This is a genomic window from Streptomyces shenzhenensis, assembly GCF_021462265.1.
Lineage (GTDB): Bacteria > Actinomycetota > Actinomycetes > Streptomycetales > Streptomycetaceae > Streptomyces > Streptomyces shenzhenensis.
The window spans coordinates 1-111,774 of record NZ_JAJONF010000033.1 but is presented as its reverse complement, the minus strand read 5'-3'; the positions used below and the strand labels follow the sequence as shown (position 1 = coordinate 111,774).

At 70.4% G+C, this 111,774-nt stretch carries 95 protein-coding genes and 2 pseudogenes; 60 read left to right on the top strand and 37 right to left on the bottom strand.

All coding sequences use genetic code 11. The annotated features are described in order from the left end of the window. Positions 1 to 133: 133 nt before the first annotated feature. Entirely contained in the window at positions 134 to 1,423 is a 1,290-nt protein-coding gene (locus LQ326_RS33120; protein ID WP_234542746.1) for a hypothetical protein, read from the bottom strand. Positions 1,424 to 1,682: 259 nt separating this feature from the next. Next, positions 1,683 to 3,965: a heterodisulfide reductase-related iron-sulfur binding cluster gene (locus LQ326_RS33115; protein ID WP_181807279.1), complete on the bottom strand. Its 2,283-nt coding sequence runs from the start codon at positions 3,963 to 3,965 to the stop codon at positions 1,683 to 1,685. A gap of 226 nt (positions 3,966 to 4,191) precedes the next feature. Between LQ326_RS33115 and LQ326_RS33110 the strand changes: the two are divergent. Next, positions 4,192 to 5,175: pseudogene (locus LQ326_RS33110) on the top strand (MraY family glycosyltransferase); the annotation flags it as partial. 613 nt (positions 5,176 to 5,788) lie between these two features. On the opposite strand, the gene LQ326_RS33105 reads toward LQ326_RS33110, so the two are convergent. Then, positions 5,789 to 6,691 (bottom strand): WecB/TagA/CpsF family glycosyltransferase, encoded by a 903-nt coding sequence (locus tag LQ326_RS33105; protein WP_268207846.1) that lies wholly within the window; start codon positions 6,689 to 6,691, stop codon positions 5,789 to 5,791. Beyond that, positions 6,598 to 7,611 (bottom strand): glycosyltransferase family 4 protein, encoded by a 1,014-nt coding sequence (locus LQ326_RS33100; RefSeq protein ID WP_234542743.1) that lies wholly within the window; start codon positions 7,609 to 7,611, stop codon positions 6,598 to 6,600. The genes LQ326_RS33105 and LQ326_RS33100 overlap by 94 nt, the downstream gene beginning before the upstream one ends. Before the next feature lie 588 nt (positions 7,612 to 8,199). On the opposite strand from LQ326_RS33100, the gene LQ326_RS33095 reads away from it, so the two are divergent. From LQ326_RS33095 to LQ326_RS33075, 5 genes are all read left to right on the top strand, one after another. After that, positions 8,200 to 9,066: a class I SAM-dependent methyltransferase gene (locus LQ326_RS33095; RefSeq protein WP_234542742.1), complete on the top strand. Its 867-nt coding sequence runs from the start codon at positions 8,200 to 8,202 to the stop codon at positions 9,064 to 9,066. A 60-nt stretch (positions 9,067 to 9,126) separates the two neighbouring features. Next, a complete protein-coding gene (locus tag LQ326_RS33090; protein WP_234542741.1) occupies positions 9,127 to 10,503 on the top strand; it encodes an O-antigen ligase family protein in 1,377 nt (458 codons plus the stop codon). 357 nt (positions 10,504 to 10,860) lie between these two features. Then, positions 10,861 to 11,094, top strand: a complete 234-nt coding sequence (locus LQ326_RS33085) for a GDP-mannose 4,6-dehydratase (protein ID WP_234542740.1) — start codon at positions 10,861 to 10,863, stop codon at positions 11,092 to 11,094. Positions 11,095 to 11,266: 172 nt separating this feature from the next. Continuing rightward, positions 11,267 to 12,502 (top strand): lipopolysaccharide biosynthesis protein, encoded by a 1,236-nt coding sequence (locus LQ326_RS33080; RefSeq protein ID WP_234542739.1) that lies wholly within the window; start codon positions 11,267 to 11,269, stop codon positions 12,500 to 12,502. Between the two features lie 513 nt (positions 12,503 to 13,015). Beyond that, a complete protein-coding gene (locus tag LQ326_RS33075; RefSeq protein ID WP_234542738.1) occupies positions 13,016 to 14,164 on the top strand; it encodes a glycosyltransferase family 4 protein in 1,149 nt (382 codons plus the stop codon). Positions 14,165 to 14,737: 573 nt separating this feature from the next. Here LQ326_RS33075 and LQ326_RS33070 read toward each other — a convergent pair. Next, on the bottom strand, positions 14,738 to 15,691 hold the full coding sequence (locus tag LQ326_RS33070) for a class I SAM-dependent methyltransferase (protein ID WP_234542737.1): 954 nt from the start codon (positions 15,689 to 15,691) through the stop codon (positions 14,738 to 14,740). A 364-nt stretch (positions 15,692 to 16,055) separates the two neighbouring features. Here LQ326_RS33070 and LQ326_RS33065 point away from each other — a divergent pair, with 364 nt between their 5' ends. Continuing rightward, positions 16,056 to 16,928, top strand: coding sequence for a glycosyltransferase family 2 protein (locus tag LQ326_RS33065; RefSeq protein WP_234542736.1), 873 nt, complete (start codon positions 16,056 to 16,058; stop codon positions 16,926 to 16,928). Positions 16,929 to 17,224: 296 nt separating this feature from the next. Here the strand turns inward: LQ326_RS33065 and LQ326_RS33060 are convergent, their stop codons facing one another. Both LQ326_RS33060 and gmd read right to left on the bottom strand, forming a co-directional pair. Continuing rightward, positions 17,225 to 18,028, bottom strand: a complete 804-nt coding sequence (locus tag LQ326_RS33060; RefSeq protein WP_234542735.1) for an FkbM family methyltransferase — start codon at positions 18,026 to 18,028, stop codon at positions 17,225 to 17,227. A gap of 480 nt (positions 18,029 to 18,508) precedes the next feature. After that, the gene (gene gmd, locus LQ326_RS33055) at positions 18,509 to 19,549 is read right to left on the bottom strand and encodes a GDP-mannose 4,6-dehydratase (RefSeq protein WP_234542734.1); all 1,041 of its coding nucleotides are present in this window, start codon (positions 19,547 to 19,549) and stop codon (positions 18,509 to 18,511) included. 240 nt (positions 19,550 to 19,789) lie between these two features. On the opposite strand from gmd, the gene LQ326_RS33050 reads away from it, so the two are divergent. The 3 genes and pseudogenes from LQ326_RS33050 to wecC form a co-directional block, all read left to right on the top strand. Continuing rightward, entirely contained in the window at positions 19,790 to 20,761 is a 972-nt protein-coding gene (locus LQ326_RS33050; protein ID WP_234542733.1) for a GDP-L-fucose synthase family protein, read from the top strand. Between the two features lie 379 nt (positions 20,762 to 21,140). After that, on the top strand, positions 21,141 to 21,839 hold the full coding sequence (locus LQ326_RS33045; protein WP_234542731.1) for a class I SAM-dependent methyltransferase: 699 nt from the start codon (positions 21,141 to 21,143) through the stop codon (positions 21,837 to 21,839). Between the two features lie 264 nt (positions 21,840 to 22,103). After that, positions 22,104 to 23,279 (top strand): annotated as a pseudogene (gene wecC / locus LQ326_RS33040) (UDP-N-acetyl-D-mannosamine dehydrogenase); the annotation flags it as partial. Here the strand turns inward: wecC and wecB are convergent. After that, positions 23,184 to 24,512 carry a non-hydrolyzing UDP-N-acetylglucosamine 2-epimerase gene (gene wecB / locus LQ326_RS33035; protein WP_372497016.1) on the bottom strand — a complete coding sequence of 443 codons (1,329 nt, stop codon included), beginning with the start codon at positions 24,510 to 24,512 and terminating at the stop codon, positions 23,184 to 23,186. The pseudogene wecC and the gene wecB sit on opposite strands and share 96 nt — an antisense overlap. 221 nt (positions 24,513 to 24,733) lie before the next feature. Here wecB and LQ326_RS33030 point away from each other — a divergent pair, with 221 nt between their 5' ends. Both LQ326_RS33030 and LQ326_RS33025 read left to right on the top strand, forming a co-directional pair. Next, positions 24,734 to 27,010 carry a bi-domain-containing oxidoreductase gene (locus LQ326_RS33030; protein ID WP_234542729.1) on the top strand — a complete coding sequence of 759 codons (2,277 nt, stop codon included), beginning with the start codon at positions 24,734 to 24,736 and terminating at the stop codon, positions 27,008 to 27,010. Beyond that, the gene (locus LQ326_RS33025) at positions 27,010 to 28,917 is read left to right on the top strand and encodes an asparagine synthetase B family protein (protein ID WP_234542728.1); all 1,908 of its coding nucleotides are present in this window, start codon (positions 27,010 to 27,012) and stop codon (positions 28,915 to 28,917) included. Before LQ326_RS33030 ends, LQ326_RS33025 begins: the two co-directional genes overlap by 1 nt. On the opposite strand, the gene LQ326_RS33020 is transcribed toward LQ326_RS33025, so the two are convergent. The 4 genes from LQ326_RS33020 to LQ326_RS33005 form a co-directional block, all read right to left on the bottom strand. Continuing rightward, positions 28,893 to 30,128 carry a hypothetical protein gene (locus LQ326_RS33020; RefSeq protein ID WP_234542727.1) on the bottom strand — a complete coding sequence of 412 codons (1,236 nt, stop codon included), beginning with the start codon at positions 30,126 to 30,128 and terminating at the stop codon, positions 28,893 to 28,895. The two genes, LQ326_RS33025 and LQ326_RS33020, sit on opposite strands and share 25 nt — an antisense overlap. A gap of 32 nt (positions 30,129 to 30,160) precedes the next feature. Then, complete coding sequence (locus LQ326_RS33015) at positions 30,161 to 31,633, bottom strand: sugar transferase (protein WP_234542726.1); 1,473 nt, start codon at positions 31,631 to 31,633, stop codon at positions 30,161 to 30,163. A gap of 111 nt (positions 31,634 to 31,744) precedes the next feature. After that, on the bottom strand, positions 31,745 to 33,523 hold the full coding sequence (locus tag LQ326_RS33010) for a DUF4012 domain-containing protein (protein ID WP_234542725.1): 1,779 nt from the start codon (positions 33,521 to 33,523) through the stop codon (positions 31,745 to 31,747). A gap of 119 nt (positions 33,524 to 33,642) precedes the next feature. Next, positions 33,643 to 34,215 carry a hypothetical protein gene (locus LQ326_RS33005; RefSeq protein WP_234542724.1) on the bottom strand — a complete coding sequence of 191 codons (573 nt, stop codon included), beginning with the start codon at positions 34,213 to 34,215 and terminating at the stop codon, positions 33,643 to 33,645. Between the two features lie 265 nt (positions 34,216 to 34,480). On the opposite strand from LQ326_RS33005, the gene LQ326_RS33000 reads away from it, so the two are divergent. The 6 genes from LQ326_RS33000 (at position 34,481) to LQ326_RS32975 (ending at position 40,820) form a co-directional block, all read left to right on the top strand. Continuing rightward, a complete protein-coding gene (locus LQ326_RS33000) occupies positions 34,481 to 35,929 on the top strand; it encodes a tyrosine-protein kinase domain-containing protein (RefSeq protein ID WP_234542723.1) in 1,449 nt (482 codons plus the stop codon). Next, complete coding sequence (locus LQ326_RS32995) at positions 35,926 to 36,564, top strand: arsenate reductase/protein-tyrosine-phosphatase family protein (protein WP_234542722.1); 639 nt, start codon at positions 35,926 to 35,928, stop codon at positions 36,562 to 36,564. Before LQ326_RS33000 ends, LQ326_RS32995 begins: the two co-directional genes overlap by 4 nt. Positions 36,565 to 36,658: 94 nt before the next feature. After that, positions 36,659 to 38,491, top strand: coding sequence for a molecular chaperone DnaK (gene dnaK / locus LQ326_RS32990; protein ID WP_234542721.1), 1,833 nt, complete (start codon positions 36,659 to 36,661; stop codon positions 38,489 to 38,491). Continuing rightward, positions 38,488 to 39,144 carry a nucleotide exchange factor GrpE gene (grpE, locus tag LQ326_RS32985; protein WP_234542720.1) on the top strand — a complete coding sequence of 219 codons (657 nt, stop codon included), beginning with the start codon at positions 38,488 to 38,490 and terminating at the stop codon, positions 39,142 to 39,144. The genes dnaK and grpE overlap by 4 nt, the downstream gene beginning before the upstream one ends. 36 nt (positions 39,145 to 39,180) lie before the next feature. Next, on the top strand, positions 39,181 to 40,353 hold the full coding sequence (gene dnaJ / locus LQ326_RS32980; protein ID WP_234542719.1) for a molecular chaperone DnaJ: 1,173 nt from the start codon (positions 39,181 to 39,183) through the stop codon (positions 40,351 to 40,353). A 5-nt stretch (positions 40,354 to 40,358) separates the two neighbouring features. Then, the gene (locus LQ326_RS32975) at positions 40,359 to 40,820 is read left to right on the top strand and encodes a heat shock protein transcriptional repressor HspR (RefSeq protein WP_181802618.1); all 462 of its coding nucleotides are present in this window, start codon (positions 40,359 to 40,361) and stop codon (positions 40,818 to 40,820) included. Positions 40,821 to 40,884: 64 nt separating this feature from the next. On the opposite strand, the gene LQ326_RS32970 is transcribed toward LQ326_RS32975, so the two are convergent. Then, complete coding sequence (locus LQ326_RS32970; RefSeq protein WP_234542717.1) at positions 40,885 to 41,061, bottom strand: hypothetical protein; 177 nt, start codon at positions 41,059 to 41,061, stop codon at positions 40,885 to 40,887. Positions 41,062 to 41,138: 77 nt separating this feature from the next. Next, complete coding sequence (locus LQ326_RS32965; RefSeq protein ID WP_234542715.1) at positions 41,139 to 42,941, bottom strand: fibronectin type III domain-containing protein; 1,803 nt, start codon at positions 42,939 to 42,941, stop codon at positions 41,139 to 41,141. Positions 42,942 to 43,235: 294 nt separating this feature from the next. On the opposite strand from LQ326_RS32965, the gene LQ326_RS32960 reads away from it, so the two are divergent. After that, positions 43,236 to 44,342 (top strand): sugar ABC transporter substrate-binding protein, encoded by a 1,107-nt coding sequence (locus LQ326_RS32960; protein WP_234542714.1) that lies wholly within the window; start codon positions 43,236 to 43,238, stop codon positions 44,340 to 44,342. A gap of 777 nt (positions 44,343 to 45,119) precedes the next feature. Continuing rightward, positions 45,120 to 46,178 carry a helix-turn-helix transcriptional regulator gene (locus LQ326_RS32950; RefSeq protein WP_234542713.1) on the top strand — a complete coding sequence of 353 codons (1,059 nt, stop codon included), beginning with the start codon at positions 45,120 to 45,122 and terminating at the stop codon, positions 46,176 to 46,178. Here LQ326_RS32950 and LQ326_RS32945 read toward each other — a convergent pair. Next, positions 46,141 to 46,305, bottom strand: a complete 165-nt coding sequence (locus LQ326_RS32945) for a hypothetical protein (RefSeq protein WP_372497015.1) — start codon at positions 46,303 to 46,305, stop codon at positions 46,141 to 46,143. The genes LQ326_RS32950 and LQ326_RS32945 overlap by 38 nt on opposite strands. Further along, the gene (locus LQ326_RS32940; RefSeq protein ID WP_234542712.1) at positions 46,302 to 47,300 is read right to left on the bottom strand and encodes a helix-turn-helix domain-containing protein; all 999 of its coding nucleotides are present in this window, start codon (positions 47,298 to 47,300) and stop codon (positions 46,302 to 46,304) included. Before LQ326_RS32940 ends, LQ326_RS32945 begins: the two co-directional genes overlap by 4 nt. Positions 47,301 to 47,460: 160 nt before the next feature. On the opposite strand from LQ326_RS32940, the gene LQ326_RS32935 reads away from it, so the two are divergent. Together LQ326_RS32935 and LQ326_RS32930 are read left to right on the top strand one after the other, a co-directional pair. After that, positions 47,461 to 47,664, top strand: a complete 204-nt coding sequence (locus LQ326_RS32935) for a hypothetical protein (RefSeq protein WP_308402061.1) — start codon at positions 47,461 to 47,463, stop codon at positions 47,662 to 47,664. 40 nt (positions 47,665 to 47,704) lie between these two features. Continuing rightward, positions 47,705 to 48,001 (top strand): Rieske (2Fe-2S) protein, encoded by a 297-nt coding sequence (locus LQ326_RS32930; RefSeq protein ID WP_167449907.1) that lies wholly within the window; start codon positions 47,705 to 47,707, stop codon positions 47,999 to 48,001. A gap of 209 nt (positions 48,002 to 48,210) precedes the next feature. Here LQ326_RS32930 and LQ326_RS32925 read toward each other — a convergent pair whose 3' ends face one another. Beyond that, entirely contained in the window at positions 48,211 to 48,624 is a 414-nt protein-coding gene (locus LQ326_RS32925) for a pyridoxamine 5'-phosphate oxidase family protein (RefSeq protein ID WP_234542711.1), read from the bottom strand. Positions 48,625 to 48,737: 113 nt separating this feature from the next. Between LQ326_RS32925 and clpB the strand changes: the two genes are divergently transcribed. Further along, on the top strand, positions 48,738 to 51,383 hold the full coding sequence (gene clpB, locus LQ326_RS32920) for an ATP-dependent chaperone ClpB (protein WP_234542710.1): 2,646 nt from the start codon (positions 48,738 to 48,740) through the stop codon (positions 51,381 to 51,383). Positions 51,384 to 51,485: 102 nt separating this feature from the next. Continuing rightward, entirely contained in the window at positions 51,486 to 52,016 is a 531-nt protein-coding gene (locus tag LQ326_RS32915; RefSeq protein WP_234542709.1) for a type III secretion system chaperone family protein, read from the top strand. Positions 52,017 to 52,043: 27 nt separating this feature from the next. Here LQ326_RS32915 and LQ326_RS32910 read toward each other — a convergent pair whose 3' ends face one another. Together LQ326_RS32910 and LQ326_RS32905 are read right to left on the bottom strand one after the other, a co-directional pair. Then, positions 52,044 to 53,240 carry a hypothetical protein gene (locus LQ326_RS32910; RefSeq protein WP_234542708.1) on the bottom strand — a complete coding sequence of 399 codons (1,197 nt, stop codon included), beginning with the start codon at positions 53,238 to 53,240 and terminating at the stop codon, positions 52,044 to 52,046. A 227-nt stretch (positions 53,241 to 53,467) separates the two neighbouring features. Continuing rightward, positions 53,468 to 54,655 carry a pyridoxal phosphate-dependent aminotransferase gene (locus LQ326_RS32905; RefSeq protein ID WP_234542707.1) on the bottom strand — a complete coding sequence of 396 codons (1,188 nt, stop codon included), beginning with the start codon at positions 54,653 to 54,655 and terminating at the stop codon, positions 53,468 to 53,470. Between the two features lie 140 nt (positions 54,656 to 54,795). Here LQ326_RS32905 and LQ326_RS32900 point away from each other — a divergent pair, with 140 nt between their 5' ends. From LQ326_RS32900 to LQ326_RS32805, 19 genes are all read left to right on the top strand, one after another. Next, positions 54,796 to 55,119, top strand: a complete 324-nt coding sequence (locus tag LQ326_RS32900) for a hypothetical protein (RefSeq protein WP_234542706.1) — start codon at positions 54,796 to 54,798, stop codon at positions 55,117 to 55,119. A gap of 330 nt (positions 55,120 to 55,449) precedes the next feature. Beyond that, complete coding sequence (locus LQ326_RS32895) at positions 55,450 to 55,980, top strand: DUF2617 family protein (RefSeq protein WP_181808649.1); 531 nt, start codon at positions 55,450 to 55,452, stop codon at positions 55,978 to 55,980. 85 nt (positions 55,981 to 56,065) lie between these two features. Next, positions 56,066 to 57,706, top strand: coding sequence for a polyamine aminopropyltransferase (locus tag LQ326_RS32890; protein ID WP_234542705.1), 1,641 nt, complete (start codon positions 56,066 to 56,068; stop codon positions 57,704 to 57,706). A gap of 100 nt (positions 57,707 to 57,806) precedes the next feature. Beyond that, the gene (locus LQ326_RS32885; protein ID WP_234542704.1) at positions 57,807 to 58,559 is read left to right on the top strand and encodes an SRPBCC family protein; all 753 of its coding nucleotides are present in this window, start codon (positions 57,807 to 57,809) and stop codon (positions 58,557 to 58,559) included. A gap of 254 nt (positions 58,560 to 58,813) precedes the next feature. Beyond that, positions 58,814 to 59,602 carry an aldose epimerase family protein gene (locus LQ326_RS32880; protein WP_234542702.1) on the top strand — a complete coding sequence of 263 codons (789 nt, stop codon included), beginning with the start codon at positions 58,814 to 58,816 and terminating at the stop codon, positions 59,600 to 59,602. A 10-nt stretch (positions 59,603 to 59,612) separates the two neighbouring features. After that, positions 59,613 to 60,161, top strand: coding sequence for an orotate phosphoribosyltransferase (gene pyrE, locus LQ326_RS32875; protein ID WP_181805166.1), 549 nt, complete (start codon positions 59,613 to 59,615; stop codon positions 60,159 to 60,161). 160 nt (positions 60,162 to 60,321) lie between these two features. Then, complete coding sequence (fbaA, locus tag LQ326_RS32870; RefSeq protein WP_234542701.1) at positions 60,322 to 61,344, top strand: class II fructose-bisphosphate aldolase; 1,023 nt, start codon at positions 60,322 to 60,324, stop codon at positions 61,342 to 61,344. Positions 61,345 to 61,417: 73 nt separating this feature from the next. Beyond that, positions 61,418 to 62,860 (top strand): MFS transporter, encoded by a 1,443-nt coding sequence (locus LQ326_RS32865; RefSeq protein ID WP_234542700.1) that lies wholly within the window; start codon positions 61,418 to 61,420, stop codon positions 62,858 to 62,860. 253 nt (positions 62,861 to 63,113) lie between these two features. Further along, the gene (locus LQ326_RS32860) at positions 63,114 to 63,527 is read left to right on the top strand and encodes a DUF3151 domain-containing protein (RefSeq protein ID WP_234542753.1); all 414 of its coding nucleotides are present in this window, start codon (positions 63,114 to 63,116) and stop codon (positions 63,525 to 63,527) included. 158 nt (positions 63,528 to 63,685) lie between these two features. Then, positions 63,686 to 64,528, top strand: a complete 843-nt coding sequence (locus LQ326_RS32855) for a tryptophan 2,3-dioxygenase family protein (RefSeq protein WP_234542699.1) — start codon at positions 63,686 to 63,688, stop codon at positions 64,526 to 64,528. Further along, on the top strand, positions 64,521 to 65,723 hold the full coding sequence (kynU, locus tag LQ326_RS32850) for a kynureninase (protein ID WP_234542698.1): 1,203 nt from the start codon (positions 64,521 to 64,523) through the stop codon (positions 65,721 to 65,723). Before LQ326_RS32855 ends, kynU begins: the two co-directional genes overlap by 8 nt. 374 nt (positions 65,724 to 66,097) lie before the next feature. After that, on the top strand, positions 66,098 to 66,973 hold the full coding sequence (locus LQ326_RS32845; protein ID WP_234542697.1) for an alpha/beta hydrolase: 876 nt from the start codon (positions 66,098 to 66,100) through the stop codon (positions 66,971 to 66,973). Positions 66,974 to 67,416: 443 nt separating this feature from the next. Continuing rightward, a complete protein-coding gene (locus LQ326_RS32835; RefSeq protein ID WP_234542696.1) occupies positions 67,417 to 68,490 on the top strand; it encodes an alpha/beta hydrolase in 1,074 nt (357 codons plus the stop codon). 49 nt (positions 68,491 to 68,539) lie between these two features. Further along, entirely contained in the window at positions 68,540 to 69,739 is a 1,200-nt protein-coding gene (locus LQ326_RS32830; RefSeq protein WP_234542752.1) for an acyltransferase family protein, read from the top strand. Positions 69,740 to 69,749: 10 nt separating this feature from the next. Next, positions 69,750 to 71,135 carry a sensor histidine kinase gene (locus LQ326_RS32825; protein WP_234542695.1) on the top strand — a complete coding sequence of 462 codons (1,386 nt, stop codon included), beginning with the start codon at positions 69,750 to 69,752 and terminating at the stop codon, positions 71,133 to 71,135. Continuing rightward, a complete protein-coding gene (locus tag LQ326_RS32820; RefSeq protein WP_234542694.1) occupies positions 71,132 to 71,818 on the top strand; it encodes a response regulator in 687 nt (228 codons plus the stop codon). The genes LQ326_RS32825 and LQ326_RS32820 overlap by 4 nt, the downstream gene beginning before the upstream one ends. A 125-nt stretch (positions 71,819 to 71,943) precedes the next feature. After that, a complete protein-coding gene (locus LQ326_RS32815) occupies positions 71,944 to 73,308 on the top strand; it encodes a sensor histidine kinase (protein WP_372497013.1) in 1,365 nt (454 codons plus the stop codon). Further along, positions 73,305 to 73,979: a response regulator gene (locus LQ326_RS32810; RefSeq protein ID WP_234542693.1), complete on the top strand. Its 675-nt coding sequence runs from the start codon at positions 73,305 to 73,307 to the stop codon at positions 73,977 to 73,979. Before LQ326_RS32815 ends, LQ326_RS32810 begins: the two co-directional genes overlap by 4 nt. Positions 73,980 to 74,201: 222 nt before the next feature. Next, positions 74,202 to 75,056 (top strand): MHYT domain-containing protein, encoded by an 855-nt coding sequence (locus LQ326_RS32805; protein ID WP_234542692.1) that lies wholly within the window; start codon positions 74,202 to 74,204, stop codon positions 75,054 to 75,056. Between the two features lie 77 nt (positions 75,057 to 75,133). Here the strand turns inward: LQ326_RS32805 and LQ326_RS32800 are convergent, their stop codons facing one another. Together LQ326_RS32800 and LQ326_RS32795 are read right to left on the bottom strand one after the other, a co-directional pair. Beyond that, positions 75,134 to 76,510 carry an arylsulfotransferase family protein gene (locus LQ326_RS32800; RefSeq protein ID WP_234542691.1) on the bottom strand — a complete coding sequence of 459 codons (1,377 nt, stop codon included), beginning with the start codon at positions 76,508 to 76,510 and terminating at the stop codon, positions 75,134 to 75,136. Between the two features lie 545 nt (positions 76,511 to 77,055). Then, the gene (locus LQ326_RS32795) at positions 77,056 to 77,643 is read right to left on the bottom strand and encodes an NADPH-dependent FMN reductase (protein WP_234542690.1); all 588 of its coding nucleotides are present in this window, start codon (positions 77,641 to 77,643) and stop codon (positions 77,056 to 77,058) included. A gap of 88 nt (positions 77,644 to 77,731) precedes the next feature. Here LQ326_RS32795 and LQ326_RS32790 point away from each other — a divergent pair, with 88 nt between their 5' ends. Continuing rightward, positions 77,732 to 78,223, top strand: coding sequence for a MarR family winged helix-turn-helix transcriptional regulator (locus LQ326_RS32790; protein ID WP_234542689.1), 492 nt, complete (start codon positions 77,732 to 77,734; stop codon positions 78,221 to 78,223). Here the strand turns inward: LQ326_RS32790 and LQ326_RS32785 are convergent. The 4 genes from LQ326_RS32785 to LQ326_RS32775 form a co-directional block, all read right to left on the bottom strand. Next, positions 78,220 to 79,062: a hypothetical protein gene (locus tag LQ326_RS32785; protein ID WP_234542688.1), complete on the bottom strand. Its 843-nt coding sequence runs from the start codon at positions 79,060 to 79,062 to the stop codon at positions 78,220 to 78,222. The two genes, LQ326_RS32790 and LQ326_RS32785, sit on opposite strands and share 4 nt — an antisense overlap. A gap of 176 nt (positions 79,063 to 79,238) precedes the next feature. Continuing rightward, positions 79,239 to 80,831 carry a hypothetical protein gene (locus LQ326_RS32780; RefSeq protein ID WP_234542686.1) on the bottom strand — a complete coding sequence of 531 codons (1,593 nt, stop codon included), beginning with the start codon at positions 80,829 to 80,831 and terminating at the stop codon, positions 79,239 to 79,241. A 218-nt stretch (positions 80,832 to 81,049) separates the two neighbouring features. Continuing rightward, positions 81,050 to 81,181: a hypothetical protein gene (locus LQ326_RS48025; protein WP_268207843.1), complete on the bottom strand. Its 132-nt coding sequence runs from the start codon at positions 81,179 to 81,181 to the stop codon at positions 81,050 to 81,052. A 123-nt stretch (positions 81,182 to 81,304) separates the two neighbouring features. Further along, positions 81,305 to 81,697: a hypothetical protein gene (locus LQ326_RS32775; RefSeq protein ID WP_234542685.1), complete on the bottom strand. Its 393-nt coding sequence runs from the start codon at positions 81,695 to 81,697 to the stop codon at positions 81,305 to 81,307. Between the two features lie 495 nt (positions 81,698 to 82,192). Between LQ326_RS32775 and LQ326_RS32770 the strand changes: the two genes are divergently transcribed. Beyond that, positions 82,193 to 83,593, top strand: coding sequence for a glycosyltransferase family 39 protein (locus tag LQ326_RS32770; protein WP_234542684.1), 1,401 nt, complete (start codon positions 82,193 to 82,195; stop codon positions 83,591 to 83,593). A 341-nt stretch (positions 83,594 to 83,934) separates the two neighbouring features. Here LQ326_RS32770 and LQ326_RS32765 read toward each other — a convergent pair whose 3' ends face one another. Beyond that, complete coding sequence (locus LQ326_RS32765; RefSeq protein ID WP_234542683.1) at positions 83,935 to 84,351, bottom strand: ATP-binding protein; 417 nt, start codon at positions 84,349 to 84,351, stop codon at positions 83,935 to 83,937. A 229-nt stretch (positions 84,352 to 84,580) separates the two neighbouring features. On the opposite strand from LQ326_RS32765, the gene LQ326_RS32760 reads away from it, so the two are divergent. From LQ326_RS32760 to LQ326_RS32745, 4 genes are all read left to right on the top strand, one after another. Then, positions 84,581 to 85,432: a helix-turn-helix domain-containing protein gene (locus tag LQ326_RS32760; RefSeq protein WP_234542682.1), complete on the top strand. Its 852-nt coding sequence runs from the start codon at positions 84,581 to 84,583 to the stop codon at positions 85,430 to 85,432. Then, positions 85,432 to 85,629, top strand: coding sequence for a DUF397 domain-containing protein (locus LQ326_RS32755; RefSeq protein ID WP_234542681.1), 198 nt, complete (start codon positions 85,432 to 85,434; stop codon positions 85,627 to 85,629). Before LQ326_RS32760 ends, LQ326_RS32755 begins: the two co-directional genes overlap by 1 nt. 112 nt (positions 85,630 to 85,741) lie before the next feature. Further along, on the top strand, positions 85,742 to 86,947 hold the full coding sequence (locus LQ326_RS32750; protein ID WP_234542680.1) for a cytochrome P450: 1,206 nt from the start codon (positions 85,742 to 85,744) through the stop codon (positions 86,945 to 86,947). An 87-nt stretch (positions 86,948 to 87,034) separates the two neighbouring features. Then, complete coding sequence (locus LQ326_RS32745) at positions 87,035 to 87,631, top strand: Uma2 family endonuclease (RefSeq protein WP_234542749.1); 597 nt, start codon at positions 87,035 to 87,037, stop codon at positions 87,629 to 87,631. 10 nt (positions 87,632 to 87,641) lie between these two features. On the opposite strand, the gene LQ326_RS32740 is transcribed toward LQ326_RS32745, so the two are convergent. Together LQ326_RS32740 and LQ326_RS32735 are read right to left on the bottom strand one after the other, a co-directional pair. Continuing rightward, positions 87,642 to 89,219, bottom strand: a complete 1,578-nt coding sequence (locus LQ326_RS32740; protein ID WP_234542679.1) for an ABC transporter permease — start codon at positions 89,217 to 89,219, stop codon at positions 87,642 to 87,644. After that, positions 89,216 to 90,112 (bottom strand): ABC transporter ATP-binding protein, encoded by an 897-nt coding sequence (locus LQ326_RS32735; RefSeq protein WP_181802233.1) that lies wholly within the window; start codon positions 90,110 to 90,112, stop codon positions 89,216 to 89,218. Before LQ326_RS32735 ends, LQ326_RS32740 begins: the two co-directional genes overlap by 4 nt. A gap of 74 nt (positions 90,113 to 90,186) precedes the next feature. On the opposite strand from LQ326_RS32735, the gene LQ326_RS32730 reads away from it, so the two are divergent. Further along, a complete protein-coding gene (locus tag LQ326_RS32730; RefSeq protein ID WP_234542678.1) occupies positions 90,187 to 90,702 on the top strand; it encodes a GbsR/MarR family transcriptional regulator in 516 nt (171 codons plus the stop codon). 10 nt (positions 90,703 to 90,712) lie between these two features. Here LQ326_RS32730 and LQ326_RS32725 read toward each other — a convergent pair whose 3' ends face one another. Together LQ326_RS32725 and LQ326_RS32720 are read right to left on the bottom strand one after the other, a co-directional pair. Further along, a complete protein-coding gene (locus LQ326_RS32725) occupies positions 90,713 to 92,284 on the bottom strand; it encodes an LAVTG motif-containing sortase-dependent surface protein (RefSeq protein ID WP_234542677.1) in 1,572 nt (523 codons plus the stop codon). Positions 92,285 to 92,754: 470 nt separating this feature from the next. Next, positions 92,755 to 94,266, bottom strand: coding sequence for an APC family permease (locus LQ326_RS32720; RefSeq protein WP_234542676.1), 1,512 nt, complete (start codon positions 94,264 to 94,266; stop codon positions 92,755 to 92,757). A gap of 159 nt (positions 94,267 to 94,425) precedes the next feature. Between LQ326_RS32720 and eutB the strand changes: the two genes are divergently transcribed. Both eutB and eutC read left to right on the top strand, forming a co-directional pair. Further along, a complete protein-coding gene (eutB, locus tag LQ326_RS32715; protein ID WP_234542675.1) occupies positions 94,426 to 95,808 on the top strand; it encodes an ethanolamine ammonia-lyase subunit EutB in 1,383 nt (460 codons plus the stop codon). A 203-nt stretch (positions 95,809 to 96,011) separates the two neighbouring features. Beyond that, positions 96,012 to 96,839, top strand: a complete 828-nt coding sequence (gene eutC, locus LQ326_RS32710) for an ethanolamine ammonia-lyase subunit EutC (protein ID WP_372497018.1) — start codon at positions 96,012 to 96,014, stop codon at positions 96,837 to 96,839. A 16-nt stretch (positions 96,840 to 96,855) separates the two neighbouring features. Here eutC and LQ326_RS32705 read toward each other — a convergent pair whose 3' ends face one another. Next, positions 96,856 to 97,695 carry a diacylglycerol kinase gene (locus tag LQ326_RS32705; protein WP_234542674.1) on the bottom strand — a complete coding sequence of 280 codons (840 nt, stop codon included), beginning with the start codon at positions 97,693 to 97,695 and terminating at the stop codon, positions 96,856 to 96,858. Between the two features lie 196 nt (positions 97,696 to 97,891). Here LQ326_RS32705 and LQ326_RS32700 point away from each other — a divergent pair, with 196 nt between their 5' ends. Beyond that, positions 97,892 to 99,175 carry an adenylosuccinate synthase gene (locus LQ326_RS32700; RefSeq protein ID WP_234542673.1) on the top strand — a complete coding sequence of 428 codons (1,284 nt, stop codon included), beginning with the start codon at positions 97,892 to 97,894 and terminating at the stop codon, positions 99,173 to 99,175. 111 nt (positions 99,176 to 99,286) lie between these two features. On the opposite strand, the gene LQ326_RS32695 is transcribed toward LQ326_RS32700, so the two are convergent. Beyond that, positions 99,287 to 99,802, bottom strand: a complete 516-nt coding sequence (locus tag LQ326_RS32695) for a DnaJ-like cysteine-rich domain-containing protein (protein ID WP_234542672.1) — start codon at positions 99,800 to 99,802, stop codon at positions 99,287 to 99,289. Between the two features lie 140 nt (positions 99,803 to 99,942). On the opposite strand from LQ326_RS32695, the gene LQ326_RS32690 reads away from it, so the two are divergent. The 3 genes from LQ326_RS32690 (at position 99,943) to LQ326_RS32680 (ending at position 104,594) form a co-directional block, all read left to right on the top strand. Further along, positions 99,943 to 101,919 (top strand): AAA family ATPase, encoded by a 1,977-nt coding sequence (locus LQ326_RS32690; RefSeq protein ID WP_234542671.1) that lies wholly within the window; start codon positions 99,943 to 99,945, stop codon positions 101,917 to 101,919. A gap of 216 nt (positions 101,920 to 102,135) precedes the next feature. After that, positions 102,136 to 103,971, top strand: coding sequence for a bifunctional metallophosphatase/5'-nucleotidase (locus LQ326_RS32685; protein ID WP_234542670.1), 1,836 nt, complete (start codon positions 102,136 to 102,138; stop codon positions 103,969 to 103,971). A 236-nt stretch (positions 103,972 to 104,207) separates the two neighbouring features. Then, positions 104,208 to 104,594 carry a hypothetical protein gene (locus LQ326_RS32680; protein ID WP_234542669.1) on the top strand — a complete coding sequence of 129 codons (387 nt, stop codon included), beginning with the start codon at positions 104,208 to 104,210 and terminating at the stop codon, positions 104,592 to 104,594. Positions 104,595 to 104,652: 58 nt separating this feature from the next. Here the strand turns inward: LQ326_RS32680 and LQ326_RS32675 are convergent, their stop codons facing one another. Both LQ326_RS32675 and LQ326_RS32670 read right to left on the bottom strand, forming a co-directional pair. After that, entirely contained in the window at positions 104,653 to 104,907 is a 255-nt protein-coding gene (locus tag LQ326_RS32675) for a DUF397 domain-containing protein (RefSeq protein WP_234542668.1), read from the bottom strand. Beyond that, complete coding sequence (locus tag LQ326_RS32670; protein ID WP_372497012.1) at positions 104,904 to 105,749, bottom strand: helix-turn-helix domain-containing protein; 846 nt, start codon at positions 105,747 to 105,749, stop codon at positions 104,904 to 104,906. The genes LQ326_RS32675 and LQ326_RS32670 overlap by 4 nt, the downstream gene beginning before the upstream one ends. Positions 105,750 to 105,864: 115 nt before the next feature. Between LQ326_RS32670 and LQ326_RS32665 the strand changes: the two genes are divergently transcribed. From LQ326_RS32665 to LQ326_RS32650, 4 genes are all read left to right on the top strand, one after another. Then, positions 105,865 to 106,272: a hypothetical protein gene (locus LQ326_RS32665; RefSeq protein WP_234542667.1), complete on the top strand. Its 408-nt coding sequence runs from the start codon at positions 105,865 to 105,867 to the stop codon at positions 106,270 to 106,272. Between the two features lie 156 nt (positions 106,273 to 106,428). Continuing rightward, the gene (locus LQ326_RS32660; protein ID WP_234542666.1) at positions 106,429 to 106,776 is read left to right on the top strand and encodes a hypothetical protein; all 348 of its coding nucleotides are present in this window, start codon (positions 106,429 to 106,431) and stop codon (positions 106,774 to 106,776) included. A gap of 75 nt (positions 106,777 to 106,851) precedes the next feature. Further along, positions 106,852 to 107,118, top strand: coding sequence for a cupin domain-containing protein (locus LQ326_RS32655; RefSeq protein ID WP_150133819.1), 267 nt, complete (start codon positions 106,852 to 106,854; stop codon positions 107,116 to 107,118). Next, the gene (locus tag LQ326_RS32650; protein WP_234542665.1) at positions 107,115 to 107,573 is read left to right on the top strand and encodes a PIN domain-containing protein; all 459 of its coding nucleotides are present in this window, start codon (positions 107,115 to 107,117) and stop codon (positions 107,571 to 107,573) included. Before LQ326_RS32655 ends, LQ326_RS32650 begins: the two co-directional genes overlap by 4 nt. A 9-nt stretch (positions 107,574 to 107,582) precedes the next feature. Here LQ326_RS32650 and LQ326_RS32645 read toward each other — a convergent pair whose 3' ends face one another. From LQ326_RS32645 to LQ326_RS32635, 3 genes are all read right to left on the bottom strand, one after another. Next, positions 107,583 to 108,233, bottom strand: coding sequence for a putative DNA-mimic protein (locus LQ326_RS32645; protein WP_181805699.1), 651 nt, complete (start codon positions 108,231 to 108,233; stop codon positions 107,583 to 107,585). A gap of 78 nt (positions 108,234 to 108,311) precedes the next feature. Continuing rightward, positions 108,312 to 110,771 (bottom strand): dolichyl-phosphate beta-glucosyltransferase, encoded by a 2,460-nt coding sequence (locus tag LQ326_RS32640; protein WP_234542664.1) that lies wholly within the window; start codon positions 110,769 to 110,771, stop codon positions 108,312 to 108,314. After that, positions 110,768 to 111,469, bottom strand: coding sequence for a GntR family transcriptional regulator (locus tag LQ326_RS32635; protein ID WP_234542663.1), 702 nt, complete (start codon positions 111,467 to 111,469; stop codon positions 110,768 to 110,770). The genes LQ326_RS32640 and LQ326_RS32635 overlap by 4 nt, the downstream gene beginning before the upstream one ends. Positions 111,470 to 111,774 lie beyond the last annotated feature (305 nt).

Here is a 111,774-nt window from a genome sequence, read left to right as displayed (position 1 = left end):
CCACCGTTGCTTTCCTGCGACTTGATCCGCCGGACAGCCCCTAGCCGGACCCGGCCCTCTGCCGACCGGACCCGGCCGGGGCGGGGGCGGTCAGGCAGGCCACGGCGCCCCCGCCACGCGGCTCCCCGGGTCTTCACGGCCTTGACGGTGTCGCCAGGAACTCCACCACGGCCAGTGCGAACAGCAGGCACAGGGCGAGGCCCACCACCACCCAGCCGGTGGGGTACGACCACAGCAGGTAGGCCAGCACCGCCCCGGCCACCAGGATCCAGGTGATCCAGGTGCGGTACCGGCGTACGAAGGGGCCGACCGGTCCGGTGCGCAGTCCGGCGTGGTCGGCGGTGCCGCGGGCCGCCCCGATCCCGGACGTCCACACGCCCCGGACCAGCCCGGCGTACCGGCCGGGGCCGCTGACCCAGGCGGCCAGGGCGACGACGACGGCCAGCGCCACCACCACGCGCACGCCGGTACGCAGGAAGCGGGTCAGCGCGTCGTAGACGGCGGCCGCCGCGCCCGGGGAGACGCTCGCGGGCAGCCGGTCCAGGTAGAACACGCGGAACACGTCCAGCCCGATGCCGAGCAGCCCGGTGGTGACGGCGACCGCGAGGCACCCGGTCACCAGGGCCCGGCGCCGCCGTACCGCGAGCAGCACCCCGGCGGCGACCAGCAGCACGGCCAGTACGGGCAGCCAGTTCCCGGCGAGCTGGAGCAGCCGTACGTAGGTCTTGACCTTGCCGACCTGGTCGGACCTGAGGAGGGTGAAGTCGGTGTGCACGGCGGGGATGTGCTTGGCGGCGGTCAGTCCGGCGTCGACGAGACGCTGCTTGACCTGGTCCACGAGGGGGCCGATGTCGAGGGTGACCGAGTCGCCGCCCAGCTGTACCGCGCCGCCGCCGCTGCCGGTGAGGGCCTTGTCGAGGCTGCTGTGGATCTGGCGGTTGGCGTCGGTCCAGACGGTCCGGAACGCCTCGGACGCGGCGACCGTGCGGGCCGTGTCGTGGACGAAGCTGCGGACGGCCCCTTCGAGTGCGCCGCCGAGTGCGCCGCCCAGCGCCTGCTGCAGGCGCGGCCGGTCCGCCGGGGCCACGTCGGCGAGCAGGGCGGGCAGGTCGAGGTGGCTCATGAGGGCGTCGGTGGCCCGGTTGGCCACGGCGTTCTGCACGTCGGAATCCGAGGCGAGCGGGGCGACCGTGCTGACGTAGCGGTCGGTGTCGCCCACCTGGTCGGCCGCCCACGAGGCCACCACGGCGAGCGGGGCGAGCAGGCAGCCGACGAGGATCAGGACGACGGCGAGGAGACTTCGGACGTGGTGCCGGGGCGGCCGGGCCCGTGCGCTCTCCAGGGCCGCGACCCGGGCCCGCAGCTCCCGGACGTCGTCGGACCGGCCCTCCTCGCCGTCCGCGTGCGCGCTGTCATCCGTCACCCGTGCCTCCCGCGCTCGATCCGGTCCCCCTCCAGCCGAACCGCCAGGGAGCACGCCCGCGAGCAGGAGGGGGCCGTCCGGGTCATGCCGCGACGCACCGGAGAGGACGGGATGTCCCTGGGCCGCCGTCGGAGAAGTCGGAACGTCTCTGGGCCGTCGTCGGAGAAGACGGGATATCCCCGGGCCGCCGTCGGGGAAGACAGAACGCCCCCGGCCCGCACAGGGCCGGGGGCGTCCCGTCGGGAACGCGGTGCCCGGGTTACTTCACCGGCTCCGGCTCCGGCGCGCTCTCCTGCTCCGCCTCGCCCGCCGGGTCCACCGGGGTCTTGACCGAGTCGAGGAGCAGCTGGGCCACGTCCACCACCTGGACGGACTCCTTGGCCTTGCCGTCGTTCTTCTTGCCGTTGACCGAGTCGGTCAGCATGACCAGGCAGAACGGGCAGGCCGTGGAGATGATGTCGGGATCGAGGGACAGCGCCTCGTCGACGCGCTCGTTGTTGATGCGCTTGCCGATCCGCTCCTCCATCCACATCCGCGCGCCACCGGCGCCACAGCAGAAGCCGCGCTCCTCGTGGCGGTGCATCTCCTCGTTCCTGAGGCCCGGGACCTTGCCGATGATCTCGCGCGGGGGCGTGTAGATCTTGTTGTGGCGGCCCAGGTAGCAGGGGTCGTGGTAGGTGATGATGCCCTCGACCGGGGTGACCGGGACCAGCTTGCCCTCGTCGACCAGGTGCTGGAGCAACTGCGTGTGGTGGATGACCTCGTAGTCGCCGCCGAGCTGCGGGTACTCGTTGCCGATGGTGTTGAGGCAGTGCGGGCAGGTGGCGACGATCTTCTTCGCCGACTTCGGCTTGCGGGACTCCTCGGTCACCTTGCCGTCGTCGTCCAGCTCCTCGCCGAACGCGGTGTTCAGCGCCATGACGTTCTCCATGCCGAGCTCCTGGAACAGGGGCTCGTTGCCGAGGCGGCGGGCGGAGTCGCCGGTGCACTTCTCGTCACCGCCCATGATCGCGAACTTGACGCCCGCGATGTGCAGCAGCTCTGCGAAGGCCTTCGTGGTCTTCTTGGCGCGGTCCTCCAGGGAGCCGGCGCAGCCGACCCAGTACAGGTACTCGACCTCGGTGAGGTCCTCGATGTCCTTGCCGACGACCGGGACCTCGAAGTCGACCTCCTTGAGCCACTCCAGGCGCTGCTTCTTCGCCAGGCCCCAGGGGTTGCCCTTCTTCTCCAGGTTCTTGAGCATCGTGCCCGCCTCGGACGGGAACGCGGACTCGATCATCACCTGGTAGCGGCGCATGTCGACGATGTGGTCGACGTGCTCGATGTCGACGGGGCACTGCTCGACGCAGGCGCCGCAGGTGGTGCAGGACCACAGCACGTCCGGGTCGATGACGCCGTTTTCCTCGGCGGTGCCGATCAGCGGGCGCTCGGCCTCCGCGAGGGCGGCCGCGGGGACCGCCTTGAGGGCCTCCTCGCTCGCCTTCTCCTCGCCCTCGGCGTTCTTGCCGCCACCCGCCAGCAGGTAGGGCGCCTTGGCGTGCGCGTGGTCGCGCAGGGACATGATCAGCAGCTTGGGGGAGAGCGGCTTGCCGGTGTTCCAGGCGGGGCACTGCGACTGGCAGCGGCCGCACTCGGTGCAGGTGGAGAAGTCGAGCAGGCCCTTCCAGGAGAAGTGCTCGATCTGGGAGACGCCGAAGACGTCGTCCTCACCGGGGTCGGTGAAGTCGATCGGCTTGCCGCCGGAGGTCATGGGCAGCAGGGCGCCGAGCGAGGTCTCACCGGTCGCGTTCCGCTTGAACCAGATGTTCGGGAAGGCCAGGAAGCGGTGCCAGGCGACACCCATGTCGGTCTTCAGGGCGACCACGATCATCCAGATGAAGGAGGTCGCGATCTTCAGGCCGGCGAAGAAGTAGGTGAGGTTCTGGAGCGTGGAGACGTCCATGCCCCGGAACCAGGACACCACCGGGTACGAGATGAAGAAGGAGGCCTCGTAGGAGTCCACGTGGTGCTGGGCGCCCTCCAGCGCGTGCAGCGTGAAGATGCAGACGCCGACGATCAGGATGACCGTCTCGACGAAGTACGCCTGGCCGAAGTTGGAGCCCGCGAACCGGGACTTGCGGCCCGGCCGGCTCGGCTTGCTCAGCTGGCGGATGGCGATCAGCACGAGGATGCCGAGCACCGTCATGGTGCCGATGAACTCGACGAAGACGTTGTACGGCGCCCAGTCACCGATGACCGGCAGGATCCAGTCGGCCTGGAACAGCTGGCCGATGGCGTTGACGATCGTCAGGAGAAGGGAGAAGAAGCCGACCGCGACGAACCAGTGCGCCACGCCCACGATGCCCCAGCGGTTCATCCGGGTGTGGCCGAGGAACTCCCTGACCACCGTGACGGTCCGCTGGACGGGCTCGTCGGTACGGGTGCCGGCGGGCACGTTCTGGCCGAGCCGCGTGAAGTTGTAGATCTGCAGGATGGCGCGGGCGAACAACGCCACGCCGACCACGATCAGAACCAGCGACACGATGATCGCGGCGAGTTGCATGGGGGCTCCTCGGGCCTGCGAGGGGTCTCTTCGGGTCTCCGTACAGAGAGTGCCCGAAATTACTAAGCGGTAACTTATGCAGTCGGTTCGAGACTACCCGCATCTTTACTCGCACTGTAGCCAGGTGCGGGGTGATCTGGGTCGCTGAGGGGTGCCTGTGCGGCACCCCCCGAACCTGATCGTGTTATTCGTACATAATGGTTACATTCCGGTCTAATTTGGACCCGTGCTCTACGGGATCGCCGCCGCCACCACCGCCTTCCTGCTCGCCGCCTTCCTCGCCGCGCTGATCCGGCCGTGCGCCCTGCGGCTCGGCCTCCTCGACCGGAGGCGGACGCGGCGGGTGCCCGCGCTGGGCGGCCTCGCCGTGGCCGGCGCCACCTGCCTGGTCGCCTTCGCCGGCGACTGGACCGGCGTCGCGCCGCTCGGCACCGGCGTCGGGAAGCTGCTGGCCGCCGGGGGAGCCGTGGCGCTGCTCGGGGCGGTGGCCGACGTGTGGCGGCTCAAGACGCGGTTCCTGCTGTTCGGTACGGCGGTGGCGGCCGCCTGCGTCGTGCCGTACGGCGAGTCCGGGATGGCGGGCGGCCTGCTCGGCGCCGGGTGGATCGCCTTCGTCGCCGTCGCCTTCAAGGGGCTCGACCACGCGGACGGACTGGCCGGGACCGTCGGGGTGGTGACCGCCTTCGGAGCCGGGGCCTGCGCCGCCGCCGAGGTGATGGACGGGCTCGCCGCACTGCTGAGCGTGCTCGCGGCGGCGCTCACCGGGTTCCTGATGCACAACTGGGCTCCCGCGCGGATCGCCCTCGGTGCCGCCGGTTCGCTGTTCACCGGGTTCGTGCTGGCCGCGGCAGCGCTGGTCACCCGGACCGGGTACGACCCCGCCGCCGGCGCGGGCGTGCTCTTCGCGCTCACCGCCGTCGCGAGCGCCGACGTGCTGCTCGTCGTGCTGTCCCGGCTGCTCGCCGGGCGGCCGGTGCTGCGGCGCGGACCCGACCATCTCGCGCACCGGCTGCGGCGCCTCGGGCTCACCTCGCAGGGGGCGACCGTCGTCCTCGGTGCCGCGTCCTTCGCGGGGGTGCTTCCCGCGGTCCTCGTGCACACCGGCTGGACCGGCCCCGCAGCCGTCACCTGGGCCGTCGGCGTCACCCTGGCGGTCGTGCTGGGGCTGCTCGGGGTCCCGGTGTACGGCCCGCGGCGTCCGACGGGTGTGCACACCATCGGGCGGCATACCGGGGGCCTGGAGCCGGGGCCTGAGGCCCCGGAACGCATCGCTCCAGAGCGCACGGCAACGGGGTACCCGGCACCCGGCGCACCACCACGGGGACCGCGGCCCGGCGTCCCGGCGGTCTGGCAGCAGGTCGGTCTTCCCTCCAGCCGTAGCCGCTCGTCATGCCGGGGACAGCTGACGCCGGATGGGTGAAGCGGGTCATTCCCTCAGCGATGCGAGTCGGCGGCACAGCCGCATGCGGTCGAGATGCCCCATGAGCCCCTGCTCCTGACCGACGACGAACTGCGCGACACACGGATCGTCAGGATCGACGTCGAGGGCGCCGGGACCTCCGTGGTGCAGCGGCTCGGGCCGGTGCTCGGACGGCCCGGCCCGATGCGGAGCAAGAGGCTCGGGCGATCGCGCCGGGGTTTGCGCGCCAGCGTCCGGATGAGACCCCCGGTTCCACGCGGCCGTCCTGGCAGCCTGCATCGGTGTGGTTGCGGGGAGGTACGGCGACGAGAGGCGTCGAGGGATGGACGAGGCCGGGATGCGGCGGGTGGTGTTGGACGTGTGGCGGCGAGGCGCTCACGGCTCCCCTCGTACTCCGGGTCACTCAGTGAGGGGCCCGCCGCGCCCGATGGGCGGCGGTGATCGCGATGAACCGGATGTTGCCCACGGCGTAGCGCAGGAACATGCGGCGCGGCTCCTGGACCAGCCGGTGGAACCATTCGAGGCCGGCCCGCTGCATCCACCGCGGGGCCCTGCTGCGCAGTCCCGCCACCACGTCGAAGGAGCCGCCCACGCCGACCATCAGGGCGCAGCCCAGGTCCTCCTGCCCGCGGGCAAAGAAGTACTCCTTGCGCGGACTCGGCACGGCGAGGAACAGAATGTCCGGACGGGCCTCGCGGACCGCCGTCACCACATCGGACTCGTGAGCCTCGTCCCAGTAGCCATCCTGGTATCCGACGATCTTGACACCCTGGCCGGCGGCGATGCGCGCGGTGGCCTCGACCACTTCCGGTTCGGCGCCCAGGAGGTACACGCGATATCCCTTGCGCGCGGCGCTGCGCCACAGCGCCAGTATGAAATCGATGCCTGCCACCCGCTCGGGCAGAGGGCTTCCGAGGATGCGGCCCGCCCACACGACCGACTGTCCGTCGGCGTTGACCAGCGAGCACGAGCGGATGATCCGCGCCAGTTCCGGGTCGTCGTGCGCCTGGACGACCTTGGCAGCGTTGAGTACGACGTGTTGGTGAGGGCCGCCGTCCGCGATCAGTGCCTCGGCGGCGGCCACCGACTCCTCGAGCGTCAGAGGATGAACCGGCAGCCCGCATACCGTCACCGGGCGGCCCAGGCCGGGCGGCCCGGCGGACGCGTTCTCGTCCGCCAGTCCGGCCCTGGGTACGTTGCGCCGCAGTTTCGTCAACGGTCCCTCCCAAAAACGGTGTCCTGCCAGAACCGAACGAACTTCTTCTCGACGCTGCTGTGTTCGTAGAGTGGCCGCAGCCCCTGCCATGCCTTCTGCTGTCGTCGCCGGACTCCTTCGAGGTCGTCCCCGCATGCCTTGAGGAACCCGGCAACCGAGTCCACTGTGGCTTCGACCGGCTCGACGCATCCCTCGGCGAAGAGTTCGGCACATCCGGGTGACGGGGTCGCCGCCACGGCACAGCCGGCCTGCAGGCCTTCGAGGAGCACGAAGGGAAGCCCTTCAACCCAGCGTGCCGGAAGGACAAAGGCGTCGACCTCTGCCCAGAAAGAGGGGACGTCTGCCGGATCGAGTACACCCAGATCCTTGTCCACGACGGCCATGGCGGAGCCCGGTACGTCGAGGCGCATTCCAGCAACGGAGAACTCCACAGCCATGCCTCGTCGCTTTGAGCGGCCGACCGCGTCGCACAGTACGTCGAACCCTTTGGCCCGGCACATCGTGCCGAGCCAGCCGACGCGCAGGAGACGGGGCGGGCCGGGCACCCGGGGCCGGACCGCCGGTGGCGCCGGATTCCGCACCACCGTGACCGACTCCGTAGAGCAGCCGCTGGCGTGCAACTCTGCCGCCACTGCCTCGCTCAGAACGATCCAGTGCCCTCCTGCCAGCACCTTCCGCAGTGCGCGGTTCGAGGACAGCCGGGCCGGCAGCTGGGCGCCGTGAAGGTGGAGTACCGGAGCGCACTTGACGATCCTGGTGAGGACGACGATGAGGACGTCGCGAAGAAGAGGAAGGCCCCACTGGGAGATCGGCACATACATCGCCCTTGGAGATCGCGTCGCCAGCGTGTAGGAGCACCGCCAGAGGGTCGCCGCCACAGCGCGAAGCTTTGCAGGCAAAGTGGCCTCGAACCGATTCCCCTCAGCGCGATCCGCTGATAGAGAAATAACTGCTACGACCTCGCAGTGCGCCTGCATGACTGGGGTGAAGAAATCAGCAGCCCTTCCCATGCCGCCCAACGATGACCGGTGCCTCAAGATAATGACATTTTTCCTGCAGGGCCGGGATGTGCTCAGCGGAAAATAGGAACGGTCATATTTCTGCTTAGCGGGCGAGGTCATTTTGATCATACTCTTACGTAACACCGCCATACCTCTGGCACTCCCGCGCAGGTTTCGCTCGACGCAACTTGATGACGGTTCTATGGCAGCAGAGAAGCACAATAGAATCCACACAGCACAACCGTGTTGTGCGGCGCTCCCTCCGTTCGGCCGAAGCTCAGGGGAGTCGGCGAGGACTGGGCATTCTCACGTCACTGTCACGGCTACGCCGATTGTGTGAAAACTTCCCCGACGCCCGCCGATTCCGTTCGGAGCGGGCGCGGAAGCGTATAGATTTCCGCAGGGGTCGGAGTTTGATCTGCGTCTCTGTAAAGATCAGTAAAGTAGCGATGGACTGAGCGGCTTGCGGCGCTCAATACTGTAATTCAGGCATTTTCATTCCCAAATGTCGCGGCGCATCCACTCAAGAGAGGCGTGGCAAAATAAATCCCGACAAATTGTCGGTCAAGCGTGAGAAAGCCTAGAAGGAAGCTCAGCGTGCAGGAAGATATTCGGGGATACTGGAGTGCCAACCCGTGTGGAGAGCAACTCGTCGGCGGTCCCTCAAGTGACGAGCCGCACCATTACGAGGAGTTTTTCGATCGGTATGATGCGCTGAAGTATGGGCTTGAATCTCACATCCCTGCCTGCCTGGACAAAATGAGTCCCGCCAATCGTCAAGTGCTGGAAATCGGTCTCGGGCAAGGGTCGGAGGCCGAGCAGTTGATCAGGCGGGGCGCCTCGTGGACTGGCGTAGACATCACCGAGACGTCCGTGAGGCGAACAAGAATTCGAATGAATCTGCGAGGGCTTCCGTTTCAAGGAATTCACAGGGCAAGCGTTCTGGACCTCCCCTTTCCGGATAATTCTTTCGACGTAGTATTCAGTCACGGTGTGTTGCATCATGTGCCGGACATCGATCGGGCGCAGCGTGAGATCTGGCGAGTGCTGAAGCCGGATGGTGAACTGGTGGTCATGCTCTATGCCCGTTGGTCGCTCAACTATCTGGTGGCGATCGGACTGGTACGCAGGGCCGCAGTACTGATCGCGTATCCCGTTGTGCGGATCGGAGGCTGCAAGAACAGAGGGCGGCTGGGCGACCACATTGGAAATGCTCGGCGACAGGGACTTTTTAACTACCTGCGCATGGGCGAGTTCATCCACCATAACACTGACGGGCCGACCAATCCATATTCTCGTGTTTACGGCATGCGGCAGGTTCGCACAGATTTCTCGAGCTTTGCGGTAAAGAGTGCAGAGAAGCGTTTCATGCACGCTCCCCCGCTGCCCGTCCACGGGCTTCCAGGTGAGAGAGTGCTGGGGTGGCATCTGTGGGTGCGTCTGACCCCGAGAAAATTCCCGTGACAATGCCGCACGCCTCCCGGTGCATGGCAGATGGCGAGCGAGACCTAGGAGTAAGGAACAATGCTGGAACCGGGAACGACGGCGATCATCCTCTCAGGAACGGCCGTCGGTACGCTCTTTCTCATTGTTGCTCTCCGAGCCTCCGTCCGCGCAGGTGACTGGAACACTACTGCTGTATTCATTTTCGCGTTGGGATGGTTGATGAATATCCCAGTGCTCGCCATCGTTTGGAGTGGAAATGCTTCGTTCGTCACCGGCCCCTTCGGTAACAAGATCCTTCTGGAACCCGTGGCGAACCCGTATTTCACCGCGCTACGGTGGGCGCTGGTAGCGGTCATTTTATTGACCGTTACCCTTTCCTTCCTACGCGGGGCGACTGGGGGTCGAAGGCGAGTCCGCCATGTCACCATCGTCGCACTGCTGTTGCATATTGTAATCACATTCAGTACCGGGCTGAACAACGGGCAAATGTTTTCAGCGACCCAGATGAGTCTTGCCGTGGTCCTGGCGGTATGTATCGTGCTGCCGGTTGGGCGTGGCGCACACCTGGGTGCCGGTGTATTCGGTATTACCTTGGCTATCCTCAGCGGATTGGCGGCTGCGGTACGTCCCGCGTGGGCTGTGGTGCCCTGCCGAGCCGACAAATGTGGCCCGCTGGGATTCTTGTTCCGGGGAGTGCTGGGCCATGAAAACGCCCTCGGTATCACCCTTTCCGTCGCTCTTCCATATGTTTATCTCGGGTTCCGCGGAAAGGCGCGATTCGTCCTGAGTCTTTATGTGGCAGGAATGGTTGTGCTGACCGGAAGTCGAACAGCGGTTATTGCTGTGGCGGTGACACTTCTGGCGCTGGCCATACTGCGGCCCCGAGTCGATACCCCCGCTGATTGGTGGCGTATCCGGGTCGCCTGGGTCGTTGCTGTCGCCGGGCTTGTGATCGGTTTCGTTCTCCCCATGATGAGCAGCGACAGTCACGGTTACACGGGTCGAGTCTACTTGTGGGCTGCGACATATAAGAAAATGGATTCCGCGCCATTTCTGGGTTTCGGTCGAGGCGCCTTGTCGGGGTTTTCTCAACAGCACCTCAACCCTCTGATGTACTCTGTCCACAATCAGTTTCTGGACATGAGGTTCGCGGCCGGCTGGATCGGTTTTTTCCTTTTCCTGGGAATCCTTGCGGTGATGATTCGGAACTCGGGCAGAGGGCAAAGGCTAGTCATGTTGACTGTGCTCATCGCGCCCATCTATATCGGAATCACGGAGCGCCCGTGGTCCTTGGCCGAGCTCGATGGAATGACGTTCTCTCTCCTGGCTGCGATGTTGTGCGCGGTCGAGGCCTCGGAAGAGAAGGGACCCCCATCGACCGTCTGCTCGACCAGGCGAGGGGAGGGGGCAGTCTGCACGGCGAGTACCGGTTCGCCGTCTCCAACCCGTATCTGACGCCCGAAGACGTCGCACTCGGTTACGAGAACCGCTGGAAGCCGAACGCACCTTCCGCTCAGTGAAGAGCACTCACGGTCGCGTCGGCGACCAGACTTGCGCGGCATCTGCTGCTGTGTCGGTCGACGCTGATCCGCTTTTCCGAACGCCGTACCGGATGCACCGTGCATATGGCGCCACACCTGTTGACGGGAAAGCGGTTGGAAATGCGTCCACACGGGGGGGATGTGCGGCCGTGACTGTGGGTGTTTGCGGGAAGACTTCTTACGCTGTGGGCGGGGAGGCCCGAACTGGCTGCGTAGCTATAGAAATGCCAGTCAGTCGCCCCATCCGCCTGCATTGCCTCATGGAGCTCGTATGCAAGCCGAAACGGCGCTTATCACCGGAATCGCCCCACAGGACGACTCCTGCACTGCCGAGGTGAGCCTGGAGAAGGGTTACACCGTCCGCGGGATTTTCCGGCGAACCGACGCCTTCACCACCGGCCGCATCGACCACCTCTACCAGCACGCGCGTGATCCGGAAGCCGAGCTGTCCTTGGCGGCCGCGGCGCCCGCGCCGGCTCAGGACCTGGGCCCGCATGGGCGTTAGGCGGAAAGATCCCGTGGCAGCACCACATCCGCCACACGACCTGAGTTCGGTCGATCGGCCGTCGAAGGTACCGGTTGCGCCAGTGCCCACGGCGCGCGCCCCGGGCGGGACGCACGACGGACCGAGGCAACGCTTCCTCGGCCCCGTCGCCCGGTCGGTCGGCGCGAGGGCCGTGACACTACCCGTCACCGCGATCACCAACCTGGCACTGGTCCATACCGTGGTCGGCGCGGTGGGTGTGTCCGGCTATGCGCTCTTCGCTTTGGTGACCACGCTGCCAGCGGTGCTTCCGGTCACAGATCTGGGCGCGGGAGCCGCCCTCACGGAAGCCGTTGCGCGTGACACGTCGCGCGAACAACGGCTGGTGCGCGGAACGATCCTGTCGTCGGCACGCTACCTGGTGTACGCAGGAGCAGTCGTTGCAGCTACGGGCGTCATCATGGCCCTGTTCGGAGTGTGGAACAGGGTGCTGGGCGATGTCGCACAGCCGGGGGCCGACCTTGCGGTGGCGGTCGCTTCTGTGCTTTTCGGGTGCAGCATGCCGCTCGGACTGAGTAGATCCGTGCTGATCGCCGTGAACCGCAATGAGGTCTCGTTCCTGCTGCAGGGGGCAGGCAGCGTCCTGCAGTTCGCCCTCGTGCTTTTCGCCGTCGGCCTGGACGGGACCGCAGGAGTGTGTGTCTTCGCCGCCTTCCTCTCGCAGTTCGTCGTGAACGCGGTCGGCACGGTCCTCGCCGGCCGCTACCTCCGGATGCCGCTGCTGAGGATGATCCTCTGTAGCGTCCGCGAAGGGGGACTGAACGACCGGGCAACCATCTCGCGCTTCGCACTTCCCATGACCATCACCACCGCCGCCACGGCCCTTGCCTACTCCACCGACCGGCTGGTCCTCAGCCACACGGCCGACGCGACGGCGGTGGCCGGCTATTCGGCCGGGGCCCAGTTCTTCGGGCCGGCGAGCAGTCTGCTGAGCGCCGCCGGTCTACCGCTGTGGGCGCTGTTCGCCAGGAGAAGGCGGTCGTCCGGCGCGCACGGGCGGCAACTCGCCTGGCTCACTGGGTACTTTGCGGCTGGGAGCCTTGTCCTGAGTATCGGAATCGTTGTGCTCGGGCCCTTGGCGGGCACCTGGATGATGCATGAGCGGATCCGCGTGGGGACCGATCTCATGGTTGCGTTCGCCACGCTGCTCATCGTGCAGGCGCTCGCCTGCCCGGCCAACATGTGGATGACCGACGCCGCGGGTCTGCGCTTCAAGGCGATCACCTTCAGCCTGATGGCCGCGGCGAATCTCGCTGTGTCCATCCCTTTGGCACGACTCGGGCCCGAGGGACCCGTCATTGGATCGGTCGTCTCCTACGCTGCCCTCGTCCTGGTACCCATCTTGCTCAGAGCCTTCCGCCGGACGTGACAGCGTTGCCGCCAGTGACAGGAACCACCGCATGTCGCCAAAAAATCCCCCCGTGATCAAGCCGACTGCATTCGGCTCCCCCAGCGAGGCACAGACCACGCACCCCATGACCAACCTCCGGCTCGCCCAGGACCTGCTCAACCCGGCTCGGGCTTCGGTAGGACGAATGGATCGGTTTTCCAGTCCTGGCGTGGCTGCCCAACGTCATGCCGCTGATACAACCCGGTCTGGCTCCGCCTGCGACGTACTGGGAGTCCGACACGCACTGCATCTCGCCGAAGAACCGGGAGCGTACATGTACAGCCTGAGAGCCTGGTGAGACGGCTGCGGCGTCTTCCTGGGATCCGGTGTCCCTGCTCGCCCACGAACGGCGTCCATCCGGGGGATCGATCCGGAAATCGGCGAGGACTAATTGACGACACGGTGCGACCCGTACGCGGACTACGTTCCGCCACCTGCCGGGTCTTCCATAAGAAGAGAGGCGATGTTGTGCATCGGCGACGAATCACGATCGTGCAGCCGTATATCTCACACTACCGAGTACCGTTCTTCCACAGGCTTGCAGGTGATCTCCACAGGGAACTGGGAGCGGACCTGATCGTCGCGCATGGTTCGCCTCCTCCGGCCCAGGGCAGCGGCAGTGTTCAAGACGCTGACGAGTTGGAAAGTGCTGTCAGCGTGGTTCAGCATTCCTGGCGGATCGCCGGGTTGCCTGTTCGCGTGCGGCGACTTGGTCATCTTCCCCGTTCATCGGACGTGGTTATCGTGGAACAGGCCCTCCAGAACCTGGAGACTTTTCCACTCCTCGCCAGGGGGCTGTTGCGGAGGGCCGGGGCCGGATCTGGTCCTGCCCTGGGCATGTGGGGCCATGGTCGGACTTACGACAAGCAGGCCGGCCCCTTGCTCCGGACAGCCAAGCGCTTCCTCACTTCGCAGGTCTCGTGGTTCTTCGCCTACACAGCCGGCGGCGCGGACCATGTAGCTGCGGGAGGCTTTCCACGCGACCGCATCACCGTGGTACGGAACGCCACGGACACCACAGCTCTGGCGGCAGCCCGAAATGCGGTCACCGATGAGCAGGTCGCGGACTTCTGCTCCCGGTTCGGGCTGGTACCGGAACGCACCGGCCTCTATCTGGGGGGATTTCATGCGTCCAAGAGAATTCCGTTCCTGATGGAAGCGGTGGGGCACATCGTCGAGCGCGTGCCCGAGTTCAGGCTTCTTGTCGCGGGTGACGGCCCGTGCAGGCCTTTGATCGAGTCTTCGGCTGCGGGCGGAGACGGCGTGGTGTACGTGGGCCCCGTTCATGACGAACGTCGCGCGCTGCTGGGCGCGGCGTCACGGCTCATGCTCATGCCCGGGCTGGTCGGACTCTGCGCAGTAGATTCCTTCGCGCTCCGCACCCCATTGGTGACGACAGACAGTCCCCGCCACAGCCCGGAATTCGAGTATCTGGACCATGGCCGCAACTCGATGGTCGTGACTGGCGGGCCGGAGCAATATGCAGAGGCTGTGGTGAGGACACTGACCAGTCCCGGCCTCATGGCACGGCTTCAGCAAGGTTGTGCGTCAGACGCCGACAAGTACACGGTAGAAGGTATGAGCGCCCGATTCACCGAAGGAGTGGCCGGGCTGCTGAGAACACGTGTCGGCGGCGGGTGAAAGTGATCCAGAAGCAGGGTTCGGCCGTCGTCGAGAACACGCTTTCCTCAACTTCCGTTGGCTGCCCCGGAACGCGCATCGGGCGCGCTGACCCCCAAGGAGAAGCAGAGGCGGAGACGGCTGGATGCTCCTGAGCGCCGGTGCGGCGTCATTACGTCGCGGTCGGTGCGGCGTCGGTGGCGAGCGTGGGAGGAGGGCGGCGTGGACGTCCTGCGCTTGACGGGGCCGGTGTCGGTGGAGCGGCCGAGCCCTCCGCGGTGGGAGTTTGGGCATGGGCCGCCCGCCTGGGAAGACGAGTTCCGGGGGGTGGACGCGCCGGGTCAAGCTGGTGATCGGGTGGATGTTCGATATCGGCTGCACGGTCCGGGGGCGTGCCAGTTCCCGCGGTCGCAAGGCTGGTCCGCCCGGGTTCCGCTGCGGCGGGCACTGGAGCGGGATGGGGGGCGATCGAGGAGTGGAAGACGGAGTTGCGGCGCGATCGGACCTCCGGACATTGCGGGTCCGGCCTGAGTGCACTCCCCGGCGCCGCAAGAGACGCCGTCATGATCGCACCATCAGCCCAAGTGGATTTTACTATGCGTAGGCGATGCAGGCGATTTCGGAAAACAACTGCGGGACACGTCGTGCGAGTTCGGTGCCTGTCCTGCCAAGGATCCGCGGGCTCTCGAAGTACGGCCGGAATTCGACCGACCGGTATCCACACCGGCGGGTCAGCATGAGCTTCAGCGACCTGTGCGTGAAGTAGTGCAGATGCCCCTCGTCGTGCAGGTCACTGTCCTTGCCGGAGTATGTCGTCAGACCCTCGTTGCGTGAGCCTGTGGCCGGGAACCAACCACAGGCGAGTTTTACGCGGCGCGTCCATTTGGCGATGTTGGGGGTATCGATGTAAGCAAACCCCCCAGGCTTGAGCAGGGTGCGTACGTCGGTCATGGCGCCCATGGGGTCGATCAAGTGCTCAATCAGGGCAACCATCACCACTGCGTCGAAACGACCTTGGACTGTGGCCGACGCCTGCTCGGCATTGGCTTGCACAAGATGGAACCGCGGGTCGGTGAAAGTGCGGCGGAGGCCGTCCAGGCGTGCTTTTGCAATGTCGCCAATTGTATAGTTGGCGAAGGGAACTCCGCCTGCGCGCAGGCTTTCAGCGACCAATCCGTTCCCTGCCCCCAGTTCGAGTACATCGGCGCCCTTCGGAAGCACTGCGGCCAGTGTGGTCACAGCGCCTTCGAAACGGTTGCGGGGCACCATGTCCAGCGGCAAGGGCGTGGGGGCGGCGGCGGTGAGATCGTCGGCGTATTTTGTCTCGTAGTGCTCTGAAAGGCGAGTCGGAAACACTTGTGTTCCTTTAGTTGGTTGCAGCGGTTCTATGCTCAATTCTGCACATGCAGGGGCGATGCGGTCGATACGGCGCGCCGCGCCCTCCTGTCGGATTGTCCATCTGTGCTTAATGGCCCGCTGCAGATCTGACGCGACGCGATTCCGTCGGGACAGGATGGCTGCCGAAAATTTTTTACTGGAGTTGGGCAACCGGCCCGACATCCTCGATACTCCGCCGCGCCGAGGCAGCCTGTGCGGCTGTCCTGTCACCGTGAAGTCGTGCAGCGAGTGATGCCGAGCACGGCGTTGGGATGACTCCGCCACGGCGGACGCTGGCGCCGCGTTATCTAGGGGCGGGCGGCGTCTGCCGGGCGAAAGAGGGAATATTGCGTCCAGTACGAGGCATACGCTCGGATTGCGCGTGCGCGTCCCCTATAAAGTATGGGGAGCAGCGCCGCCCCGTGGGGGCCGCCCAGGACATGTCCTGTCCGTTCGGGAACATTTCTGCTCGGTATCACGTGTCGTCCACTGAGTGGGATCCGGCAGCGGACGCAAATCCCTCAGGAGTGTGCCGATGACTTCCGTCGTCGTCGTGATGGCCTGTCACAACCGACGCGACACCACCGTCCGGTGTCTGCGTTCGCTGGTCGGACAGTGCCCCCCCGAGGTGTCGCTCCGGATCGTGCTCACCGACGACGGAAGCACCGATGGCACTGCTGCTGCCGCACGTGCGATCTGGCCCGGTATCCACGTCATGCAAGGCGACGGGGCGCTCTTCTGGGCGAAGGGGATGGCGCTTGCCGCGTCAGCCGCGGTGGACTACGACTTCCTGCTCTGGTTGAACGACGACGTCGTTCTGGACCCCGGAGCGCTGACGCGCTTGCTGGCCACACATCGGGCGCTGGTCGGGTCGGGGCAGGATCCGCTTGTTGCCGGCGCGCTGCGCGACCCGCTCACCGGCGCAGTGACGTACTCGGGTGTGGTGCGCCAGAGCCTGTTGCGCCCGACACGCTTCACGAGGGTCGCTCCCGCCCACCGCCCGCTGCTCGTGGACACCATGAACGGGAACCTTGTACTGGTGCCGCGAAGCGTGGTGGAACGCGTGGGGCAGATCGACGGCAAGTTCGAGCATGGCATGGCCGACTTCGACTACGGCCTGAGAGCAAGAGCCCTGGACTGCGCTGTGTGGGTGGCACCCGGAACACTCGGCACATGCGCCGGGAACTCGGTGGCCGGAAGTTACATGGACCTCACCTTGTCCGTGTGGGAACGGTTGCGCCTCATGCGTACGCCCAAGGGGCTGCCGCCACGCAGCTGGCTGCGCTTCACCCGGCGGCACGCCGGACCGTTGTGGCCGGCGTATTGGCTATGGCCCTACCTTCGGCTCGCCGTCGGTGGCATGTTGGTGCAAAGCCGTCGCCGGGTACCGCGTTCTGCCCGTGCTTGATTCTCTTCGGTGGGCGCCCGGGGCCACGGGACGGCCTCGGGGAGGATGTCCACCGTGGAGAGCGTCGGGGAGCGGAAGCCGAGCCGGTCCGGCCGCCGGGCGGTCCGCTGGTTCACCGACCGCGGAGCCGGTCACCACCGTGGTGAGCACGGTCGTCAGTGACCGTCACCTGCAGCTCCGCGGCACCGTCAGCCACTCCGCACCACGGGTTCCCGTTCGGCTCCCGGGCCCTCATCGAACGCGCCTCCGGCCCCCTGCCTCCATGGGCTCGGTCGGAGAACGCCTGGCCAGCCGGGCTACTCCACCGACGACGCTGGCGCACCCGCCTGGCACAGTCCACCGCGCTGTTCGCGTACCTGGAGATCTTCGCTGAGCAGTTCGTCCCTGAGGAAGATCGCATCGCACTGGAGCATCTGGCCGGTTCGAGGATCGGTGAATCCCGGAACCAATGCCATCAAGGTCAAGCCGTAGCGGTGTTGTACCAGGTCCAGGGCTTTCCCCAGCAACAGCCCGCCTTTGTACAGGGGAACACAGGAGACTTCCATCTGTAGACCCGCGCAGTGATGCAGCCGGTCTCCGGCCCCCCGCAGCACTGCCTCTTCGTAGCCCTGGACGTCAAGTTTGAGGAAAACCGTGTCACCCGGCGCGGTCACCTGCCGCCATAGTGCATCCAGGCGATGCTGCTCGGCCTCCTGCCGTTTCACGTAGCGTGACTCCGGGCAGGCCTCGGCATGCCGGGGCATCATGGGCAGTACCGAACTGCTCGCAGCACCGTTGCCGGCGACATTGATGGTGACCGTGGCACGCTCGTCACCCAGCGCGTGCGGGAACACCGTCCACAGCGGATCTCGGGCCGCACGGCGCCGTAGGATCGCCAGCGGATCACACACAGGTTCGAACGAGACGATCCGGCCTTGATAGCCGAGGCGCCGTAGTGTTGCGCCGTACTGGCCGCAGTTCGCTCCCACGTCGAGAACGACGTCGATGCCACTGCGGAGCAGCAACTTGACGACGCGGTATTCGGAGGAACACTCAGGGAATCGGTTCACATCAATCCCGATACGCTGCGCAGCCCTGCGGGCCTGATGTAGGAGGGTCACTCGTCAATTGTGAGGGTTTCTCGTCCTGATTGCGGTATTGACAGGGTCTGCGCTTGTCGGTGGCCTGCGTAGATCCATCGGGCGTACGGGCTCTCGGGGTTCCTGCCCCCTCGTCACCTCCGAATGACCGGGCTTCGGGCCGGAGCGGTGGTCCCGCACTCGCTCGTGCCCGGGTGCGGGGACCAGGATCCGTGACACCCGTTCGGCCAGGTCCGCGCGCATCTGACGATCCGCTCGTTCCGTGGAGTGCCTCCTGATACGGCCGATCCGGTGGTGAGGCGGGCCCAGCGATGGTGAACGTAGCCGATCGGACTCCGTATCCGCGCGCTGTGAAGCCATCAGTGCAGCGATTGTGTTCACGGCATGCGTGAACTGACCGCCGACGCGGTGATGTCCGTACGAAGCACACCAGCGTGCTGCCCTATGCGGCGGCATCCGCAACGCTGCGGGGGATGGGTGCGAGGAGTCGTCCGTCCGAGGTCACCTTGCAGTCGGCGCAGGGACCATCCGCTCAGTGGCGGCATCCATCAGACCCGCGGAGTGCCGCAGCATGTCGAGTTCGGCGTCCACCATCAGCCGTGCCAGCTCGGGGGCGCGTACGGTCGGCCTCCAGCCGAGGACCCGTTCGGCGAGTGATGCGTCGCCAACCAGGTCGTCGACCTCGGAGGGCCTCAGGTACCGCGCGTCAAAACGCACGTGGTCGCGCCAGTCCAGGCCCACGTGCGCGAAGCAGTACTCCACGAAGTCGCGCACGCTGTGACTGGTCCCGGTGGCCACCACATAGTCGTTCGGCTCGTCCTGTTGCAGCATCAACCACATCGCCTCGACGTATTCGGCTGCGTAGCCCCAGTCCCGGCGCGCGTCGAGATTGCCGAGGTAGACCACATCCTGGAGCCCCGCCTTGACACGTGCCGCGGCCGTGGCCACCTTGCGGGTGACGAACGTCGGGCCGCGCCGCGGAGACTCATGGTTGAACAGGATGCCGTTGACGGCATACATGCCGTAGGCCTCGCGGTAGTTACGGGTCACCCAGTATGCGTAGACCTTGGCGACCCCGTACGGGGAGCGCGGATGGAACGGGGTGGTCTCGCACTGGGGCGGCGGCGCGGCGCCGAACATCTCCGAACTGGAGGCTTGGTAGAAGCGACATGACAGGCCCACCGAGCGGATCGCTTCGAGCAGACGCGTGGTGCCGAGCCCCGTGGTGTTCCCGGTGAACTCGGGTTCGTCGAAGGACACTCGCACATGGGATTGTGCGGCGAGGTGATATACCTCGTCCGGCTGCACTTTCTCCAGCAGCCCGGCCAACCGGGTTCCGTCAGTCAGATCCCCGTAGTACAGGAAGAGCCGTGCCTGAGGGTGATGAGGATCTTCATAGAGATGCTCGATCCGCTGGGTGTTGAAGGTGGAGGCGCGGCGAACGATGCCGTGCACGACGTATCCCTTGTCCAGTAGGAGTTCCGCTAGGTAGGAACCGTCCTGGCCGGTAATTCCGGTGATGAGCGCCGTCTTCGCGGTCACGTCAACTCCATATGTTATTTCGTCGTATAGAATGCTTCGGTCAGCACTCCTGATAGTTCTTGGTCCCACGTCAGAATAGAGATCTCATCATCCCTTTCGCTGAATTATGGCGATGTGTCTGCATGGTGGACGTCGGTAATAGAGTGACGGTCGTGCGGCGGCGTCCTGGTGAGACGGTCCTCGACGACGTGGCAGCCGAACCGGAGTATGCGGCATTGACCCGTCCGACAGGAGGCCCAGATGAGCGTTGCGCATGCGGTACCGACCGGCACCTGTCGTCCGTTGGACCGATCTGCTCCCGTTTTCGTCGCTGGGAGAAACGGGCTCGTGGGATCGGCCTTGTGGAGGCTTCTTACGGCCGAAGGTTTCAGCTCGCTGCTCGGTCCCACCTCGACCGAACTCGACTTGCGGGACCGGCCTGCGGTCTTCGAATGGTTTACGAAGCACCGGCCGCACGTCGTGATCCTCGCGGCGGCCCGTGTGGGCGGCATCAATGCCAATAACACCCGTCCTACCGATTTCATCTCCGACAATCTGATGATTCAGGTGAACGTGCTGGATGCGGCTCTGCGAAACGGGGTGCAGTGGCTGCTCTTCCTCGGATCCAGTTGTATCTACCCGAAATACGCCGAAAATCCGATCCGTGAAGAGGCGCTGCTGACCGGCAAGCTGGAACCGACCAATGAGGCGTACGCGGTTGCCAAAATCGCCGGAATCACCCAGGTCAGAGCCGTCCGTCGGCAACATGGACTGCCGTGGATCTGCGCTATGCCGACCAATCTGTACGGGCCCGGAGACAACTTTCACCCCGTGCACTCGCATGTTCTGCCCTCTCTGATCCGGAGGTTCCATCAGGCCCGGACGGAACGGTCGCCCAAGGTGGTCAATTGGGGCTCAGGGGAGCCCCGCCGGGAATTCCTGCACTCCGACGACCTGGCGCGGGCGTGCCTGCTGCTGCTGGAGGGATATGACTCTGACTCACCCGTCAACGTGGGCACAGGTGAAGATCTCTCCATCAGGGAACTGTCGGACCTGGTGGCGTCCGTGGTGGGCTACGAGGGAGCCGTCGAATGGGATACGAGCCAGCCGGACGGTACGTATCGCAAGGTCCTCGACATCTCGAGGATCACTGCTCTGGGGTGGGCTCCGACGATCAAGCTAGCCGACGGAATCGCGGACACATACGCCTGGTATGAGTCGGCCGGCCTCTGAACGCTCAACGTTGGGCGCGTCGTGCCGTTCGTCAAGGAACCCGCTCGCGTTCGACGCGAAGATGAGCTGCGACCGTGACCGGGGACGGCGTCACGGTCCTGGTCGTGTCGTCAGATCCGCGGCACGAGGGCCAGGGAAGCCTCCCGGTCTCGCTCCGGATCCTCCTCGGCTCCCGAGCGGCCTGACAGGCAAGGCGGTCGACTTCGTCGGCTTCTTCGGGCATCTCGGGAGGACGGCGACGGCGCCCCGGGGGAGATGCAGGGAGAATACCGGGAGCGAAATTCAATGCCTCTTCAATCGTGGTGTGTGTCAGACCTCAACGGTCAGGGAATCGCTGCTATTCTCCGGAGCAGGCGGATGGGTGAAAAGGAGAAGCGCCGTGCCGAAGTCCGGATTCTTTTCTCAGCAGCTTGTCAGTGCATCGGTAGCGAGAGATCGGGATGTCCTGCTGCTGAATCTCTGCGCTGGACGCCGTGTCCTCCACGTCGGCTGCGCGGATTCTCCGTTGACGGCCGAGAAACTGGCCAACGGGTCAATTCTGCACGCCAAGCTCTTGCGGGAGGCATCCCATGTGCACGGTGTGGACGTCGACCACGCCGGCATCGAGCGTCTGCGTGAACGACTGCCGGGCGAATACTCGGTGGCCGACGTCGCAGATCCGAACGACAGAAGCGGTCTGGTCAAGTTCAGGCCTGAGGTCGTACTGGCAGGGGATGTCATCGAACACGTGAGGGACGCCGCCTCGTTCTTGCGCGGTCTTGCAGCCCTCATGAGGGAAGCGGGAGACGGAGTCGAGTTGATCCTCTCGACACCCAACGGATTGGCCGCCAAGAACATGATCAATACGCTGGCGGGCCTGGAAGTCATCCATCCGGACCACGTCTACGTCTTCACGCCCGCGTCGCTGGCCCGCCTCGTCTCGGACTGCGGGCTGCGCCCGAACCGTTGGTTCTTCTATCACGTCGACTCTGGAAAGGGCGCTCGGGCCCGGCTCTACGATGGCATCTCTCGAGCTGCGGCCAACGTGCGGTCGGCTTTCGCCGAGGGGCAAGTACTGGTCTGCCAATCCGGTACCTGAGTTCGGGGCACCGCACGGGCAGGGCTCCCACCGGGCGGCGAATCTCTTTTCATGGTATTCCGCTGGAGATCGAGCGGAAGGCATGGGGGACGGACTGGTTCCGTCCTGAATATCGTTGGCCGACCTGATACGTTCCGACGCTCGAATGGTCCACTCGCTGGTCTGCTGGGATTTATTCATTCCTTCCCGTAGCGGACCTTTTGGTTTCCCTCGGGCCACCGTCAGCGCGTTCGACCGTGACACGTCCGAAAAGGAATTCTTTCAGTGTTCTCTAATGTCTGCGTCATCGGCCTCGGCTACATCGGCCTGCCCACCGCCGCCGCCCTCGCCACCAACGGCATCGACGTCATCGGTGTCGACGTCAACCCCGTCACCGTCGACCTCATCAACGCCGGCCGCGTGCCCTTCGTCGAGCCCGACCTGGCCGTGGCGGTGAGCGGCGCCGTGGCCATGGGACGGTTGCGGGCGACGGGCACACCCGAGCCCGCGGACGCCTTCATCATCGCGGTGCCCACCCCGCTTCAGGAGGATCACACGGCGGACCTGTCGTATGTGCGTGCCGCCGCCGCCTCGGTGGCCGAGGTACTCAAGGCGGGCGACCTCGTCATCCTGGAGTCCACCTCGCCGCCCGGAACCACCGTGGAGCTGTCCCGGTGGCTGGGCAAGTACCGGCCCGACCTCACGTTCCCGCACGGGACGGCGGACGCGCCGGACGTGCGGGTCGCGCACTGTCCCGAACGTGTCCTGCCGGGCCGGACGATGATCGAGATCGTGACCAACGACCGGGTCGTCGGCGGCGTCGGCGAGGGCTGCGCCGAGCGGGCGCGCGCCCTGTACCAGGTGTTCGCCAAGGGGGAGTGCCTGCTCACCGATGCCACGACCGCGGAGATGGCCAAGCTCAGCGAGAACGCCTTCCGGGACGTCAACATCGCCTTCGCCAACGAGCTGGCCACTGTCTGCGACCAGCTCGGCATCGACGTGGGAGACGTCATCGACCTGGCCAACCGGCACCCCCGCGTCGACATCCTGCGTCCCGGGCCGGGGGTCGGCGGGCACTGCATCGCCGTGGACCCCTGGTTCATCGTCTCCGCCGCGCCCCGGCAGGCGCGGCTCGTCCGGCTCGCCCGTGAAGTCAACGACGAGCGGCCGGACTACGTGCTCGGTGAGATCGTCCGGACCGCCGAGCGGTTCAAGGACCCCGTGATCGCGTGTCTCGGCCTGGCCTTCAAGGCGAACATCGACGACCTGCGGGAGAGCCCCGCCCTCCATATCGCCACGCGGCTCGCCGAGCGTCAGGTGGGCCGGCTGCTGGTCGCCGAGCCGCACATCGGGGAACTGCCCGAGTCACTGGCACGCACGGACACGGTCGAACTCGTCGACGTCACCAAGGCCGTGCGGGACGCCGACATCGTCGTGCTGCTCGTGGACCACGAAGCCTTCCGTGGCGTCAAACGGACCGCGCTGCGTGGCAAGGCCGTGTTCGACACCCGCGGCCTGTGGCACTGACGCCGGCATCTTTGCCGGGTCCGGCGCGCAGCCGAACTCCGCCGGGCGTCCGCACAGCCCCATCCAGTGTCCGATCGCCCGGACGGCACGGTCCGCGGCACGGCCGTCACCGTACGGGTTGACGGCCTTGGCCATCGCGGCATAGGCGCTCCGGTCGTGCAGGAGCCGCCGTACCTCCTTCACGATGCGGTCGCGGTCCGTGCCCACCAGGCGGCTGGTGCCGGCCCGCAGGGCTTCCGGACGCTCCGTGGTGTCCCGCATGACCAGCACGGGCTTGCCCAGACCCGGCCCTTCCTCCTGGACGCCTCCGCTGTCGGTCAGGATCAGGTGCGCACGGTTCATCAGCCGGGCGAACGCGCCGTAATCGAGTGGTTCCGTCAGGCGCACCCCCTCAAGGCCCGCCACCTGCGGCAGGATCGCCTCTCGCACCACCGGGTTGGGGTGCAGCGGGAACACGATGAGAAGTCCGGGTTCGGTGCGGGCGAGATCGGCGAGGGCACCGCCGATGGATGTCATTCCGGTCCCCCACGACTCACGGCGATGGGCCGTCACCAGCAGGACCCGGCGGCCGGTGTCGTCCAGGTCGGCCAGCGCCGGGTCCCCGTACGGGGTCTTCCGGCCGACCGCCCAGCGCAGGGCGTCGATGACCGTGTTCCCGGTGACCACGACGGACGACGCGGGGACCCCCTCCCGGAGCAGGTTCGCCCGCGCGTGCCGGGTGGGCGCCAGGTGGAGGGACGCCAGTTGCGTCGCAAGCCGGCGGTTGATCTCCTCGGGGTACGGCGAGTACCGGTCGTCCGTGCGCAGCCCCGCCTCCAGGTGGACCACGGCGGTCTTGGTGTAGAAGGCGGCGAGCGCCCCGGCGAACGCGGTCGTCGTGTCGCCCTGGACCAGAACCGCATCCGGGCGTTCGCTCTGCAGCAGGGGGCACAGTCCGTCGAGGACGCGCACGGTGATGTCGGCGAGGGACTGGCGCGGACTGAGGATGTCCAGGTCGTGATCGGCGCGGATGCCGAACAACGCGTGCACCTGGTCGAGCAGCCCGCGGTGCTGGGCGGTCACGGTCACCGTCGGCCGGAACATCGTGGACCGGTCGAGTGCTTCGACGACCGGAGCCATTTTGATGGCCTCCGGTCTCGTTCCGTAGACGACCATCAGTCGCTTCAACCGAGTCTCCTTCCGAGCGGCCCCGGCCTGCGGACGGGGCGCTCCGCGGGCACCAGCGAAGCGGTATTCCGCGCCGACGCCCGCCATGCCGGAGCCGTGTTCACCCGGCCGCATGGAGATGTTCCGCCGTCTGGTCCGTTCGGCAGGACACGGACACGTGCCGGTGAACCGGCCTCCCTACAGTGCGTGGTGGGCCGCAATCCCCTCCCGTAAGGCAGGAAATGAAAACAGTCCTCCTGTCCCCGCGTACCGGTGCCATCACGGTGGGGGACATTCCCGCCCCCGAAACGGCCCCGGGAATGGTGGTGATCCGCAACGACTGGTCGCTCATCAGCGCCGGTACGGAGCGGGCCACCGTCTCGACCGGAGCGCAGAGCCTGGTCGGCAAGGCGCGGCAGCGACCCGAGCAGGTGGCACAGGTGCTCGACAGCGTGAAGCGGACGGGACTCGCCGACACTTATCGGACGGTCCAGGACCGCCTGGACCGTCCGGTTCAGCTCGGGTACTCCTGTGCCGGCACGGTCCTCGGGACGGGCCGGGGAGTCGGCGACATCCGCCCCGGTATGCGGGTGGCCGCCGCCGGGGCCCGCTACGCGTCGCACGCGGAGATCGTCGCCGTGCCCCGCAACCTCGTGGTGCCCGTGCCCGACGGTGTGGACACCCAGTGGGCCGCCTTCGCCACGGTCGGCGCGATCGCGCTGCAGGGCATCCACCAGGCCGAGGCGGCTCCGGGCTCGCGGATCGCCGTCATCGGGCTGGGCCTGGTCGGGCAGATCACGCTCCACCTGCTACGGGCCTACGGATACGACGCCCTGGGGATCGATCCCGACCCCGCCATGGTGGCGCTGGCCGAGTCGGCGGGGCTCGTGGCCCTTCCGCGTGCCGCGGCAGATCCGCCCGGCGCCGTCTCCGGGAACTGGGCCGGCGCCGGCGCGGACGCCGTGCTCGTCACCGCCGCCACCTCCAGCTGCGACCCTGTCGAGTTCGCCGGACGCCTCGCCCGTGACCGCGCGACGGTGGTGGTCGTCGGCGACGTGGCTGTCGCGCCGCCGCGGTCGTCGTACTACCACAAGGAACTGTCGATCCGTTATGCGCGGTCCTACGGGCCCGGCCGGTACGACCCCCGTTTCGAAGAAGGCGGCCACCCGTACCCCGAGGGCTACGTCCCCTGGACGGAACGGCGCAACCTCGCCGAGGTGCTCCGGCTCCTCAAAACCGGCGCGGTGGACTTCGCCCGGCTCAGGCCGCGGGTCTTCGCCGTCGAGGACGCGGCCGAGGCGTACGAGGCGCTCAAGCCCTCCGGCACCGGCCGCAGCGTGGCCCTGCTGCTGCGCTACCCCGGCACGGCGCAGCTCCCGCTGCCCGCGGCACCGCTGACGGTTCCCCGGACCTGGACCGCCCCGCGCGGCACGGTACGGATCGCGGCCGTCGGCGCCGGCAACTTCGCCACGAGGACGCTCTTTCCCGCGCTGAAACGGGAGGCCGGCGTCGCGTTCTCGTGGGTGGCCGGCGGACGCGGACTGTCCGCCGCGCATCAGGGCCGACGCTGGGGCTTCCGTACCGTCGCGGAGAGCGTCGAGGCCGGTCTCGCGTCGGGCGACGCGGACTGCGTACTGGTGCTCAGCCGCCACGACAGCCACGGCCGGTACGCGGCGCAGGCGCTGCGCGGCGGTGCGGCTCTGTTCTGCGAGAAGCCCCTGGGGCTGACCGAGACGGAACTGGAGGACCTCGCGGACGCGTGGCTGGCCTCCGGCGCGCCGGCGATGGCCGGGTTCAACCGGCGGTTCGCCCCCTCGGTGCGGGACCTGCGCGCCGCGCTCCCCGTGGGCGCGCCACTCCAACTCGTCCACCGGGTGTTCGCGGGCCGGCTCCCGGCCGACCACTGGTACTTCGACCCCCGGCAGGGGGGCCGGCTGCTCGGGGAGGTGTGCCACTTCATCGACACCGCGGGCTTTCTGGTCCCCGGCAGGCCGCTTGCCGTACGGGCCGTCGGCGTGGACTCCACGGACCCGGCCACCGCACAGAGCGTCACCCTCCACCTCACCTACGACGACGGGTCGTCCGCCTCGATCGTGTACGGGGGGCTGACGGCTCCCGGGGCCCCGAAGGAACTCCTGGAAGTGGCCACCGACGGGATGGCGGCCAGGATCGAGGACTTCCGCTCGCTCACCGTGTGGAAGGGGGGACGGGCGGCCACGACGAAGTACCGGGGCGCGCCCAAGGGCCACGCCGCCGAGATGCGCTCGTTCCTGCGCCGCGTCCGCGACGAGCCCCTCGACGAGCCGGACACCGCCGCCGCCGACTTCGCGTCGGCGCTGTGGAGTTCCCTCGTCGCCTGTCGCGCGGCCGGTTCGCTCAGCGAGGGCCGCGTCGTGGAGACCACCCCGGCCACCCCGGCTCTGGCCAGGGCACTGGGGTGCCCCCCACCCGGTCCCGGGACCGCGGTCCCGGGACCGGGTCGGCGCACTGGCGGCTCCGCTTCGGCCACGGTGCTCTGATGTGCGGTTTCGTGGTGCTGTTGGGCAGCGCCGGGCGGCACGGTCGGCCGGCGCACCCGGATCCGTGCACGGTGATCGCCCACCGCGGCCCCGATGCGGGCGGACACGCGGACCTCGGCGGCCGGAACTGGCACGCGGAGCTGCACTTCCGCCGCCTGGCCGTGGTGGACCTCGACGAGAGGAGCGACCAGCCCTTCGGATCCCCCGGGCGGGGCACGCTGGTCTACAACGGCGAGATCTACAACGCGCCGCGGCTGCGCGAGCTGCTGCGGAAGCGCCATGTGACGTTCACGACCGAGGGCGACACCGAGGTCCTGTACGAACTGCTGCTGCAGCCGGACGCGCCGCACCTGCTCGATCAGGTGGACGGCATGTTCGCCTTCGCCCTCGTCCTGCCCGACGGGCAGGTGCGTTACGGACGTGACCGGCTGGGCGTCAAGCCGCTGTACGAGGCGGTGGACGCGGCCGGGCGGATGACCGGGCTCGCCAGCGAGATCGAACCGCTGCGGGTGGCGGGGCTGACGGGAGACGCCGACCCGGTCGCGGTCGCGCAGGGCGCGATGTTCCTGTGGACGCCGCCGCCCCGTACCGGCTGGCAGCGCGTGCGCACGGTACCGGCCGGGACGGTGCTGTCCCGGCGCGCGCCCGGGTACGACGAGGCGTCGGCCTGGTGGCGCGCTCCCGCCCTCGCGCCCGCCGCGGACGTCGGCGCCGCCGTCCGTGAGTCGATCGCGCGCCAGGTGCGGGCCGATGTGAAGGTGGGACTGCTGCTCAGCGGAGGCCTGGACAGCACCTGGCTGGGCGTCGAGCTTCGCAGGGAGGGCTTCACCGGACCCGCCTTCGCCGCCAGGCCGCGCCCCGCCGTGGCCACCGCGGAGCCGTTCGAGGACGACGCGCCCTACGCCGCCCGGGTGGCCCGCCGGCTGGGCCTGCGGCTGGGCTGGGTCGACCTCGACGTCGACGTGCTGCGCCGGATCCCTGAGCTGGTGACCACCATGGAGCTGCCGTTCGGCGACCCCGCCGCCGTCGCCCTCATGCAGCTCTCCCGTGCGGCCCGCGCCGAGGCGACCGTGCTGTTGTCGGGGCTGGGCGTCGAGGAGCTGTTCCTGGGCTACGAGCGCTACCAGGCCGTACTGCTGCTGCAACGGTTCCCCACCTGGACGCGCCCCGCCCTCGGGGCCGTCACCCGGGTTCCCGCGCCCCGGCGCTACCGGGGTCGCGCGGACAAGTTCGGGCGGTTGCTGCAGCTCGGTGCCCTCGACTGGTCGTGGGCGACGCAGGCGTACTACTCCGGGCGGGAGTGGGCGGCACTGTCGCCGGTCGTGGGTCTGGACGCGGTCACCGAGCGGCACCGTGAGGTGGCGGGCGCCGTGCTCGCCGCGGGCGGGACGCCTCTCGCGGCGCTGGCGGAGTGCGACCGGCGACTGTTCCTGCCGGGACTGAACCTGCTCTACGGCGACCGCGCGTCGATGCGCGCGAGCGTCGAACTGCGGGTTCCGTTCCTGGGGGAGCCGGTGGTGGCCGCCGCGCTCGGCGCCGTCGCGGAGGAGCAACTGCGGCTGGGAGACGGCAAGGCGCGGTTCCGCGCGGCCGCGGTGGCCTCCGGCGTCCCGGAGTTCGTCGCCCGGCGCCCCAAGACGGGATTCGGGGCGCCGGTGCGGTCGTTGCTGCGTGAGCACGGCGACCGGCTGTGGACCGAAGTACGGCGGTCCCCGCTGTTCGACGACGTCTTCGACCGGCGGACGGCGGACCGCCTCGTCGCCGAGCACGTGCACGGCCGGCGTGACCGGGGGCTCGCCGTGTTCGGGCTGTTGTGCGCGGCCGTGTGGTGGGAGCGGTACGCGGCGGGCGGTGCGCCGCGGACGGCGGAGGTCCTCTCGGGTTACGAGGCGGCCGGCGTCGCCTGACCGGCCGGGGCGGCGGGGTGTGGTCCGCTCGGCAGCACGGCGTGCAGGGCGGTCAGAGCGTCCAGGAGGGGGGCTGCGCTCCAGCGGGGTGACTCCCACAGGGCACTGTTCGCCCGCGGGGTCCTCGGGGCCGTGCCGAGGGCGGGGTAGCGGTCCATGACCGCCGTCAGCACAGCGCGGGCGAAGTCGGTTCCGGTGAAGCCGTGTTCGGCTGCCCACGCCGCCATGCGTACCGCCGTCGCGTCGTTGTTCGGGTCCCGTCGGGTCCGGACGCCGGCGAAGTAGCGGGGCAGCGGGCCGTCGAAGAGACGCCGCAGATAGTGGTCGACCCCCCGTTCCAGCGGGGTCCGCACGTCCAGGCCGAGCAGGGTCGCCGCCTGGTCGAGGCGCAGCAGCACGTATCCGGTGTGGAACCCGTCCACCCAGCCCAGGCGCGGCCCCGAGCCGTACGGCCACGAGCCGTCGGGGCGCTGGCCCTTCAGGCTCACCTCGACCGCTCGGCGGGCCGCGTCGGCCAGCCGGTCCGCCAGGCCGGCTGGCAGGGGCGTGGTGCGGGCCAGACGGGCGGCGAGCGCGGCGCCCATGAGGTTGGCGTTGTGCACGAGTACGCCGCCGCCCGGGGTGTACGTGAAGAACACGCCGTTGTGCAGGTGCGTCAGCAGCCCGTGGGCGAGCGACCGCACGGCCTCCTCGTCGAGTGTCCCGGCATCCAGACAGCCGTCCGCGCAGAAGGTGGTGGCCACCAGATTGGGGACGGACGCGGGGTAGTACGACCAGCGGGTCTGCACGTCGAACTCGTAGCGCCACAGCCCGGCGTAGCGGCCGGACAGCTGCTCGGCGGCCGTCGACCGGCCGAGGCGCAGCGCGCGTTCGCGCCATCCGGGGGCCGTGGAGAGCCGGGCGCAGGCACCGGCCGCGCAGCCGGTGGCGGTGGCCGTGCGCAGCGGGCGGATGCCGAGGAGCGGTCGCAGATCGGCCGGGCTGCGTTTGACGGTCTGCAGCAGGGCCTGGCGCAGCACCCGGTGCCCGGCCAGCCGCCCCAGCGGCCCGGTCAGCCCGTCGTACGGGTCGGGGCCCGACCAGTCGCGAGTGTCGGCCCACCGGAACACCCGCTCGGCGAGGGCGAGCACGTCGGCGGCGCACCGGACGGGACCGTCGGGTACCGGCCGGTCCCGCGGTGTGGGGACGGCGGGGGTGGTTCTCGGTTCCACGGTTCTCCTCGCTCTCGTCGCTCTTCGCCGGCTCAGTAGGCGCCGGTCCCGGTGACGACGGCCCGTACCGTCCGCATGAGCACCCCGAAATCCACCGACGGCGACCAGTTGTCCACGTATCCGAGGTCCAGGGCGATCGTCTCGTCCCACGACAGGTCCGAGCGTCCGCTGACCTGCCACACCCCGGTGAGGCCCGGCCTGACGTCGAGTCTGCGCAGTTCCACCTCGTCGTAGCGGGCGGCCTCGTCGGGCAGCGGCGGGCGCGGGCCCACCAGGGACATGTCCCCGCGCAGCACGTTGAACAACTGGGGCAGTTCGTCCAGGGAACAGCGGCGCAGCAGGCGGCCGGCGCGGGTGATGCGCGGATCGCGGCGGATCTTGAACATCCGGCCGTCCTGTTCGTTCCTGGCGGCCAGCTGCTGCCGCAACCGTTCGGCGTCGGCGACCATGGTGCGGAACTTCACCATGGTGAAGGGCACTCCGCCGCGTCCGACCCGGGTCTGCCGGTGCAGCACGGGCCCACGGGAGTCCAGGCGCACGGCCAGGGCGACCGCCGCGAACACCGGGGCGAGGAGCACGATCAGCAGCGCCGCGCCCAGCCGGTCGGTCACGGACTTGAGCGCTGCGGCGAGCCCCCGCCGCAAGGGCGGGGTGACGTTCAGCATGGTGATCCCGGCCACCGAGAACACGTTCAGCCGGCGCCCGGACACCTCGGTCAGCCCCGGTACGACCACGAGCCGGCAGCCTTCGCCGTGCAGGGTCCAGGACAGCCGGCGCAGGCGCGTGCCGCTCAGGTGCGGTCCCGGTACGACGAGGACCGTGTCCGCGCCGAGCCGTCGGGCCGCGTCCAGCACCGGGGCGGAGTCCGCCGTCATCCGCGGTGGCGTCCGTCTGCCGAGGCGGGCGGCGACGGGGGCGAGCGACTGCGGGTTCTCCTCCCCGACCGGGCAGACGCCGACGACGATGAACTCGTGCTCGGTCCGCCGCGCCAGGTGGCCGACCAAGCCGTCCACGGCCTTCGCCGCCCCGATCACCAGGGTGCGGCGCACGGCCCGGCCGTCGCGGCGCCGGGTTACCAGATGCCAGTGGACCAGCGTGTGCACGGCCATGCTCGTCGGCGCGGCCGGCACCAGGGCGGCGAGCGCGAGGAGGAAAGGGGAGTCCTCGCCGGTCGCCGCCCGTACCACCGCGAGCATGCCGACCAGGATCAGCCAGTCCCGCAGCGCGGGGCGCAGGACGCCACCCTCCCCGAGCAGGCGTTCGGCGTAGCGGCCCCGGGCGGCGCGCACGAGCGGCCAGGCCACGGCGGCCACGGCCGAGTGGATCCCGGCCAGCGCGCCGTGGGTCAGGGCGAAGGCCAGGTACGCCGGTACGAGGGCGCCGGCCACGTCACCGAGGACGGTGACCGGGGTGTACCAGAGAGGTTTGCCGGTGTCGCGGCCGGACGGTGGCCGTCCGGCCGCGGCTCGGGGCCATGGCTGTCGTGCCGCCGGTAGCTGGGGCATGGTCTCCCCGAACAGCCACATTAGCCCTCCAAGCGGGAGAAAAAGGGTCTGGTCGAGTGTGTAGGGGATTCGGTGCGGAGGGGGGTGCGACGCCGGGGCGCGGAGCAAGTCTCACCCGATGGGAGCTTCCGCCGTGCCACTCGTTCGGGTGCCGCAGGCGCCGCCCGGCTTCACCGTGGCCCGCAGGGGCGTCACCAGGGGCTGACGCAGCAGCACGGGCCTGCCGTCCGCGTGCGGTTCGTGCAGGTGCAGCACCAGGGTGCGGCGGGCGCCCGCGGGCAGTTCCAGATCGAGCGTGAACACGGGGTGGCCGCGTTCGGCGGCGGGTGCCAGCAGGGCGGGGCGGCCGTCCAGGGTGGCGCCGAGGAGGTCGGCTCCGACCCCGGCGTAGTACGACACCAGGAGCCGGTTGTCACCCGGCCGGGTGCGGTGGGGCGGGTGGTCCTCCCGCAGCGTGACGTAACCGGGCAGGCCGGCGGACGGGGCGCGGTTGGTCAGGGTGACGGTCGCGGTGACCGCGCGTCCGCCGTCGGCACAGCCGTTCGCCTCCCAGACCAGGCTCCGGTCCAGGTAGTAGTCCAGCTTCGAACCCGCCGCGTTGTTCACCACGAGTCCCGCGAAGGGGCCGGGCGTGTCCGGGAGCGTGCCCGCGTAGGGGCGGGTTTCCAGCAGCCGCTGTTCTGGCGGGTGCGCGCTCCACAGCTTCAGCCGGCCGTCGCGCTGGGCGTCGTGCACGGCCACGAGTAGGGCGGGCAGTCGGCGGGGGTCGCCGTAGGCGGCGAGCAGGGGCGCGGCGACGGCGCGTGCCGTGTCGACGAAGAAGGCCTTGCGCCGGGTGATGTCGTCGTAGCGTGCGTAACTGGCCCGCTCGGTGAGGTCCAGGACGTTGCCGGCGGTGAGCTCGGTGCCGTCGGCCAGGCGGGCCGGGCCGGTGGCCCGCAGGAAGCGGCCCAGCGTGGCCGGGTCGAGGGCGATCGCCCCGTCCACGCGCTCGCCGGTGTGGTCGCGCCAGGCCGCGGCCCAGATGCGGGCCGCGTAGGGGAAGTGCGGGCTGAGGTTGGAGTTGGCCCACACCCGGGTGGGATCACTGCCCGCGTAGCGGTCCGCGAACTCCGCGCCCAGGTCGACGTCCGCCTTCGCCGCCGCCATCTCGGTGTTGTTGCCGAACCGTTCGAACGACACATGGCCGTGGTCGGCCCGGAGCACCGCGAACGCCCCCGCGACCCCTCCGGTGCCGCGCGCCTCGGCGGTGTTCTGGAACGCGAGGAAGTAGCGGCGTTCCCCCTGTTCGCCGAGCAGGGACGGCAGGAGGCGGGCCGCCACGGAGGCGTCGGTCATGGCCGGGGCGAGACGGTCGGTCTGCCGCGCGAGGGCGGTCCGGGCACGATCGGCCGCCGGCAGCCAGGTGGACCGGGGCAGCCCGCGCACGTCGGCCTGTACCCGGGTGGCGACGTCTGCCGCCCGGACGATGTCCGGGGCGTGTGCGCGCAGGGACGTCAGCGCCCCGGACACCCCGTCGCCGCCGTCCGGTGCCGGCAGGGCGCGCAGCAGCGGGGACAGGACGCCCGCGGACAGCCGGTCCGCCGCGGACGCGGCGCCGCGCACGGTCCGCAGCGGGTCGCCGAGGAAGGGCAGGCGGGCGGCGGAGTACCAGGCCGGTCCGGTGGTGAGGCGGTGCGCCCGCGCGGCGTGGGCCGCCGCGGACCGCACGGCGCGCCGCTGTCCGGCGGCCGTGCCGGGAGCCGGTGCGGCCGCCATGGACCGCCGCAGGGCGTCGAGGTCCCGCTGGGCGGCGAGCAACTCCCTGCGGGCGAGCAGTCCGGTGACCGCGATCCAGGCGGCACCGGCCAGGGCGAGCGCCGCGACGGCCGCCAGGGCGTAGCCGCGCACGCGGCGGGGGACGGGCGCCCGGCCGGGCGCCCGTCCCCCGCCGCCGGGCGTGGGCGCGCGGCCGGCGCCCCGGCGCAAGCCGGGACGCCGTCGGAGCACCGTACGCGGGTCCCGGTCCGTCATGAACTGCGGCGGCGCCGCAGGGCCAGCATCGTGCCGCCGCCGAGCGAGACCAGACCCGCGGCGGCCGAGCCCTCGGCGAGAGGCGTGTGTCCGCCCCGGTCCGCGAGGTCCGCGTCCGCGGGCTGACCGCTGTCGTCCGGCGCGTTGTCGGGTTCGTTCAGGTCTGCCCGGTGCTGCGAGCGCAGCACCTTGATCCGGGCGGACGCCTTCCGGTAGGGGTTCCGGCCGATCAGTTCGAAGGTGTGGAACCCCGGACTGGTGCGCCGCGGGATGGTCACCCTGCCGGTGACCACTCCGTGCGCGTTCGCCCTGAAGATTCCCAGCACGACGGCGTGCGACCTCAGGTCGGCCTCGACGCGCTGCCGGGGGGCGAAACCGGTGCCCCGGAAGCGCAGGCTGTCTCCGGCGCGCACGGTGGTGGCGCTGAGCGTCAGGGTGGGCGGCGGCGGGGGATACGGCTGCGCGGATTCCGCGCGGGCGGGTTGCGCGCCCACCAGCGGCACGGCGACGAGCACGGCAGCCGATGCCGCCGATGCAAGCGTGCCTCGCCATTGGGGCGATCTCGTCATGTTCGCTCTCCTCGACTTGGGTCCGGAACAGGCGACGATGTAGGCAGTCGTCATGACCTGGATACCTGGAAAAGTGGGATATACGGCGTTATCCGGCATGACGTGGCCGAGGAGTCATCGGATGGGGGCAGCGGTTGGCCGTGCGACGGCCTCCTTGGGGGTGGCTCCCCCGTTCGGCGCGCGCGAGTCTCTATGGTCGACTGCGTCCACAGGGAACAGAACATCACGATATGGGTGTTTTCCGTAGTTCGATGAAGGGTGCAGCTTGGATCTCCACCGCTTCCTGAAGGCTCTTGCCGGACGCTGGCCGACCGTCGTCGTCTGTCTGGTGCTCGCGGTCGGCGCGGCGCTCGCCGCGACGATGCTGAGCACCACCGTCTACGAAGCCAGAACCCAGCTCTTCGTCGCGACCCGCGCCGGGGAGGGCACAGCCGAACTCAACCAGGGACAGAGCTTCTCCCAGGCGCGGGTGCAGTCGTACGCGGAGATCGTGACGTCCCGTCAGGTGACCGTGCCCGTGGTGGCGGAGCTGGGACTGCGCACCACGCCGGAGGAACTGGCGTCCCGGATCACCGCCCGGGCCCCCCTCAACACCGTGCTCATCGACATCACGGTCCGGGACGCCGCGCCCGGACGCGCGGCGCGGGTCGCCAACGCCGTGGCGGAGCGGTTCATCGCGGTCGTCGAGAGGCTGGAGACGCCCAAGCGCGTGGCCGGCTCCCCGGGCAGGAGCCGGACCGGTGAGGGGACCTCCCCCGTCTCCCTCCGTGTCACCCAGGAGGCCGTCACCCCCGCCGGCCCCGTCTCGCCCCGCCCGCTGCTGAACCTGGCCGCGGGTGTGCTCGGCGGCCTGCTGCTCGGCGCCGGCGTCGTCGCGTTGCGCGAGACGCTCGACAGCACGGTCAAGACGGTCGAGGCGCTCGGCGAGTTCACCAGGCTGCCGGGGCTCGGCTCGATCCCGTACGACAGGAACGCCCCCAGGCAGCCGGTCATCACCGTCGGCGGGCACTCCCGGCGCGCCGAGGCCTTCCGCAAGCTGCGCACCAACCTGCAGTTCTCGCAGGTCGACGACCCGCCGCGGATCATCGTGGTGACGAGCTCGGTGCCCGGTGAGGGCAAGACCAACACCGCGGTGAACCTCGCCCTCTCGCTCGCCGAGGCGGGCGTCTCCGTCTGCCTGGTGGACGCGGACCTGCGCCGCCCGTGCGTGGCCCAGGCCTTCGGTCTCGTGCGGGACGCCGGCCTGACCACCGTGCTCATCGGGCGGGCGCGTGTCGCGGACGTCATGCAGCAGGCCGCGGACGGGCTCTCGGTGCTGGCCAGTGGCGCCGTACCGCCGAATCCCACCGAGCTGCTCGCCTCGGCGCGCATGGAGAGGGTGCTGAAGGAGCTGGCGGAGCTCCACGAGGTGGTGATCGTCGACACCGCGCCGCTGCTGCCGGTCGCCGACACCCTGGGACTCGCCTCGCTCGCTCAGGGCACGCTGCTCGTCGTCCGGGCCGCCCGGACCAGGCGGGACCAGGTGCGCACGGCGATGGAATCGCTGGAGCGGGTGGGTGTGCGCGTCCTCGGCACGGTCTTCAGCATGGCTCCGGCCGCCCAGGGCGGCCGCTACGGCTACCGGAGCTACGGCGAGCTGCCCGCGCCCCGGACCTCGGTTCGGCCCGGCGGGGCGGCCGTGCCGGCCGGGCCCCCCGAGGCGGGTGCGGAATGACCCGGGTCCTGTTCGTCTGCACCGGCAACGTGCACCGCTCCGTGCTCGCCGAGCGGCTGCTGGCCGCCCGGCTGCCGCGCGGTGCGGCCGTGCGGCCGCTGAGCGCCGGTACCCGGGCGTGGCCCGGTCCGGGCATGGAGCGCGCCACCAGGCAGGCGCTGGAGCGGCTCGGCGGCGACGGCTCCGGTTTCGCCTCGCAGGAGCTCACCGCCCCGCACGTGCTGGGCGCCGCGCTGGTGCTCGGGCTGGCCCGCGAGCACCGCGAGGCGGCCGTGCGGCTCGCGCCGTCGGCGCTGCGGCGCTGTTTCACCCTGAAGGAGTTCGTGCGGCTCGCCGGCGGGCAGGCCGGGGACGGCGGACGGCCCGGGGACGGCGGACGGCCCGGGGACGGCGGGCGGCGGCCGGACGGCGTGGGTGACCTCGCGGGTGTGGTCGCGGCCGCCGCGGCCCACCGGGGGCGCGTCGCCCCGGTCCCGCCCGAGGAGGACGATGTCGCGGACCCCTGGGGCAGGCCCCGTGCGGCGCTGGACGAGTGCGCCCGGGAGATCGACGCCTTGGTGGGAAGGCTTGTTCAGGTGTTCGGAATCCCCTCATCGGTGCAGGTCAGCGAGGCCTTGCGCGTAAGGAGCGGATAAGACTTGAGTCCGCTCCACTCAGGTCTGTTGACCCAGAGCGAAGCGTGATGCACACTTGAGCCCGTTCCACTCAAGTCAGCTGGAGGAAATCACCATGGCACGTGCGGTCGGCATCGACCTGGGCACGACTAACTCCGTCGTCAGCGTTCTTGAAGGCGGCGAGCCCACCGTCATCACCAACGCCGAGGGTGCCCGGACCACGCCGTCCGTCGTCGCCTTCGCCAAGAACGGCGAGGTTCTGGTCGGCGAGGTCGCCAAGCGCCAGGCGGTCACCAACGTGGACCGGACGATCCGGTCCGTGAAGCGTCACATGGGCACCGACTGGAAGATTCAGCTGGACGGGAAGGACTTCAACCCCCAGCAGATCTCCGCGTTCATCCTGCAGAAGCTCAAGCGGGACGCGGAGGCCTACCTGGGCGAGAAGGTGACCGACGCGGTCATCACCGTCCCGGCCTACTTCAACGACTCCGAGCGCCAGGCGACGAAGGAGGCCGGCGAGATCGCCGGTCTGAACGTCCTGCGCATCGTGAACGAGCCCACCGCCGCCGCGCTGGCGTACGGCCTCGACAAGGACGACCAGACGATCCTCGTCTTCGACCTCGGTGGCGGCACCTTCGACGTGTCCCTCCTGGAGATCGGCGACGGCGTCGTCGAGGTGAAGGCCACGAACGGCGACAACCACCTCGGTGGTGACGACTGGGACCAGCGCATCGTCGACTACCTGGTCAAGCAGTTCGCGTCCGGTCACGGCGTGGACCTCGGCAAGGACAAGATGGCCCTCCAGCGCCTGCGTGAGGCCGCCGAGAAGGCCAAGATCGAGCTGTCCAGCTCCACCGAGACCTCGATCAACCTGCCGTACATCACCGCCTCCGCCGAGGGCCCCTTGCACCTCGACGAGAAGCTCACCCGCGCCCAGTTCCAGCAGCTGACCGCGGACCTCCTGGAGCGCTGCAAGACGCCGTTCCACAACGTCATCAAGGACGCCGGCATCCAGCTCGGCGAGATCGACCACGTCGTTCTCGTCGGCGGTTCCACCCGTATGCCCGCCGTCGCCGAGCTCGTCAAGGAGCTGACCGGCGGCAAGGAGGCCAACAAGGGTGTGAACCCGGACGAGGTCGTCGCCATCGGCGCCTCGCTCCAGGCCGGTGTGCTCAAGGGTGAGGTCAAGGACGTCCTGCTCCTCGACGTGACCCCGCTGTCCCTCGGTATCGAGACCAAGGGCGGCATCATGACCAAGCTCATCGAGCGGAACACGACGATCCCGACCAAGCGGTCCGAGATCTTCACCACCGCCGAGGACAACCAGCCCTCCGTCCAGATCCAGGTCTACCAGGGCGAGCGCGAGATCGCGGCGTACAACAAGAAGCTCGGCATGTTCGAGCTGACCGGTCTGCCGCCGGCCCCGCGCGGTGTCCCGCAGATCGAGGTCTCCTTCGACATCGACGCCAACGGCATCATGCACGTGACCGCGAAGGACCTGGGCACGGGCAAGGAGCAGAAGATGACCGTCACCGGCGGCTCCTCGCTGCCGAAGGACGAGGTCGACCGGATGCGCCAGGAGGCCGAGCAGTACGCGGAGGAGGACCACCGCCGTCGCGAGGCCGCCGAGACCCGCAACCAGGGCGAGCAGCTCGTCTACCAGACCGAGAAGTTCCTCAAGGACAACGAGGACAAGGTCCCGGGCGAGATCAAGACCGAGGTCGAGGCCGCCATCGCCGAGCTGAAGGAGAAGCTCAAGGGCGAGGACACCGCCGAGATCCGCACCGCCACCGAGAAGGTCGCGGCCGTCTCCCAGAAGCTGGGCCAGGCCATGTACGCCGACGCCCAGGCCGCGCAGGCCGCCGGCGGCGCCCCCGCCGGTGACGGGGCCGACGACGTGGTGGACGCCGAGATCGTCGACGACGAGCGCAAGGACGGTGCCGCGTGACGGAGGAGACCCCGGGCTTCGAGGAGAAGCCCGACGTCCCCTCCGGCGCCACCCCCGACGACGCCGAGCCGAAGGCCGCTCCCGCACCGGGAGCGGCCCCGGCCGGGGACTCAAGCGCACAGCTCGCCGGTCTGACGGCACAGCTGGACCAGGTACGCACCGCACTCGGTGAGCGCACCGCGGACCTCCAGCGCCTGCAGGCCGAGTACCAGAACTACCGCCGCCGCGTGGAGCGCGACCGGATCACGGTCCGGGAGATCGCCATCGCGAACCTCCTGACCGAGCTCCTGCCCGTGCTCGACGACATCGGCCGCGCCCGGGAACACGGCGAACTCGTCGGCGGTTTCAAGTCGGTGGCCGAATCCCTGGAGACGGTCGCGGCGAAGATGGGCCTGCAGCAGTTCGGCAAGGAGGGCGAGCCCTTCGACCCGACGATCCACGAGGCGCTGATGCACAGCTACGCGCCGGACGTCACAGAGACGACGTGCGTGGCCATCCTGCAGCCCGGGTATCGCATCGGCGAGCGCACCATCCGCCCCGCGCGGGTGGCGGTCGCCGAACCGCAGCCGGGAGCGGCGCCGGCGAAGGCCGACGGGACCGAAGAGGCCCCCGCGGCGGGAGACGAGAAGGACAACGGCCCTGAGGAGGGCTGAAGTCGTAGGTAACACGTGGAAGGAGGGGCGTCGGGGATGAGCACCAAGGACTTCATCGAGAAGGACTACTACAAGGTCCTCGGCGTCCCCAAGGACGCCACCGAGGCCGAGATCAAGAAGGCGTACCGGAAGCTCGCCCGCGAGTTCCACCCGGACGCCAACAAGGGCAACGCCAAGGCCGAGGAGCGCTTCAAGGAGATCTCCGAGGCGAACGACATACTCGGCGACCCCAAGAAGCGCAAGGAGTACGACGAGGCGCGCGCCCTCTTCGGCAACGGTGGCTTCCGCCCCGGGCCGGGCGCGGGCGGCGGCAACTTCAACTTCGACCTGGGCGACCTCTTCGGGGGCGGCGCCCAGGGCGGGGGCGGCTTCGGCGGCGGCGGTTTCAGTGACGTCCTCGGGGGCCTGTTCAACCGGGGCGGCGGCACGGCCGGCCGGACCCAGCCGCGGCGCGGCCAGGACATCGAGTCCGAGGTCACGCTCAGCTTCACGGAGGCCATCGAGGGCGCCACGGTCCCGCTGCGGATGTCCTCGCAGGCCCCCTGCAAGGCCTGTTCGGGCACCGGCGACAAGAACGGCACCCCACGGGTGTGCCCGACCTGCGTCGGCACCGGTCAGGTGGCGCGAGGATCCGGCGGCGGCTTCTCGCTCACCGACCCCTGCCCGGACTGCAAGGGCCGGGGCCTGATCGCGGAGCACCCCTGCCCCGACTGCAAGGGCAGCGGACGCGCCAAGTCGTCGCGGACCATGCAGGTCCGCATCCCCGCCGGGGTGACCGACGGCCAGCGCATCCGGCTGCGCGGCAAGGGCGCGCCGGGCGAACGCGGCGGCCCGGCCGGCGACCTCTACGTCATGGTGCACGTCGACACCCACCCGGTGTTCGGCCGCAAGGACGACAACCTCACGGTGACCGTCCCGGTGACCTTCACCGAGGCGGCGCTCGGCGGCGAGGTCAGGGTGCCCACCCTGGGCGGCCCGCCGGTCACCCTGAAGCTGCCCCCGGGCACGCCCAACGGCCGCACCATGCGCGCCCGTGGCAAGGGCGCGGTCCGCAAGGACGGCACCCGCGGCGACCTTCTCGTCACCGTCGAGGTGAGTGTCCCCAAGGACCTGGCGGGGAAGGCTCGTGACGCACTGGAGGCGTATCGCGAGGCGACCGCGGGCGAGGACCCGCGGGCCGAGCTGTTCGAGGCCGCGAAGGGAGCATGACAGAGATGGACGGCCGTCGACGCAGTGACAATTTCCGCGGGCCGTATGAACTGACCGAGGAGACCCCGGTCTACGTCATCTCGGTGGCGGCCCAGCTCTCCGGACTGCACCCGCAGACGCTGCGCCAGTACGACCGCCTCGGCCTGGTCTCCCCGGACCGCACGGCCGGGCGGGGCCGCCGCTACTCGGCCCGCGACATCGAACTGCTCCGCCAAGTGCAGGCGCTGTCGCAGGACGAGGGCATCAACCTGGCCGGCATCAAGCGCATCATCGAACTGGAGAACCAGGTCCTCGCGCTCCAGCAGCGGGTCGCCGAGCTCCAGGCGGCGGTCGACGGCGCGGCGGCCGCGATGCAGCAGCGCGAGGCCGCCGTCCACGCCTCCTACCGCCGCGACCTGGTCCCGTACCAGGAGGTCAAGCAGACCAGCGCGTTGGTGGTGTGGCGGCCGAAGAAGGCCAAGGACTAGCCGCCTTCACCGGCGCGCAGGGCCCGGAGGTTCACCCGAACCTCCGGGCCCTTTCGCATGCCGGTCACGGTTCCAGGACCGCCCGGTCCGCGCCCGGTGCCGACTCCGTGCCGTCGGCGTACAGCGCGGTCACCCAGTAGTAGTGGGTGGTGCCGCGGGCGGCCGTGGTGTCGTGGTACGAGCGGTCCGTGGTGGCCGCCAGCTTCTCGTACGTCCGCGTCGCCGGGTTCCAGCGGTACACCTGTTGACGCCCTCTCCTGCCCGAGGGCAGGAGATTCCGGTCCGCACCGCTATGCGGTGCCACCTCGGGTTCCTGCTTCACCGGCCCTTGCCGCTCTCCGGGGAGATCGGTCTTACAGGGGCCTCCACAGGCGTCACTTTCCGCCCGTCCGGCGGTAGATCCGACGACTCCGTCATCGGATGAGGCGATCCTAGCCCTGTCGCTGCGGCCTCCGGGCCACTGAGGGCAGGATGCCCTTCACCTCCACCCTGAAGGGTGGAGCACTGGGCAAGTGTTCGGTAGCAGGCGTGGTCGCCGTCGGGGACGCGCACGTCCCGGTAGTGCGAGGTGCCGGCCGGCAGATGCGCCCACTCACCGGCGGAGCAGACCTGCTCCTCGCCCTCCTCGCCGAGGACCGTGCCCCGGTAGACCGCGTACCGCTTCAGGTCGGGCTCGGTGTTGTCGTCCCAGTCCAGCTCGATGCCGTACTCCGTGGCCGTCGCGGTCAGGCCGGTCACCTGGGCGGGCGGCTTGTCCGAGACCAGCGTGGTGACGGTCGCGGTGTCGGAGAGCGAGGACACCAGGGGCCACTGCACGTTCGCCACCGCGTAGTGGTACGTCGTGCCCTCCTCGGCCGAGAAGTCGCCGCAGCTGTAACGGCGGGACCCGTCGGAGAGAGTGGCGAAGCTGGTCGTGCAGGTGACCCACTGCGCCGTCGAGGTGTCCACGGGCAGCGTGGTCGAGCGGTAGACGCGGAACTCGCCGTACGGGGCGTCCTGCGGCTTCATCGTCCACTGGAGGGCTGCGCTGCCGATGCCCGCGGTCGCCGTGAGCTCGCGGGGCGCGGCCAGTGGGCGGGTCACCGTCAGGAGGTCGGTGAACGGCGACACGTGGCCCGAGCCGTCCACGGACGCGACCCGGTACCCGGCCGTCTCGCCACGGGCGAGCGTGTCGTCGGTGAGGCCCACCGTGTAGGCGCGATCCCAGGACTTGGTGACGGCACCGTAGAAGTCGGTCCGCTCCACCCGGTACTTCACCGCGGCGCGCACCCCCGCCCAGCTCAGTTCGGCGCCCGTGCCGGTGGCCGAGGCGGTGAACTGGGCGGGGGCCGGCAGCACGGAGCTGGTGACCGGGGCGTCGGCGGTGCCGGCCGACTCGTTGCCGGCCCTGTCGTAGGCGCGGATCTCGTAGTAGTAGAGGGCGCCGGTCGCGGGCGGGGCGTCGCTCAGGGACGTCGCCGTCGTCGTCCCCACCTTCGTCCAGCTGGTGCTGCCCCGCAGGCGCCGGTAGACCCGGTAGCCGGCGAGGTCCATCTCCTGGTTCTTCGTCCAGCCCAGCTTCGTCGTGTTGGCGTCGCCGTCGTAGGACACCAGCGGATCCAGCGGGGTGAGCGGCTTGACCTTGTCGACGGTGGCCGAAGTTCTCGGGGCGTAGGTGAACTTGACCTTGGCGGCGCCGGTGAAGTTGGCGTAGTCGACGCGGAGGGTGTGCCTGCCCTTGGGGACGGTCAGGCTGAGGGTCTTGCCGACCGTTCTGGTGGTGTTCTTCCACAGGTCGATCTTGCGGGCGCCGTCGAGGTGGACGCGGATTCCGTCTAGGCCGGAGGCGGCGAGGGTGAAGGGGCCGCCGGAGCCGAAGTCGCGGGTCACGGTCCAGCGGGCGCCGAAGCCGTCCTTGGGCAGGCCGGAGGCGGGGGCGCCGCTCCAGCTCTCGTCGACCGAGGTGTCGCAGGCGGTCTTCTTCGGGGTGCCCTTGAACGTGGTGTTCGCGAACAACTCCCGCTTGTAGGCCGGGGAGGCACAGGTGGTGGCGGCCGAGGCGGTCACGGCGCTGCCGCCGAGCAGGGTGCCGGCCGTGGCGAGCACCACGGCGGCGGCCGTGGTGCCTCTGGCTGAGTTCATTCGGTCCTCTGGTCGTATGGCCGCGCCGGGGGCGGCTGTCGTCGATCACGACTCATGAGGAAAGGACTTGGTTGTACCGATCTTTGCCTTCTCGTGAACTCCCTTTGGATGGAGGGTCCGTAAAGAGTGTTTGAAGGCGGTTCCGCTCCGCCTTCACAGGTGCAGCGGAGCGTGGTGTTGCGCACTCGTTAAGTAGTTCCGCTTGACGCCGGGTGTGGCGTACGCGTTGTCTTTTCAGACATCTGGGTCGCAAAGCAGTCCCACGTCCGGAACGCACCTGAAGTGAGCCCCCGTATGCGTCGTATAGCCATGTTCGTGGCCGCGTCCACGATGACCCTCTCGCTCGCCGGCTGCGGCGTGCTCAACGCGACGGGATCGTCGACCACCGCGACCCCGACCAAGGGCAACGACATCACCGTGGGCGTGCTGATGCCGGACAAGATCAACACCCGGTACACCAACTTCGACTACCCGATCATGAAGTCGAAGATCGCCGAGCTCACGAACAACCAGGGGCGGGTCGACTACGAGAACGCCGCGTCGTCCGCCGCCACGCAGAAGAAGCAGATGCAGAAGATGATCGACGACAAGGTCGACGTGATCATCCTGGACGCGGTCGACGCGCACGCCATCCTCGGCACGGTGAAGAAGGCCAAGGGGGCCGGCATCGCTGTCATCGCCTACGACCGCCTCGCCGAGGGTCCCATCGACGCCTACGTCTCCTTCGACAACGAGCTCGTCGGTGAAGTCCAGGCCCGTACGCTCCTCGAGGGCCTCGGGTCGAACGTCGACAGCTCCGACAAGGTCGTCATGCTCAACGGCTCGCTGACCGACCCCAACGCCAAGCAGTTCAAGACGGGCGCGGTGTCCGAGCTGACCGGCAAGGTGACGATCGCGGCCTCGTACGACACCAAGGACTGGGACCCGGTGGTCGCCGAGAAGGAGGTCACCAAGGCGATCGACTCGATCGGCAAGAACAACATCGCCGCGGTCTACTCCGCCAACGACGCCATGGCGGGCAGCGCCGTCAAGGCCCTCAAGGCGGCGGGCGTCACCAGCATGCCGCCGATCACCGGCCAGGACGCGGACCTCGACGCCATCCAGCGGATCCTCGTCGGCGAGCAGTACATGACCGTCTACAAGCCGTACCCGGACGAGGCCGAGGTCGCCGCCGAGCTGGCCGTCTACCGGGTGCAGGGCAAGGACATCCAGTTCGACGCCCTCACCCAGGACACCGTCGACAGCCCGACCAACAAGGACATCCCGTCCCAGCTGGTACAGGTCAACGCGGTCACCAAGAGCAAGATCAAGGACACCGTCGTCGCGGACGGCATCTACAAGATCTCCCAGATCTGCACGGCCGCGTACAAGACCGCTTGCGCGGCGGCCGGCCTCAAGTAGCGCCTGGGTTTCGTACGCCGCCGCGTTCCCACCGGCCCGCGCCGTCCTCGAAGGCCCGCGCGGGTCCGTAGGCGTCGGCCGGACAGGTCTCCAGGGCCCGGCCCCGCTGGGCCACGCCTCTTCGTATGAGGTCCCGTTCCAGGGCGTCGGGGATTCTCGGCACCAGGTCCAGCGGCCAGGCACGCTCCTCGCCGCGAAGGCGTAGGCCACCCCCGGGCCGGTGAGGGCCCGCGCCATCCGGTCGGCCCGCAACCGCGGTTCACCCGGTTCGATCGGCTGGAGCGCCGCCGGTACCGGCTCACAGGCGGACCTGCCCTCACCCGGCCGCACAGACATCCGGCCCAGGCGCCGGCCGCGCGTACGCGTCGGACACGTCCGCCGTGCGGGGACGTCGGAGCGGGCACGTCACGCGGCGATCACTGACGGATCTCCGGGATTCGCCATCCGCCGCGCCACGTGCCCGGGAGCGGCCCTCCCGTGCAACGCGCCACCCCCGTGGACGCGTTGCGCAGGAGGGCCGGCCCGAACGGGGGAGGCCGGTCCGGGGGCCCGCCGGGTGGCCGGCACCACCCGTGGGAAGCGCTCCCTGCGATGCCTGGGCCCCCTCCCGGTCACCACCGTCAACTTGTTGCAGCGTGCGCTGAGGAGCCCGACCGATGTCCGGCTGTATCCCGATATGGCGACGGCCCGTGCAGGAGGAGCCGTGTTGCGGACCCGGTCCGGACCGCTCATAGTTGCGCATCGGAAGAGGCAGCAAACCGGGGGGTGGAATGGGCGATGGCCGGGCACGGGACGGATGAGCATCCACATGGTGCCGACCGGCTGTGCGACACCGGGGATCGCGTGTATTCCCGGGCCGTGCGCCGGGGCCGGGTGCCGCGCACGGACGCCGACGCGGTGCCCTGCCTGCTGGAGTTGGCGCTGCTGCACCCCGACCCCGACGACATGGACTGGCTGGTGCCGACCGCCCCGCAGGAGGTCATGACCCGGCTGCTGCGCGGGGTCTACGACGAGGTGACGGACAGCCAGCGGCGGGTGGGGTCGGCGGTCGCGGCGTTCGAGTGGTACGCCGGGCTGGGAAGCCAGGTGCGGGCCGTGCCGGCCGCCGCGGAGGGCACGGCGGCCATCAGGGTGCTCGACGGACTGTCACGGATCCAGACGGCCATGGACGAGGCGACCCAGGCGTGCACGCAGGAGGTGCTGACCGTGCAGCCGGGCGGTATCCGCCGCGAGTCGGAGCTGACCGAGGGCCTGCACCGGGCGGTCGCCCTGCGCGGCCGGGGCGTGCGGATGCGCGACCTGTACACGCATGTCGCCCGGCACGGCCAGGGCCTGCTCAACTACCTGGAGCTGATGGGCGACGCGGTGGAGGCCCGTACGCTCGACGAGGTCATCGACCGGCTGATCCTCTTCGACCGCACGGTGGCCTTCATCCCCGCGAACGCGGACCGCACGATGGCCCTGGAGCTGCGCCACCCGGCGCTGGTGGAGTACCTGGTCACGGTCTTCGAACGACTCTGGCGCCTGGCGATCCCGCTCACCGCGGACCTCCCCGACACCGGCATCGAGGGCATCTCGCACCGCGAGCGGTCCATCGCGGCGCTGCTCGCGGAGGGCCACCAGGACGCGGTGATTGCGGAACGTCTGGGCATCAGCGTGCGCACCTGCCGGGCTCACATCGCCCGCCTCTCGGAGACGCTGGGGGCGGCCAGCCGTACCCAACTGGGCGTCCGGATAGCACAGGTGGGCCTGGACGGCCCGCCGGGCGGCGCGGTCGCGGCCGCGGCCGCGCCCGCGGTCAGACTTCCTGGCCAGGGATCCCGGAGCGTGCGATGAGGCAGCCGAGCCGGCCGCGGCAGCCGCGGCCGAGGGCGGCGGCGAGTGCGGCGATGTGGACGCGGGCGGTGCGGATGCTCATGCCGAGGCGGTCGGCGCCGTGTTCGGGGCGCGAGGGGGACGTCACGCAGTGGCGCCCTTGTCGGGAAGCGTCTGGTCCAGGATTCCGGACTGTGCGATCAGGTAGCCGAGCTGTGCGCGGCTACCGCTGCCGAGCACCTGGGCCAGCTTGGCGATGTGTGCCCGGCAGGTGCGGACGTTCATGCCCAGCCGGCGCGCGATGGCCTCGTCCACGTGGCCCTCGACGAGCAGCTTCGCGATGGAGTGCTGGATCTCGGTGATCCCGTGGGAGGCGACCTCGTAGTGCCCGCCCGTGCTCAGCGGAACGGAGCGGTTCCACATGAACTCGAAGACCCTGATGAGGTAGCGGACCAGGCCGGGCTGGCGCAGTTCCAGGGCGACCTGCTGGTCCTCGCGTATGGGGACGAAGGCGACCGTCTCGTCGCAGATGATGAGCCGCTCCACGAGTTCGTCGATGGTGCGGTACTCGGCCTTGCCGTCCGCGAGGTGGGCGGCGTACGCCAGTTTCTCCGGGCTGTAGCGTGCGGTGTGCTGGTACAGCGTGCGGATCCGGACACCCCGTGCGTTCAGCGGCCGGTCCCGCTCCAGGGCCCGCTGCATGCTCTGGTCGGAGAGTCGGTCGCTCGGCTGGATCGTGAGCACCTCGGTCCGGCACTGCTCGGTGGCCAGGTTGAGCGCGGCATTGATGCGGTCACTGCCTTCCAGGACCGTGATCGACTCGCTGTTCGCCATCGCGTGGGCGCCGAGTGCCATGAAAGGCTCGAAGGTGTCGGCGAGTCGCGTGGACAGCTGGCGGCGCTCCGTGATCTCGCGCTCGATCGGGCCGAGCCGTTGGGCCAGGGCCAGGGCGGGGGGAACCGGCAGCAGCCAGTTCAGGTCGCCCGGATCCGGCTGGAGCAGAGCGAACTCCATCAGGCAGGGCGCTTCCGCGACATCCGGGCGCGCGACACGTCCCGTACGCAGCGCGGCGGCATACAGACGCCTGCCTTCCTCGCACAGATCCGCCATCGCATGGGGATGTGCACTTTTCGCCCTATTCATTACTGAATCTCCACCCCCCAGGGTCCTGAACGTGCAGGAACATGATGCACCGATCGTGTGGCCATGACGTGCCCGAATGAGCCATCGTCATGGTTGACGGGGGAAAGGGGACCTTCAAGTGAGGACGAAGCCGAACATGCGTAAGAGAATGCTTCGCTCAGTGCTGGTGGCCGCCTTCTCCGTCGTGGCACTTGGCGGCGCGTTGAGCGGCCTCTCCGGTGTGAAGAGCGATGTCCGGGCGAACACGGGCTGGCCCGCCGCTGTCGAGGCCAGCAACACCGGCTGGCCGACCGTGGTGGCAACGGACACGGCCGGCGGCAGCACCACCGATGGGCTTGTCTCGACCGATGGAGCCGGGAGCTGAAGTGACCACCCCACCCGACGACCGATCCTTCCGCCGCGAAATGGCTACCGCCTACCGCTCCGGCTGGCACTTCATCGACCTGGTCACCGCCATCCCCCACAGCGGTGACTCGTTGATGGTGACCGTCTTCGGTGAGCCGGTCGTCGTCACGCGGGACGAGGACGAGGACGTACGGGCGTACCGGTGTCTGCGCAAGCCCCGGGGTGCGCCGCAGCCCGTGCGGTGTGCCATCCGCTACGGAATGATTTTCGTGAACCTGGACCAACGGGACCACCGGCTGGCTGAGCCGGACGTTCCGGACGTGAGGACTATCTCGGCCACCCCCCGCAGTGCCTGACGCGATTCCCCCGTCGTAAAAGATCGCTCAGGTGCTTCCCCCAGCAGCGGCGTCACCGTGACCTGAACACGGTGACGCCGCTGCAGTTTTCCGGGCGACATGTCGGTGTATGGAATGGTTCAGGCCATGTCTCACGGTGGCTGAAACCAGCCGCCGGAACGGGCCGGCCGCCCGGGTCCGCGTTCTCCCCGGCCTCGCGTCCTCGCCCGTCACCCCCGCCCCAGTGCCCGCTCCACCGTGATCTCGACGACCACCCGGGACGGGTTCTCCCGGGGCGTGCGCCCGTACCGTTCGGCATACCGCCGCTCCGCCTCCGCCACCCTCTCCGGCTCGGTGCGGACCTGCGCTCGCCCCTCCAGCGTCGCCCACCGCCGCCCCGCCACCTGGCACACCGCGACCCGTGCCCCTTCCGGCCCCGCGGCCAGCACGTGGGACACCTTCGCGCTCGTCCTGTTCGTGATCACCCGGGCCAGTCCCGCCGCCGGGTCGTAGGTCACCCCCACGGGGACGACGTGCGGGCTGCCGTCGGGGCGCAGGGTGGTGAGGGTGCACAGGTGCCGTTCCTGCCAGAAGATCAGATACGCCTCGTCCGGTGCGGCAGGGTTCACGCGGTATGTACTCATGGCCTGGAAGGTAGTCCCCGGAAGGGCTCCCGATCGTACCTTGAGTGGAATAGACTCAACTTTGTGGACGTTGGCTGAGTCAGCCATACGACGCCGAGGAGGAGAACGGGAACGTGGACGCCGAGCTGACCAACAGGAGCCGGGACGCGATCAACGCGGCCAGCAACCGGGCCGTGACGGAGGGGCACGCGGACCTCACCCCTGCCCACCTGCTGCTGGCTCTGCTGGCGGGGCAGGACAACGAGAACATCACCGACCTGCTCTCGGCGGTCGACGCCGACCAGGCCGCCGTACGCCAGGGCGCCGAGCGCGTGCTGGCCGGACTGCCCAGCGTGACCGGTTCCACGGTCGCGCCCCCGCAGCCCAACCGCGAGCTGCTCGCGGTCATCGCCGACGCCGGCGAACGCGCCAAGGACCTCGGCGACGACTATCTCTCCACCGAGCACCTGCTCATCGGCATCGCCGCGAAGGGCGGCGCGGCCGGCGAGGTGCTCGACCGGCAGGGCGCCGGCGCGAAGAAGCTGGCCGAGGCCTTCCAGAAGGCGCGCGGCGGCCGCCGGGTGACCACCGCCGACCCCGAGGGCCAGTACAAGGCGCTGGAGAAGTTCGGGACGGACTTCACCGCCGCCGCCCGGGACGGGAAGCTCGACCCGGTCATCGGCCGGGACCAGGAGATCCGCCGGGTCGTGCAGGTCCTCTCCCGCCGTACGAAGAACAACCCCGTCCTCATCGGTGAGCCCGGCGTCGGCAAGACCGCCGTCGTCGAGGGGCTCGCGCAGCGGATCGTCAAGGGGGACGTGCCCGAGTCGCTGAAGGACAAGCGGCTGGTCTCGCTGGACCTGGGGGCCATGGTCGCCGGGGCCAAGTACCGGGGCGAGTTCGAGGAGCGGCTGAAGACCGTCCTCGCCGAGATCAAGGACTCCGAAGGCCAGATCATCACCTTCATCGACGAGCTGCACACGGTCGTCGGCGCGGGCGCCGGCGGCGACTCGGCGATGGACGCCGGCAACATGCTCAAGCCGATGCTCGCGCGTGGCGAACTGCGCATGGTCGGCGCCACCACCCTCGACGAGTACCGCGAACGCATCGAGAAGGACCCGGCGCTGGAGCGCCGCTTCCAGCAGGTACTGGTGGCGGAGCCCACGGTCGAGGACACCATCGCCATCCTCCGTGGCCTGAAGGGACGTTACGAGGCCCACCACAAGGTCCAGATCGCGGACGCGGCGCTGGTCGCCGCCGCGACCCTCTCCGACCGCTACATCACCTCCCGCTTCCTCCCCGACAAGGCCATCGACCTCGTCGACGAGGCGGCCTCCCGCCTCCGCATGGAGATCGACTCGTCCCCCGTCGAGATCGACGAACTCCAGCGCTCCGTCGACCGGTTGAAGATGGAGGAGCTGGCGCTGGAGAAGGAGACCGACCCGGCCTCCCGGGAGCGTCTGGAGAAGCTGCGCCGCGACCTCGCCGACAAGGAGGAGGACCTGCGCGGCCTCAACGCCCGCTGGGAGCGCGAGAAGCAGTCCCTGAACCGGGTCGGCGAGCTGAAGGAGAAGCTCGACGAACTGCGCGGCACCGCCGAACGCGCCCAGCGCGACGGCGACTTCGACACCGCCTCCAAGCTGCTGTACGGCGAGATCCCGCAGCTGGAGAAGGAGCTGGAGGCCGCGTCCGAGGCCGAGGAGGAGACGGCCAGGGACACCATGGTCAAGGACGAGGTCGGTTCCGACGACATCGCCGACGTGGTGGCCGCCTGGACGGGCATCCCGGCCGGCCGCCTGCTGGAGGGCGAGACCCAGAAGCTGCTCCGCATGGAGGACGAGCTGGGCCGCCGCCTGATCGGCCAGACCGAGGCCGTACGCGCGGTCTCCGACGCCGTCCGCCGCTCCCGCGCGGGCATCGCCGACCCGGACCGCCCCACCGGCTCCTTCCTCTTCCTCGGCCCCACGGGTGTCGGCAAGACCGAGCTCGCTAAGGCCCTCGCCGACTTCCTCTTCGACGACGAGCGGGCGATGGTCCGCATCGACATGTCGGAGTACAGCGAGAAGCACAGCGTGGCCCGGCTGGTCGGCGCCCCGCCCGGATACGTCGGCTACGAGGAGGGCGGCCAGCTCACCGAGGCCGTCCGCCGCAGGCCCTACACCGTGGTCCTCCTCGACGAGGTGGAGAAGGCCCACCCCGAGGTCTTCGACATCCTCCTCCAGGTGCTGGACGACGGCCGCCTCACCGACGGCCAGGGCCGCACGGTCGACTTCCGCAACACCATCCTGGTGCTGACGTCGAACCTGGGCAGCCAGTACCTGGTGGACCCGGCGCTCAGCCCGGAGGAGAAGAAGGAGCAGGTCCTGGAGACGGTCCGGCGGTCCTTCAAGCCGGAGTTCCTGAACCGCCTGGACGACCTGGTGGTCTTCTCGGCCCTGGAGAAGGACGAACTGGCCCGGATCGCCCGCCTTCAGATCGACCGCCTCGCCAAGCGCCTCGCCGACCGCCGGCTCGCCCTGGTCGTCACCCCCGAGGCCCTGGCCTGGCTCGCCGAGGAGGGCAACGACCCGGCCTACGGCGCCCGCCCGCTGCGCCGCCTGGTTCAGACCGCCATCGGCGACCGCCTCGCCAAGGAGATCCTGGCCGGCGAGGTCAAGGACGGCGACACGATCCGCGTGGACGCCTTCGGGGACGGGCTGATCGTGGGTCCGGCGACCGCGGCGGAGGCCGTCGAAGCCGCCGTGGAAGACGCCGGTCAGGAGACCGGAAAGACGCTCTGAGCGGAATTCCGCCAACGGGAGATGAACCCGCCGGGGCGGGGGTTGCCACCCCCCGCCCCGGATGGGGGAGGATGGCGGGATCCGCATGAAGGGAAAAACACGGTGACCATCGACCCGTCCTCGATTCCGAACTTCGGGGGCCAGCCCGAGCCGCAGCCCCAAGGACCGGCGGGCCCCGTCGTCCCGGATCAGGATCTTGTGAAGCAGCTCCTCGACCAGATGGAGCTCAAGTACGTCGTCGACGACGAGGGCGACCTCGCGGCGCCGTGGGAGCAGTTCCGTACGTACTTCATGTTCCGTGGCGAGGACGAGCAGGCCGTCTTCTCGGTGCGGACGTTCTACGACCGCCCCCACAAGATCGACGAGAAGCCCGATCTGCTGGAGTCAATCGACGACTGGAACCGGCGGACCCTGTGGCCCAAGGTCTACACCCACACCCACGACGACGGCACCGTCCGTCTCATCGGTGAGGCCCAGATGCTGATCGGCATGGGTGTCGACATCAACCACTTCGTCTCGTCCACGGTCAGCTGGGTGCGCGCCGCGATCGAGTTCGACAAGTGGCTGGTCGAGCAGCTCGGCCTGGAAGAGGCCGTCAACGAGGCCGAGAAGCCGGAAGACGGCGACGAGTAGGACGAGCAGGACGAGTAAACAGCAGACCTACAGCGGTGTGCGCGCGTACAGGACCAGGTACGTGCCGTAGCCGAACGAGAGCCCGGCCAGGGCCGTGACCACCACCGTCGCGTGCCAGGGCCGGGCTCTCGCCGTACGGACCAGCGCCCGGGCCAGCGGGAGGAGCAGGGGGAAGGCCGGGAGCAGGAACCGGGGCTTGGACTCGAAGAAACCCGACCCGCCCAGCGCGATCAGCAGGAGTACGGCGGTGTAGGCGAGCAGCGGCAGCGGGGCCCGGTCCAGGGCCAGAAGGGCGAACAGGACCACCGCCGCCGCCACGATCAGCAGGGCCACCGGGAAGACGAAGCGGTCCCCGCGCAGGAGCAGCGTACGGGCGAAGGCCAGCGATCCCCGGCCGAAGTCGAAGCGCGATCCCCACAGCCGCTGCACGCCGAAGTAGCCGCCCAGCGTGTCGCCGGTGCGGTGGCCGACCCAGAGGACGTACCCGGTCCAGCCCAGCGGAGCCAGCGCCGCCCCCGTCCACAGCCTGTGGGTAACCCGGCCGCGGGCGCGGTACAGCTCACGGGCGGCGGCCAGCAGCACGGCCGCCGCCACCGCGAAGCCGTTCGGTCGGGACAGGCCGGCCAGGGCGGCCAGGCTGCCCGCCCACAGCCAGTTCCCGGCCAGGACCGCGTACAGCGCCCAGGCGGCGAGGGCGGTCAGGACCGGTTCCGTGTAGGCCATGGACAGCACCACGGAGTGCGGGAGCAGGCCCCACAGGAGGACCAGGGCGGTGCCCACCGCACGGCCGTGCAGACGGGCGCCCACCGCGTAGACACCGGCCGCGGCGACGGCCGCCGCCGCCCAGGACACCAGCAGTCCGGCGCCCGCCCCGCTGAGCGGGGTCACGGCCGTCAGGGCCCCGATCAGCGCCGGGTAGAGCGGGAAGAACGCCAGGTCGCTGTGGATGATGCCGGGGCCGAAGTACAGGGTGCGGCCGTAGCCGTGCGCCGCGATCCCCAGGTACCACGCCGAGTCCCACGACCTCCCCAGCAGGGTCAGCGGATGCCGGCCGCCCGCCCAGGCGGCCAGCGCCAGCACGGCCATGCCGGTGAGCCGGGCCGCCGCGAACAGCCCCACGGCGACCCCGCCGGCGGTGACTAGGGACAGCCGGGTACCGGGCCGCTGCGCGACCGGCTGCTGGGCGACGGACGGGGCGAGGGCGGTGGTGCTGGCGTGGCTCACATTCGCACAGTGCCGGGGGATCCCGACCGGTGCGAGAAATGTGCGCCCGATGGAGGGGCGGCGCCGCGGGGGCGCGGGGCTGTATGGCTGTGCGGCGGCGCCGCGTGGACGCGAGCTGCGGTGCCCCGTCAGGGGCCGCGTGGCTGTATCGCTGTGCGGCTCCGCCGCGTGGGCGCGACCGGCCCCCACGCACCAGCGGGCCGACGACCGTCCGGCGGTCCCCGCCGCTACGACAGCCGCCGCAGCCGCTCCGCCGCCTCCTTCAGCACCTCCGCCCGCTTGCAGAACGCGAACCGCACGAACGGTGCCCCCGCCTCCCGGTGGTCGTAGAAGACCGCGTTCGGGATGGCGACGACCCCCGCCCGTTCGGGGAGGGCGCGGCAGAAGGCGAAGCCGTCGGTCTCGCCGAGGGGGCGGATGTCGGTGGTGATGAAGTACGTGCCGGCGGTGTCGTAGACCTCGAAGCCCGCCTCCGTCAGGCCCGCCGCGAGGATGTCCCGCTTGGTCCGCATGTCCCGGCGGAACGCCTCGAAGCAGGCGTCCGGGAGGGCGAGGGCCTCCGCGACCGCGTACTGGAAGGGGCCCGAGGCCACGTACGTCAGGAACTGCTTCGCCGACCGCACGGCGGCGACCAGCTCCGGCGTCGAGGTCACCCAGCCGACCTTCCAGCCGGTGAAGGAGAAGGTCTTGCCGGCCGAGCCGATGGTGACCGTGCGCTCGCGCATGCCGGGCAGGGTGGCGACAGGCACGTGTTCCGCCTCGTCGTAGACCAGGTGCTCGTACACCTCGTCGGTCACCACCAGCAGGTCCCGCTCCACCGCCAGTTCCGCGATCGCGGTCAGCTCGGCGCGGGTGAGGACCGTGCCGGTCGGGTTGTGCGGGGTGTTGATCAGGAGGAGCCGGGTGCGCGGGGTGACGGCGGCGCGCAGTTCGTCGAGGTCGAGGCGGAAGGCGCCCGCGTCGGGGCGGAGGGTGACCGGGACCCGGGTACCGCCCGCCATGGCGATGCTGGCCGCGTAGGAGTCGTAGTACGGCTCCAGGGCGACGACCTCGTCCCCGGGTTCGAGGAGGGCGAGGAGGGCGGCCGCGATGGCCTCGGTGGCGCCGGCGGTGACCAGGACCTCGGCGTCCGGGTCGTACGACAGCCCGTACCAGCGCTGCTGGTGTGCCACGATCGCGGTGCGCAGCTCGGGGACGCCCGGCCCCGGCGGGTACTGGTTGCCGCGCCCCTCGCGCAGCGCGCGCACGGCGGCTTCCCTGACCTCTTCGGGACCGTCGGTGTCCGGGAACCCCTGCCCCAGGTTGATGGAGCCGGTGCGCAACGCGAGGGCGGACATCTCGGCGAAGATCGTGGTGCCGAACTCGGCCAGCCGGCGGTTCAGGAGCGGGCGTTCGCTGGAGGTCATGCCGGTCATCCTGCGCCCAAGCTCTGGAGTTCCTCAACTCCGCTTTGGCCGGTGCGTCGGCCGGGCATCCCCCGTCCACGTCGCGTTCTCGCGGCGGCCGGGGCGCCCACGGGGGGTCGTCTTCGGGGGAACGGAAAGAAGGTGACGTCATGGGCACCGTCTTCATCGTGGTGGTGGCCGCGATCATCTGCCTCGCGATCGCGTCTGCGGTCCGCAGGGGTGGCAGGGGCCGCAGGTGCGGCAGGGGCAAGGGGGCGTACCGAGCGGGCGCCGGCTCCGCGTCCTCGACGTCCTCGGCCTACGACAGCTCCGGCAGCTGGTGGGCCGGGGACTCGGGGTCGTCGTCCTCGCACGGCGGGCATCACGGCGGCGGCCACTCCTGTGGCGGCGGGCACTCCTCGTGCGGCGGCGGGTCGTCCTGCGGGGGCGGGTCGTCGTGCGGCGGGGGCGGCTGCGGCGGCGGGGGCAACTGAGCCGCCCCAGGGGGGCGCGGGACCGGGCGTCCGGGCAGAGAGCGGGGGGAGCTCTGCCCGGGCGCTCCGGCGTGCGCCGGGATGGGTGGGGCGCACAACTTGGCTGAACAGTTGAGCTGTGGAGCCCTCGCAGGGATGGAAACCCCACGAAGTTGGGTAAAAACGCTGTGGCAGCGCCACAGTTCATGATTCCCTCTAAATCACCAAAGCGGCGCCTCGGACGTCCTGACGACACCCTCCCCTGGCCGGGTCGGCCGGGCCGATCTCCCGTGTCGACCGAGGTGCGCCGGACCACACTCCTCCTCTTTTGCGTGTTAGCGGAGCCGATCCATGCTCACGACCCTGAACACCACCTACACCGATACGCGTGCGGCCGACCTCGCCTGGGCCCTGGGGCGCGAACCGCTGCCCGCCCTGGCCACCCTCGACCTGGAACTGAGCGGTGCGAAGCTGCAGTTGAGACTGCTCGGCGCGTCCCACCAGGTGCTCCTGGAGGAGGAACGGGGCGGCTGTTCGGAGACGGTGGCGTGCATCCAGGGGTCCAGCACCCCCCTGCCGCTCGGGGTCGCCAAACGCGTCGGCGACTGGGAGTACGAGTTCGCGGCCCGCGTCGAGGTGCTGTCACCGGGCTCCTTCGCGGGCCGCGCCCAGGAGTTGCTGGCCCTCGTCTCCGAGCATCCGCACGGCCTCGCCGGGGTCTTCCCGGGCAGCCCGCACGCCTTCACGGCGATGCTGGCCCAGCGGCACGAGGGCCAGGTGCGCTGGCGTACCTGGCACGCGTATCCGCAGGACGGCCAGCTGGTGGCGACCCGGACCCGGGTCGGCGTACGGGCTCCGGTGCCCCAGCCCGTGGCCGGATGACATAAACCAACGGAGCGTCAAAGGGCGCCGAGTTCCACACGTGTGGGTGACGAAGCGTACCGAGTGAGTGACGTAACGTCGCAGAGTGATCGATCCACACGCACCCGCCCCTCCCGGCGCACCGCCGGACTGGGGTGCCCCCGCGCCGCTGCCCGTGCGGCCGGGGACGGGCCGCTTCCTGGTCCTGGTGTGCGTGTTCGTCTGCGCGGCCTGCGGATTGGTGTACGAACTCGAACTCGTCGCCCTCGCCTCCTACTTGATCGGCGACTCGGTCACCCAGGCCTCCGTCGTGCTGTCCGTGATGGTCTTCGCGATGGGCGTCGGCTCCCTGGCCGCGAAACGCCTGCGCTGGCACGCGGCGGCCGGGTTCGCCGCGGTGGAGGCCGCGCTGGCGCTGGTCGGCGGCTGCAGCGCCATGGCGTTGTACGCCGTCTTCGCCTGGACCGGCGGCTGGGGCGGCCTGTGGGCCACCGGCCCGCGCTGCCTGCTGGTCGCCTTCTCCCTCGCCATCGGCCTGCTCATCGGCGCCGAGGTGCCGCTGCTGATGGAACTCATCCAGCGCATCCGCCGCCAGGACGCGGGCGGCGCCGTCGCCGACCTGTTCGCGGCCGACTACGTCGGCGCGCTCGTCGGCGGCCTCGCCTTCCCGTTCCTGCTGCTGCCCTTGCTCGGCCAGCTGACCGGCACCCTGCTCACCGGCACCGTCAACGTCGTCGCCGGCGGCGCCCTGGTCCTCGGCCTGTTCCGCCGCGACCTGTCCCGCCGGACCCGCTGGACACTCCTCGTCGCCAACGTCACCGTCCTCGGCGTCCTCGGCTCCGCCGCCGCACTCGTCAGCGACTTCGAACGGGCCGCACGGCACGCCGTCTACGGCTCCGACGTCCGCCTCGCCGTGCAGACCGACGTCCAGGAGATCGTCCTCACCGGCGGCACCCACGGCCGCCCCCTCGACCTCTTCCTGGACGGCCGGCTGCGGGTCGGCGGCCGCGACGAACGCCGGTACCACGAAGCCCTCGTCCACCCCGCGATGACCGGCCCGCACGCGCGCGTGCTGATCCTCGGCGGCGGCGACGGCATGGCCGCGCGCGAGGTGCTGCGCCACACCGGCGTCGACCGCGTCGACGTCGTCGAACTCGACGCCGGCCTGGTCCGCCTCGCCCGCCACGACCCCGCCCTCGCCGCGCTCAACGGCCACGCCTACGACGACCCGCACGTCCACGTGTTCACCGCCGACGCCTTCCACTGGCTGCGCGAGGCACCCCGCCGCGGCTGCTCCGGCTACGACGTCGTCATCGCCGACCTGCCCGACCCCGGCATCACCGCCAGCACCAAGCTGTACTCCGAGGAGTTCTACGGCCTCGCCCGCCGCGCCCTCGCCCCCGGCGGCCGCCTGGTCGTCCACGCGGGGCCGGTCCAGGCCCGCCCCCACGCCTTCTGGACGGTCGCCGCGACGATGCGCGCGGCGGGCCTCGCCCCCACCCCCTACCGGGTCCTCGGCCAGGACGCCGGCTTCACCCCGGGCCCCGACCGCTCGGCGGGCGAGTCCAGGGCCCCGCACGACTGGGGCTTCCTGCTGGCGGCGGCGGGTCCGCGGGGACCACCGTTACACCTCCCGGCCGACGGTCCGCGGCTGCGGACGCTGACGCGCGGGGCACTGCGCAGGGACGCGCTCAGGACTCCGGCGGCCGGTGTGCCGCCGTCGACGCTGGTGCATCCGCGGTACTGAGCACAGCGGTCTGCCCGGACGGCGGCCGTCAAGGAGGCGCGCAGCGTGCCGTGCGCCGGAGAGGGTGTGCCGGACCGGCTCGTGGGTAGGCTCAGTCGGCATGGAGCACCTGGTGTACGTCCCGGCCCCGGCCTCGCGGCTCAGGGGGGCGCTGGCCGACCCCGCGCGGGTCGCCCGGGCGGTCCCCGGCCTCCAGCAGGACGCGGGCGCCGCTCCCGGCACCGGCCGCCTCAAGGTCCGCGTCGGCAGCCACTCGATCACCTACCGGGGCTCCGTGCGCGTCACCGCCCACGACGACGGCTCCTACGCGGTCGACGGTGACGCCACCGAGGCCCGCGGCACCGGCACGGTGAAGCTGGCGCTCACGTTCCGCCTCGCGGACACGGACGAGGGGTGCGCGGTCTCGGTGACCGGCACGGTCTCCGCCGGCGGGCGGGTCGCCGAGTTGCCGGCGGAGGCGGTGGAGTCGGCGGCGACGAGGCTGCTGAACCGGTTCGTGGAGGCGCTGGGGGAGGCCGCGGAAGAACCGGAACCGGCCTCGATCTTCGAGACGGAGGTCCCGCCGCCGTCCCTGGAGCCCGAGCCGGAACCGGAGACAGAGCCGGAACCGGTGAGCGAGCCGGTGGTGGAGCCGCTTCCGGAGATCTTCGCCGAGGCGGCGCACGCGCGCCGGACGATGATCGGCCGCAGCGCGGAGGAGGTCGACCACGCACCGCCGCGAGGGCGGTACGCGCCGGTCCCCGCGCCGCAGACAGTGGCAGCCGCGTCGGCACTGCGGTGGGCCGCACCGGCGGCGGCCCTGGCGCTGGCGTCGGCGATCGTGGTGACGAGGGCGCTGCGGCGCCGGCGTTGACGCGGGGCCGCGGGTGGAGACGCTTACCGGCGCCGGCAGGGTGCCTGGGGGAGGCACGACTGCCCGCAGCTGGAAAGGAGCGCCGACCGCAGCGCCCCGTCAGGGGCGCGGAGCGGTATCCGATGTGCGGCTGCCGCCGCGTGGGCGCGACCGGCCCCCACTCGCCCGCACTCGAAACCCGGCCCGCACCCGAAACCCGGCCCCCGGCCACCCGCACCCGAAACCCGACGCCCTCGCCCCAGTACTGTCATCCCGTGAGTAACGAAGACATCACGCTGACCGCAGGCGACGCCACCCTCCACCTGCACCCCGGCAACGGCGGCCGGATCGCCGGTCTCGAGGTCGGATCCCTCGAACTCCTCCGCCAGGGCGACCGCTTCGGCTGCTTCCCGATGGTGCCGTGGTGCGGCCGGATCCGGGACGGCCGTTTCCTGGACGGCGCCACCGTCGTGCAGATGCCCCTCAACTCCCCACCGCACGCCATCCACGGCACCGCCCGGGACGGCGCCTGGCGCACCGCACGCGTCTCGGCGAGCGAGGCCGTGATCACGCGCGAGCTCGGCGCCCCCTGGCCGCACCCCGCCCGCGTCGCCCACGTCGTGCAGCTCGCCGAGGACTCGCTGACGCTGACGATGTCCGTGGAGACGTACGACGACTCCTTCCCGGCGCAGATCGGCTGGCACCCGTGGTTCAACCGGAACCTCGGCGGCCAGGACGTCCGGGTCGGCTTCACGCCCGCCTGGCAGGAGGAGCGCGGCGCGGACCACCTGCCCACCGGCAACCGCGTCGACCCCCGGCCCGGCCCCTGGGACGACTGTTTCGGCATGCCCGACGGCGTCGACGTCACCCTCACCTGGCCGGGGCAGCTGGAGCTGAAGGTCGCCTCCCGCGAGCAGTGGGTCGTCGTCTACGACGAGCAGGAGGCGGCGGTGTGCGTGGAGCCGCAGACCGGACCGCCGAACGGGCTCAACACACGGCCGCGGCTCGTCACCCCGCTGGAGCCGCTGGAAGCCACGACCACCTGGACGTGGACGCGCCTCTAAGCTTGCTGCCATGACGGACGTACGCGCTGAGCTGCTGCAACAGATCAAGGACAAGGCCGTGGTGCACGGCAGGGTGACCCTGTCGTCGGGCCTGGAGGCCGACTACTACGTCGATCTCCGCCGCGTCACCCTCGACGGCGAGGCCGCCCCGCTGGTCGGGCAGGTGCTGCTGGACCTCACCGAGGGCCTGGAGTTCGACGCCGTCGGCGGGCTGACGATGGGCGCCGACCCGGTCGCCGCGAGCATGCTGCACGCCGCCGCCGCCCGGGGCCGTCGCCTGGACGCCTTCGTCGTGCGCAAGGCGGCGAAGGCGCACGGCATGCAGCGCCGGGTGGAGGGTCCGGAGATCAAGGGCCGGCGCGTCCTGGTCGTCGAGGACACCTCCACCACCGGCGGCTCCCCGCTCACCGCCGTGGAGGCCGTGCGCGAGGCCGGCGCCGAGGTCGTCGCCGTCGCCACCATCGTGGACCGCGCCACCGGCGCGGCCGAGAAGATCCAGGAGGGTGCCGGGGTGCCGTACCTGTTCGCCTTCTCGAAGGATGAACTGGGGCTGGACTGACACCCGGTTGACGAGTGGGATTGACCCGGATTCGACCGGAGCCCGGAGCATCGGTTCATGTCTGGAAAGATGGGGACGACGATGACGTCGCCCCCAAGGTCTAGGTCAGGGCCGTAAGAAAACAGCAGTACGCCGACCCGCACACTCAAGGAGCGGACAGATGCCCATCGCAACCCCCGAGGTCTACAACGAGATGCTCGACCGGGCGAAGGCAGGCAAGTTCGCCTACCCGGCCATCAACGTCACCTCGACCCAGACCCTGCACGCGGCGCTGCGCGGCTTCGCGGAGGCGGAGAGCGACGGCATCGTCCAGATCTCGACCGGCGGCGCCGAGTTCCTGGGCGGCCAGTACAAGAAGGACATGGTCTCCGGCTCGGTGGCGCTCGCCGAGTTCGCGCACATCGTCGCCGAGAAGTACCCGGTGAACATCGCGCTGCACACGGACCACTGCCCGAAGGACAAGCTCGACGGGTACGTACGTCCGCTGCTCGCGATCTCCGAGGAGCGGGTGAAGAACGGCCGTAACCCGCTCTTCCAGTCGCACATGTGGGACGGCTCCGCCGAGACCCTCGCCGACAACCTGGCCATCGCGCAGGAGCTCCTGGAGCAGGCCCGCCGCGCCAACATCATCCTCGAGGTCGAGATCACCCCGACCGGTGGCGAGGAGGACGGCGTCTCCCACGAGATCAACGACTCGCTCTACACGACCGTCGAGGACGCGATCCGTACCGCCGAGGCCCTCGGTCTCGGGGAGAAGGGCCGCTACCTGCTCGCCGCCTCCTTCGGCAACGTGCACGGCGTCTACAAGCCGGGCAACGTCGTGCTCCGCCCGGACCTGCTGAAGGAGCTGAACGACGGCGTGGCCGCCAAGTTCGGCAAGCAGTCGCCGTTCGACTTCGTCTTCCACGGCGGCTCGGGCTCCACCGAGCAGGAGATCCTCACCGCGCTGGAGAACGGCGTCGTGAAGATGAACCTCGACACGGACACCCAGTACGCCTTCACCCGTCCGATCGCCGACCACATGTTCAAGAACTACGACGGCGTCCTGAAGGTCGACGGCGAGGTCGGCTCCAAGAAGACGTACGACCCGCGCACCTGGGGCAAGCTGGCCGAGGCGTCCATGGCCGCGCGTGTCCTCGAGGCCACGCAGAACCTGCGCTCGGCGGGCAACAAGATCAAGTAGGTCGCATCACGGTCCGGACCCGGCTTCTGTCAGAATCCGCCGACAGCGCCGGGTCCGCTGTATACCTGTACCCATGCCCGACGTCCGGCTGGCCTCTTCCCAGGGCAAGTGGATCCTGCTCACCACCGTCCTCGGCTCCAGCATGGCGATGCTCGACTCGACGGTCGTCAACGTCGCGCTGCCCCGCATCGGGCGGGACCTGGACGCGAGCCTGTCCGCGCTGCAGTGGACGATCAACGCGTACATGCTGACGCTGGCCGGTCTGATCCTGCTCGGCGGTTCGCTCGGCGACCAGTACGGCCGCCGGAAGATCTTCGTGCTGGGCGTCGTCTGGTTCGCGGCCGCCTCCCTGATGTGCGGCCTGGCCCCGACCGACACCGTGCTGATCGCCGCCCGCGCCCTCCAGGGCATCGGCGGCGCGCTCCTCACACCGGGCTCCCTGGCCCTCATCCAGGCCTCCTTCCACCCGGACGACCGGGCCCGCGCCGTCGGCCTGTGGTCCGGCTTCGGCGGCATCGGGGCGGCCGTCGGCCCCTTCCTGGGCGGCTGGCTGGTGGACGGCCCCGGCTGGCGCTGGGTCTTCCTCCTCAACGTCCCGCTCGCCCTGCTCTGCGTGCCCGTCGCCCTGCGACACGTCCCCGAGTCGGCCGACGGCCGGGCTCACGGGCGCTTCGACGTCCTCGGCGCGGCGCTCGGCGCCCTCACGCTCGGCCTGGTGACCTTCGCGCTGATCGAGGCCGGGGCCGCGTCCCTGCTCGCCGTGGCGGGCGTCGCGGCGGGCGTGGCCTTCTGGTACGTCGAGAAGCGCCGCCGGGACCCGATGCTCCCGCTGGACATCTTCGGCTCCCGCCAGTTCACGGCCCTCAACATCGTCACCCTGTGCGTGTACGGCGCCTTCGGCGGCTACTTCTTCCTCACCGCGCTCCAGCTCCAGGTGGTGGCGGGTTACTCGGCCCTCGCCGCCGGCACGGCCCTGCTCCCGACGACGGCCCTGATGCTGCTCTTCTCGGCCCGCTCGGGCGCCCTCGCCGACCGCATCGGCCCCCGCATCCCGCTCACGGTGGGCCCCCTGCTCTGTGCCGCCGCGATGCTTCTGATGCTGCGCGTCGGCGAACACGCGGACTACCTGACCGACGTTCTCCCTGCGGTCCTGGTCCAGGGCGTCGGCATGGTCACCCTGGTCGCCCCGCTCACCGCCTCCGTCCTCGCCTCCGTGGACACGTCCCGCGCGGGCATCGCCAGCGGCATCAACAACGCGGCGGCCCGCGCCGCCAGCCTGATCGCGGTGGCGGCGCTGCCGCTGCTGGCGGGGATGGGCCCGGAGGCGTACCGCTCGGCCCCGGCCTTCGACGCGGCGTTCGACCGGGCGATGCCGATCTGCGCCGGGGCGCTGGTGGTCGGCGCGGCGCTGGCCTTCGCGATGGTCCGCCGCCCGGCTCCCGGCTGCGTACGCCCGGAGTGCCGCCACCACGGGAACGTCACGACGCCCCCGCTGGAGGCGGAGGGCCGCAGCTGACCGGCAGGAATCCGAGCATGGCCCACGGCGCAAGCTGATCGTGCACGCGTTTCGGTGGTGTCGTCTCAGACCGGAGACCGGCGACCGGTTCAGCCGGCTGGAGAACACGTGTTTCGGCAGCGGTGACGGCTACGGCTCCGGGGTGCCGTTCGACACCGGATACGGCCGCACCGGGTTCTGGACGTACGCCCAGGCGCACCTCGGGACCGGCCCGGCGGCCCAGGCGCCCCGCCGATCCCTCAGACTGGCCACCATGAGCATCCACGAAAACCTCCTCGGCGGCCCGCCCCCCACCCACCTGCCCGACGAACCGGGTCCCCGTGAGCTCCTCGGGCAGGGCACCGCCCCCGCGGACGTCGCCGCCAAGTACCCGGCGTCCTCGCTCGCCTGGGCCCAGCTCGCCGACGACGCGTTCGAGCGCGGGTCGGTCGTCGAGTCGTACGCCTACGCCCGTACGGGTTACCACCGCGGTCTCGACGCGCTGCGCCGCAACGGCTGGAAGGGCCACGGGCCCGTCCCCTGGGAGCACGAGCCCAACCGCGGCTTCCTCCGGGCCCTGCACGCCCTCGCCCGTGCCGCCGGAGCCATCGGTGAGAAGGAGGAGTACGAGCGCTGCACCCAGTTCCTGAAGGACTCCTCCCCGACGGCGGCCCGGACCCTGGGCTGACCCTGGCCCAGTCGCTCGTACGGAGGCGCGGCCCGTCTGGCAACAGGCGGGCCTTGCCGTATCCGGGTTACGTTGCGGAAGATGCCGGTGGGGACCGGGGCCCCCGTGTCGGCATCGGCAGGGGCGGACCGCTACCCGGAGTACAACAGGAGACAGCGATGTCCCATGAGGCTCTCGAACCGAACGAGCCCGAGACCCCGCATCTCGACTTCGCCGGCACCACGCCGTACGAGGACTACGTCAGGGCGGACGTGCTCACCCACCTCCAGCACACCCTCTCCGAGGATCCCGGAGAGATGGTCTTCCTGGTCACCACCCAGGTGATGGAGCTGTGGTTCACCGTCATCGTCCACGAGTGGGAGACGGCCGCCGGCGCCCTGCGCCGTGACGACGTCCCCACCGCGATCGCCGCGCTGAAGCGTTCCACCCGCGAGCTGGAGGCGCTGAACGCCTCCTGGAAGCCGCTCGGCCAGCTCACTCCCGCCCAGTTCAACTCCTACCGCTCCGCGCTCGGCGAGGGCTCCGGCTTCCAGTCGGCGATGTACCGGCGGATGGAGTTCCTGCTCGGCGAGAAGTCCGCGTCCATGCTCGTCCCGCACCGCGGCGCGCCGCGGGTGCACGCGGAACTGGAGAAGGCGCTGCACGAGCCGAGTCTGTACGACGAGGTGGTGCGGCTGCTGGGGCGGCGGGGATATCCGATCCCGGACGCGGTGCTGGTGGAACGTGACGTATCACTGCCCTATACACCTTCCGATGCCGTCGAGGCCGCCTGGACCGCCGTCTACTCCGGTGACGGCGACGCCGACCTCGCCCGGCTCGGCGAGGCGCTGACCGATGTCGCCGAACTCGTCTGGCGCTGGCGCAACGACCACCTGGTCGCCACCCGCCGCGCCATGGGCGCCAAGCCCGGCACCGGCGGTTCGGCCGGGGTCGCCTGGCTGGAGAAGCGTGCCCGCAAGAACGTGTTCCCGGAGCTGTGGACGGCGAGGTCCCATGTCTGAGCTGGCGCTGCGCGCGGCGAAACTGGACGGACAGGACGACCTGGCCGGTGTGCGGGAACGCTTCGTCCTCGACGAGGTCGTCTATCTCGACGGCAATTCCCTGGGCGCCCTGCCCGCCCACGTCCCCGGCCGCGTCGAGGACGTCGTCAGGCGGCAGTGGGGCGAGCTGCGGATCCGGTCCTGGGACGAGAGCGGCTGGTGGACGGCGCCGGAACGGATCGGTGACCGGATCGCCCCGCTGGTCGGTGCGGCGGCCGGGCAGATCGTGGTCGCCGACTCGACAAGTGTCAACGTCTTCAAGGCACTTGTGGGTGCGGTACGGCTGGCGGGGGAGGGCCGCGACGAGATCCTGGTCGACGCGACGACCTTCCCCACGGACGGCTACATCGCCGAGTCGGCGGCCCGGCTGACGGGATGCGCGCTGCGCCCCCTCGCACCCGGCGAGGTCCCGGCGGCGCTGGGCGACCGTACCGCCGCCGTGCTCCTCAACCACGTCGACTACCGCACGGGCCGGTTGCACGACCTGCCGTCCCTCACCGCCGCGGTCCACGCGGCCGGAGCCGTGTCCGTCTGGGACCTGTGCCACAGCGCGGGCGCGCTGCCGGTGGGCCTTGACGAGCACGGGGTCGACCTGGCGGTCGGCTGCACCTACAAGTACCTGAACGGCGGCCCGGGTTCACCGGCGTACCTGTATGTACGGCGGGAGTTGCAGGACCGCTTCGACTCCCCGCTGCCCGGCTGGAACTCGCACGCCGAGCCCTTCGGGATGCGGTCGGCGTACGAACCGGCCGCGGGCGCGCCGCGGGGCCGCGTCGGCACCCCGGACATCCTCTCCATGCTGGCCCTGGAGGCGGCGCTGGAGGTGTGGGAGGGGGTACCGGTGGCGGCCGTACGCGCCAAGTCGCTCGCCCTGACGGACTTCTTCCTGGAGTGCGTCGAGGCGTACGTGCCGGCGGGCCGCGTCGCGTGCGTGACGCCGGTGGCCCACGAGGAGCGCGGCAGTCAGATCGCGCTGCGCTGTGCCGACGCCGGGGACGTGATGAAGCGGCTGATCGAGCGGGGCGTGGTCGGGGACTTCCGGCAGCCGGACGTACTCCGCTTCGGCTTCACCCCGCTGTACGTCGGTTTCGCGGACGTGGAGCGGGCGGCGCGGGTGCTGGGGGAGGTGGCGGGAGCGGCCGCGGGACGGTCGTAGCAGCGGTCGTCGGTCGTCGGTCGCCGCAGCGGTCGCGTCGGGACAGCCGTCGAGGCGGCCGTCGGGACGGTCGTCGGGACGCCGTGGGGACGGTCGCCGGAACGCCGTGGGGACAGCCGTGGGGACGGTCGCCGGAACACCGTGGGGACGGCCGTCGGGTCGGGCGTTGGAACGGCCGTCGGGTCGGCTCTCGCCGAGCGACATGACGACATAGCGATCCCCGCGTGGAGGCCGGGACGGTACAGATCCGAGCAATCCTCACCGTGCGTGACATCCGCGTGTCCCCGCACGTCACCGGCCTGATACCGTCCCGGCCAACGGGCGTAATCCTTACCTGGTCCGCCAATGTAATTACGTCGCTGAGAGGTTGGAGCATGCCGGACGACGCCGCAGCAGCCCGGGCCGCCGCCGAGGAGGAGTCGGCCTTCTCGCACCCGCACGTCGCGCCCGACGCCACGGCCGCGTACGGCGACCACCCCGACCAGGTGATCGACTTCTACGCCCCGCGTACCGACGAGCCCCTGGCCCCGCTGGTCGTGATCCTGCACGGCGGCGCGTGGCGTGCGCCGTACGACCGCGGCCACATCACCCCCTTCGCCGACTACCTGGCCCGGCGCGGTTTCGCGGTGGCCAACGTCGAGTACCGGCGCGGCGCGACGCTGCCCGCGCAGGGCGGTACGGCCCCGGTGGCGGGCCGCTGGCCGGACACCTTCGACGATGTGGCGGCGGCGCTGGACGCCCTGCCGGACCTGGTCCGCGAGGCGGTGCCGCGGGCGGACCTGCGCCGTACGGTCCTCACCGGCCACTCGGCGGGCGGTCACCTGGCGCTGTGGGCGGCGTCCCGGCACGTCCTCCCGGCGGACGCCGCGTGGCGCACCTCCGGTCCGGCTCCGCTGCGGGGGGTGGTGGCCCTGGCCCCGATCGCGGACTTCGCGATGGCCGAGAAGCTGGACGTCTGCGGCAACGCGGCGCTGCAACTCCTGGGCGGCGAGGGCAAGTTCAGCGACCGGCAGCGGTACGCCGACCCGGCGCTCCTGCTGCCCACCGGCATCGCGACCACCCTGGTCCAGGGCCGCACGGACGTGGTCGTCCCCCAGGCGGTCGCCGAGTCCTACGCGGAGGCGGCGGCCAAGGCGGGCGAGGTGGTCGGCCTGACGCTCCTGGAGGACGTCGGCCACTTCCCGCTCATCGACCCGGCGGCGGACGCCTGCGCGGTGGTGGCGGAGGAGATCGCCCAACTGGGCTGGTGAGCCCAACTGGCCTGGTGGGTTCGGCCGGTGTGGTGGGACCAACTGGCCTGGTGGGTCCGACCGGTGTGGTGGGACCAACTGGCCTGGTGGGTCCGACCGGTGTGGTGGGTTCGACCGGTGTGGTGGGACCAACTGGCCTGGTGGGTTCGGCCGGTGTGGTGGGACCAACTGGCCTGGTGGGTCCGACCGGTGTGGTGGGACCAACTGGCCCGGTGGGGCCACCGGTTTGGCGAGCCCGAGCGGCCTGGTGGGTTCGACCGGCGTGGTGAGCCCGAGTGGCCTGGTGGCGGCCGTCCCTGGCTCTTTCCCTGCATACCCGTAATACCTGAGAGCTACCTCGCAGGTGAGTTCTCAGGCGGGACGCGAACGACACGGTCCGCTCCGTAATTTCCCGATCAGACAAGCCCGATGGCCGGGCGACTGAACGGGGAGGGCGGCCGACCATGACGGCGGTGGCGGGGGAGCGGAAGAGGCCGGGGCGGTGGCGCCCTGGCCGGGGCCGGGATCGGCGCTGGGGCTGGGGCCCGCCCTGGGGCCGGGGCCGGCGGTGCGGGAGGCTGCGCCGCACCCTGCTCGCGACGCTTCTCACCGCCGCCGTGGTCCTGCCCCTCTCCGCGGCGGTCCGGCCCCGGATCCCCGCCCCGCCGCCCGCCGTTCTGCCCACCCGCCTCACTCCGGCGACCCTCGCCACCGCCTACGAGGCCAACCGCGAGAACGCCGCCGAAGCCGCCCGCATGGCCGCCGCCCACGGCGACACCTCCCGCGCCGCCGCGGACCGTGCCCTCGCGTCCACCGCCCGGCACCTGCTCCGCTTCGACGCCCGCGGCGACGGCCAGGTCACCGAGATATTGGGCGACTTGCCGCAGGCGACGCGCATCGCCGTCCTGGTCCCCGGCTCGGACACCACCCTCGACACCTACGGCCGCCTCCACGCCGCGGCCGAGTCCCTGTACCGACGCCTCACCTCCGAGGCATCCGGCGGCACCCGCACGGCGGTCGTGGCCTGGCTCGGCTACCGGCCCCCGGCCACGATCAGCGCCACGGTCCTCACCCCGGGACGGGCCGGCCAGGCGGCCCCGCACCTGCGCGCGTTCATCCACGAACTGCGCACCCTCACCGCCCCCGGCCCGGCGGCCGTCGCCCTCCTCTGCCACTCCTACGGCACGGTGGTCTGCGCCCGCGCCGCCCCCACCCTCACCGGTCTCGGCGTCACCGACATCGCCCTGGTCGGCAGCCCCGGCACCGGGGTCCGCTCGGCCGCGGCCCTGCACACCTCCGCCCGTGTCTGGGCGGCCCGGGGAGCCGACGACTGGATAGCCGAGGTCCCGCACGTGAACGCCGACCTCTTCGGCACGACCGTCGGCTTCGGCACCGACCCCGTCTCCCCGTCCTTCGGCGCCCGCGTCTTCGCGGCGGGCCCCGGAGGCCACAGCGACTACTTCACCCCGGGCTCGGCCTCCCTGGCCAACCTCACCCGGATCGTCCTCGGCGAGACAACGGAGGTCACCCGTGCGTAAGCCGCCGACACCCCGCACCCGGAAGGCCGTACCACCCGCAGCGCACCCCATGGCGGCGATACGACACTTCGCCCACCGCATCGACACCGCCACCCCACCCGACCGGGACCGCGCCGTGGACGCCCTCCGCGCGTTCGCCGTGCTCGGTGTGGTCCTCGGCCACTGGCTGGTCACCGCGCTGGTGGCGGACGGCGGCGAACTGCACACCAGCAGCCCCCTCCAGCAGTTGCCGTGGCTGGCCCCGGTCTCCTGGCTCTTCCAGACCCTCGCCGTGTTCTTCCTGGTCGGCGGCCACGTCGCCACCCGCGGCTACGCCACCGCGCAGGCTCAGGGCACCCCCTACCACCGCTGGCTGGCATCCCGTCTGTCCCGGCTGTTCAAACCGGTCGCCGCGCTCCTCACCCTCTGGACGCTCGCGACGACCGCCCTGCTCCTGTCGGGCACCGACCTCGCCACCGTCCGCACCCTGGCCAAGCTCGCCCTGTCCCCCCTCTGGTTCCTGGTGGTCTTCGCGGCGCTGACGGCGGCGACTCCTCTCGTCGCCCGGCTCAACCCGCTGTGGCCGCTGGCCGTCGTCCTCCACGTGGACCTGCTCCGTTTCGGCCTCGGCGCCCCGCCCGCCGTCGGCTGGGTGAACCTGGCGGCGGGCTGGCTGGTGCCGTACACCCTGGGCGCCGCCTGGACCCGCGGCGAACTCGACCGCCCGCGCGCCGGCTGGGTGCTGCTCGCCGGCGGCACGGCGGCGACGGCAGGCCTCGTGGTGTGGGCGGGCTACCCGGCGTCGATGGTCGGCGTCCCCGGCTCCGCCGTTTCCAACCTGGACCCGCCCACGCTGGCCGCCGTCACCTTCGGCCTGGCCCAGTGCGGTCTGGCCCTGCTGCTGCGCGAGCGGCTGCGTCACGCGATGCGCCGCCCCCTCGCCTGGGCGGCGGTGGCCTTCGTGAACCTCTTCGCGATGACGATCTTCCTCTGGCACCAGACGGCCATGATGGCGACCACGGCCCTCGGCCTCCCGCTCGGCCGACTCCCCGGGCTCCACACACCCCCCGACGGCCTCGCCTGGATCGCGGCCCGCCTGCTCTGGCTCCCGGCCTTCGCCCTGCTGCTGAGTGTCTGCTGGGCGGCGTTCCACGCCTACGAGCGCGGCCGCCCCCGGACCCGTTCGCGCGTCGTCCGGACCCGGTCGCGCGTCGCCAGGACCCGGCCCTCGTCCGATCGGACGCCCCCGGCGGGAGCCCGCCGTGTCTAGGCTGATCGCTGTGACGGAGACGGGGACCCGGCGGGCGGACTGGACCGGCCGCCCGCTGCGCTGGCTGCGGATACTCCGCGACGACCTGTGCACCGCCCGCCCGGACCCGCTGCCCCCCTCCGTATGGCTGCGCTGGCTGCCGCACGGCGTGCTGTGCCTGGCCGCCTTCGGCATCACGGTCGGCGGCATCGCGCAGCTCCGGAACAACGGGCATCTGGGGCTCGGCCTCGCCTTGGTGCTCGGGCTCGCGCAGGGCGCCGCCGTGCTCCTCGCGATGTGGCGGCCCGTCCCGGCGTGGTGGGTGTCGGTGGGGGCCATGCTGGTCGGCGCCGTCGCGCTGCGCGGCCGGCTGGGCGAGACACCGGAGAACCCATTCACCTGGCCCTGGCCGGTGGCCGGGATCTTCGCGCAGCTGCTGGTCCTGCTGCTGCTCGCGCTGCGGGTCCGGGTCCGGGCGGCGGTCGAGGCTCTGGCCGTGACCGTCCTGGTCACCTGGCTTCTCGACGGCGTCTGGGGTGCGCCGCCGCACCAGTCCACCTCGGTGATCACCGTCGTCCTGGCCACGATCGTCGTGGCGCTCGGCACGGCGCTGCGCGGCCGTCGCGAGGCGCGCGCGGAACTCGGCCGCCAGGCCTCGCTCACCGAGGAGGAGCGGGCCCGGCGCACCGTGCTGGAAGAGCGCAGCCGGATCGCGCGCGAGCTGCACGACGTGGTCGCCCACCACATGTCGGTCATCTCCATCCAGGCACAGGTCGCCCCGCACCTGGTGGAGAACCCGCCGGACGAGCTGCGCGAGAACCTCGAAGGCATCCGGCACAACGCACTGGAGGCGCTGACCGAACTGCGCCGGGTGCTGGGCGTCCTGCGCTCCGAGAGCCCCGACGAGGACGCCTCGGACGCCTCCGGCACCGGCCCGCACAGCCCGCAGCCCACGCTGGACCGGCTGGACGCGCTGGTCGAGAACACCAGGGCGGCCGGTCTGACCGTCACCGCCCGGATCAACGGTGAGCGGCGCCCGATGCAGTCGGGCGTGGAGCTGTCGGCGTACCGGATCGTGCAGGAGGCGCTGAGCAACGTCCTGCGGCACGCGCCCGGCGCGAGTGCCCACGTCGAGATCGAGTACATCCCCTACGGACTCCTGGTGTCCGTCGCGAACTCCCGGCCGACCCGGCCCGCGCCGCCGTCGCCGGGCGCCGGGCACGGACTGCTCGGGATGCGGGAGCGGGCCGCGATGCTCGGCGGGTCGCTGACGGCCGCACCCCGGGCGGACGGCGGCTACCGGGTCTTCGCGGAGCTCCCGGCCGCCGCACCCGGCACCGGCCTGGTGCCCCGTCACCCCGCGGCCCCCGCCTCCGGCACGGACCGTGCCCCCGATCCGAAGGACGACCACGTATGACGAGCAGCAGTGGCGACCCCATTCGTGTGGTCATCGCCGACGACCAGCAGATGGTCCGGCAGGGCTTCACCGTGCTGCTGAACGCCCAGCCCGGCATCGAGGTGGTCGGCCAGGCGGTGGACGGTCTCGACGCGGTGGCCAAGGTCGCCGAACTCACCCCGGACGTCGTCCTGATGGACATCCGCATGCCGGAGCTGGGCGGCATCGAGGCCACCCGCCGGATCGTCGGTGAACGCCCGCACATCAAGGTGCTGGTGCTCACCACCTTCGACCTCGACGAGTACGTGTACGAGGCGCTGCGCTCCGGCGCCTCCGGGTTCCTGCTCAAGGACGCGTCCGCGGACAAACTCGCCGAGGCGGTCCGGGTGGTGGCGGCCGGCGACGCGCTGCTCGCGCCCGGCATCACCCGGCGGCTGATCACGCAGTTCTCCCGGCTGGACGGGGGCGGGGTGCGCGCCCCGCTGAAGGCGCGCGTCGGCGAGCTGACCGAGCGCGAGACGGAGGTCCTCACCCTGATCGCGCAGGGTCTGTCGAACGCGGAGATCGCCGATCGGCTGGTCGTCGCCGAGCAGACCGTGAAGACGCATGTGGGCCGGATCCTGGTGAAGCTGGGTCTCAGGGACCGCACCCAGGCCGCGGTGTTCGCCTACGAGTCCGGGCTGGTACGTCCCTCCGGTTACTGACCTTCGGTTACTGACCGGAGAACTCCCGCCGCTCCCCGGCGTATCCGTAGTACCTGAGAGGGACGCCCGAGGACCCGCCTCACTGGTGACGACGGCTGCCCACGCCTGCGCCTACGGTCGTGTACGTGACCGAGACGACCCCTTCTCAGCCGATGCCGTCGCAGCCGCCGGACGGCGCGTTCGAACCGTACAAGCCGCGCAGCCCGGAGGTCCGGGCGGTGCTGGACGCCCTGGGCAGGTTGCGGCAGGACCTGTTCAAGGACGCCTTCGCCTACCGGCCGCTGCCCCCGATGAGCATGGACCGCCCGTTCGTCCGCCATCTCCCCGTCCGGTGGCGGCAGTACGCGGCCTGGACCCCGCATCTGGTGGTGGCGGCCGCCGGCGCGGTGGCGCTGCTGGTGACCGTCGCGGGCCGCCCGGTGGGATCGCCCGGGACCCTGCTGGCCGGCCTGCTCGTGGTGGCACCGGTGCTGCTCACGCTGGCGCGTCCGGTCGCCGCCTTCTGGCTGTCGCTCGTGGTGACCTGGATCGGCGGCGTGCTGGCCACCGCCTGGGACGAATGGCCGTGGCCGCCGGGCAGCTTCATCTCCTACCTGGTGGTGCTCACGGTCGTCGCGGTCCGCACCCGCCCGCGCACGGCGGCCTGGATGTGGGCGATCACCGCGTTCTACGGTTTCTTGACCGTCTCGACCCTGGGCGGGGGCCACTACGAGAACAACGTCGGCCCGATGCTGGTCGTCTCCGCGATAGCCCTGCTGGCCGTCACCGTCCGGCAGATCCGCAGGGAGGCCGAGCAGACGGTGACCGCGGAGCAGACGCAGACGGCGCATGAGCGTTCCCGGCGCACGCTCCTCGAAGAGCGCACCACGATCGCCCGCGAACTGCACGACGTGGTCGCCCACCACATGTCCGTCGTCGCCATCCAGGCGGAAGCCGCCCCTTACCGGGTGGAGAACCCGCCGCCGGAGCTGGAGAAGGCATTCGTCACGATCCGGGAGAACGCGGTGGCGGCGCTCACCGAACTGCGCCGGGTGCTGGGCGTGGTCCGTGCCGAGGACTACGCGGCGCCGGACGCCCCGCAGCCCACCCTCGCCGACCTGGACGCCCTGCTCGACAACGTGCGGCAGGCGGGGCTGACCGTCGACAAGGGGGTGACCGGCGCGGTGCGTGAACTCCCGCAGGGCGTCGAGCTGTCGGCCTACCGGATCGTTCAGGAGGCGCTGAGCAACACCCTGCGCCATGCGCCGGGAGCGAGCGCCCGCGTCGAGATCGGCTACGTCATCGGCGGCCTGGGCCTGCGCGTGGTCAACGGCCCGCCGCCGCGGCCCGCCCTCGTCAAACCGTCCCCGGGCGCCGGCCACGGCATCACCGGTATGCGCGAGCGGGTCTCCATGCTGAACGGCGAGATGACGGCGGCCCCGACGTCCGAGGGAGGCTACGAGGTGACGGTCTTCCTGCCCGTCGCCACCGCCCGCGAAGGTGACGCATGAGCATCGGCACCATCCGGGTACTGATCGCCGACGACCAGATGATGGTGCGCGAGGGCTTCTCGGTCCTGCTGAACGCGATGCCGGACATCGAGGTCGTCGGCGAGGCGGTCAACGGCCGCCAGGCAGTCGAACGCGTCCGTGAACTCGCCCCCGACGTGGTCCTGATGGACATCCGCATGCCCGAGCTGAACGGGATCGAGGCGACCCGGGAGATAGTCGCCGCCGACACCACGGCCAAGGTCCTCGTCCTGACCACCTTCGACCTCGACGAGTACGTCTACCAGGCCCTGCGCGCCGGAGCCTCCGGCTTCCTGCTCAAGGACGCCTCGGCCCGCCAGCTCGCGGACGGCGTCCGGGTGGTGGCGGCCGGCGAGGCGCTGCTGGCCCCCTCGGTCACCAGGCGCCTGATCACGGAGTTCTCCAAACTCTCCGACCCCCCGCGCCTGATGTCCACGGCCCACGCGGCCTACGGCGACCTCACCGACCGGGAGACGGAGGTCCTGGTCCTCATCGCCCAGGGCCTGTCCAACGCCGAGATGGCGGAGCGCCTGGTGGTGGCCGAGTCGACCATCAAGACCCACGTCAGCCGGATCCTGGTGAAGCTGGGCCTCAGGGACCGTACTCAGGCGGCGGTGTTCGCGTACGAGGCGCGGCTGGTGACGCCGAAGTAGGCGGGGCGGCGCACATGCCATGAGCACAGGCGTTGTTGCGATTCGGTTGCGGGCGGTACAGGGGTGGACACAGTGCGCTCACGTTGTGTTTGATTGGTGAAGAAATCGGCCAGGTGGCTGATTTCAGCCGTCCCAGTCCCCGCGTCTTCCCCTTCCGGCCGACTCCCGCTTCCCCGGCGGGAGTCGTCGCCGTCCCCGTTTCGCGTGAAGAAAGCTGCCGCGATGACCGCTGATGTGTCCGAGTTCCACTATGGCCTGGTAACTCCCGTAGCCGCCTATCTCATGGCATGTCTGGGTGCCGTGCTGGCCCTGCGCTGCACAACCCGCTCGATCGGCCGCGGGCGCGGGGAGAAACGATTCGGCTGGCTCGCGCTGGGCGCGGTGTCCCTCGGTTGCGGCATCTGGACCATGCACTTCATCGCGATGATCGGCTTCAGCGTGGACGGCGCCCTGGTGAGCTACGACGCCGGCCGGACGGCGCTGAGCCTCGCCGTCTGCATCGCGGTGGTCGCGGTCGGCGTCTTCCTGGTCGGCTACCGGGGTTCGGGCCCCGTCACCCTGGGCACCGCGGGCGTCTTCACCGGTCTCGGCGTGGCGGCGATGCACTACCTCGGCATGACCGCGATGAACACCGGCGGCACCGTGCACTACGGCACCACGGCCGTCGTCCTCTCCGTGGTGATCGCCGTGGTCGCCGCGACCGCCGCGCTCTGGGCGGCGGTGTCGATCAGCGCGGTCTGGGCGACCGTCGGCGCGAGCCTGGTGATGGGCGCGGCCGTCTCGGCCATGCACTACACCGGTATGGCCGCGGTGAGCGTCCACGTCGTCCAGGCGCAGGCTGGCGGCCAGTCCTCGACGAACCTGCTCGCCTTCCTGCTGGTCATGCTGGCCGGCCCGGTGGCGGCCCTGATCCTGGCCGCGGCGATCGTCATGTTCGACCCCGAGGTGGTGGGCGGCGGCCGACGCGACCGGACAACCACGGGCACCTCGGCCCCTGCCCTCCCCACGCCCCAGCAGCAGTCCTGGTCCCCCACCGACCACCCGCAGTCCTTGGCGGACCGGCGTTACACGTCCTGACCCCCGAGCGTTCGGCGTCGTCCCAGCCGTGGCGACGCCGAGCGCTCGGGGACCGTACCGGGGCGTGCCGGCTCCGGTCAGTCGTGCCGCGGCGCCCTCACGTTCACCACGCGGGAGGTGCCGAGCACTCTGCCCTGGGCGTTCAGCGCCTCCACCCGGAAATACGGTCCGCGGGCCTTCGTGGTGACGGCTGTCTCGAACCCGGAGCGTGGGGCGTGCCGGACCACGACCGACAGCGAGCGGGGGTCGGCCCCGGCGAGTACCCGCCACGCCCTGGTCTCTGTCGAACCGTTCCAGGAGGCGTAGACGACGCTCCCCGCGCCGCCGGTCCGTGCCGCGGCGTCCGGGGGGTAGTACGGGGTGCCGGTCCATTCGTTCCGGAAGGCTCGGTACGAGATGTCGGCGCCCGGCAGCCGCGCGTCGTAGAGCTGGTTCCGTGAGGGGTTTTCCTGGGTGTTCCCCTCGCCCGCGTACTCGGAGTAGTACGGGCTCTGGCCCCAGCCGACGAACGCGTTGCCGTTGGGGAGGGCCTGGGTGTTTCCCTGGGTCGGTGACTCCAGCGGCGGCTGGTGGTAGTAGGTCCTGTCCACGGTCGCCTTCCGGCTGCGGAAGTCGAGGTCGAGGACCAGGCCGTGCGAGACCTGTTCGGGGGCGCCGTCGGGCAGGTCGCAGCAGCCGTCGTCGAACATGCTGATCCGGTTTCCCGGCCGGTACCGGGCATCGTGCTGCCAGTAGAAGTCCGCGCCGGGGCCGAAGGCGAAGTCGCTCCTCTTCCCTCCGATCTGGTAGCGGATCCGCCCGGATGCCTTGGCGACGTCGTAGATCGCCCACATGTTCCGGGCCGAGATCAGCAGCCGGCCGTCAGGGCCCTCGTCGACGGAGTTGATGTGAAAGGCGTCCCACACCCCCTCGGACGACGAGGCGCTGGAGACCGGCTCCTCGGAATCCGCGGGGTTCAGGTGGTCCAGCGCGTTCCACGAGAAGAGCAGTCGGCCCGTGGCGAGGTCGACCTCCTGGATCTCGCTGTTCTCGATGGCGCCGTTCTTCGGTCCTCCGTACGGTGTGAGGTCCACGGGCACGGGCCTGGAGGCGATGAACAGCGCGGTACCCCTGCGGGTCAGGGTGAACTCGTGCTCGTCCGGGTAGTAGCCGTGCTTCGCGAAGACCGTCCTGAGCAGGCGGTAGTGCCTGTCGTAGACGTAGTAGCACCCGCCCGGTTCCGGGGAGCCCGCCGGCAGGTTCGTGTACCAAGGTGGCAGGGCGAGGCTGCCCTGCCACCAGGTCAGCACCGGCTGCCCCCGGCCGCTGCGGCCGTCGTAGTACGTCTGGACCTTGAAGTCGGCGTTCTGGAGGTTCGCGGAGGGGAGCGGGCGGAACCAGACCGGATCACCGGAGTTGTCGTTGATCAGCGCCCCGGTCTGGCCGATCATCCTGTCCGCACTGAACGGGCCCACGAAGATGCCTCCGCGAGCCGTCCCCGGTCGGTTCGCGGTCACGGTCACCCGCATGGGGTGAAGGTCCGGCCTGGAGACGAAACTCCACACGTCGCTGCCCGAGAGAACCGGGGGCGGAGGGCTCTGCGACGGCGGGAAGGGCGTCGTCGCGCACGGACGGGAGGCGGTCCCGTGGGGACTCGCCGCCGCCGTGGGTACGCAGCTCGCCACGACACACCCCGCGGCGAGGACGCAGGCCCCGACGGCACGGCGGATCCGTTTTCCTGAGCGGCGAGACCGCGGCTCCAGCGTCGCCATTGCCGACCTCCGGGATGCTCGGGACGAGGGGTTCCCGGGGACGGTAAGCGGGCAGGGCGTCCCGGCCTGTACAAAATCCTTTCAAGTCGGCCGTTCGGCGGACGCGGTCTCACCCGGACAGGCGGCCGACACGGCCGGTAGTCGTCGCAGGTCCGGTCCGGTCCGGTCCGGTAGCGGGGGTGCCGGCCTGTCGGGGGGTGTCCGTCCGTTCGCGACGTCCACGTACGTGAGCGGCCACGAACGGGGCCTCATGCGGCGGCGGACGTCTGTTTCCTGGCCTCGCGCACCCCGCGCAGGGCACCGGACCAGGCGATCAGCTGGTCGAGCATCCCGTCCACGGCGGCGCCGAGGCCCTCCTGGGGGACGAAGGTGCCGGTGTGGAACGAGGGGTGGGTCGAGATGGTGGGCTGGGCACGGACCGTGGCCACCTGGAGTTCGGCGAGGACCAGCCGCAGCGCCTCGGCGGCTCGGGCCCCGGCGACCCAGCCGCCGTAGCTGATGATTCCGGCGGCCTTGTCGTTCCACTCCCGGTAGACGTAGTCCAGGGCGTTCTTGAGGGCTCCGGGGTAGGAGTGGTTGTACTCCGGGACGAGGAACACGTAGCCGTCGAAGCTGTCGACGAGTGCGCCCCAAGTACGGGTGTGGTCGTGCTGGTACTGCTGGAAATTCGGGTTTCCGGGCTCGTCGAGGTTGCCGAGGCCGTGGTCGGCGAGGTCGACGAGTTCGTAGTCGGCGCCACCGTGGGCACGGGCGGCCTCGAGCGCCCAGGCGGCGATCTGGTCGCCCCGGCGTCCGGGGCGGGTGCTTCCGAGGATGAGCGCGATGCGCAGCGGCATGGTCTTCCCTCCGGGAGAGTTGTCGCGTCAACTCTAGGTCGGGAAGAGTTGAAGTGACAACTCTGCTGGTCGCGGTATGCTCGGCGACATGACGGAGGCGCGATCGCTGGATCCCGAGGAGTGGGAGTTCTGGAACACCTGGATGCGCGCGCAGCGCCTGCTCACCAGGGAGCTGGAGCGTGGTCTGCAACGCGACTGCGACATCTCCAAGGCCGAGTTCAGTGTGCTGGTGACGCTGTGGCAGGCGGCCGGCCGCGAGCTGCGCGTCGGCGAGCTCTCCGAGTCGCTCGACTGGGACAAGAGCCGCGTCTCGCATCAGCTGACGCGCATGGAGAAGCGCGGCTTCGTCAAGCGCAGCCAGTACGGGGCCGATGGTCGCCGCGCGGGGATCGCGCTGACCGACGAAGGCCGCCGTGCCGCCCAGAACGCCGCCCTGGTGCACGGCGGCAACATCCGCCGCCACTTCCTCGACTCACTGACCCCCGAGCAGGCGTCGGTCATCCGGGCATGGAGCGAGCAGGCGGTCGGCCGCCTCGACGAGCCGCGGCGCGGCCGGAACGCCGGCGACGACGCGAACTAGCCGGCGTGGACGGTACAGGTCACCTGGCGAGTGGTCGCGCCGAGGGGGAAGTCCAGGCCGGTGCCGGGGTTGCCACAGGTCTGGTTCTGCTTGCCGTTCTGGGCGGCGTCGGTCTCCGCGCCGATCGCGTCGCCGGGGCGGACCGAGGCCCGGCCGCGGTGGACGGCGCCGGGACCGGAAGCGGGGTGCTCGGCGGCGACACAGGTAGTGCGCTTGCTGATGGTGCCCTCGATGTTGACGGTGAGGGTGTCGGCGGAGTTGCCGCAGAAGAGGTTCTGCTCACCCGTCTGAGCGGCGTCGATCTGGGGCCCGGCGCTGGTACCCCCGACGGCCCGGGCGTCTCCGATGTGCGCAGCCCGCTGGCGGCCGCGGCGGTGGACGTCGCGGTCGGTGACCACGCAGGTGGTGTCCCAGTGCATGTCCCCCGTCACGTTGACGGTGATCAGGTCGGCGGAGTTGCCGCAGGCCAGGTTCTGCTTGCCCGTCTGGGCGACGTTGAGCTGCGGGCCCTCCGTGGTGGCCCCCACGGCCTCGGCCCCGCCCTGGCGGGCGCCGTGGTGGTGGGTGCGGCCGTCGTGATCGGCGCAGACGCGGTCGTGGCGCTCCGTCTCCGCGACGTTGAGCCGGATCACCCGGGCGGAGTTGTTGCAGTTCAGGTTCTGCTGCCCGTCCTGGTCGATGTTTGCGTCGCCGTTCAGGGGAAGGTCTTCGAGCATGTCGGCGAAGGCGGCGCCATTGCCCGCCGAGGTCAGGGCACCCGCGGTGAGCAACACGGCCGCCACCCGGCGGATCTTCCGCATGCCCGCCCGAGGTGCCGCATGCCGTCCTCGCTGTCCCATTGCCAGCTCTCCTCGTGGGTCCCTCGGGCCTGTGGGCGCCCGGCTCCGGCGGCCGGCCGCGTGGCCGGCGCGCGCCCCTGTCATGGTTGGCAACGCCCGGATGGCTGAAAAGTCGTGGTTCCTGCATGTCGGTGTGGCCCGCCCGGGGGAGCGGCTCGGGCGGGCCCGGGGCGGGTTCAGCCGCCCTGGGTTCCGACGTTGACGGAACGGTCGACGGCGACGCACTGGCTCTGCGTGGTGGTGCCGGTGCCGACGACGGTGAAGTTGTCGGTGTTGCCGCAGGCGTTGTTCTGGCGGCCGTCCTGGGCGATGTTCTGCTGGAAGAGGGCTCCGGTGGCGGATCCGCCTTCGACGCTCGCCCCGCGGTCGTGCTTCTCCGTGTCGACGTTCACGGAACGGTCGACGGTCACGCAGTCCGTCCCGGCACGTCCGCCGGTGACGTTCGCGTTGAAGTTGACGTGGTCGGCGCAGGCGTTGTTCTGGCGGCCGTCCTGGGCGATGTTCTGCTGGGCGACGCTTCCCGTGGCGGAGCCCCCCTTGATACGGGCCCCGCCACCGATCTCCTTGGTGCGGAGGTTCTTGGAGTGGTCCACCGTCTTGCAGTGGTCCTGCACACTGCTGTCCGTCAGCGTGAAGGAGTCCCTGTCGACGTTGTCGCAGGCGTTGTTCTGCCGGCCTTCCTGGGCGAAGTTCTGCTGGGTGAGGTCCAGCGCTTCGGAGCCGCCGCCGGCGATGCGGGCCCCGCCGCCCTTGACCAGGACGTCCTTGTTGCGGGAGAGGTCCGTGTGGGCGCACTGGCTGTCCAGCCGGCCGTTGGTCAGGAGGGGCAGGTTGGGGAAGACGGTGTTGGCACAGGCGTTGTTCTGCCGGCCCTCCTGCGCGACGTCTGCCTGGGACACGGCTCCGTTGCCGCCGTCGACGTCCGCCCCGCCGCCCTTGACCAGGACGTTCTTGTTGTGCGAGAGGTCCGTGTTGGCGCAGCCGCTCTCCTCTTGGCCGCTCGACACCTCGGGGAGGAAACGGAAGCCGGTGGTGCAGGTGTTGTTCTGCCGGCCTTCCTGGGCGATGTCGTTCTGATCGAAGCCGACTCCGTTGCCGCCTTCGGCCTCCACGCCGCCGCCCCTGACCTTTACCCGCTTGTTGTGCGAGGCGTCCGAGTTGTCGCAGCGACCGGTCATGCGGCTGTTGATCAGGCTGAAGTCGCTGTCGGTGTCGATGGCGCAGGTGTTGTTCTGGCGGCCCTCCTGGGCGATGTCCTGCTGGATCGCCGCGCCCGTGCCGCCTTCGGCGCGGGCCCCGCCGCTGCTGAACAGGACTTCCCGGTTGCGGGAGGCGTCGCGGTCGGCACACTCGTTGTCCGTCCGGCCGCCGATCAGAACGACGGTCGTGGCGATGGCCAGGTCGCAGGCGTTGTTCTGCCGGCCTTGCTGGGCCACGTTGCGCTGGGACAGGCCGGTCGCACCGGAACCGCCCGCGGCGGTCGCGCCCCTGTACTTCACGCGGGAGCTCGCGTTGAAGGAACCGTCACCGTTCACACACCGTCCCGTGAGCTTGCCGGGAGCCGGGAGGGGACCTTCCAGGGCCACCTGGTCGCACGCGCTGTTCTGCCGGCCGTCCTGGGCGGTGTTCTGCTGGTTCAGGTTACCGAGCGTGGAGCCACCGGTGGCCGTCGCACCGGTGGGGCCGTCCGCGAGGGCGACACCGCCGACGGCGGACGTGATGCTGCCCATGGCCATGGCCACCACCGTTGCCGCTGCAATTCTGCGCACTCCACCGCTCCTGGTTCTGCCGTGACATCGGGTCACGTGCTCAACGAGGCCTGGGAGACGAGTGTCACGGAGGGGACCGCCCGATGCCCCGCATGGCCTAGGGTCCCGGCCCGGCGCCGCGGGTGGCCGTGCTCAACCCGGTCGACGTTCGCGTCGAGTCCGTGTGACGGGGGAGCAGTTCCACGAGAATGCGTTCCTGGCGCAGAGACCCGGGTTACTCACAGACGGCCGGACGGTTCGCGTGGTGGGGCGGTGGTGAGCGATGACTTGTGCGCGGCGAAGACCGCGTCGCAGCGGTCCCGGACGGTGGCGTCGTGCGTGGCGAGGACCACGGCGCATCCGGCTCTCACCCCGGCCTACGGTGAAGCTGACACCGCGCCACAGGACCCGGGAGTCGAACACCTTGGACAGGTTCTCGACCTCGATCACGGTCTTCTCTGGCTTACGGGAGGGAAATTCTCCGCTTAAGGGGGTCATGCGGCGGTCGCTCCTTCCTTCGCTGTCCGGCGGTGGAAGAACGCGAGAGCCAGCAGGACAGCTCCGAATTCGACGGCGCCCAGAGCCGTGATGACACCGCCGTCCAGTGCGGTGAGATGAGTGGGCCGGAAGGGGGCGGGCGCACCGGCGTCCGCGAACTTCTTCTGCTCCTGTCCCTGCTGCCACGCTTCGAAGGGAACCCGCGTAGCGAATATAACCGCGATGGCTAGTTCCACGGACAGGGCAAAACAATGCGTGGCGATATATCTCCACCAGCGGTTCGGGTCGTAGTGGCACGGGATGCTGCCACCGTTCTTCGTGCCCGAGGCGAGGGACCGTTCGCCCGGAGTCGTGCAGCCGCTCTTGAAGGTCTGGCTGCCGATGTTCACCGACGAAGCGTGCCAGTTCGACCACGTCGTGTTGGCGCCCTGGTCGTAGGTTCACTTTCCGTCGGCCACGTCACAGTCACGACGATTTCCGGAGCCGTTGCAGCGAAAATGAGGGCCGCGGACGCGACGGCGACCTTCGCTCCGCAACAGGCTGATCGTTCATGGACGTGAGTTGGCTCAAAGCCTGTGGATCACGAGGTATGACTCACGCAAAATAGGTGGGGCTCGAATTCGGACAGTGGCGTGATTAATTGGGTTGCGGTGGCTCTGGGGTAATGCGCGCCAGGGCGTGTACTGGGGTATTTCGCTAGGATGCTACGGTTCATCGCCGACAGGTGACCTCTGGCGGCCCGTATATTTCCACGATTACTTCGGGGGCTCTTCTTCATGTCCACTGGCCGAAAGCCAGAGGCGGCATTCCGCTTTTTCCTGCCCCGAACAACACCTGCGGCGGCGTCCCCCTCGTATCGCGCCGGTCTCGTCTGGCTGCCGCCGATGCTGTGGACGTTCGTCTTCGGCCTGTGGGGGTTGTCGCGGCAGGACAGTGTGTGGTGGGACGAGGCCGCGACCTGGCAGGTGGCCCAGCGTTCGACGGCGGAGATCTGGCACATGCTGGGGAACGTCGACGTGGTTCACGGGCTCTACTACCTGCTCATGCATGTGCTCTTCGAGTGCTTCGGCCCCAGCACCACGACCCTGCGGCTGCCGTCCGTGCTGGCCACGGCGGTCGCGGCGGCCTGCGTGGCCGTCATCGGCCGCCGACTGGCCGGCGCCTGGGCGGGCCTGGCCGGGGGAATGGCCTTGGGGCTGTTACCGGCCGTGCAGTTCTACCTCCAGGAGGGCCGGTCGTACGCGCTGGTGGCGGCCGGAGCCGGAATCGCCACCGTGCTCTTGACAACCGCCGTCGAACGGCGTGTCCGGACGCGCCACTGGGTTGCCTACGGCGTCGTCGTCCTCCTCATGGGCCTGCTGAACTGGCTCTCGCTCATGATCCTCGCGGCTCATCTGACCACCCTCCTCTGGGTTCGGGCGGATCGTGGAGTCATGGCCCGCTGGGCGGCCGCGGCCGGGTGCGCCATGGTCGGTGTGCTGCCATTGATTGTGTTCAGCCGGGGGCAGTCCGCGCAGGTGTCCTGGATCCCGCCGCTGTCCTGGCACATGCTGATCGGCCCCGGGGTGCTGCTGGCGATCGGCTGCGCCGGCGCGCTGCTGGACCGGCCGCGGGCGGGCCGGGTGTCCTCGGCGGCCGTGGGGCTGCCGCTGCTGGCGGTGCCGCAGCTCGGCCTCATCGCGCTGTCCCTGATCCAGCCGCTGTTCCTGGACCGCTACATCCTCTACAGCATGCTGGGGCTGGCACTGCTGATCGGTACGGCCGTCGGCTCGGCGGTACGGGCGGCCAAGCCCCGCTTCCCGCGAGCCTCGAGATGGATCCTCCCCGCGGTCCTCGCCGTGGCGATGCCGGCCCTGCTGCCTCAGTCACTGGCCAAGCGGTCCCCGGCGAGCAGGGTGGACGACGTCCTGGCGGTGGCCTCGGACGTGCAGCACCTGAAGCAGACCGGAAACGCGGTGCTCTTCGTCCCCTCGGCCCGCAGGGACACCAAGTCCGTCTCCCCGAAGGCCTTCGCGGGCTTGCGGGACATAGCCCTGGCCGAGACCCCGGAGAAGTCCGGCACCCTCAACGGCGTGGAGGCGGCCCCAGCTCGGATACGCGCTGCGATCCTGGCCGAACACCGGATCCTGCTGGTCACGGACGCGGCTCGGGTGGCCCGTCCGGTCACGGCAGCCGGGGACAGAACGAAGACCGCCATGTTGCGCAGGTACTTCACCCCGGTGGCCGACGAACAGATCCGCGGCCGGAGGGTGACGGTGTACGAACGACGGCGGACGGCTCGCTGACGACCCGTCGGTTCGGGCTGAGCGGGCCGTTGACCGGCCGTTCCAAGCCGCCCGCGAGGTATCAAGTGAGGCCGGTCCACCCAGGCCTGACAGCCCGGTGCGGCGAAGCACGCCACGCACCCGCCGCACCAGGTCGTTCCGCGACCTGGGACCTGAGTAGCGTGATGCGCCAGAAATACTGAGGGTTGGTTCTGCTCTGTTTTCCGGCCGGTGGCTCCGACCTTGGCTCCGCCACCGGCGAAGCGCACGGGTGGCACGAGAGCGCTACGGATCGGGCCGGGCTCCGGAGGCGGGGCGCCGTAGGCATGGGTGACGGTGTGCGCGGGGGCCGGCCGGTCTCCTCACGCCGCCGCGAGTTCGCACCACACGTACTTGCCCCGGTTCCCGAACCGGGACAGCGGCTGCCAGCCCCAGAGGTCCGAGCAGGCCCGGACGAGGGTGAGTCCTCTGCCGCCGTCCTCCTCGTCGCCGTCGGCGTTCACCTTCGCCTCGCTGGGGAAGACGGGAGGCTCGGGGTCCGCGTCCCACGCGCCGACGCGCAGCACCCCGGCCGCCCAGCGCACCCGCAGGGCCAGCGGGCCCTTCGTGTGCCGTACGGCGTTGGTGACCAGCTCCGCCGCGAGCAGTTCCGCCGTGTCGGCCAGCGTGATCAGGCCGTGCATCGTGAGGATCAGCCGCAGGGTGCGGCGGCAGATCGGCACGGCTCGGGGGTCGTTGGGGAGGTAGAGGGAGTACTCCCAGGCGTCGCCTTCGGGCATGCGTGAACTCCGTTCGGGTGATGGGGTTGAGCGGGCTGCTGTTGGCGGGCGGTGGCATTGCCGCAGCCGTCGTGGCAGACGGAGCGGTGCGCTTCCGGGATCCCGGGGTTTCACAACGTGTGCATCGCGCTACACACGGTAGAGGAGAAATTTCTCCTCCTGCAAGCCGTGGTCGTAATCTGGCACCCGAACGTGGTACCCCTGCATGGGTGTTGGGACGGGAGAAGATATGGCGCCGAGGAGCAATCCCACCGCTCGGCAGGTGCGTCTGGGAGCGGAGTTGCGCAAGCTTCGCGAGGCAGCGGGACTGAAGGCGCGTGAGGCGGCGGCGTTCCTGAACTCGACCTCGGCGCAGATGAGTCAGATGGAGGCGGGTATCTCGGGGGTCAGCGCGGATCGGGTCCGTCGGCTCGCGGCTCACTACGGCTGTGCGGATGTGGAGTTCGTCGACGCCTTGGCAGCCGTGGCCGGCGAGCGCACGCGTGGCTGGTGGGACGACTACCGAGGAGTTCTGCCCCAGGTGAACCTGGACGTGGCAGAGGCGGAATATCACGCTGCGTTCCTGCATGAGGTCGTGATCGCGTATGTCCCCGGGCTTCTCCAGACTGCGGACTACGCCCGAGCGGTCTTCACGTACATGCGCCCGGATCTGCCCGAAAGCGAGCTGGAGCCCCGCGTGGAGCATCGGATGAGGCGGCGCCAGGCCATCGAGGGCGACAGCCCGACGCCGTACGAGACGGTCATCCACGAGTTCGCCTTGCGTATTCGCGTGGCCGATCGCCGGACCTCCCTGTCTCAGCTTCGCCTCATCCTGGACGAGATCGAGAAGGGACACGCCAGCGTGCGGGTCATCCCGGTCGACCAGGACGGCTTTGCCGGTGCCGACGCTTCGATGATGTACATGGGCGGCTTGGTGCCCAAATTGGACACAGGCCTTCTTGACGCCCCGACGGGCACCCTGTTCATTGACGCGGAAGCCCATTTGAATCGGCTCCGAACACTCTTCCGTAGGGTGAAGGAGTCGTCGCTGGACGCATCGGAGTCCCGAGACTTCATTCACCGGCTGACGAAGGAACTCTGATGAACTGGCGAAAGTCCAGCTACTCGGGCGGCGGCGAGGGCAACACCTGCGTCGAAATCGCCCCTCTCCCCACCCGAATAGCCGTCCGCGATTCCAAAGCCCCCGCTCGCGCCACCCTCTCCTTCCCCGCCCCCGCCTTCGCCGCTCTCGTCGAGCACCTGAAGCGGGCCCATGCGACGGTCGGCCGGGGTCTGTGAAACGGCTACGCCGGCCGAGGCCTCCAACGGCGACGACGTCGTGAACCTCCCGGGCGCCTGAGCGCTGAGACACCCCTGGTCAGGAGGGGGACCGGCGGTCTAACGTCCGTTCATGGCAGCCTTCGACCCGTGGGACCCGGACTTCCTGGCCGACCCGTACCCCTCCTATGCCGAGCTCCGCGCCCAGGGGCGGGTGCAGTACTTCGAGGCCACGAACCAGTGGCTGGTCCCGCACCACGCGGACGTGTCCGCGCTGCTGCGGGACCGGCGGCTCGGGCGGACGTACCAGCACCGGTTCACGCACGAGGAGTTCGGGCGGACCTCGCCGCCCGCCGAACACGAGCCGTTCCACACCCTCAACGATCACGGCATGCTGGACCTGGAACCGCCGGACCACACCCGCATCCGGCGCCTGGTGTCGAAGGCGTTCACGCCGCGCACGGTCGAGCGGCTGGGGCCGTACGTGGCGCGGCTCGCCGGTGAGCTGGTCGACGGGCTGGTGGAGAAGGGCGGCGGCGACCTGCTCACCGATGTCGCCGAGCCCCTCCCCGTCGCCGTCATCGCCGAGATGCTGGGCATCCCGGAGGCGGACCGGGCGCCACTGCGGCCCTGGTCGGCGGACATCTGCGGGATGTACGAGCTGAACCCGTCCGAGGACACGGCCGCGAAGGCGGTGCGGGCGTCCGTCGAGTTCTCCGACTACCTGCGGGAACTGATCGCCGAGCGGCGCCAGGCACCGGGGGACGACCTGATCTCCGGGCTCATCGAGGCGCACGACGAGGGCGACCGTCTCACCGAGCAGGAGATGATCTCCACCGCCGTACTCCTGCTGAACGCCGGCCACGAGGCCACCGTCAATGCCACAGTCAACGGCTGGTACGCCCTCTTCCGCAATCCGGCGCAGCTGGCCGCCCTGCGCGCCGACCACTCCCTGGTCCCCACCGCGATCGAGGAGCTGATGCGCTACGACACCCCGCTCCAGCTCTTCGAACGGTGGGTGCTGGACGAGATCGAGATCGACGGTACGACCATCCCGCGGGGCGCGGAGATCGCCATGCTCTTCGGCTCCGCCAACCACGACCCCGAGGTGTTCCGCCGCCCCGAGGACCTCGACCTCACCCGCCGCGACAACCCGCACATCTCCTTCAGCGCCGGCATCCACTACTGCATCGGCGCCCCGCTGGCCCGCCTCGAACTGGCCGCGTCCATGACCGCGCTGCTGGAACGGGCCCCGACGCTGAGCCTGGCGGCGGAGCCGCGACGGAAGCCGAACTTCGTGATCCGGGGGCTGGAGGGGCTGAGCGTCGAGGTGGGGTGATCACCCGTTCGGATGATCAACAACCCAATTCAGGCAGTGGTCGCGAGCGACTCGTCAAGCTGGTGCCTGCCTGCGAAGGGAGGCACCATGACGGTTATGGCAGAGCGCGCGTCGTCACAGTTGTCAGTGGACACGTTCGAGCGGATTGCCGAATTCGCCGAGCGTGCGGACGAGACCGTCAGCTTCGAGTTCATCGGCGGACGGATCGGGGTCACGAAGGTGACGAACGGCAGCCACGGCGAGATCGCGATGTGGTTGGTCTTTCACTGCAAGCAAGCACGGCCCGACCTCACCCTCAACCCGACGGGTCAAGGGCTGAAGGTCGAGGCGTATCGAAGGGGCCGTGCCAAGCCCGACGCCGTGCTCGCGCCAGTCGGATACTTCAACGGGCGGGGGGACTGGGCCGACCCTTCCGGCGTGTTGATGGCAGTCGAGATCACCTCCTACGACTCGGACACCCACAACCGTGACCGTGTGGAGAAACCCCAGGCGTACGCCGAGGCCGGGATCCCCGTCTACCTGCTGATCGACCGCGACAATCTGTCGATCCTCGTCCACAGCGACCCGGACCCGGAGGACGGATACCGGGACATCCACGTGGTGAAGCTCGGAGGCAAGGTCACTCTCCCCGACCCCGTCGGCATCGAACTCGACACCGCGGAACTCAAGCAGTACTGCGGTTGAGGGGCCGCCGTCAGCCCGTCAGGTCCCGGCGCCGTAGCCCCGCCAGGCCGGCGGCCGTCAGGGCTGTGGCCAGGGCCAGCAGGACCAGCACCGGCCCCCACGTCATCTCCACGCCCGGCAGCTTGGGCAGGTGGCCGAAGGGGGAGAGGTCCAGGACGAGTCGGGGGGCGTCGAGCGCCGGGCCGACCCAGCCGATCAGCAGGACCGCCACCGCCACGCCCCAGGCGGCCGGGGCCAGGCGGGGAGCCACGCCGTACAGGAGCACCGCGACCCCGCCGATCACCCAGACCGCCGGGAGCTGCACCAGGCAGGCGGCCAGGATCGGGCCGACCTGCCTGCCGTAGCCGACGGCGAAGCCCGCCCCGGCGAGGAGCATGATCAGGGCCGCGCCGGCGAACGCGATCGTCAGGTGGCCGGCCGCCCAGCGCAGGCGGCTCACCTGGCAGGCCAGGAGGGGCTCGGCGCGGCCCGAGGTCTCCTCGGTGCCCAGGCGGAGGACCGACGCCACGACGTACAGCGCGGCGATCAGGCCCAGCATGCCGACCATCGAGGCGAGGAACGCGTCCGTCAGCCCGCTCTGGCCGCCCATCCGTTCGAAGATCTGGCGGGCGTTCGGGTTGTCGCCCACCAGGTCGGCCGCGCCCTCCGTCAGGCCGCCGTAGATCACGCCGGCCAGGAAGAAGCCGAGCGACCAGCCGAGCACACCGCCGCGCTGGAGCCGCCAGGCCAGGGCGGCGGCGGAGCCGAGGCGGCCGGTGGCCGGGCCGGGGCGGGTGGGGAAGAAGCTCATGCCGAGGTCCCGGCGGCCCGCCAGCACGTACGCCGCGACGCCCTGCAGCAGCACCGCCGCCGCGAAGAGCAGGAGCACCCACCAGCGTTCGGCGGCGAAGGGGCGCAGGTTCTCCAGCCAGCCCAGCGGGGAGAGCCACGTCCACGCCGACCCCCCGTCGGCCGTCGCCGAGTCGCCCGCCGCGCGGAGCACGAAGGCCGCGCCCAGGACGGCCGACGTCAGGCCCCGCGCCAGGCGGGCGCTCTCCGTGAGCTGGGCGACGATCGCCGCCGTCGTCGCGAAGACCATGCCGGTCGCGGCCAGCCCGAGCCCGAAGGAGAGCGCACCGGCCGCGCCCTGACCCGCCAGGCCCGCGGTGACGAGCAGCGCCGTCACGCCGTTGGCCACCGCCGCCGTCAGCAGGGCCGCGGTCAGCGACGCCCGGCGGCCCACCGCGCCCGACGCCACGAGTTCCGCGCGGCCGCTCTCCTCCTCGTCACGCGTGTGCCGTACGACGATGAGCAGGCTGGTCACGGCCATGAGGAGCCCGGCGTACACGCCCACCCGCCAGGCCGTCAGACCGCCGATCGAGGTGTCGTACAGCGGGCCGATCAGGGCGCGGAAGGAGGCGTTGGTCCGCACCTGGCGGAGCAGGTCGGCGCGTTCGGCCGCCGTGCCGTACAGGCTCTTGAGCGTGTTCGGCATGGAGAGGACCATCAGGGCGTTCACCGCGATCCACACCGGGGTCGTCACGCGGTCGCGGCGGAGCGCGAAGCGCAGCAGGGTGCCGGTGCCGGCGAGGCCGGAGAGGGACGTCATCGCGCGGCCGCCTCGTCCTGGTAGTGGCGGAGGAAGAGCTCCTCCAGGGTCGGGGGTGTGGAGGTGAGGGAGCGGACGCCGGTCTCGGACAGCGTGCGGAGTACGGCGGTGAGCTGGTCGCTGTCCACCTGGAGACGGATCCGGCGGCCCTGGACGTCCAGGTCGTGGACGCCGGGGAGGTGCGCCAGCCCGTTGGGGGGACCGGCGAGTTCGGCGGTCACGCTGGTGCGGGTGAGGTGGCGCAGGTCGGCGAGGGAGCCGGCCTCCACGGTGCGGCCGCCCCGGATGATGCTGACGCGGTCGCAGAGCTCCTCGACCTCGCTCAGGATGTGGGACGACAGCAGGATCGTCCTGCCCCGGTCGCGCTCCTCCTCCACGCAGCGCTGGAAGACCTCCTCCATCAGGGGGTCGAGGCCGGAGGTCGGCTCATCGAGGATCAGCAGGTCGACGTCGGAGGCGAAGGCGGCCACCAGGGCCACCTTCTGCCGGTTGCCCTTGGAGTACGTACGGCCCTTTTTCGTCGGGTCGAGTTCGAACCGGTCGAGCAGGTCGGCCCGGCGGCGGGCGTCGAGGCCTCCGCGCAGGCGGCCGTAGAGGTCGATGACCTCGCCGCCGGAGAGGTTGCGCCAGAGGGTCACGTCGCCGGGGACGTAGGCGATCCGGCGGTGCACCTCCACGGCGTCCGTCCAGGGGTCGCGGCCGAGGATCTGCGCGGCGCCCGAGTCGGCGCGCAGCAGGCCGAGCAGCACCCGGATCGTGGTCGACTTGCCGGCGCCGTTGGGGCCGAGGAAGCCGTGCACCTCGCCGCTCTCGACGGTCAGGTCGAGGCCGTCCAGGGCATGAGTGCGGCCGAAGGACTTGTGGAGCCCGGCGACCGTGATTGCCTTCGTCATGACCCCGAACGTACGCTTCTTTCAGAAAATTGTGAAGTTACGGAAGGGTCTAAAGCTCGGATAGGGTGGAGGTCATGACGGAAACAGCCGGTGGCCGGGACGCGGAGGCCGTGTCGAAGTTCGTCGAGTCCTTCGCGGCGCAGCTCGTCGAGGCCGGCATGCAGCGCATGCCGGCCCGGGTCTTCGCCGCGCTGCTCTCCTCCGACGAGGGCGCGCTGACCTCGGTCGAGCTGGGCGAACGACTGCGGATCAGCCCCGCCGCGGTGTCCGGGGCGGTGCGCTACCTGACGATGACGCACATGATCGCGCGGGAGCGGGAGCCCGGTTCGCGGCGGGAGCGGTACCGGGTGCACGGCGACCAGTGGTACGAGGCGCTGACCAACCGGGAAGCCGTGATCAAGCGCTGGGAGACCGCCCTGCGGGAGGGCGTCGCCAGCCTCGGTCCCGACACCCCGGCGGGGCGGCGGATGGCCGAGACGCTGGCGTTCTTCGAGTTCGTGGACGAGGAGATCGTGAAGATGATGGAGCGCTGGCGGGGCCGTCGCGATCAGCTCTTCGGCGAGGGACGGAGCCTCGCCGAAGACCGCTGACCTGCCTGCCTTACGCCCGGTTCCGGCGCCTGACCAGGAGGAGCACCCCGCCGCCCAGCACCAGCGCGGCCGCGCCGCAGGCGGCGGCCACGGGCACCGTGCCGCTGCTGCCGGTGGAGGCGAGGGAACCCGAGCCGCCGGTCCCGGACACCGTCTGCGTCCGGGGGTTGTTTCCGTCCGTGCCCGCGGCAGCCGTCGCCGACGGCGACGCGGAGGTGCTCGGCGTCGCGGTGGCACCGCCCTTGACCGCGACCGTGACGGCCGCGGTGTCGTTGCCGTGCGTGTGGTCGAACGTCATGGTGTTGCCGTAGGCCGTGGTCGCGCGGGCCTCACCGGTGGTGGTCGCCGCGTTCGCGCGGATCCGCAGACCGAACTCGAAGGGGCGGGTGTCCCCGACGGCGAACTCGGACGGGCGGGGGTTGCAGATGTACTGCGGCGCGCCCGGCGTCTGTTCGCCGGTGCCGGCCTGCGCTTCCTTGTTCCACACGCTGCAGCTGCCGGGGATCTCCTCCGCCCTGGTGCCGGTGGGGACGGTCACCAGAAGCGCGGGCTGGTCGTCGCTCGCGTTGTAACCGACCCAGCCCGGGCCCTCGTTGCTCAGGGAGACGGTCACGTGCACCAGGTCGCCCGGTTCGCCCTCGGCGGTGGCGCCGCCCGCGACCATGTCGGCGGTGTTGTCGGCGTCGATGTGCTGCCGGTCGATCGAGGTGCCGTCGGTGGCGGCGGCTCCGGCGGCGACCAGGGAGAGAGCCGGTCCTGTCCCCGAGGGCGGTGTGCCGCCGGACAGGGGCAGGGCCTCGTGGCTGAAGTACTCGAAGAGGGCCTGGTCCGTCACGTCCAGCCCGACCGGCCGGTCCAGCCGGTAGCTCTTGCCGGGCTCGACGACCGTGTCGAACGTGCACAGCGCCTGTTCCGTCAGCCCGTAGGCGTCCGCGCGCTCCTTGGAGTAGACGCAGTTGGAGTAGTGCTCCGCGTACGCGAGCCCGACGGTGGTGCGCATCCGCAGCCGCACCCCGTGGGCGGGCAGGGTGCCGACGTTGCTGATCGTGACCGGGGTGTCGATCGTGGAGCCGGGCTTGTCGCCCTCGCGGGCCGCCAGCCGGTTGACCTTCAGGTCGGTGGTGCCCACGGTCACCTTGGCGGTGGCGGAGACCACGGTGCCGTTGGCGGACGTGCCGCTGAGGGTCACCGTGCCGGTGGTGCCGAGCGGGGTGCCGGGCTTGGCGCTCAGGCCGATGATCGAGCCGGCCGCGTCGCCCTCGGGGACGTCACGGGCCGGCCAGGTGTAGACATGGTCGGCGGGCACGGGTGCGTCCGTGGTGACCCAGTCGATGACGTTGCTCAGGTCCGCGCTGATGGTGACGTCCTTGGCGGTGCCGGGGCCGTCGTTGCGCAGGCCCCAGTTCACCATGGTCGGGTCGTCCGTCGTCGGCGGCACGGGAAGGCCCAGGTCGTCGTCCTGGAGCTGGATGTGCACGACCGGGCCGTCGGCGGCCTGGGCGGACGTCACGGGCAGCCATGCGGCGACCGCGGCCGCGAAGACTGCCAGCGCGGCCCCGAGTCGGTGCCGGCGGTGGGTCATGGTGACTCCTCCCTGCGAGGCGGCTCTCGCCCCTGCCACACCACTGAGACACTCGATGAATGCCGATGGTTGTCCGGGAGTTCACCCTTTGGCCGGCAGCCCTTCAGCCCACCCGGCGACCTGCCCGGATCGGTGACCCGTCCGGATCGGCGACCTGCCCGGCCCGGCCGCCGCTGCCCGCACGGTCGCCTGCCCGCCTGCCCGCCTGCCCGCCTGGCGATCTGCCCGGCCCGGCCGCCGCTGCCCGCACGGTCGCCTGCCCGCCTGCCCGCCTGGCGACCTGCCCGGCCCGGCCGCCGCTGCCCGCACGGTCGCCTGCCCGCCTGCCCGCCTGGCGATCTGCCCGGCCCGGCCGCCGCTGCCCGCACAGTCGCTTGACCGCCCGGCGACCTGCCCGGACCGGCGACCCGTCCGGCCCGGCCGCCGCTGCCTGCACCAGTCACCGGCCCCGGATCACCGGCCCCGGACGCCTACCGCTCCCGCGTCTCCTCCAGCACCGTCCGGCCCAGCAGCGCGTACCGCTCCGGTGACCGCCGCTTGAGGTACTGCGCGTAGCCGACGCCCGTCGCCGCCACCAGCGCCACCAGCCACGGCGTCGCCTTCAGCAGCAGTGAGCCGGACTCGGTGCCGGCCGCGACGCCCATGTTGGACACCAGCAGGACGACCACCGCGAGCATCGCGACACCGCCGACGAGCGGGGCGGCGAAGGTCCGGAACCAGTGCCGGCTCTCGGGGTGGTTGCGGCGGAAGTAGACCAGTACCGCGAACGAGCACACGGCCTGCACCACCAGGATCGCCATGGTGCCGAGGATGGCAAGCAGGACGTAGAGGGCGTTGTACGGGTCCTTGCCCGCGATCCAGAACGCGGCGATCAGGACGGCGGAGATCACCGTCTGCACCAGGCCCGCGACGTGCGGGGAGCCGTGCCTGTGGTGGGTGCGGCCGATGGTGTTCCGCAGCTTCGGCAGCACTCCCTCGCGGCCCAGCGCGTACATGTAGCGGGCGGCGCAGTTGTGGAAGGCCATGCCGCAGGCGAGCGAGCCGGTGACCATCAGCCACTGCATGAGGACGACCGCCCAGTGGCCGACGTAGTGCTCGGTCGGGTTGAAGAAGAGCGTGAGGGGGTTCGCGGAGGAGGCCGCCCGGACGGCCGCCGCCTCGCCGTTGCCGGTGATGGCCATCCAGGAGACGAAGACGTAGAAGACGCCGACGCCGAGGACCGAGATCAGCGTCGCCTTGGGGATGATCCGCTTCGGGTCGCGGGACTCCTCGCCGTACATCGCCGTCGACTCGAAGCCGACCCAGGACCAGAAGGCGAAGAAGAGGCCGAGCCCGGCCGACGTGCCCTTGAAGGCGTTGACCGGGTTGACCGGACCGAAGGTGAAGCCGTGCGGGCCGCCGCCGTGCAGGGCGACCGAGACCGCCATCGCCGCGAGGACGGTCACCTCGGTGCCGAGGAGGACGACGAGGAGCTTCTCGGCGACGCTGACGCCGAACCAGGTGCCGGTCGCGTTGATCGCGAGCATCAGGATCGCGAACGCCCACCAGGGGACGTCGAGGCCGGTCTGGTCCTTGAGCGTCGTGTTGGCGAACACCGAGAAGATGCCGATCAGCGCCGGTTCGAAGACGACGTACGCGAAGGTGGCGAGCAGCCCCGAGGCCAGGCCCGCGGTGCGGCCGAGACCGTAGGAGATGAAGCCGTAGAAGGCGCCCGTGGAGGTGATGTGCTTCGCCATCGAGGTGAAGCCGACGGAAAAGATCGCCAGGACGACCATTGCGACGAGATAGCTCGCCGGGGCGCCGATGCCGTTGCCGGACGACACCATGAAGGGCACGTTGCCGGTCATCGCGGTGATCGGCGCGGCGGTCGCGACGGCCATGAAGACCACGCCGAGCAAACCGATCGCGTTGGGCTTCAGCCGGTGAACCGTGCCCTCGCCGTCCGTCCTGGTCGCCGGGGCGACTCCCTCGTCCACTGCCATCGGGTGGCCCCTCTCCTGCTGTTCGCCGGCTGTACCGGACCGGAACTCTGTAGGCCGAATGAGTCGGCCGAGAACCTCGGGGCGTTAAATGTTTGTCAACCAGACCTTTAGAAATCTGGTGCAACCTGCCGGCAACACCCGGCTCGTACGGTCGCCGCCATGACCACGTACACGGCCACCCTCGGCGGCGAACGCCACCGCTTCGGCTCCCTGGCCCGGCTGCTGGCCGCCGCGAGCCCCGAACGCTCCGGCGACCGGCTGGCCGGTCTCGCCGCGGCCGGCGCGCGGGAGCGGGTCGCGGCCCGCTGGGCGCTCGCGGAGGTGCCGCTCGCGACCTTCCTGACCGAGCCGGTGATCCCGTACGAGGACGACGACGTGACCCGGCTGATCCTGGACGGGCACGACGCGGCCGCCTTCGCACCCGTCGCCGGGCTGACGGTCGGCGAGTTCCGGGAGTGGCTGCTGACGGCGGACGCGGCGGCGCTGGCGGCGGTGGCGCCGGGGCTCACGCCGGAGATGACCGCTGCCGTGTCCAAACTGATGGGCAACGCGGATCTGGTGGCCGTCGCCCGCAAGGTGCGGGTGGTCACCGCGTTCCGCTCCACGATCGGGCTGCCCGGCCGGCTGGCCACCCGCCTCCAGCCCAACCACCCCACCGACGACCCCGCGGGCGTCGCGGCCGCCCTCCTCGACGGCCTCCTCCTCGGCTCCGGCGACGCGGTCCTCGGCATCAACCCGGCGACGGACAGCCCGAAGGCGGTACGGGACCTGCTGGACCTCCTGGACGGCGTGATCACCCGCTACGCCATACCCACCCAGTCCTGCGTGCTCTGCCACGTCACCACGAGCCTGGACCTGATGGCGCGTGGCGCCCCGGTCGACCTGGTCTTCCAGTCCATCGCCGGAACGCAGGCCGCGAACGCCTCCTTCGGCGTGACCCTCGGCCTGCTCGACGAGGCGTACGAGGCGGCGCTCGCGCTCGGCCGCGGAACCGTCGGCGACAACGTCATGTACTTCGAGACCGGGCAGGGCAGCGCGCTGTCGGCGGACGCGCACCACGGGGTGGACCAGCAGACGGTGGAGGCACGGGCGTACGCGGTCGCCCGCCGCTACCGCCCGCTCCTGGTCAACACCGTCGTCGGCTTCATCGGCCCCGAGTACCTCTACGACGGCCGCCAGATCCTCCGGGCCGCCCTGGAGGACCACTTCTGCGGCAAGCTCCTCGGCCTGCCGATGGGCCTGGACATCTGCTACACGAACCACGCCGACGCCGATGACGACGACATCGCCACCATGCTGACCATGCTCGCCGTCGCGGGCGCCTCCTTCGTGATCTGCACACCGGGCGGCGACGACATCATGCTCAACTACCAGTCCGCCTCCTACCACGACGCGCTCTACCTGCGAGAGGTGCTCGGCCTGCGCCCGGCACCGGAGTTCGAGACGTGGCTGCGGTCGATCGGGCTCCTGGACGAGAACGGCGGCCTGCGCGAGGCCGACGGCCACCCACTGACAGCGATCGGAAGGGAACTGGCCGCATGACCGACGTGACTGGGGTGGCCGACACGATGAGGGTGGGCGAAGTGGCCGAGGTGGCCGACGTGGCTGCGGTGGCTGACGTCGCGGGGGTTCACGACGTGGCCGGGGTGGCCGGGGTGAGCTGCGCGGTCGGCATGGCCGACGCGGTCCAGACGGCCGGCATGTCAGGCACAGCCGACATGATCGGTGTGGCCGGCACGACCGGCATGGCCGGTATGGCCGACGCGATCGGGGGTGCCGCCGGGGCGGGTGTGGCCGGTGCGGTCGGGGTGGCCGAGCCGGCCCCCGGCGGACTCGACGAGCTGTGGACAGTGCTGCGGCGGCACACCCAGGCGCGCATCGGCCTCGGCCGCTCCGGCTCGGCCCTCCCGACCCGGCACCGTCTGGGCCTCCAGGCCGCCCACGCGGCAGCCCGGGACGCGGTGCACTCGCCGTTCGAGCCGGACGTGGTCACGGCAGGGCTGGCGGGCACGCCGACGGTACGGGTGCGCAGCGCGGCCGGTGACCGGCTGACCTATCTGCAGCGCCCCGACCTGGGCCGCCGGCTGAACCCCGTGGACCGGGCGCACCTGCCGGCCGGCGGGGAGTGGGACGTCGTCTTCGTGGTCGCCGACGGGCTGTCCAGCCGGGCGGTGCACGAGCACGCGGCGGCGGTGCTGCGGGCCACCACGGCGCGCCTCGCCGACTGGCGCGTCGCCCCGGTCGTACTGGCCGAACAGGCCCGCGTGGCCCTCGGTGACGACGTCGCGCACGCGATGGGCGCGGCTCTGGCGGTCGTCCTCATCGGCGAACGGCCCGGCATGTCGGCGGCGGACTCGCTGGGCGCGTACCTGACCCACCGGCCGGTGCCGGGCGTGACGACGGACGCCGGCCGCAACTGCCTGAGCAACATCCGCCCGCCGCGGGGCCTCACGTACGAGGCGGCGGCGGAGAAGCTGGCGGGCCTGATGGTCAGGGCGCGGGAGCTCGGGCGGACGGGGGTGGAGCTGAAGGACGAAAGCGATCACGGAGACGTGATCGGCCGGATACTCTGAGTGTTGGTGGTCTGCATCACGGGGAGGGCGGCACCGTAAGCCCCCAGGCCCCCTCCACCACCCGCCACGTCCGCCGCCGCACCGGCCCGGCCACCCCGCCGTCGGCCCGGTAGCGGAAGTCCGCGCCGGTCACCGTGACCGTCCGGCCCGCGGCCCGTACCGGGGTCGCCTCCGCGCCCACCGACAGGCGACGCACCTCCACCTCGGCGAGGCCGTCGCGGCCGCCCGGGGTCACCGAGATGTTCTCCACCGGCTGGTCCAGGTCCACCACCGTCTCGCCGTCGACCTCCAGCCGCAGCCGCGTCGGCGGCCGGGGCACGGCCGGCACCGGGCGGGCGGCCGACAAGGACCGTACAAGGTGCTGGTACGGCCGCAGCCACCCGCGCGCCGCCACCGTCTCCGCGACCTGAGCCGCGGCCGTCACCGGCGGGATCCGCAGATCGCCCAGCACCACCCCGTCGCTGTCGTCGACCAGGAGGTCCATCCGGCGCTCCACGCCGTCCAGGACCGCCCGCGCCGCCGCAACCGCACCGGCGGGCACCCCCAGTGTGTGCGCGACGCTCAGAGCGCCCCCGACCGGGACCATGGACAGCACGCATCCGGCCAGCTCCCGGCGGCGGTGCAACAGGCTCACCGCGCGGACCAGGGCGCTGTCGTCACCGACGACCACCGGCCGCCGCGAGCCCCGGCGGGCCAGCACACGGGCGAATTCCTCGGGTCCGTCCGGCATGCACACCTTCGTGGCCGCACCCGCGCTGAGCACGTCTTTCGCGATCCGGACGGATTCTCCGTCCGTTTCCCGTGCCGCCGGATCGATGATCACAAGCAGCTGATCGGACGTCGCGAATGTCGCCACCTCGGTCGTGCCTCGCTTCCTCGGGTAGCATCACTGTGCAAGAGCCCCTTGCGCTATTGCGCCAGGGGCTTCGTCTATTCCGGGGCATCCGGTCCGACGGTTGCGCGGCCAACGACGGTCGCGGTGGTACGCGGCGCGAACCTTACGCGTACGCCCCTGACCTTGGACATGCCCCGCCCGGAAGGGGTGTACGCGCGTGCCCGCACTTGTGCTGCTCGGTGCTCAGTGGGGTGACGAAGGCAAGGGAAAGGCGACGGACCTGCTAGGCGGCTCCGTCGACTATGTGGTGCGCTACCAGGGCGGCAACAACGCCGGTCACACGGTCGTCGTCGGCGACCAGAAGTATGCGCTCCACCTGCTCCCTTCCGGGATCCTCTCTCCCACGTGTGTCCCGGTCATCGGCAACGGTGTCGTCGTCGACCCCTCGGTCCTGCTCTCCGAGCTGAGCGGTCTGAACGAGCGTGGCGTCGACACGTCCAAGCTCCTCATCAGCGGTAACGCGCACATCATCACGCCGTACAACGTGACCGTCGACAAGGTGACGGAACGCTTCCTCGGAAAGCGGAAGATCGGCACGACCGGGCGCGGCATCGGCCCGACCTACGCCGACAAGATCAACCGGGTCGGCATCCGGGTCCAGGACCTCTACGACGAGTCGATCCTGACCCAGAAGGTCGAGGCGTCCCTCGGCGCCAAGAACCAGATGCTCACCAAGCTCTACAACCGGCGCGCGATCGCCACCGAGCAGGTCGTCGAGGAACTGCTGGGCTACGCGGAGAAGCTCGCTCCGTACGTCGCCGACACGGTCCTGGTCCTCAACCAGGCCCTGGAGGAGAACAAGGTCGTCCTCTTCGAGGGCGGCCAGGGCACGCTCCTGGACATCGACCACGGCACGTATCCGTTCGTCACGTCCTCGAACCCGACCGCGGGCGGTGCCTGCACCGGTTCCGGTGTCGGCCCGACGAAGATCAGCCGGGTCATCGGCATCCTCAAGGCGTACACGACCCGCGTCGGCGCCGGTCCGTTCCCGACCGAGCTCTTCGACGAGGACGGCGCCGCGCTGCGCCGGATCGGCGGCGAGCGGGGTGTGACGACGGGCCGGGACCGCCGCTGCGGCTGGTTCGACGCCGTCATCGCCCGCTACGCGACCCGCGTGAACGGCCTGACCGACTTCTTCCTCACCAAGCTGGACGTGCTGACCGGCTGGGAGCAGATCCCGGTCTGCGTCGCCTACGAGATCGACGGCAAGCGGGTCGAGGAGCTCCCGTACTCCCAGACCGACTTCCACCACGCGAAGCCGATCTACGAGACGCTGCCCGGCTGGTCCGAGGACATCACCAAGGCCAAGTCCTTCTCGGACCTGCCGAAGAACGCCCAGAACTACGTCAAGGCGCTGGAGGAGATGTCCGGCGCCCCGATCTCCGCGATCGGCGTGGGGCCGGGCCGGGACGAGACGATCGAGATCAACTCGTTCCTGTAGGCGTGACGCAGCGGTCGGCCGGGCCCGGCCGACCGCTGTCTCATTTCAGGCTGATCCGCCTTCGGAGTGATCCGCCTTCAGGGTGATCTGTCTCGCTTCAGATGGTCTGTCTCACTTCAGCGCGATCTGCAGTACGGCGATCACGATCCCGGCGAGGACCAGCACCGCGAGGCAGGTCGGCACCGGCGAGCCGGACGGCGCCGGCATGGGCTCGGGGAGCACGATCTCCGGGCGTCCCGCGCCCCGTTTCCCGCAGGTGCCGCACCGCTCGGCGCCGTACCCCCAGCAGGTGGAGCACTCCTCCCAGCCCCGCCCCTGACAGACGGTGCACGACATCAGCCCCTCGCCCGGGTAGCCCAGACAGACCCCGCACTCCGTCCTGCCGCTCCCGCCGCAGTCCCGGCAGAGCGGGCCGCCCGTCCCCAGGCACTCCTCGCAGTGCTCCGGCGAGACCGGGGGAGGAGCCCCGCTGGCCTGCCGGTAGTGGGCCATGAACTGGTCGTGCACAAAGTCCCGGTCAGGGCTCCAGTCACCCGTCCAGGGACAGCCCGTGCACCCGGGCCACCACCCCAGGACGCCGCCGCGCTCTGCGGCCCGGTGGCCGGGCAGATGGTAGTTGCCGGACACGCCGTACCTCCCAGGGCAGTCGTGCGAGGCGCACCGATGCTCCAACTCCCCTCACGATGAAGGGGCGTTGAGTGGTTCGCAAGGGAAGCGCGGTGGGTATGGCCGTGGGTGTCGCGCGGACTTTCGAGCCGGGGCGGGCTATGGATCTCACGGCGCTGATCGGCACGGTGGCGGGGGTGGCGGGCACCGCCGTCGGCTTCCTCCAGTGGTGGGACTCGCGGCGCTCCGGCCCGCGGTCCCCGGCGGCCGCCACCGGGGCCGTCCCGCTGCTCACCGAGTTCACCGTGCTCGCCCCGGAGGCCAGGGTGCGCGGCCACGCGCGGCCGCTGGTGGACCGCACGGCGGAGCTGCACGCCCTGCGGGCGGGGATGCGCGGGCATGCGCCGGTGCTGGTCGTCGAGGGTTTCAGCGGGGTCGGCAAGACCGCGCTGGTGGCCGCGCTGTGCCGGCTGCACGCCCGCAGCCACCGGGTGCGGTGGGTCTTCTGCGCCGAGAAGGCCCAGACACTGAACCTGCGGTCCCTCGCGCTCGCCCTGTCCTACGACACGGAGCTGGCAGGCGCCCGTGAACTCGCCCTGGTGGTCGGCGGTTCGGACGCCGGCGGTGACCGGCTCCAGGACGCCCTCGCCGCGTTCCTCGCGGCCAACCCCGTCCTCCTCGTGCTCGACGACTTCCACACCGTGCGCGATCCCGCGCTGGTGGCGTGGGCGCGCCGTACGGCGCACACCGAGGGACGGTCGACCGTCGTCCTGACCAGCCGAAGACACCTGCGGGAGATACCCCGCACGGCGGACACCCCGTGGATCGAACTGCGCGGACTCGCCGAGCAGGACGCCCGTCAGCTGCTGGTCCGCTGCGGACTGCGGCTGCCCGACGCTACGCTGGACGCGGTCTGGCGCCGGGCGGGCGAGGGCAACCCGCAGGCCCTCACCCTCTTCGCCGGTCAGGCGACGCTCACGAGACCCGAGGTACTGGCCGTGGACCTGTCCGCACAGCGCGACGACCTGAACGCCTGGATCGGCCCCATCTACGACTCCCTCGACCCCGCCCAGCGCACGGTCCTGAAGGCCGCCGCCTTCGTCTACGAGGCGGCCGCGCCCGAACTGGTCGCCGAGCTGACCGGGGACGACGAAACCCCGAGACTGCTGGCCGAGCTGGAGGCACGGTTCCTGCTCGGGCGGACCGAGGCGGGGTTCGAGCTGCACAGCTCGGTGCGGGACCACGTGGACGCCCGGCTCACCGACGAGGACCGGGAGCTGTTCGCGGCCCGCCTCACCCGCTGGTACCGCTCGCGCGCCCGGGAGGTCTTCCTCGACGGGCTCGGCGCCGACGAACCGTCGTACGGACTGGTCTATCTGGAGAGTTTCCCGGACTATGTGGCCGCCGAGGACCGGCACATCCGGCTCGTCGACGACCTGCTCGACCGGCTCGCGGACACCGGCCGCCCGCTGCCGGCCGGTGCGCGGATCCTCGTCCTCGGGGCGGGCCACGGCACGCACGACGCCGGGTTCGTCAAGCACGGCCTCGACGTGACCGACCTCGACATCCAGCCGGAGATCGCGGCGCTCGGGGAACGGCGGGCGCTGCGGCTGGCCGGCCGGGTCCGGTACGTGGTCGCGGACATGACGCGGGGGCTGCCCGACGAGGTCCAGGAGGCCTCCATGGACGCGGTGTTCAACATCGGTTCGTCGTTCGGGTACGAGGACGCCGACGACGACAACGCCGCGGTCTTCCGCACGGCCGCCGCGGCGCTGAAGCCGGGCGCGCCGTTCGTCTTCGAGTACGTCAACGGGCCGCACTGGGAACACCGCAGGGTCCAGCGCCAGATCGACACGACCGTGCTGCCGGACGGCGCCGAACGCACCGAGTACTCCATCACGGACCCGACGACCGCGACGTCCCTGACGGCCGTCCGGCTGCGGCGGCCCGACGGCAGCGGCGGCTGGTTCCGGCATTTCATGCACTACTACCGGCTGCCCCAGGTGCTGGCCATGATGGAGCGGGCGGGGCTGCGCGAGGAAGCCGTGTTCGGCGTGCGAGGGGGACGGGTGCGGGGGCCCTTCGACGAGGCGGAGTCGGAGGCGATGGTCGTGATCGCCACCCGGGCCCAGGGGTGACTGCGGGTCGAGGGGTGACTGCGCGCCGAGGGTGACCGACTCGCCAACATCCCCGACATTTCACTTTGTTGACTTGGCCATGACCTATTCCTGGTTTCATGCGGACGTGGCCTACGGCAAGCATCTACGCGGGTAGCCCGCCGCGCCCCGCACGCCACACCCGCTCGTCACACCGACACGCCACACCCGTCCGTCGCGCCCTTCCAGGAGTCCTGAATGCCCGTCAATCCCATGAACCGCCGTGAGTTCGTGCAGAAGTCCGCCGTCACCGGCGCCGCCGTGGCGGTCGCGGGAACCGTCGGTACCGGCAGCGCCCAGGCCGCCGAGGCCGGCCACGGCCACACGAAGCCGCCGAAGGCGCCCAAGACCTGGAGCTTCTCCATCCTGGGCACCACCGACCTGCACAGCCACGTCTTCAACTGGGACTACTACACCAACGCCGCCCCGAAGGACTCCAAGGGCAACACCTACGGCATCGCGCGCATCGCGACCCTGGTGAAGAACCTGCGCGCGGAGAAGGGCGAGGAGAGAGTGCTCCTCGTCGACGCCGGCGACATCATCCAGGGCACGTCCCTCGCGTACTACTACGCGAACGTCGACCCGATCACCGGCAAGGACGGCAAGCGCGGCCCGAAGCACCCCATGGCGATCGCCATGAACGAGATGCGGTACGACGCGGCCGCCCTCGGCAACCACGAGTTCAACTACGGCATCGACGTCATCCGCACCTTCGAGAAGCAGTGCGACTTCCCGCTGCTCGGCGCCAACGCCCTGGACGCCAAGACACTGCGGCCCGCCTTCCGGCCCTACACCGTCAAGCACATCAAGGTCCCGCACGGCCCGGACATCAAGGTCGGCATCCTCGGTCTCACCAACCCCGGCATCGCCCTGTGGGACAAGGACAACGTCTCCGGGAAGATGGCCTTCACGGGCCTGGTCGAGCAGGCGAAGAAGTACGTGCCGCGGCTGCGCGCCCTCGGCTGCGACGTCGTCTTCCTCACCGACCACTCGGGCCTGGACGGCTCGACGTCGTGGGGCGACGAACTCCCCTACGTGGAGAACGCGTCGAACCTGGTCGCCGAGCAGGTCCCCGGCATCGACGCGATCCTCGTCGGCCACACCCACGTCGACGTCCCGACCTACACGGTGAAGAACGCGGAGACGGGCGAGGACGTCCTCCTCTCCGAGCCGTACTGCTACGGCTACCGCCTCTCCGTCTTCGACTTCGAGCTGGAGCACGTGCACGGCTCCTGGAAGATCACCAAGAAGACCGCCACCACCCTGAACAGCAACACGGTCGCGGAGGACCCGCGGATCACCGAACTCCTCTCCGCCGACCACCAGTTGGTGGTCAAGTACGTCAACACCGCGATCGGCACCTCGACTCAGGACATGTCGACGGCCGAGGCCTGCTGGAAGGACGTGCCCGCCGTCGACTTCATCCACGAGGTCCAGACGGAGGCGGTCAAGGCGGGTCTGTCGGCGGCGGACGCGGCGCTGCCGCTGATCTCGGTGGCGGCCTGCTTCAGCCGTACCGCCGACATCCCGGCCGGCAACGTGACGATCCGCGACATCGCCGGCCTCTACATCTACGAGAACACGCTGTACGGCAAGAAGCTCACCGGCGCCCAGCTGAAGGACTACCTGGAGTACGCGGCGAAGTACTACCACCAGGTCCCGTCCGGCACGGCGGTCGACACCGCCACCCTCACCAACGCCAACAGCTTCTGGGACTACATGTACGACACGGCGTCCGGTGTCTCCTACGAGATCGACATCGCGGCGCCCGAGGGCTCGCGCATCAAGAACCTCACCTACAACGGCGCGGCGATCCCCGACGACCAGGTCTTCGTCGTCGCCGTCAACAACTACCGCGCCAACGGCGGCTCCGGCTACCCGCACATCGCCGCCGCGGAGACCGCCTACAGCTCCACCAACCAGGTCCGCGACCTGATGATCGCCTACGCCACGGCCAAGGGCACCATCGACCCGTCGGCCTTCGCCGCCACCAACTGGAAGCTGACCCAGGACGGCACGCCCGTCTTCCCCTGATCCTGTCCTCCCCTCACTCCCTCCTCGCCCGCCGGAATCCGTTTCCGGCGGGCGAGCCGGCGTTCCACGGGGTCTCGGCGGCACCTCCGCGGCCGCGGCATCGGCCGAGTCGGCGGTGTCCGTCCCCCGGTCCGGTGAAGGGGCCGCCGCACCCGGCTCTCTGCGATACGCGCAGGACGTCCCGAGTGGTCGGGCTCGGTCGGGGATGCCCCAACGGTAGTGTGATAATGCGACACATGAGTTTTTCCCCGCCCCAATACCCGCCGCCGTACGGCCCCGGGTACCCGCCGCCGCGTCCTGCGCAGGGCAGCCCGCTCAAGGTGGTCTTCGTCCTGGTGGCCGTGCTGCTGCTCGTGGTCGCCCTCGTGGTCAACGGGCTGTTGTTCTTCGGCACGCTCTTCGCCGGCGACAGCTGCGGCACCTCGGCCGGCACCCAGCGGTTCTGCGACGGCTCCGGGTGGGAGAGCGTGGCGATGTACGGGCCGACGGTCGCGCTGGCCGCCGCGGTGGTCACGGTCGTGGTCGGGGCGGTGCGGGTCCGGCGGCCGTGGGCCGGGCTGGCGCTGGGCGTGCTCGTCTACGCGGCCGGGCCCGCGCTCGCCCTGTTCACCGTCTTCGGCTGAGCGTTGTGCGGGGGGTGCCGAGACATGCCGACCGCGGCGGACCTCCCGCCGGACCCGCTCAGCGGCCCGGGGCCTCGCCCCGCAGGAAGGCCGCCCAGGAGGCCGGGGAGACGGTGAGGTGAGGGCCGTCGGGGGCGGTCTTGGAGTCGCGGATGTGGACGGTGTGGGGGCAGGGGGATATTTCGAGGCAGTTCCCGCCGCCGTCGTCGCTGTAGGAGGACTTGCGCCAGGTGTAGGCGGTCTCGACGCAGTCGCCGCCGCTGGCGTTGCTGTGGCTCGACTTGAACCAACGCAGGGTTCCGGTGCGGGTCATCGCTTCTCTCCTGCCAGCCGTTCGAGGAGGCTCACCGAGTCGTCGGTGCTCAGGGCCTGTGCGCGGATCTTCGCATAGCGGTGGGCGAGTTGGGACACCTCTTCCGGTTCGCTGACCAGGATGCCCTGGTCCTCGATCTCCATGTAGACGACGTGCTCGTGCTCCGCGGTCACCACCATCTTCATGGGACCGCGAGCACCGGCGTACGTGCCCCGCAACCCCCGCTCCATCGGCAGCACTTGCAGACACACATTGTCCCGCTGCGCGTCCTCGACGAGCGAGAGCAGTTGTCCGCGCAGTACCTCCCAGGACCCGAACGGCCGCCGCAGCACGCTCTCTTCGAGGATCAGTTCGATCATCGGTGCGGGCTCGCGCTTGAACAGCGCCCGGCGGGCCAGCCGTGCCTCGACCAGCTCCTCCCGCTTCTGCTCGGAGACCGGCGGGAAGCCGCCACCGATCAAGGCCCGCGCGTAGTCCTCGGTCTGGAACAGGCCGTCGACCACATGCGTCTCGTACGACGAGATCGTGACCGCCCCGGCCTCCAGTTCCGAGAAGCCCCGGAACCGGGCGGGGTACTTCTCCAGCAGCATCCACTTGCGGGCCTTCTCGAAGACCCCCATCCCGTTGCCGATGGCCTCCTCCAGCGCCACCAGCATCTTGTCGCTGGCGGGCTGCGCGCACGTCTCCATCGCGCTGATCGCGGACCCCGTGTAGCCGGTCCGCCTCCCCAACTCCTCCTGCGTGAGCTCCTGCTGCTCACGCAGCGCCTTCGCCAGGGCGGCCACCATCTGTGCCGTCCCGCCCGCTTCCTCTTTGTTCTCGGCCCGCGCCATCGCGGTCACCCCCGAACTCAACCGAACTCAACCGGTCACCACCAGCACCCCCTGATTTCCGACCGTATTCGGCGGTCGACTCAGAGTTATGGAAAAGCTAGCCCCGGCTGCCGACACTGGTCCCATGAATGCGCGAAGTGACCAGTCAAACCTCGGCTGGCTGCCTGCCTCCGGCGTTCAACTCCGCAAGGCCGGTGTCCAGTTCGACGCCGTGCGGGTGGACGACGGGGAGTGGGGGCGGCGGCTCGCCGACCGGCTCGCGGAGCTGACCGGGGGCGATCCGGGCCCCGTCATCGAGGTCGCCGGCGAGCGGCGGTGCGTGTATTTCCTGGTCCCGGCCGGGAGCACGGATCACCTGCCCTGGCCTGCCGGGGTGACCAGGCTGACGTCCGTTCCGGCCCGGGTGTCGTACATCCCGATTCCCGCGCTGGACGACATGACGTGGCCGTTGTCGTGGCGTTATCGGCCGTCCGCGCACGGGTGTTTCGTGCACGCGCGACTGCTGCGGTCCGCGCTTCACTCGGCGGAGTGAATTGCGTCAACGTGGCGGTACGAAAAAGGGATTGCGGCTTGCGCTCGGCGCTTTGTGTGGCCCTAGAGTCACGATCAACGAGATCAACGAGATCAACGAGATTGCCCCCGCGGTGCGCCAACACCCGGGGGCTCGACACCGGGAGCTACACCTCCGATGCGCGTTCATCGTACGGCGCCCCTGCGCGCCTTCGCAGCCCTTGCCAACTCCCTTTCCCGGGACCGGCGACTGTCCTGGGGCGCGGTAGGCGTACTGACGTACCTCTTGGGGCTGCCGAACGGCGCCTGGATCACGGAGCGCGTCCTCGCGGCACAGCGCGGGGAAGGGTGCATGTCGATCGTCGCCTCCCTGCGTGAGCTGGAGGAACGGCGGTATCTGCGGCGCGTGGTGCGGCGGGACCCGGTGACCCGGCAGTACTCGACGACCTGCGAGGTATTCGAGAAGCCGTACGAATTCGAGACGTCGACGGGTGAATTGCAAAAAGTTCACCCCGTGGCGGCCTAGAAACCAGAGAAAGGAACGTCGATGACTGTCACACTCGTACGCCCTGAGACAGTATACCGTCGGTATACTGTGCTCATGGCTGACACCACGATCAAGGTCGACCCCGCTGTACGTGACCGCCTTCAGGAGCTCGCCCGGGAACGCGGGATGAGCATGCGGGACTTCGTGGCTGAGCTGGCCGGGGCCACGCCCACCAAGGAAGAGCTGCGCAAGCGGTACGAGGAGACCCGGGCGTATGTCGAGGAGCACTTCCTCGGCAGGCCCTACACGGAAGAAGACGAGAAGGCCGGCGAACAGCTGTGGGCCGACATCGAGTCGGGGCGGATCGGGGAGGTCCAGTGACCGGGGAAGAGCGTTACCCGCTGCCGCGTGCGGTCATCTACGACGACACGGCGGCCCTGGCGCTCGGTGCCGGGAACAGCATGGCCTCCCGGCTCGTCGTCGAGGCCGAGAAGGACCCCGCACTGCGCGTCTACATCCCCGCGGTGAGCCTGGCCGCCGCCGAGCGGGAGCGGGCCGGTGTCGCCGAGCATGTCGGTGCGCTGCCGTCCGTCAACATCGAAGGGCTCGACTTCGCGGCGGCCACCGCCGTCGGCAAGCGGCTGCGGGCCGCGAAGGGCGAGTCGGAGCACGCCGAGGACGAGCACGGCAAGGACGAACCCGACTGGAGCGGAGCCCATGTGCTGCACCTCGCCCTGCCGACCGTCGAGTGGCCGCGCGGCCGTGCCGTCCTGACCAGGGCCCCGATGCGTTACCGGGGCACGGGCATCCGCACCATCCGTATCGTCGAGAACTGATCCCGCCCGTCAGCTGAAGACGATCATCGACCCCTGCGCCAGGCTCCGTGTCGCCGCCGCGTGCAGGCCCAGCCAGACGTGGCGTTCGCGGGCGAAGGGGCTCGGGTCGTAGGGGGCGGCGACCGCCGGTTCCTCCAGGCCCGTGGGGGCGGCGGGGGGCTGCGGCGGGGCCGGGGGGTTCGCCGGGTCGATGCCGATCGACGGGGCGACGTACTCCAACTCGCGCAGCAGGGCGTGGGAGGAGCCCAGGGGGCCGCCGCTGGCGAGGAGTTCGTCGCTGGAGAGCGGGTTCGGGAAGTCGACCGGGACGTACGCGCCCGCGTGGTCGTAGTGCCAGACCAGGTGCGACTGCTGGGCCGTCGACTCGAACATCTCCAGGAGCTGCTCGTAGTCGCCGCCGAGGTCGTCCACGGGGGAGACGGGCAGCCCGCAGACCTGGAGGAGATAGGCGCGGCGGAGGAAATGGAGCGCGTCGTAGTCGAAGCCGGCCACGGGCGCGACCTCGCCGGACAGGCCCGGCATGTACTGGTACACCGGCACCGGCGGCAACCCGGCCTCGGCGAGCACCTTGTTGTATTGCGCGAGTTCCTCGGCGAACGGATTGTCGGGGGTGTGGCACAACACGTCGACGAGCGGTACCAGCCAGAGGTCACAGGCCAAAGAGGGCTCCTAGTATCAGCGCGTTCACAGCGGGTGCTCAGCCAGGTGGCCAGGGAAGAGTAATCCGTGCGGCACCGGTCAGCTCCCCTCGTGCAGGTCCCATACCCAGACCCCACCGGTCCACTTACCGGGTTTTCCGGTCAGGGCCTCCACCGCCTGTCGTAGTTTCTCGTCATTGGGTTGCGGGGCGACCACCAGGGCCCCCGCCTTCCAGTACGCGAAGTCCTGCTGGGCCTGCGCCCGCCAGTTCTTGCCGATCACCGGCACCTTCCCGCTGTAGCGGACGTCCCGCAGCATGTCGGAGGTGTAGCGCGGGACGGCGCCGTAGATACCGGTGCGGTCCGCGCCGTAGGGGCCGTTGAAGTACCCGCCGGGGAGCTTGAAGCCCAGACCGGCGCTGGTCTGCCAGTGCAGGGCCTCGGCGTAGCCGGGGTCCGGGAGCGGCAGCGGGACGAGGGACTCGCCCCTGCCCACGTACGACTTCCACATCCCGCTGCTGATGAACTCCGGGACCGCCTCCCGCGGCTCGGACCTGAGCGGGGCGGGGACGATCGGGAGCAGCGCGAGGGCGACGGCCAGCAGGCCGAAGTACTGGGCGCCGATCCTGCGGGTGGCGAGGACCCGCTCCAGGGCCAGGGCGAGCAGGATGCCCAGCGCGGGGGCGCAGATCATCGCCACCCGCCCCTCGATGACGGACTCGAAGAGCGGGAACTTCCGCACCAGCGCCCAGGGGCCCGGATACACCGTCTCCGTCAGCGGGACGCGGATCTTCGGGCCCATGGACAGGACGGCCGCGGCCACCGACGTGACCGCCAGCGCCCTGACCAGCGGCCGCTCCCACATCCGTACGACGATCCCGAAGGCGAGCAGGACCAGCGGCCAGCCGTAGAAGGCGTTCTGCTCGGTGGGATTGAGAGAGAGTTCGTTCGCGCGGCCCGCGTCCCCGAAGAGCATCGAGCGTTCGGCGAAGGCGAGCAGGGAGAGCGGGCTGTTTCCGGCGTTGTCGCCGTGCAGGACGCTGTGGTAGCTCTGCGGCCCCGTGAACTGCCAGTACAGGGGGAGGACGACCAGGGGGAGGCAGACCGCCCCGGCGATCAGCAGACCCCTGGCCAGCGGCCGCCAGGCCTCCTTCGCCACCTGGGGCCGTACGGCCGCGTACGCGACGGCGAACAGGGTCATCCCCAGCGCCGCCAGCAGGAACGGCTCCTCGCCCAGGAAGACCTGGTACGCCGCCATCAGCCCGAGCACGATCCCGTCCCGCCGCACGCGCTCGCCGGTGGCGAGGCGCAGGGCGCGGTCGATGATCAGCGGGATCATGAACAGGATCACGAAGTTGGGGTGCGCGTTGGCATGGCTGACCATCGGCGGCGCGAAGGCCGCGAGGGCCGCGCCGGCGAAGGCCGCGCCCCGGTGCCGTACCACCCGCTTCACGATCAGCCAGTACCAGGCGACGGCGGTCGCGGCGAGCCCGAGCGCCATGCAGACCGAGAGCGAGACGGCCGGTCCGGCTGCCAGCGTCAGCGGGGCGAAGGGGACCGACAGGCCCAGCATGACCGTGTTGGCCATGAGGTTGACGCCGTCGGGGAAGTTCTGGAAGTCGGAGAAGAGCGGGTTGCGGAAGTGCGCGAGGTTGTCCGCGGTCACCGCGAAGAACCACTCCCACTGGTTCTGGTCCTGGAGGGAGTCGGTGAGATAGCGGTGATCGGGGTCGAAGAAGCGGCCCGAGTACAGCGTCACGGACATCAGCAGGAACAGGACGGGGACCAGGAGGTCCGCCGGGCGCAGGCGGCGCAGCCGCAGCCGGGCCAGATCGGCGAGGACCTTCGGGTAGTCCAGCGGGCCCACCTTGGAGCCGGGCTGGTGGCTCCAGCGGACCGGGACCTCGGTGATCGGGTGGCCGTCGCGGTGCAGGTGCTGGAGGACCTCGATGTCGATGCCCCAGCCGTCCAGCCGGGAGTCGGCGAAGGCCGCACGGGCCAGGTCGCCGTCGAAGAGCTTGAACCCGCACTGGGTGTCGCGGACACCGGGTACCGCGGTCGCGCGTATCAGCAGGTTCCCGGCCCGGCCGAGCAGTTCACGCAGCCGGTGCTGGTGGTCGGCTATCTCCGCGCCCGGCACCGCACGCGAGCCGATCGCCGCCGCGCTGCCCTCGCTGAGCGCCTTGTCCAGCCGCTCCAGTTCCTCGATCGGCGCGGCGAGATCGGCGTCGGTGACGAGCACGCGGCTGCCGCCGGTCGCGGCGACGCCGAGGCGCAGGGCGTTGCCCTTGCCCCGGTTGCGGTCGGCGGCGACCAGCCGGACGCGCGGGTGCCCTAAGGCGGCGACCTCGCGCGTGCCGTCCGTCGAGCCGTCGTCGGAGACGATCACTTCCCAGGAGCCGAAGCGGCTCTCGTTGTCGGTGAGGTAGCGGGTGACGGCGGCGAGCGTGGGGCCGAGCCGCTCCTCCTCGTTGTACGCCGGGATGACGACGGAAAGGTCGACGGTCTCCCCGGCCCGAGGGGGCTGCGTGGTCTCGGGGGTCTCCGGGGGCGTGGTCATCCGTCCTTCTCCGCCAGTCGCTCGATCAGGGCGAGGGAGTGAGTGTTGTACGCGGCGACGATCCCCCGGGCGGCCTCGGCGTCCCGGCGGGACAGCGCGTCGACCAACTCGGTGTGCCGGGACCACAGAGACCCGCGCAGGTCGGGCAGCCGGCGCAGGTGCCGCACCGCGCACACCCAGGACTGCACGCGGAGCCGGTGCAGGAAGTCGGCGAGGTAGGGGTTGCCGAACAGGGCGGACAGCTCCCGCCAGAACCGGAGGTCGTAGCCGATCAGGATGGTCAGGTCACCGGCGGTCGCGGCGCGTTGCGCCTCGTCGCCGCGGCGCCGGACCGCCGCCAGGGCGGCCGCGACCCGCGGCTCCTCGGGGTCCTTGAAGGCGGGGTGCAGGCCGTCGGCGAGGGCCCGGAACATGCCGTCGGTGACCAGGCTGCGGGCCTCGATCATGCCCCGGTAGTCGGCGAACGTGTACTCCGGCACCCGGAAGCCGCGGTGCTGGTCGGCGTCGAGGATGCCCTGCGCGGACAGGTCCACCAGCGCCTCGCGGACGGGCGTGGCGGAGACCCCGTACTGCTCGGCGATCTCCTTGACCGTGAACTCCCGCCCCGGCTGGAGCCGCCCGGCGAGCACCTCGTCACGGAGCGCGTCCGCGATCTGCTGGCGCAGCGTACTGCGCGTCACAGCGCCGTTGCCGGGCATCGTCCGGTGCCTCTCCTCACGCGTTCGGGTGACGTGCTCGCTCACAGATACATGTACGAGCACGCCACCTTACGCGTTCGGGTTCCAGGTGCACTCCTCGTATACCCGTGAAGCAGCCCGTGGGCCCTTTCTACGGCTCCGCTGAGCCACCTGTGAGAGGCGGTGCAGTGACGGGGCTGTGTACGATCTCCGGCTCCCGCCGCCGGGGCGCGTCCAGGCGGCGCGCCTCGCCCGACGCCCGGACAGCCGACGTGAGCGGCCTCGCGCCTCGCCCGACGTGCGGACAGCCGACGTGAAGGGCCTCG

Bases quoted from the DNA above. Each gene is read 5' to 3' on its own strand.
- LQ326_RS32730 (WP_234542678.1), top strand. From the start codon at position 90,187: ATGACGGAAACAGCCGGTGGCCGGGACGCGGAGGCCGTGTCGAAGTTC.
- LQ326_RS32735 (WP_181802233.1), bottom strand. From the start codon at position 90,112: ATGACGAAGGCAATCACGGTCGCCGGGCTCCACAAGTCCTTCGGCCGC.
- LQ326_RS32805 (WP_234542692.1), top strand. From the start codon at position 74,202: ATGACCGCTGATGTGTCCGAGTTCCACTATGGCCTGGTAACTCCCGTA.
- LQ326_RS33025 (WP_234542728.1), top strand. From the start codon at position 27,010: ATGTGCGGTTTCGTGGTGCTGTTGGGCAGCGCCGGGCGGCACGGTCGG.
- LQ326_RS32635 (WP_234542663.1), bottom strand. From the start codon at position 111,469: ATGCCCGGCAACGGCGCTGTGACGCGCAGTACGCTGCGCCAGCAGATC.
- LQ326_RS32795 (WP_234542690.1), bottom strand. From the start codon at position 77,643: ATGCCGCTGCGCATCGCGCTCATCCTCGGAAGCACCCGCCCCGGACGC.
- LQ326_RS32860 (WP_234542753.1), top strand. From the start codon at position 63,114: ATGAGCATCCACGAAAACCTCCTCGGCGGCCCGCCCCCCACCCACCTG.
- LQ326_RS32940 (WP_234542712.1), bottom strand. From the start codon at position 47,300: ATGAATAGGGCGAAAAGTGCACATCCCCATGCGATGGCGGATCTGTGC.
- LQ326_RS33065 (WP_234542736.1), top strand. From the start codon at position 16,056: ATGACTTCCGTCGTCGTCGTGATGGCCTGTCACAACCGACGCGACACC.
- LQ326_RS32895 (WP_181808649.1), top strand. From the start codon at position 55,450: ATGCTCACGACCCTGAACACCACCTACACCGATACGCGTGCGGCCGAC.
- fbaA (WP_234542701.1), top strand. From the start codon at position 60,322: ATGCCCATCGCAACCCCCGAGGTCTACAACGAGATGCTCGACCGGGCG.
- LQ326_RS32755 (WP_234542681.1), top strand. From the start codon at position 85,432: ATGAACTGGCGAAAGTCCAGCTACTCGGGCGGCGGCGAGGGCAACACC.
- LQ326_RS32760 (WP_234542682.1), top strand. From the start codon at position 84,581: ATGGCGCCGAGGAGCAATCCCACCGCTCGGCAGGTGCGTCTGGGAGCG.
- LQ326_RS32690 (WP_234542671.1), top strand. From the start codon at position 99,943: ATGGATCTCACGGCGCTGATCGGCACGGTGGCGGGGGTGGCGGGCACC.
- LQ326_RS32950 (WP_234542713.1), top strand. From the start codon at position 45,120: ATGGCCGGGCACGGGACGGATGAGCATCCACATGGTGCCGACCGGCTG.
- LQ326_RS32765 (WP_234542683.1), bottom strand. From the start codon at position 84,351: ATGCCCGAAGGCGACGCCTGGGAGTACTCCCTCTACCTCCCCAACGAC.
- LQ326_RS33005 (WP_234542724.1), bottom strand. From the start codon at position 34,215: ATGACGAGATCGCCCCAATGGCGAGGCACGCTTGCATCGGCGGCATCG.
- LQ326_RS32785 (WP_234542688.1), bottom strand. From the start codon at position 79,062: ATGGGACAGCGAGGACGGCATGCGGCACCTCGGGCGGGCATGCGGAAG.
- LQ326_RS32660 (WP_234542666.1), top strand. From the start codon at position 106,429: ATGCGCGTTCATCGTACGGCGCCCCTGCGCGCCTTCGCAGCCCTTGCC.
- pyrE (WP_181805166.1), top strand. From the start codon at position 59,613: ATGACGGACGTACGCGCTGAGCTGCTGCAACAGATCAAGGACAAGGCC.
- LQ326_RS32960 (WP_234542714.1), top strand. From the start codon at position 43,236: ATGCGTCGTATAGCCATGTTCGTGGCCGCGTCCACGATGACCCTCTCG.
- kynU (WP_234542698.1), top strand. From the start codon at position 64,521: ATGTCTGAGCTGGCGCTGCGCGCGGCGAAACTGGACGGACAGGACGAC.
- LQ326_RS32675 (WP_234542668.1), bottom strand. From the start codon at position 104,907: ATGACCCGCACCGGAACCCTGCGTTGGTTCAAGTCGAGCCACAGCAAC.
- LQ326_RS32680 (WP_234542669.1), top strand. From the start codon at position 104,208: ATGAGTTTTTCCCCGCCCCAATACCCGCCGCCGTACGGCCCCGGGTAC.
- LQ326_RS32725 (WP_234542677.1), bottom strand. From the start codon at position 92,284: ATGACCCACCGCCGGCACCGACTCGGGGCCGCGCTGGCAGTCTTCGCG.
- LQ326_RS32845 (WP_234542697.1), top strand. From the start codon at position 66,098: ATGCCGGACGACGCCGCAGCAGCCCGGGCCGCCGCCGAGGAGGAGTCG.
- eutB (WP_234542675.1), top strand. From the start codon at position 94,426: ATGACCACGTACACGGCCACCCTCGGCGGCGAACGCCACCGCTTCGGC.
- LQ326_RS32925 (WP_234542711.1), bottom strand. From the start codon at position 48,624: ATGAGTACATACCGCGTGAACCCTGCCGCACCGGACGAGGCGTATCTG.
- eutC (WP_372497018.1), top strand. From the start codon at position 96,012: ATGGCCGGTATGGCCGACGCGATCGGGGGTGCCGCCGGGGCGGGTGTG.
- LQ326_RS33085 (WP_234542740.1), top strand. From the start codon at position 10,861: ATGCAAGCCGAAACGGCGCTTATCACCGGAATCGCCCCACAGGACGAC.
- LQ326_RS32750 (WP_234542680.1), top strand. From the start codon at position 85,742: ATGGCAGCCTTCGACCCGTGGGACCCGGACTTCCTGGCCGACCCGTAC.
- LQ326_RS32975 (WP_181802618.1), top strand. From the start codon at position 40,359: ATGGACGGCCGTCGACGCAGTGACAATTTCCGCGGGCCGTATGAACTG.
- LQ326_RS33030 (WP_234542729.1), top strand. From the start codon at position 24,734: ATGAAAACAGTCCTCCTGTCCCCGCGTACCGGTGCCATCACGGTGGGG.
- LQ326_RS32865 (WP_234542700.1), top strand. From the start codon at position 61,418: ATGCCCGACGTCCGGCTGGCCTCTTCCCAGGGCAAGTGGATCCTGCTC.
- LQ326_RS33100 (WP_234542743.1), bottom strand. From the start codon at position 7,611: ATGGGAAGGGCTGCTGATTTCTTCACCCCAGTCATGCAGGCGCACTGC.
- LQ326_RS33050 (WP_234542733.1), top strand. From the start codon at position 19,790: ATGAGCGTTGCGCATGCGGTACCGACCGGCACCTGTCGTCCGTTGGAC.
- LQ326_RS32900 (WP_234542706.1), top strand. From the start codon at position 54,796: ATGGGCACCGTCTTCATCGTGGTGGTGGCCGCGATCATCTGCCTCGCG.
- LQ326_RS32740 (WP_234542679.1), bottom strand. From the start codon at position 89,219: ATGACGTCCCTCTCCGGCCTCGCCGGCACCGGCACCCTGCTGCGCTTC.
- LQ326_RS32835 (WP_234542696.1), top strand. From the start codon at position 67,417: ATGACGGCGGTGGCGGGGGAGCGGAAGAGGCCGGGGCGGTGGCGCCCT.
- LQ326_RS32640 (WP_234542664.1), bottom strand. From the start codon at position 110,771: ATGACCACGCCCCCGGAGACCCCCGAGACCACGCAGCCCCCTCGGGCC.
- LQ326_RS32790 (WP_234542689.1), top strand. From the start codon at position 77,732: ATGACGGAGGCGCGATCGCTGGATCCCGAGGAGTGGGAGTTCTGGAAC.
- dnaJ (WP_234542719.1), top strand. From the start codon at position 39,181: ATGAGCACCAAGGACTTCATCGAGAAGGACTACTACAAGGTCCTCGGC.
- LQ326_RS32810 (WP_234542693.1), top strand. From the start codon at position 73,305: ATGAGCATCGGCACCATCCGGGTACTGATCGCCGACGACCAGATGATG.
- LQ326_RS32685 (WP_234542670.1), top strand. From the start codon at position 102,136: ATGCCCGTCAATCCCATGAACCGCCGTGAGTTCGTGCAGAAGTCCGCC.
- LQ326_RS32965 (WP_234542715.1), bottom strand. From the start codon at position 42,941: ATGAACTCAGCCAGAGGCACCACGGCCGCCGCCGTGGTGCTCGCCACG.
- LQ326_RS32820 (WP_234542694.1), top strand. From the start codon at position 71,132: ATGACGAGCAGCAGTGGCGACCCCATTCGTGTGGTCATCGCCGACGAC.
- LQ326_RS32830 (WP_234542752.1), top strand. From the start codon at position 68,540: ATGGCGGCGATACGACACTTCGCCCACCGCATCGACACCGCCACCCCA.
- LQ326_RS33115 (WP_181807279.1), bottom strand. From the start codon at position 3,965: ATGCAACTCGCCGCGATCATCGTGTCGCTGGTTCTGATCGTGGTCGGC.
- dnaK (WP_234542721.1), top strand. From the start codon at position 36,659: ATGGCACGTGCGGTCGGCATCGACCTGGGCACGACTAACTCCGTCGTC.
- LQ326_RS32720 (WP_234542676.1), bottom strand. From the start codon at position 94,266: ATGGCAGTGGACGAGGGAGTCGCCCCGGCGACCAGGACGGACGGCGAG.
- LQ326_RS32745 (WP_234542749.1), top strand. From the start codon at position 87,035: ATGACGGTTATGGCAGAGCGCGCGTCGTCACAGTTGTCAGTGGACACG.
- LQ326_RS32885 (WP_234542704.1), top strand. From the start codon at position 57,807: ATGGAGCACCTGGTGTACGTCCCGGCCCCGGCCTCGCGGCTCAGGGGG.
- LQ326_RS33090 (WP_234542741.1), top strand. From the start codon at position 9,127: ATGCTGGAACCGGGAACGACGGCGATCATCCTCTCAGGAACGGCCGTC.
- LQ326_RS32995 (WP_234542722.1), top strand. From the start codon at position 35,926: ATGACCCGGGTCCTGTTCGTCTGCACCGGCAACGTGCACCGCTCCGTG.
- LQ326_RS32655 (WP_150133819.1), top strand. From the start codon at position 106,852: ATGGCTGACACCACGATCAAGGTCGACCCCGCTGTACGTGACCGCCTT.
- LQ326_RS32855 (WP_234542699.1), top strand. From the start codon at position 63,686: ATGTCCCATGAGGCTCTCGAACCGAACGAGCCCGAGACCCCGCATCTC.
- LQ326_RS32905 (WP_234542707.1), bottom strand. From the start codon at position 54,655: ATGACCGGCATGACCTCCAGCGAACGCCCGCTCCTGAACCGCCGGCTG.
- LQ326_RS32665 (WP_234542667.1), top strand. From the start codon at position 105,865: ATGAATGCGCGAAGTGACCAGTCAAACCTCGGCTGGCTGCCTGCCTCC.
- LQ326_RS32770 (WP_234542684.1), top strand. From the start codon at position 82,193: ATGCTGTGGACGTTCGTCTTCGGCCTGTGGGGGTTGTCGCGGCAGGAC.
- LQ326_RS33105 (WP_268207846.1), bottom strand. From the start codon at position 6,691: ATGGCAGGGGCTGCGGCCACTCTACGAACACAGCAGCGTCGAGAAGAA.
- LQ326_RS33015 (WP_234542726.1), bottom strand. From the start codon at position 31,633: ATGCCCCAGCTACCGGCGGCACGACAGCCATGGCCCCGAGCCGCGGCC.
- LQ326_RS32930 (WP_167449907.1), top strand. From the start codon at position 47,705: ATGGCTACCGCCTACCGCTCCGGCTGGCACTTCATCGACCTGGTCACC.